The sequence below is a fragment of the Rhodopseudomonas pentothenatexigens genome (assembly GCF_900218015.1).
GTDB classification, from domain to species: domain Bacteria; phylum Pseudomonadota; class Alphaproteobacteria; order Rhizobiales; family Xanthobacteraceae; genus Rhodopseudomonas; species Rhodopseudomonas pentothenatexigens.
The window spans coordinates 16,787-132,129 of the sequence record NZ_UFQQ01000002.1 but is presented as its reverse complement, the minus strand read 5'-3'; the positions used below and the strand labels follow the sequence as shown (position 1 = coordinate 132,129).

Annotated in this window: 71 protein-coding genes and 2 tRNA genes (1 of these 73 cut by a window edge); 54 read left to right on the top strand and 19 right to left on the bottom strand. The window is 65.6% G+C overall.

Translation table 11 applies throughout. The features are described 5' to 3' along the window. Both DWA33_RS25050 and DWA33_RS02080 read left to right on the top strand, forming a co-directional pair. Positions 1-7,899, top strand: partial view of a VCBS domain-containing protein gene (locus DWA33_RS25050; RefSeq protein ID WP_208639110.1) — the 3' portion only. The gene continues 6,240 nt to the left of window position 1, outside the view; 7,899 of the gene's 14,139 nt are visible here — the last part of the coding sequence; the start codon falls outside the window, past its left edge; the stop codon is at positions 7,897-7,899. Positions 7,900-8,532: 633 nt separating this feature from the next. Next, positions 8,533-28,764 (top strand): T1SS-143 repeat domain-containing protein, encoded by a 20,232-nt coding sequence (locus DWA33_RS02080; RefSeq protein WP_114356446.1) that lies wholly within the window; start codon positions 8,533-8,535, stop codon positions 28,762-28,764. Positions 28,765-28,847: 83 nt separating this feature from the next. Here the strand turns inward: DWA33_RS02080 and DWA33_RS02075 are convergent, their stop codons facing one another. Then, on the bottom strand, positions 28,848-29,339 hold the full coding sequence (locus tag DWA33_RS02075; protein ID WP_430707855.1) for a hypothetical protein: 492 nt from the start codon (positions 29,337-29,339) through the stop codon (positions 28,848-28,850). 568 nt (positions 29,340-29,907) lie between these two features. On the opposite strand from DWA33_RS02075, the gene DWA33_RS02065 reads away from it, so the two are divergent. Continuing rightward, a complete protein-coding gene (locus DWA33_RS02065; protein ID WP_244601175.1) occupies positions 29,908-31,779 on the top strand; it encodes a chloride channel protein in 1,872 nt (623 codons plus the stop codon). 67 nt (positions 31,780-31,846) lie between these two features. Here the strand turns inward: DWA33_RS02065 and DWA33_RS02060 are convergent, their stop codons facing one another. Next, positions 31,847-32,521, bottom strand: coding sequence for a site-2 protease family protein (locus tag DWA33_RS02060; protein WP_114356584.1), 675 nt, complete (start codon positions 32,519-32,521; stop codon positions 31,847-31,849). A 346-nt stretch (positions 32,522-32,867) separates the two neighbouring features. On the opposite strand from DWA33_RS02060, the gene DWA33_RS02055 reads away from it, so the two are divergent. The 3 genes from DWA33_RS02055 to DWA33_RS02045 all read left to right on the top strand — a co-directional run bounded on the left by DWA33_RS02055 (position 32,868) and on the right by DWA33_RS02045 (position 36,586). Beyond that, on the top strand, positions 32,868-34,058 hold the full coding sequence (locus DWA33_RS02055) for a S1C family serine protease (RefSeq protein ID WP_114356444.1): 1,191 nt from the start codon (positions 32,868-32,870) through the stop codon (positions 34,056-34,058). A 178-nt stretch (positions 34,059-34,236) separates the two neighbouring features. Then, positions 34,237-36,264: a methyl-accepting chemotaxis protein gene (locus tag DWA33_RS02050; RefSeq protein WP_114356443.1), complete on the top strand. Its 2,028-nt coding sequence runs from the start codon at positions 34,237-34,239 to the stop codon at positions 36,262-36,264. A gap of 109 nt (positions 36,265-36,373) precedes the next feature. Further along, positions 36,374-36,586, top strand: a complete 213-nt coding sequence (locus tag DWA33_RS02045; protein WP_114356583.1) for a hypothetical protein — start codon at positions 36,374-36,376, stop codon at positions 36,584-36,586. A 411-nt stretch (positions 36,587-36,997) separates the two neighbouring features. Here the strand turns inward: DWA33_RS02045 and DWA33_RS02035 are convergent, their stop codons facing one another. The 4 genes from DWA33_RS02035 to DWA33_RS02020 form a co-directional block, all read right to left on the bottom strand. Next, entirely contained in the window at positions 36,998-37,843 is an 846-nt protein-coding gene (locus DWA33_RS02035) for a transglutaminase-like domain-containing protein (RefSeq protein WP_114356442.1), read from the bottom strand. Between the two features lie 155 nt (positions 37,844-37,998). After that, entirely contained in the window at positions 37,999-40,200 is a 2,202-nt protein-coding gene (gene glgX / locus DWA33_RS02030; RefSeq protein ID WP_114356441.1) for a glycogen debranching protein GlgX, read from the bottom strand. 293 nt (positions 40,201-40,493) lie between these two features. Beyond that, positions 40,494-41,060, bottom strand: a complete 567-nt coding sequence (locus tag DWA33_RS02025) for a DUF4142 domain-containing protein (RefSeq protein ID WP_114356440.1) — start codon at positions 41,058-41,060, stop codon at positions 40,494-40,496. A 14-nt stretch (positions 41,061-41,074) separates the two neighbouring features. Next, positions 41,075-41,584 (bottom strand): YciE/YciF ferroxidase family protein, encoded by a 510-nt coding sequence (locus DWA33_RS02020; protein ID WP_114356439.1) that lies wholly within the window; start codon positions 41,582-41,584, stop codon positions 41,075-41,077. Positions 41,585-41,800: 216 nt separating this feature from the next. Between DWA33_RS02020 and DWA33_RS02015 the strand changes: the two genes are divergently transcribed. After that, a tRNA-Gly gene (locus tag DWA33_RS02015) sits at positions 41,801-41,874 on the top strand. A 156-nt stretch (positions 41,875-42,030) separates the two neighbouring features. Here DWA33_RS02015 and DWA33_RS02010 read toward each other — a convergent pair. Next, entirely contained in the window at positions 42,031-43,017 is a 987-nt protein-coding gene (locus tag DWA33_RS02010; protein ID WP_114356438.1) for an NADPH:quinone oxidoreductase family protein, read from the bottom strand. 141 nt (positions 43,018-43,158) lie between these two features. On the opposite strand from DWA33_RS02010, the gene DWA33_RS02005 reads away from it, so the two are divergent. From DWA33_RS02005 to DWA33_RS01995, 3 genes are all read left to right on the top strand, one after another. Then, positions 43,159-44,226, top strand: coding sequence for an AraC family transcriptional regulator (locus tag DWA33_RS02005; protein WP_167443102.1), 1,068 nt, complete (start codon positions 43,159-43,161; stop codon positions 44,224-44,226). A 100-nt stretch (positions 44,227-44,326) separates the two neighbouring features. Then, positions 44,327-45,853, top strand: a complete 1,527-nt coding sequence (locus DWA33_RS02000) for an acyl-CoA synthetase (protein ID WP_114356436.1) — start codon at positions 44,327-44,329, stop codon at positions 45,851-45,853. A gap of 35 nt (positions 45,854-45,888) precedes the next feature. Then, a complete protein-coding gene (locus tag DWA33_RS01995; protein ID WP_114356435.1) occupies positions 45,889-47,100 on the top strand; it encodes an ABC transporter substrate-binding protein in 1,212 nt (403 codons plus the stop codon). 77 nt (positions 47,101-47,177) lie between these two features. Here the strand turns inward: DWA33_RS01995 and DWA33_RS01990 are convergent, their stop codons facing one another. The 6 genes from DWA33_RS01990 to DWA33_RS01965 all read right to left on the bottom strand — a co-directional run bounded on the left by DWA33_RS01990 (position 47,178) and on the right by DWA33_RS01965 (position 52,316). Further along, on the bottom strand, positions 47,178-48,365 hold the full coding sequence (locus DWA33_RS01990) for an acyl-CoA dehydrogenase family protein (protein ID WP_114356434.1): 1,188 nt from the start codon (positions 48,363-48,365) through the stop codon (positions 47,178-47,180). A gap of 154 nt (positions 48,366-48,519) precedes the next feature. After that, positions 48,520-49,296, bottom strand: a complete 777-nt coding sequence (locus DWA33_RS01985; protein ID WP_114356433.1) for an enoyl-CoA hydratase-related protein — start codon at positions 49,294-49,296, stop codon at positions 48,520-48,522. A 14-nt stretch (positions 49,297-49,310) separates the two neighbouring features. Then, a complete protein-coding gene (locus DWA33_RS01980) occupies positions 49,311-50,138 on the bottom strand; it encodes an SDR family NAD(P)-dependent oxidoreductase (RefSeq protein WP_114356432.1) in 828 nt (275 codons plus the stop codon). Positions 50,139-50,255: 117 nt separating this feature from the next. Beyond that, entirely contained in the window at positions 50,256-50,678 is a 423-nt protein-coding gene (locus DWA33_RS01975; RefSeq protein ID WP_181902381.1) for a MaoC family dehydratase, read from the bottom strand. Beyond that, positions 50,675-51,121: a MaoC family dehydratase N-terminal domain-containing protein gene (locus tag DWA33_RS01970; RefSeq protein ID WP_114356431.1), complete on the bottom strand. Its 447-nt coding sequence runs from the start codon at positions 51,119-51,121 to the stop codon at positions 50,675-50,677. Before DWA33_RS01970 ends, DWA33_RS01975 begins: the two co-directional genes overlap by 4 nt. 10 nt (positions 51,122-51,131) lie before the next feature. Next, entirely contained in the window at positions 51,132-52,316 is a 1,185-nt protein-coding gene (locus DWA33_RS01965) for a lipid-transfer protein (RefSeq protein WP_114356430.1), read from the bottom strand. Positions 52,317-52,446: 130 nt separating this feature from the next. Here DWA33_RS01965 and DWA33_RS01960 point away from each other — a divergent pair, with 130 nt between their 5' ends. From DWA33_RS01960 to DWA33_RS01930, 7 genes are all read left to right on the top strand, one after another. Continuing rightward, positions 52,447-53,229 (top strand): TetR/AcrR family transcriptional regulator, encoded by a 783-nt coding sequence (locus DWA33_RS01960; protein WP_114356581.1) that lies wholly within the window; start codon positions 52,447-52,449, stop codon positions 53,227-53,229. Further along, the gene (locus DWA33_RS01955; RefSeq protein WP_114356429.1) at positions 53,147-54,703 is read left to right on the top strand and encodes an acyl-CoA synthetase; all 1,557 of its coding nucleotides are present in this window, start codon (positions 53,147-53,149) and stop codon (positions 54,701-54,703) included. Before DWA33_RS01960 ends, DWA33_RS01955 begins: the two co-directional genes overlap by 83 nt. A 546-nt stretch (positions 54,704-55,249) precedes the next feature. Continuing rightward, positions 55,250-56,602: a substrate-binding protein gene (locus DWA33_RS01950; protein ID WP_114356428.1), complete on the top strand. Its 1,353-nt coding sequence runs from the start codon at positions 55,250-55,252 to the stop codon at positions 56,600-56,602. A 244-nt stretch (positions 56,603-56,846) separates the two neighbouring features. Next, a complete protein-coding gene (locus tag DWA33_RS01945; RefSeq protein ID WP_114356427.1) occupies positions 56,847-57,854 on the top strand; it encodes a branched-chain amino acid ABC transporter permease in 1,008 nt (335 codons plus the stop codon). A 4-nt stretch (positions 57,855-57,858) separates the two neighbouring features. Beyond that, positions 57,859-59,082, top strand: a complete 1,224-nt coding sequence (locus tag DWA33_RS01940; RefSeq protein WP_114356426.1) for a branched-chain amino acid ABC transporter permease — start codon at positions 57,859-57,861, stop codon at positions 59,080-59,082. Further along, on the top strand, positions 59,079-59,849 hold the full coding sequence (locus tag DWA33_RS01935) for an ABC transporter ATP-binding protein (RefSeq protein WP_110785913.1): 771 nt from the start codon (positions 59,079-59,081) through the stop codon (positions 59,847-59,849). Before DWA33_RS01940 ends, DWA33_RS01935 begins: the two co-directional genes overlap by 4 nt. Next, a complete protein-coding gene (locus tag DWA33_RS01930; protein WP_114356425.1) occupies positions 59,846-60,598 on the top strand; it encodes an ABC transporter ATP-binding protein in 753 nt (250 codons plus the stop codon). Before DWA33_RS01935 ends, DWA33_RS01930 begins: the two co-directional genes overlap by 4 nt. Before the next feature lie 148 nt (positions 60,599-60,746). Here DWA33_RS01930 and DWA33_RS01925 read toward each other — a convergent pair whose 3' ends face one another. Next, positions 60,747-61,418, bottom strand: coding sequence for a TetR/AcrR family transcriptional regulator (locus DWA33_RS01925; protein ID WP_114356424.1), 672 nt, complete (start codon positions 61,416-61,418; stop codon positions 60,747-60,749). Between the two features lie 242 nt (positions 61,419-61,660). Here DWA33_RS01925 and DWA33_RS01920 point away from each other — a divergent pair, with 242 nt between their 5' ends. Together DWA33_RS01920 and DWA33_RS01915 are read left to right on the top strand one after the other, a co-directional pair. Beyond that, positions 61,661-62,893, top strand: a complete 1,233-nt coding sequence (locus DWA33_RS01920; protein ID WP_114356423.1) for an acyl-CoA dehydrogenase family protein — start codon at positions 61,661-61,663, stop codon at positions 62,891-62,893. A gap of 163 nt (positions 62,894-63,056) precedes the next feature. Continuing rightward, the gene (locus DWA33_RS01915) at positions 63,057-64,106 is read left to right on the top strand and encodes a phosphotransferase family protein (protein WP_114356422.1); all 1,050 of its coding nucleotides are present in this window, start codon (positions 63,057-63,059) and stop codon (positions 64,104-64,106) included. Between the two features lie 349 nt (positions 64,107-64,455). On the opposite strand, the gene DWA33_RS01910 is transcribed toward DWA33_RS01915, so the two are convergent. Next, positions 64,456-65,241 (bottom strand): SDR family NAD(P)-dependent oxidoreductase, encoded by a 786-nt coding sequence (locus tag DWA33_RS01910; RefSeq protein ID WP_114356421.1) that lies wholly within the window; start codon positions 65,239-65,241, stop codon positions 64,456-64,458. A gap of 155 nt (positions 65,242-65,396) precedes the next feature. Here DWA33_RS01910 and DWA33_RS01905 point away from each other — a divergent pair, with 155 nt between their 5' ends. Together DWA33_RS01905 and DWA33_RS01900 are read left to right on the top strand one after the other, a co-directional pair. Then, positions 65,397-66,152: a histidine phosphatase family protein gene (locus DWA33_RS01905; RefSeq protein WP_114356420.1), complete on the top strand. Its 756-nt coding sequence runs from the start codon at positions 65,397-65,399 to the stop codon at positions 66,150-66,152. Between the two features lie 153 nt (positions 66,153-66,305). Then, positions 66,306-67,073 carry an SDR family NAD(P)-dependent oxidoreductase gene (locus DWA33_RS01900; RefSeq protein WP_114356419.1) on the top strand — a complete coding sequence of 256 codons (768 nt, stop codon included), beginning with the start codon at positions 66,306-66,308 and terminating at the stop codon, positions 67,071-67,073. A gap of 133 nt (positions 67,074-67,206) precedes the next feature. Here the strand turns inward: DWA33_RS01900 and DWA33_RS01895 are convergent, their stop codons facing one another. Further along, entirely contained in the window at positions 67,207-68,430 is a 1,224-nt protein-coding gene (locus tag DWA33_RS01895; RefSeq protein ID WP_114356418.1) for a serine hydrolase domain-containing protein, read from the bottom strand. Between the two features lie 186 nt (positions 68,431-68,616). On the opposite strand from DWA33_RS01895, the gene tuf (DWA33_RS01890) reads away from it, so the two are divergent. From tuf (DWA33_RS01890) to DWA33_RS01765, 25 genes are all read left to right on the top strand, one after another. Next, positions 68,617-69,807: an elongation factor Tu gene (gene tuf / locus DWA33_RS01890; RefSeq protein ID WP_114356417.1), complete on the top strand. Its 1,191-nt coding sequence runs from the start codon at positions 68,617-68,619 to the stop codon at positions 69,805-69,807. A gap of 524 nt (positions 69,808-70,331) precedes the next feature. Then, positions 70,332-70,407, top strand: a tRNA-Trp gene (locus DWA33_RS01880). 344 nt (positions 70,408-70,751) lie between these two features. Next, positions 70,752-71,285 carry an RNA polymerase sigma factor gene (locus DWA33_RS01875; RefSeq protein WP_114356415.1) on the top strand — a complete coding sequence of 178 codons (534 nt, stop codon included), beginning with the start codon at positions 70,752-70,754 and terminating at the stop codon, positions 71,283-71,285. A 141-nt stretch (positions 71,286-71,426) separates the two neighbouring features. After that, positions 71,427-72,392, top strand: a complete 966-nt coding sequence (locus DWA33_RS01870; RefSeq protein ID WP_114356414.1) for a FecR family protein — start codon at positions 71,427-71,429, stop codon at positions 72,390-72,392. 129 nt (positions 72,393-72,521) lie between these two features. Beyond that, the gene (locus tag DWA33_RS01865; RefSeq protein WP_244601174.1) at positions 72,522-76,034 is read left to right on the top strand and encodes a TonB-dependent receptor domain-containing protein; all 3,513 of its coding nucleotides are present in this window, start codon (positions 72,522-72,524) and stop codon (positions 76,032-76,034) included. A 173-nt stretch (positions 76,035-76,207) separates the two neighbouring features. After that, positions 76,208-76,861, top strand: coding sequence for a biliverdin-producing heme oxygenase (locus DWA33_RS01860; protein WP_114356412.1), 654 nt, complete (start codon positions 76,208-76,210; stop codon positions 76,859-76,861). A gap of 95 nt (positions 76,862-76,956) precedes the next feature. After that, a complete protein-coding gene (gene exbB, locus DWA33_RS01855) occupies positions 76,957-77,916 on the top strand; it encodes a tonB-system energizer ExbB (protein ID WP_114356411.1) in 960 nt (319 codons plus the stop codon). A 13-nt stretch (positions 77,917-77,929) separates the two neighbouring features. Next, entirely contained in the window at positions 77,930-78,379 is a 450-nt protein-coding gene (locus DWA33_RS01850) for a biopolymer transporter ExbD (protein ID WP_114356410.1), read from the top strand. Beyond that, the gene (locus DWA33_RS01845) at positions 78,376-79,221 is read left to right on the top strand and encodes an energy transducer TonB family protein (RefSeq protein WP_114356409.1); all 846 of its coding nucleotides are present in this window, start codon (positions 78,376-78,378) and stop codon (positions 79,219-79,221) included. The genes DWA33_RS01850 and DWA33_RS01845 overlap by 4 nt, the downstream gene beginning before the upstream one ends. Before the next feature lie 337 nt (positions 79,222-79,558). After that, positions 79,559-79,747 carry a preprotein translocase subunit SecE gene (gene secE / locus DWA33_RS01840; RefSeq protein WP_114356408.1) on the top strand — a complete coding sequence of 63 codons (189 nt, stop codon included), beginning with the start codon at positions 79,559-79,561 and terminating at the stop codon, positions 79,745-79,747. Between the two features lie 16 nt (positions 79,748-79,763). Continuing rightward, positions 79,764-80,294 (top strand): transcription termination/antitermination protein NusG, encoded by a 531-nt coding sequence (gene nusG / locus DWA33_RS01835; protein ID WP_114356407.1) that lies wholly within the window; start codon positions 79,764-79,766, stop codon positions 80,292-80,294. 253 nt (positions 80,295-80,547) lie between these two features. After that, positions 80,548-80,976, top strand: a complete 429-nt coding sequence (gene rplK / locus DWA33_RS01830) for a 50S ribosomal protein L11 (protein WP_114356406.1) — start codon at positions 80,548-80,550, stop codon at positions 80,974-80,976. Positions 80,977-80,982: 6 nt separating this feature from the next. Continuing rightward, positions 80,983-81,672, top strand: a complete 690-nt coding sequence (rplA, locus tag DWA33_RS01825) for a 50S ribosomal protein L1 (protein WP_110785902.1) — start codon at positions 80,983-80,985, stop codon at positions 81,670-81,672. A 101-nt stretch (positions 81,673-81,773) separates the two neighbouring features. After that, on the top strand, positions 81,774-82,724 hold the full coding sequence (locus DWA33_RS01820) for an NAD(P)-dependent oxidoreductase (RefSeq protein ID WP_114356405.1): 951 nt from the start codon (positions 81,774-81,776) through the stop codon (positions 82,722-82,724). Positions 82,725-82,868: 144 nt separating this feature from the next. Further along, entirely contained in the window at positions 82,869-83,333 is a 465-nt protein-coding gene (locus DWA33_RS01815; protein ID WP_114356404.1) for a (2Fe-2S)-binding protein, read from the top strand. Between the two features lie 2 nt (positions 83,334-83,335). After that, on the top strand, positions 83,336-85,501 hold the full coding sequence (locus tag DWA33_RS01810) for a xanthine dehydrogenase family protein molybdopterin-binding subunit (protein ID WP_114356403.1): 2,166 nt from the start codon (positions 83,336-83,338) through the stop codon (positions 85,499-85,501). Next, positions 85,498-86,148 (top strand): Isoquinoline 1-oxidoreductase subunit, encoded by a 651-nt coding sequence (locus tag DWA33_RS01805; RefSeq protein ID WP_114356402.1) that lies wholly within the window; start codon positions 85,498-85,500, stop codon positions 86,146-86,148. Before DWA33_RS01810 ends, DWA33_RS01805 begins: the two co-directional genes overlap by 4 nt. A gap of 676 nt (positions 86,149-86,824) precedes the next feature. Then, entirely contained in the window at positions 86,825-87,343 is a 519-nt protein-coding gene (gene rplJ / locus DWA33_RS01800; protein WP_114356401.1) for a 50S ribosomal protein L10, read from the top strand. Positions 87,344-87,398: 55 nt separating this feature from the next. After that, positions 87,399-87,776, top strand: a complete 378-nt coding sequence (rplL, locus tag DWA33_RS01795; RefSeq protein ID WP_114356400.1) for a 50S ribosomal protein L7/L12 — start codon at positions 87,399-87,401, stop codon at positions 87,774-87,776. Positions 87,777-88,311: 535 nt separating this feature from the next. Then, complete coding sequence (gene rpoB / locus DWA33_RS01790) at positions 88,312-92,436, top strand: DNA-directed RNA polymerase subunit beta (protein ID WP_114356399.1); 4,125 nt, start codon at positions 88,312-88,314, stop codon at positions 92,434-92,436. A gap of 142 nt (positions 92,437-92,578) precedes the next feature. Beyond that, positions 92,579-96,781, top strand: a complete 4,203-nt coding sequence (rpoC, locus tag DWA33_RS01785) for a DNA-directed RNA polymerase subunit beta' (RefSeq protein WP_114356580.1) — start codon at positions 92,579-92,581, stop codon at positions 96,779-96,781. 227 nt (positions 96,782-97,008) lie between these two features. Beyond that, positions 97,009-98,106, top strand: coding sequence for a helix-turn-helix transcriptional regulator (locus DWA33_RS01780; RefSeq protein ID WP_114356398.1), 1,098 nt, complete (start codon positions 97,009-97,011; stop codon positions 98,104-98,106). A 98-nt stretch (positions 98,107-98,204) separates the two neighbouring features. Then, positions 98,205-98,837, top strand: coding sequence for a hypothetical protein (locus tag DWA33_RS01775; RefSeq protein WP_147305248.1), 633 nt, complete (start codon positions 98,205-98,207; stop codon positions 98,835-98,837). Between the two features lie 366 nt (positions 98,838-99,203). After that, positions 99,204-101,270, top strand: a complete 2,067-nt coding sequence (locus DWA33_RS01770; RefSeq protein WP_114356396.1) for an FAD-dependent oxidoreductase — start codon at positions 99,204-99,206, stop codon at positions 101,268-101,270. A 116-nt stretch (positions 101,271-101,386) separates the two neighbouring features. After that, the gene (locus DWA33_RS01765; protein ID WP_114356395.1) at positions 101,387-103,519 is read left to right on the top strand and encodes an ABC transporter ATP-binding protein; all 2,133 of its coding nucleotides are present in this window, start codon (positions 101,387-101,389) and stop codon (positions 103,517-103,519) included. Positions 103,520-103,530: 11 nt separating this feature from the next. Here DWA33_RS01765 and DWA33_RS01760 read toward each other — a convergent pair whose 3' ends face one another. Beyond that, positions 103,531-103,983 carry a MarR family winged helix-turn-helix transcriptional regulator gene (locus DWA33_RS01760; protein ID WP_114356394.1) on the bottom strand — a complete coding sequence of 151 codons (453 nt, stop codon included), beginning with the start codon at positions 103,981-103,983 and terminating at the stop codon, positions 103,531-103,533. Positions 103,984-104,098: 115 nt separating this feature from the next. Between DWA33_RS01760 and DWA33_RS01755 the strand changes: the two genes are divergently transcribed. The 3 genes from DWA33_RS01755 (at position 104,099) to DWA33_RS01745 (ending at position 106,925) form a co-directional block, all read left to right on the top strand. Continuing rightward, complete coding sequence (locus DWA33_RS01755; protein WP_114356393.1) at positions 104,099-104,527, top strand: VOC family protein; 429 nt, start codon at positions 104,099-104,101, stop codon at positions 104,525-104,527. Between the two features lie 255 nt (positions 104,528-104,782). Next, entirely contained in the window at positions 104,783-105,991 is a 1,209-nt protein-coding gene (locus DWA33_RS01750; RefSeq protein WP_114356392.1) for an MFS transporter, read from the top strand. Positions 105,992-106,124: 133 nt separating this feature from the next. Next, positions 106,125-106,925, top strand: coding sequence for a hypothetical protein (locus DWA33_RS01745; protein WP_116080181.1), 801 nt, complete (start codon positions 106,125-106,127; stop codon positions 106,923-106,925). A gap of 57 nt (positions 106,926-106,982) precedes the next feature. Here the strand turns inward: DWA33_RS01745 and DWA33_RS01740 are convergent, their stop codons facing one another. Continuing rightward, entirely contained in the window at positions 106,983-108,209 is a 1,227-nt protein-coding gene (locus tag DWA33_RS01740) for a YbfB/YjiJ family MFS transporter (RefSeq protein ID WP_114356579.1), read from the bottom strand. A gap of 95 nt (positions 108,210-108,304) precedes the next feature. Between DWA33_RS01740 and DWA33_RS01735 the strand changes: the two genes are divergently transcribed. Beyond that, a complete protein-coding gene (locus DWA33_RS01735) occupies positions 108,305-109,183 on the top strand; it encodes a LysR family transcriptional regulator (protein ID WP_181902380.1) in 879 nt (292 codons plus the stop codon). Between the two features lie 174 nt (positions 109,184-109,357). Here the strand turns inward: DWA33_RS01735 and DWA33_RS01730 are convergent, their stop codons facing one another. Further along, positions 109,358-110,227, bottom strand: coding sequence for a hypothetical protein (locus DWA33_RS01730; RefSeq protein WP_167443101.1), 870 nt, complete (start codon positions 110,225-110,227; stop codon positions 109,358-109,360). Positions 110,228-111,186: 959 nt separating this feature from the next. On the opposite strand from DWA33_RS01730, the gene rpsL reads away from it, so the two are divergent. The 4 genes from rpsL to tuf (DWA33_RS01710) all read left to right on the top strand — a co-directional run. Beyond that, entirely contained in the window at positions 111,187-111,558 is a 372-nt protein-coding gene (gene rpsL, locus DWA33_RS01725; protein WP_008969396.1) for a 30S ribosomal protein S12, read from the top strand. Between the two features lie 15 nt (positions 111,559-111,573). Next, positions 111,574-112,044 carry a 30S ribosomal protein S7 gene (gene rpsG / locus DWA33_RS01720; protein WP_107345081.1) on the top strand — a complete coding sequence of 157 codons (471 nt, stop codon included), beginning with the start codon at positions 111,574-111,576 and terminating at the stop codon, positions 112,042-112,044. A 30-nt stretch (positions 112,045-112,074) separates the two neighbouring features. Continuing rightward, positions 112,075-114,147 carry an elongation factor G gene (fusA, locus tag DWA33_RS01715; protein ID WP_114356388.1) on the top strand — a complete coding sequence of 691 codons (2,073 nt, stop codon included), beginning with the start codon at positions 112,075-112,077 and terminating at the stop codon, positions 114,145-114,147. A gap of 38 nt (positions 114,148-114,185) precedes the next feature. Continuing rightward, a partial coding sequence (gene tuf / locus DWA33_RS01710; protein WP_114356387.1) for an elongation factor Tu occupies positions 114,186-115,343 on the top strand: 1,158 nt, incomplete at its 3' end.

Below are 115,343 nucleotides of genomic sequence, written 5' to 3'. Positions count from 1 at the left end.
TCGGGCGACAGCGCCAGCGCCGATCTGACCGAAACCAACGCCGGCCTGACCGCGAGCGGCACGCTGACGGTGAGCGACGTCGACGTCACCGATGTGGTCACCGGCTCGGTGCACTCCGTCACCGCCAGCGGCCCGACCGGCGGGCTGAGCAACGCCGATCTGCTCGGCTACCTGCAGCTGCCCGGTCAGCCGGTGCTCGACGGCACCGAGACCAGCGACAAGCTGAGCTGGACCTTCAACTCCGGTAGCCAGGCGTTCAACTTCCTGGCGGCGGACGAGACCGTGACGCTGACCTACACGGTGCGCGCCACCGACGACTCCAGCTCGGCGGCGTTCGACGACCAGACCGTCACCATCACCATCACCGGCACCAACGACGCCCCGACCATCACCGGCACGACCGCGGCCGTCTACGTCGAGCCCGACGGCGACAATGGCAACCAGGCGGCGGCGTATCTCGGCCTCAACCTGACGGTGACCGACGTCGATAACGGCGCCGATTTGTTCAACAAGGTGGTGGTCGCGATCACCAATCCAGTGGCCGGCGACGCCATCCACATCTACAGCAATGCCGACCGGCAACTCGCCACCGGCACGGTGGTCAAGCTCGTCAATCAGGCCAACCAGATTGATCACGCCGGCACGACGCTGACCATCACCAATGCGGCCGGCGGCACGCTGACCGCCGCGGAGGTCGAGGAGGCGCTGTCGCTGATCCGGTTCTGGACCAGCGACGCGCTGCCGAACAACGCGCCGGACCGCACCATCTCGGTCACCGTGTACGACGCGCTGAACCAGGCCAGCACGCCGCATTTGGTGACGGTCGACGTCACCGGCACCAACGACACCCCGGCGTGGAAGGACGGGTCGGCGCATCTGGCCGTCACCATCAACGAGGACACCTCGTTCGACCTGCAGGACTTCTTCACCGACACCCAACTGACGCCGAACGACCGCGACAGCCAGGGGCCGGCCCGTCTGACCCTGCACGCCGATCACGGCACGCTGACGATCGACCAGGCGATGGCGACCGCGCTCGGCATCACCATCGTCAGCGGCAACGGCAGCGGCACGGTGGTGCTGGAAGGCCCGCTCGATCCGGGGCTCGACGACCTGCTGGTGTCGGGCTACAGCACCCAGAGCGGCGTCACCTACACGCCGAATGCGAACTACACCGGCACCGACCACATCACCCTGACGGTCAACGATCAGGGCGACTACGGCATCGGGCCGGCCAAGGAAGCCGTCAAGGTCATCGACGTCACCATCATCCCGGTGAACGACGCCCCGACGATCAGCGCTGCCGCCGCGGCGACCGCGATCGACGAGGATCCGTCGAGCAACCCGGGCACGCTGGTCAGCGCGCTGCTCGGCGACGCCGCCGACATCGAGGGCACCGTCAGCGGCATCGCCGTGGTCGGTCAGTCGTCCACCGGCGGGCATTGGCAGTACAGCAGCGACGGCGGCGCCCACTGGGCCACGCTGTCGACCGATCCGCAGCACGCGCTGGTGCTCGGCCTGTCGTCGCTGGTCCGGTTCGTTCCGGAGCTCAACGTCCAGACCACCGCCTCGACCTCGCCGCAGACCCAGATTGCGCAGCCGTCGCTGACGTTCCACGCCTGGGACGGCACCAGCGGCCACACCGGCGACATCGTCGACCTGACCGCGCCCGGCGCCACCGGCGGCAGCACGGCCTTCAGCTCCGGCACCGGCACGTCCGTGCTGACGATCAACAGCGTGGTCGATCAGGTCTTCACCGACGACGACGATTCGGTCGACCTGGGAAGCTTGTCCAACGACCCGACCACCCAGGCCAACTGGTTCGAAGACGGCAACTATCTTGATGCCAAGGACGGCGACGATACCGTCGTGCTGCCCGACACCGCCGATGCGCTGTACGGCCACTACGCCGGCCAGACCTTCAACGCCGGGGCCGGCGACGACCACGTCACCGGTGGCGACACCGGCGAGCACATCGTTGGCGGTGTCGGTGATGATACACTCGAAGGCATGGCCGGCGACGACCTGCTCGAGGGCGGGGCCGATGACGATCAACTGATCGGCGGCAGCGGCACCGACACTGCGACCTACGCCACGAATCTGTCAGCCGGCGACATCAGCTACGATCCGTCCCTGTCCGTGTTCCGGGTCGACGCCATCGGGGGCGGCGAGGGCTCCGACGATCTGCAGGGCATGGAGATCGTCACCGATGGCGGCGGCCATCGTTTCCTGCTGGTCGGCGCGGGCGGATACGCCACCATCCAGGCCGCGGTCGCCGCCGCGCAGGACGGCGACACCATCCTGATCGCCAGCGGCCACTACGCCGAGCAGGTCGTGGTCGACGGCATCGACAATCTGACGATCCGCGCCGCGACCGGCGCCACCGTCACGGTCGATGCACCGGCCAGCCTCGTCGCCACCGGCGTTTCGCCGACCAATGGCAGCAGCATCGCGGGCGTGATCACGGTGAAGAACGCCGTGGGCGTCGAGGTTGCGGGCCTCACGGTCGACGGCCATCACCAGGGCGACAGCGCGCATCTGACCGCCGCCGGTGCCGGCACCATGATCGGCATTGCCTATCTCAACGCTTCGGGCACCATCGACGGCGTCACCGTGACCGGCATCCGTGAGGACGACGCCGGCATCGGCAACCAGCGCAACGTCGGCATCTACGTCTCCAACACCGATCCGGACGGCGGCGTCGCGACGCCGACCGCCGCGACGGTGCTGAATCCGATCGTGATCTCGAACTCGAAAGTTGCCGACTTCCAGAAGACCGGCATCGTCGTCGCCAACGCCGCGGTCGACATCCACGACAACACCGTGACCGGCATCGGCGCGACGCCGAACCAGGCGCAGAACGGCATCCAGGTGTCGGGGTCGACGGGTCAGATCCACGACAACACCGTGTTGGCGATCGGCTACGCCGGCAGCAGCTGGGCAGCCAGCGGCATCCTGACGTTCCACAACCTCAACCTCGTGATCGACCACAACACGGTCGACGGCGCGGGCATCGCCACCTCGACCCTCGGCATCGCCGCCGAGGATTCCACCGGCGTGGTCGTAACCAACAACGCGATCTCCAACGTCGCCTGGGCGATCGACGTCGAAGACTATCCGACCGCGTCCGGCTGGCCGGAATCGCTGCTGCCGGGTGCCAGCACGGTGTTCACCGGCAACACCTTCACGTCGATCGGCTTCGAGTACCTGTATTTCGACCCGAATCCGGCGACCACGGCGGCCTTCACCGTCGGCGGCACCACCGGTGACGACGTCATCTACGGCGCTGCCGGCGCCGACAATCTGAGCGGCAATGGCGGCGACGACGTTCTCGAAGGACGTACCGGCAACGACACGCTGAACGGCGGCGCCGGCAACGACACCCTGATCGTCGATGCCGACATCGCCGATGCAGGCTCGTACGGATCGCGCAACTTCACGCTCGGCGACGGCGCCACGCGTTCGATCTCGCTGACAGGCCTGTCCGGCGAGGGCGATGCGCTGATCGGCGGCACCGGCAGCGACACCGTCCAACTGGTCGCGGCGGCAGGGGCCTCCGGCTTCGTGTTCGACCGCGCCAGCTATCCCGGCACGTTGTCGGGGATCGAGCATTTCGTCGGCACCGACGGCAACGACCTGATCATGCTGCCGGCGGGCTACACCGCCGACGGCGGCGCCGTGACCATCGACGGCGGCAAGGGCAACGACTCGCTGCAGGGCAGCAACGTGGGTGGCGACACGATCCTCGGCGGCGAGGGGGCCGACCTGCTGTCCGGCCTCGGCGGCGCCGACACGCTGGACGGCGGCGCCGGCAACGACGAGATCTGGGGCGGCCGGGGCGATGACACGCTGGTCGGCGGCCACGCCGGCGACAGCGTCGCCGACCGCCTGATCGGCGGCAGCGGCAACGACACGCTGTACGGCAACGCCACCGACCTGACCGAGGCGGCGAACAAGTTCGCGCAGGCCAGCGAGGACGACCGCGCGATCTATGCCGGCTCGGCGTCCGACTATGTCGTCAGTTACAACAGCGGGCTCGGCGCCTGGCAGGTCACCGCCAAGGCGACCGCGCCGGACTACGACGGCGGCGGCAGCAACACCGACACGCTGTACGGCGTCGAAGGCATCGACTTCGGCAACGACGGTGTGGTCGACGTCAATCTGACGATGCCGGTGGCGCTGTTCAACAGCAGCAACGTGCTGATCGGGCAGTTCACGACGATCCAGGCGGCGATCAACGCCGCCGGCGATGGCGCCGGCCAATACATCGTCGCCGCGCCGGGCACCTACGCGGAAAATCTGGTCGTCAACCGCGGCGTCGAGATTCGCGGCGCCAACTACGGCGTCGACGGCGACCGCAGCCGCGGCGCCGAGACCGTGATCCAGGGGACGATCACCGTCACCGAAGCGACCAACGACGTGGTGATCGACGGCCTCGAGCTGCTCAACACCAGCGGCAACACCACCGCCTTCAACGGCCTCAGCGTGACCGCCGGTGCCGACGTCACGATCGCTCACAACCGCTTCGTCTCGTCGGGCCAGAACGGCGTTGGCGACCGCGCCGTGATGCTGACGACCCAGGCGACCGGCGACATCATCATCGACGGCAACGCGTTCGGCGGCGCCGCGACCGGCAAGTACAGCGACGCGAACTGGAGCTCCGGGATCTGGTCCGACGGCTCGTCGGCCCACCTGACGGTGACCGACAACGACTTCACCAACGTCCGCACCGCGATGAACCTCGACGGCTACGACGACGCCACGAGCTCGATCGCCGGCAACACCATCACTGCGGCCGGCACCGGCATCAGCATCGGAATCGGCAGCGACTCGGTCATCACCAACATCGACGGCAACACCTTCGCCAACGTCGATACCGACCTCAACCTGCGCAACCTGACCACTGGCATCCAGTTTGACGTCGGCGGTAACGGCAACGCCGCGCCGGACGGCATGACCATCCTGGCCGGCGCCGGCAGCGACGACGTCACCGGCACCAGCGGCGCCGACTTCTTCGACGGCAACAATCTCGGCAACCCGTCGGGCGCCGACACGTTCCGTGGCGGCGGCGGCAACGACATGATGTTCGGCCGCGACGGCGCCGACACCGCGAAGTTCGACACCGTCCTGACGGCGGCGAATTTCGCGGCCGTGACCGGCGTCGTCGTGCCGGGCTACGGCATCTCCACCGGCTGGACGGTCAACGCCGGCCCGGTGGAAGGCACCGACACGCTGATCCAGACCGAGATCGTCCAGGGTGGCGATCCGGACGGTGCCGGCGCCTCGTCGGGCCGGTTCCTGCTGGTCGGCAACGGCGGCTTCGCCAGCATCCAGGCGGCGGTCAATGCCGCGCAGAGCGGCGACACCATCTTGATCGCGCCGGGCACCTACAACGAGAATGTCACGATCGCGACCAGCAACGTGACGCTGATCGGCATGGGCGATGGCGACGACGTCGTCATCCACGGCACCTTCAAGGCCGACAACAGCCTCGCCGAGTCGGCATCGGTGGCCGACTTCCTAACCAACGCGCCGAGCTACAGCACCGGCAGCGGCTACGGCGTCACGGTCAACGCCGACGGCGTGACCCTGTCGAACTTCAAGGTCACCGGCTTCAACCACGGCCTCGAGATCGGCAACGGCACCGACCACACCACCGTCACCGGCGTCACCCTCGACGGCAACGTCATGGGTCTTTACAAGGACGGTGCCGGCGCTATCTCCGACCTGAAGCTGCTCGGCGGCGCCATCACCGACAGCTATATCGGCGTGTATCTGATGAAGGTCGCGGGCGGCGGCGACGCCACCGGCGTCACCATCGACGGCACACACTTCGTGCACCTGACTCAGAAGGGCATCTACGCCGAGACGCTGCAAGGCACCACGCTGTTCGACAATATCGTGATGACGGACGTCGGCCAGTACGGCGGTGGCCAGGCGTTCGGCGCCAAGGGCCTCAACGGCGCCGGGATCGACGTCAATCTGAAATACGGCACCTACACCGGACCGCTGACGATCGAGGACTTCACCTTCACCAATGTCGGCCGGTCCAACGGCCTCGGCAGCTCCCACTTCAACGCCGCCGCGATCGCCATCAAGGCGCGCGACGACGCGCCGAGCTACAGCGCGGTGCCGGCGAACTTCACCGGCGACGTCGTGATCCAGAACGGCACGATCAATGGAACGTCGACGGGCGTGCGGCTCGGCGAGCCGAACAAGCCGACCACCGGCATCGACATCGATCTCACCAATGTGAGCATCACCAACGCGCTGTATGATGCCGACAACACCACGACCAACGTGTTGACGGTGACCATGCCGGCCGGGCTCGACGACGTGTTCCTGGTCAATCCGGCGACCACCATCGGCGCGGTGATCGTCCACGGCAACGACTCGGACAACACGATCGTCACCGGCCAGGGCGCCGACACCGTGTACGGCGGCTTCGGCAACGACACCATCACCGGCGGGCAGGGCGCCGACATCCTGCACGGCGGCGACGGCGACGACACGTTCTATGTCACGAGCGGCGACAGCATCGTCGAGGGCAGCGGGGTCGGCTCGGGTACCGACGCGGTGTTTACGGCCGAGAGCTTCAACCTCTCGACCCACGGCGCCAACGTCGAAAACCTGACGCTGCTCGACGGCGCCAGCCACACCGACACCTTTGCGAACTTCGACATCGGGCCGATCACCAATGGTGAGAACGGTTGGAAGGTGGTCGCCGGCGTCCGCGACCAGGGCGTGGTCGACCTCGGCGGCAACCACGTGTTCAAGATGTCGAGCGATCCGAGCATCCCGGACTTCGCCGGGCCGTATTCGATCGCGCTGCCGGTAGCGGCGGGCGAAGCCTCCACGACCGCCGGCTACACGGCGCAGTCGATCTCGTTCCGCTTCAAGGCGGTCGATCCGACCGGCGACGATTCCCGGCTGGAGGTCGATTTCGGCAACGCCGCCGGAACCGACCGCAACAACTTCATGGTGATCGAGTCGACCGCCACGGGCATCCGGATCGCGGTCAACGAGCCGAAACTCGACGGCAGCTGGACCACTAACGACTTCAATGCCTTCACCGGCAATGTCACGCTGGCGAGCGGCGCCAGCCTGACCGAATGGCACCAGCTCGAGATGCGGCTGGTGTACGGCGACGGCTCCAACGACGACGTCATCGAGGTCTATCTCGACGGCGCGTCCATCGGTCAGACCACGACGTTCGAGAACTATCGGGAAGCGCTGCATGGGGCCGGCGCGCACGACGCGGATGCGGAGGCCAATCAAACGAGCCGTGTGTTCTTCCGGCCGACCGCGGGCGGCGCGGCGACGGACGGCCCCGGCGGCGTCAACGAAGGCTTCTACTTCGACGATGTGACCACGGCCGTCTATAACAATGCGAACGCCACCGGCAACGAACTCGCCAACGTCATCACCGGCAATTCCGGCGACAACGTCATCGCCGGCCTCGGCGGCGACGACCTCCTGCGCGGCGGCGCCGGCAACGATACGCTGCTCGGGGGCGACGGAAGCGACGTGCTCGGCGGCGGTCTCGGATCCGACAAGCTCACCGGCGATACCGGTGCCGACACCTTCGTCTGGCAGGCCGGCGATCTCGACGGCAATGCCGTCGACAGCATCCTCGACTACAACTTCGGCCAGGGCGACAAGATCGACCTGAGCGGGCTGCTCGACACGCTGTATGGCGGCACCCAGACCGACGCCGACGTCCAGCTGGTCGCCAACGGCGGCAACGTCGCGATCCAGATCGACAGCGATCCATCCTCGGGTACGACCCAGTGGCAGAGCGTTGCCACGATGGTCGCGTTCGACAGCGGCGGGCCCGATCAGGTCAACATCGTGCTCAGCAGGCTCACGACCGAGCAGAGTCACACCTACACGGTCTGATCGCGCGATCGCGATACACGCAGGGGAGGCCGCCTTCGGGCGGCCTTTTTCCGTTGGGCGACCCGCGGAGCGTGCGGGCGTTTCGTAAATCTGGCGCCGAACGTCGTCAGCGCAGGCCCGGTCGGCCGCACCACCATCGGTTGATTGCCGCGATGCGAGTCGCGCGGCGGGGGACATAAAAGGGCAGGTTCGCCGCTGCGGGCAGCCATGGGCGCTGATGCGCCGCAATCACCCCGGTTCCAGTTCGGAAAGTTACCGCCGGCCTGTTCAAAATAATACCCATTGGCTTGGTTCGTATTCCACACAATGTGAAGTGGAATTGCGTGTGAATCGCATGGTCCGGCGGGGTACCGAACATGTATTCGTGGTTCCGAAATCTGGAATTCTAGAACATAAGGGCTGCACGAATGTTCAATACTGCAAGTAAAAACTTCAATATTGTCTAGATTATCTTCCGGTGGTCTTCAGAACTACGAAATATAGAGATTTGACTGTACGTCTCACATTTAACCAATACAATTCAAACATACTGAAAATAAGCGAGATTTATTGACGAAAATCCATTGGTAAGAATATTTTAACCTTCGTCGAAGGGCCGCCACGTATGTGGCCCTGATGTGGAGGTTGTGACCAATGAATGCTCCGATCGTGCTGGCTCAGCTGTCTGGTTCGTCGCCGCAATCATCGGCCGCCCCCAAGCCGCTGAAGGTCGCTAAGCCGCAGAGTGGCCAGGCCGTGACCGTCCATCTCGACGGTGCAACCAGGATCGATTTCAGCGACATCTCGAGCGAGAAGTTGACCTTCGTTCGCATCGGCGATCGACTGATCATCCTGTTCGACAACCAGTCGACGATTTCGATCGATCCGGTGTTCAACAACACAGGTTCGCCGTTGCCGGACGTGTCGTTCGAAGTGGCGGCGGACCGGATTCTCGACGGCAATCAGTTCGCGGAACTTTTCCCGATCACGACCGATCAGTCGGTGTTGCCGGCGGCAGGCACGCCGGGTGCCCCGGGCGTGCCGTCCGGCGCGAATTTTGGCTCGTTTACGGTCGATGCGCTCGCCGGCGGCACGCCGCTGGCGCTGTTGGCAGGCGAAGCGGGGGCCGGAGGATTCAATGTCTCCGCGCTCAACTCCACGTCGACGCCGATCCCCGGCACGCCCCAGAGCATCATCCTCAACGAGGACGGTCTGCTGGAAGGCAATCCCGGCGGCCTCGGGGATAGCGGCGGTCTCGTCACCAGCTTCACCGGTTCGCTCAACATCGATTTCGGGAGCGATTTCGATGGCCGCACCTTTGCGTTCGCGGCCGCCCAGCCGGGACTTGCCGGCTTGACCTCTGGCGGGCAGGCGGTCAGCCTCGCGATCACGACGATCGGCGGCCAGCCGGCCCTGATCGGCTACATCGGCAGCGATCCGTCGATCGCCGCCAATCAAGTGTTCGTCGTCACCCTCGATGCCGCCACGACGATCGCGGGCTCCTACACCGTGACGTTGCTGCGTCCGCTCGATCATCCGATCGGCGGCACCGAAGACACGCTGAATCTCACCTTCGACATCATCGCGACCGACGGCAGCGGCGACACCGCACCGGTGTCGGTGGTGATCGGCGTCAACGACGATTCGCCGGTGGCCGGCAGCGTGGCGCCGACTGGCCTGAACGAGCAGACCGGCGAGGGCAACGCGTTCGTTTCCAGCGCCGTGACCGCGTCGCTCGGCATCGCTTGGGGCGCCGATAGCGGCAACAGCAGCGTCGACGGCGGGTCCACCGGTGCGCTGGTCGTCGGTGACCGCTCGCTGGTGTTCGCCGGCTCGGCTCTCGCCACGCTTGCCGCTTTGGGCCTGACCTCGAACGGCGAAACCGTCAGCTACGCGCTGTCGGCCGACGGCACCTCGATCGTCGCCACCGCGGGCGACCGCACCGTGTTCACGGTGTCGCTGTCCGACGTCGGCGCCGGCAGCTACACTTTCACGCTGCTCGACAACCTCGATCATGTCGGCCCCAACGGTGCGACCCAGCCGCTGACCTTCGCGATCGTGGCGACCGACGCCGACGGCGACCCGGTGGCGTCGAGCTTCACCGTCGACGTCGCCGACGACGTCCCGGTCGCCAATCCGGGAAATCTCGCGACCGTCGAGGACGAGGCGCTGCCCGGCGGCAACAACGAAGAGGGCTTCCTGTCCGCTTCGGTGAGCGGCGTTTCGCTCAACATCGACTGGAATTCCGACGACGCCAACACCGGCACCGGAGGAGCCGGCGATCGTTCGGTCGCCTTCACCAATGCCGAAGTCGCCGTCACCGGCGCCTATGGCGAGACGCTGACCTCGCTCGGACAGCAGGTGCGCTTCACCATCCTGGCGACCGGCGAACTGGTCGGCTACACCGGCGAGTCGGTGCCGACCTCGACCGGCGCGGCCAATGTGGTGCTGTTCGCGTCGCTCTCGGACGCCGGCAACGGCAGCTACAATCTGACCCTTGTGAAGCCGCTCGACCACGCGGCGGGCGGCGAACAGAACACGCTGTCGCTGACCTTCAACTACACCGCGACCGACGGCGACGGTGACCCGTCGTCCAGCACCTTCACCGTCAATGTCGTCGATGACGTGCCGATCGCCGACAGCGGCGACACCTCGATGGTCGAGGACGAGGGGCTTCCCGGCGGCAACGACGAGGAGGACGGCGTCGGCGGCGCCGCGGTGAGCGGCGTCTCGCTGAACATCGCCTGGGGGGCCGACAACGGCAACGACGGCAACGGCCAGCCGGGCGACCGCTCTGTTGCCTTCACCAACGCCGACGTCACGGTGGTCGGCGCCTATGGCGAAACGCTGACCTCGCTCGGGCAGCAGGTGCGCTTCGCCATTCTGGCGACCGGCGAACTGGTCGGCTACACCGGCGAGACCGCTCCGACCGCGATCTCGGGGCCGAACGTGGTGTTCTACGCATCGCTGTCCGACGCCAACAACGGCGAATACAGCTTCACCCTGGTGAAACCGCTCGATCACGCTGCGGGCGGCAGCGAAAACACGCTGGCACTGAACTTCAACTACACCGCGACCGATTCCGACGGTGATACGTCCTCGAGCGTGTTTCAGGTTCAGATCGTCGACGATACACCGATTGCGAATACCGGCACCAAGGCGACGGTCGAGGATGAGTCGCTCGCGGGCGGCAACAACGAATCCGCCGACGGTTACGCTGCCTCGGTTTCCAATATTTCGCTCAACATCGCCTGGGGCTCGGACAACGGCAACGACAACAACGGCCAGCCGGGCGACCGCTCGGTCGCCTTCACCAGCGCCAACGTCACGGTGTCGGGCGCTTATGGGGAGGTGCTGACGTCGCGCGGGCAGACGGTGCAGTTCGCGCTGCTGCCGGACGGCACGCTGGTCGGCTACACCGGCGAGGCGGTGCCGACGTCGACCAGCGCATCCAACGTGGTGTTGTTCGCCACGCTGTCGGACGCCAATAACGGCGAGTACAACTTCACGCTGGTCAAGACGCTCGACCACTTCGGTGGCAACGGCGAGAACACGCTGTCGCTGACCTTCGGCTACACCGCCACCGATTCCGACGGCGACACGTCGTCCAGCAGCTTCACCGTCGACATCGTCGACGACGTTCCGGTGGTCGGCACGCCCTATCAGGACGGCGTGGTCGAGGAAGAGCAGCCGATCGTCGTCGGCGCCGGCAACGAAGATTTCGGCGGCAGCGGCGATGCCGACACCGGCATCACGGTGGTCGGCGTGCCGGTCGTGCTCAATGACCGCACCACGCAGACGGCCAACGGCACGCTGGCGATCGCCTGGGGCGCCGACAACGCCAACGACGGCAACGGCCAGCCCGGCGACCGCGCGGTCGCCTTCACCGCCGCCGGCGTCGCCGCGCTCGAGGCGCAGCAGCTCACCTCGCGCGGCGCAGAGATCCACTACAAGGTCTTCACCATCAATGGCGGCCAGGTGCTGGTCGCCTACACCGGCAGCGTCGAGCCGGCGTCGGTCCCGGCCAACACCAATGCGGCGATTGCGGCGCATGTGGTGTTCACCGTCAGCCTGTCGGATTCCGGCGCGGGGTCCTACAAGTTCACGCTGATCGACACCGTCGATCACAAGGGCGAAGTGCAGGGCGAGGATTCGCTGGCGCTGCAGTTCCAGTTCACCGCCACAGACAGCGACGGCGACACCACCGAGCCGGCGTCGTTCAGCGTCAAGGTGATCGACGACGCCCCCGTGGCGGTCGGAACGATCCTGACCCGCACCGTCGAGGAAGAGCAACTCGGCGGCAACGAGGACACCCGCGGCGTCGGCGACGGCGACTTCACGCTGGGCGGCCTGGTCGACCTCACCACCGCGACGGCCGGCGGCCCGCTCAACATCTTCTGGGGCGGCGACGATTCCAACGTCGGCGGCAGCGTCGGCTACGCCGGCACGCAGGCAGCGGGTGACCGCTCGGTCGTGTTCGGCGGGACCAGCGGGGCCTACATCGCGGACGGCGTGATCAGCGCTGCGGTCGCCGCGCAGTTCGTCGCCGTCACCGGCGGAAACGGGGCAATCAGCCTCGCCGATCTCACCTCGGGCGGCGAGAGCCTGATCTACACGCTCTCTGCCAACGGCACGGTGCTGACGGCGACGACGGCGGGTAGCAACCAGACCGTGTTCACGGTGACGCTGTCGGATCAGGGCTCCGGCGCCTATGTCTTCAATCTGAGCGGTGTGCTCGATCATCCGGTCAGCGGCAGCAGCGCGTCGCAGGAAGACTCGCTGTCGTTCCGCTTCACCTTCACGGCGCGCGACGGCGATGGCGACGTCGCGCGCGATACGTTCACCGTCAACGTCGTCGACGACAGCCCGATCGCAAATGTCGGCAACTCGTCGACGGTCGAGGACGAGTCGCTTGCCGGGGGCAACAACGAGGCCGACGGTTTCACCGCATCGGTCAGCAACATTTCGCTGAACATCGCCTGGGGTGCAGACGACGCCAATGACGGCACCGGCCAGCCCGGCGACCGCTCCGTGGCGTTCAGCGGCGCGTCCGTCGCGGTGTCTGGTGCCTATGGCGAGGCTCTCACCTCGCGCGGACAGACCGTACAGTTCACGCTGCTGCCTGACGGCACCCTGGTCGGCTACACCGGACCAATCGCGCCGGCCTCGACGGCGGCGGGCAACGTGGTGTTGTTCGCCACGCTGTCGGACGCGGGTAACGGCGAGTACAGCTTCACCCTGAAGCAGCCGCTCGATCATGCGGCCGGCAGCGGCGAGAACACGCTGTCGCTGACGTTCGGCTACACCGCGACCGATTCCGACGGCGATACCTCGTCGAGCACTTTCACCGTTTCGATCGTTGACGACGTTCCGGTGGTCGGTACGCCCTACCAGGACGGCGTGGTCGAGGAAGAGCAGTGGATTGTGGTCGGTCCCGGCAACGAGGACACGTCGGGGACGGGCGATGGTGATGGCTGGGGCAGCTTCCTCGGCTTCCCGTATTTCGTCGACAACACCACCGAGACCGCCGGCGGTACGCTGGCGATCGCGTGGGGCGCGGACAGCGCCAACGACGGCAACGGCCAGCCAGGTGATCGCAGCGTGTACTTCACCGCTGCCGGCATCGCGGCGCTGGAAGCGCAGCAGCTGACCTCGCGCGGCGCGGAAATCCACTACAAGGTCTTCACCCTCAACGGCGCCGAGGTGCTGGTCGCCTACACCGGCGACACTGCGCCGTCGGCGGTGCCGACGACCTCGGGCGCGGCGATTGCAGCCAATGTGGTGTTCGTCGTCGGGCTGTCGGATTCCGGCAACGGATCCTACGCGTTCACGCTGGTCGACACCATCGACCATCCCGGCGCGGTGCAGGGCGAAGACGCGCTGCCGCTCAGCTTCGGTTTCGCCGCGACGGATTCCGACGGCGACACCGTCACCGGCAGCTTCACCGTCAAGATCATCGACGACGCGCCGGTGATCGGCAATCCCGACGACGAGGTTGTCCGTGAAACGGATCTGCCGACGACGAACTACGATGCCAACCATCCCGACTATCCGAATTCGACGGTGCAGACCGGTGATCTGGAAATTTCCTGGGGCGCGGACGACAACAATTCGGGCGCCATCAGCAACCGCTCGGTGGTGTTCACAACCAGCCAGGGTGCAACCGGGCTGACCTCGGACGGCTCGCCGATCAGCTACTCGATCTCGCCGGACGGCACGCTGCTGACCGCGACCACCGCGGACAACCGCGTCGTTTTCACCGTTCAGCTCTCCGACAGCGGCGATGGCAGCTACACCTTTACGCTGTTCGACAACCTCGATCACGCGTCGTCCGGTCCGAACGACGGCAGCCTTGCGCTGAGTTTCGGCTTCAAGGCGACCGACGGAGACGGCGACACCGCGACCAGCAGCTTCAAGGTCACGGTGCTCGACACCACGCCCGTGGCCTATGGCGGCGACGCCCGCACGGTCGACGAGGACGACCTCCCGAGCGGCACCGACAGCGCCAAGGAGCCGCGTATCGTCAGCGGCGACCTCAACGTGTCCTGGGGCTCGGACGACGCCAACCCGACGTCGGGCGGCGGCCTCGGCGACCGCTCGGTCGGATTCAGCTATGCGACCGCGAGCGCCAATGTCGATGCGGAGAACGCCTACGGCCAGAACCTGACGCTGAAGTCGGATGGCCAGACGGTCAAGTACGCCTTCGAGAACGGCGTGCTGGTCGGCTACACCGGCACCGACCTCGCCAACGGCACCCGCGTGTTCGAAGTGTCGCTGAGCGACCAGGACGACGGCTCCTACACCTTCACGTTGCTCGACAATCTCGACCATCCGGCCGGCGCCGGCGAGAACGTCATCAGGCTGGAATTCAGCTACACCGCGACCGACGGCGATGGCGACACGTCGAGCGACAGCTTCACCGTCACCATCAAGGACGACGTCCCGGTGATCGGAAACACCGTCGACGCAACGCTGACCGAAAACACCACAGGCCTGGCAGGCACGGAAGCGTTCCAGACCCAGACCGCGTCGAACGTCTCGCTCGCCATCAACTGGGGCGCCGACGACAACAATTCCGGTGCGGCCAATCGCTCGGTCGCGTTCAGCTCGTCGATCGACAGCGGCGACGTCGTCCGCACCACCGCCTGGGGCAGCCCGGCGCTGACCTCGAACGGCGTCACGGTGCAGTTCATCCGGGTTTCGGACACCGAGATCTGGGGCGTCGCCAACGACAATGGCGGCTCGCTTTCGCTGAACGACCGCAAGGTGTTCCACATCACCCTGTCGGACGACGGTTCGGGCAGCTACACGTTCGAACTGCTCGACAACGTCGATCATCGCGGCACCGGGCAGGGCAACGCGCTGTCGCTCGACATCGGCTTCACCGCGACCGATGCCGATGACGACACCGTCGGCAGCAGCTTCACCGTCACCATCAACGACGACAACGGCCGTCCGTCGATCGGTACCACGGAGACCAAGACTGTCGATGAGGATGGCCTCAGCGGTGGCAACACCGCGCCGGCGACCGGCGACGTCGCGGGCGCCAACGTCGCGGCGACCGGCTCGCTCGCGATCTCCTGGGGCGCGGACGACAACAATTCCGGCACGGCGAACCGCTCGGTGGCCTTCTCGGGCATCACCAACGGCCAGAATGCGACGTCTGACGCAGGCCTGCTGACGGCCGACGGCGTGCAGGTGAAGCTTTGGGTGGTCGGCAACACGCTCTACGGCTACACGGGCGCCAATCCGTCCGGCGGCAATCCGCCGTCGAGCGGCAGCCGGGTGTTCACGGTCACGCTCGATGACAGCGGCGCCGGCAGCTATAGCTTCACGCTGCTGAAGAACGTCGATCATCCGGCCGGCGGCGACGAGAACGACGTCAACCTGACGTTCGGCTTCACCGCCACGGATTCGGACAACGACCAGGTCACCGGCAATTTCACGGTGACGATCGACGACGACAGCGCGACGATCGGGACCATCGCCAATCAGTCGGTCACGGAACTGACCGCTTCGGGCTTCTCCAACTCGTTCCAAGCCCAGAGTCTGTCCAACGTTTCGCTGAACATCTCCTGGGGCGCGGACGACGCCAACCCGACGGCGGGCGCAGGCGTGCACGACCGCTCGGTCGCCTTCGCCGCGTCGCTGGCGGATGCGGTGCCTGCCGGCATCACGTCCAACGGATACGATCTGGTCTACCGGCTGTCGGCCGACGGCCAGACCCTGACCGCGTATCGCTACGAGAACGGCCACTATCTGGCCGGCAATGGCGGCGACCTCGGCACCTCGCCGTCGAATGCGGCGCGGGTGTTCTCGGTGTCGCTGTCGGACGCCGGCAACGGCTCGTACAATTTCACGCTGTACGACAATCTCGACCATCCGACCGGCGCCGACGCCAACACGCTGCCGCTGAACTTCGGCTTCACCGCGACCGACAGCGACGGCGACGTCACGTCCGGATCGTTCACCGTGGACGTGATCGACGACGTGCCGGTCGCGACCGGCTCGCCCGATGTCGGCGCGGTGACCGAAGTCGCCCTGACCGGCGGCTTGTCGGTCACCACCGGTGCGCTGAAGATCGACTGGAACGCGGACGACTACGGCGGTCGCCACCTCGAGTTTGTGACGTCGGGCGGCAACCCGGTGATCACGGCCGGTCTGACCTCGGACGGAGTGCCGCTGGTGTATCTGGTGCGCACCGCCAGCAACGGCGTCGATCAGGAATTGGTCGCCTTCAAGACCGGGGACGCGCAGATCGACGGTAACGCCGTTTTCATCATCGCGCTGAATTCGCCGTCGAATCCGACCTATGTGTTCACGCTGTTCGAGAATCTCGATCATTCCGGCGTCAACGGAACGACGCTGCCGGTGACGTTCCAGGTGCGCGGCGTGGATGGCGACGGCGACACGGTCGACCAGACCGTCACGGTCAACGTCGCCGACGACACCCCGACGCTGACCCAGACCTATCGCTACAACGACGTCTACGAGCCGCAGCTCTCCGGCGGCCGCGATGTCGACGGCCACAACTTCGCCGTTCAGTTCGGTGCCGACGGCTATGGCGCGACCGAGTTCACTGGCGCCATCAAGCTCGACATCGGCCCGGGTCTGCCCGGCAATATCAGCTTCGACGTCTCGGCGGGCGCGCATCGCGAGCCGCTGCTGACGTCCGACGGGCGGGCGATCACTTTCGTCAAAGTCGACGCCAACACCATCCGCGGCTACGTCGCCTCGGCGGACAATGGCGGCAACGGCGACGTCACGATCCTCGAGATCAAGCTGACTGACACCGATACCAGCGCCACCACGACCCTGTACGGGCCGATCGACCACATCGCCGTGGCCGATGGGTCTCAGATCGCCAGCATCCGGGTCGACGCCACGGTGGCCTTCAGCGACGGCGACGGCGACGTCGTCACCGGCATCATTCGGACAACGATCCACGACGACGCGCCGACCTCGACCGGCGCGGTCACGGCCGACACGGTGCTGGACGACGATGCCTTTGGCGGCAACGCAAACGGCACCGGCGACGTGGCCGACGCGACGACGGTGAGCGGCTCCGCAGGCGCGCTGTTTGCCATCGGGGCGGACGGCTTCAAGAGCGTGGTGCTGGGTGCCACCACGTCGTTCAGCGCGATCTACACCGACGCGAACGGCGTCGCGCAGACGGAATCCGTCACCTGGGGCAGTCCGACCGTTGTAGGCGGCGCGACCACCTGGATCGCGTCCGGCGCTCACGGCGATGCGGCCAGACTGACGATCAATGCCGACGGATCCTACACCTTCACGGCGCTCAAGCCGCTGGTGCATCCGACCCCGGGGGCGACCGAAGAAACCTTGTCGCTGACCTTCAACTACACGGTCACCGACCGCGACAACGACACCGCCTCCGGGTCGCTGACCGTGAAGGTCAACGACGACACCCCGACTCTGACGCAGACCTATCGCTACAACGACGTCTACGAGGCGCAGCTCAGCGGCGGTCCCGATGCCGACGGTCACAGCTTCGCGGTGCAGTTCGGCGCCGACGGCTACGGCGCGACGGCGTTCACCGGCGCGATCAAGCTCGATATCGGCGCGGGGCTCGCCGGCAATGTCAGCTTCGACGTCTCGGCGGGCGCGCATCGCGAGCCGCTGCTGACGTCCGAGGGGCGGGCGATCACCTTCGTCAAGGTCGATGCGAATACCATTAGGGGCTACGTCGCCTCGGCCGACAATGGCGGCAATGGCGACGTCACGATCCTCGAGATCAAGCTCACCGACACCGACGCCAGCGCCACCACGACCCTGTACGGGCCGATCGACCACAAAGCCGCGCAGGACGGAGCGCCGATCGCCGACCTTTGTGTCGACGCCACCGTGGCCTTCAGCGACGGCGACGGCGACGTCGTCACCGGCATCATCCGGACAACGATCCATGACGGCGCACCGACGATCACGGCGATCGACAGCCAGTCGGTCACGGAACTGACCGCTTCGGGCTTCTCCAACGCGTTCCAGGCCCAAAGTCTGTCCAACGTTTCGCTGAACATCTCCTGGGGCGCGGACGACGCCAACCCGACGGCGGGCGCAGGCGTGCACGACCGCTCGGTGGCGTTCGCCGCGTCGCTGGCGGATGCGGTGCCTGCCGGCATCACGTCCAACGGATACGATCTGGTCTACCGGCTGTCGGCCGATGGTCAGACCCTGACCGCGTATCGCTACGAGAACGGCCACTATCTGGCCGGCAATGGCGGCGACCTCGGCACGTCGCCGTCGAATGCGGCGCGGGTGTTCTCGGTGTCGCTGTCGGACGCCGGCAACGGCTCGTACAATTTCACGCTGTACGACAATCTCGACCACCCGACTGGCGATGGCGCCAACACGCTGCCGCTGAACTTCGGCTTCACCGCGACCGACAGCGACGGCGACGTCACGCCGGGTTCGTTCACCGTGGACGTGATCGACGACGTGCCGCAGGTCACCGCCGGTGCCGAGGTCGGCTCGGTAGAAGAGCGCTATCTCGACGGTCCGCATCCGACCACGTTCGGCAACCTCGAGATCGACTGGAATTCAGACGATCGCAACGTCCATCTGACCTTCACCAGCACGACGATCACCGACGATTTCGGCAACGTGCTGGCGCTGACCTCCGGCGGCGTCGCGCTGAAATACGCGATCGTACCCGCCGACGGCAGCAGCAATCCGCTGGATCAGAAACTGATCGCTTACAAGGACGGCGACACGCCCGACAACCCGGTGTTCACCGTCAATCTGATCGCCGCCGGCAATCCATCCTATCAGTTTGTGCTGTACCAGGCGCTCGATCATTTCGGCACCTATGACGACACGCTGCCGCTCACCTTCGGCGTCACCGGTCACGACGGGGACGGCGACACCGTGACGCAGACCTTCACGGTCACGCTCGAGGACTGGTCGCCGCAGTCCAACGACATCGATCCGGTGACGATCGAGGAGGCGGCCGGTAGCGTCTCGACCGGCGATGTCGATCTCGAGATCGATTTCGGTGCCGACGGCGACAGCGCCGGCGCCTCGGTCACGTTCGTGCAGGCGTCGCCGACGTCCGTCCTCACCCAGGACGGCGCCGCGGTGACGCTGACCTCGCTCGGCGTCGGGCTGATCTACGTGCTGTCGCCCGACGGAACCACGCTGAGCGCCTACCGCTTCAACGGCACCAGCTTCGTCGGCCAGAACGGCGCTCTGCTCGGCAGCAATATTGCCGCAGCGGCGGACGCCCAGGTGTTCACGGTGACCCTGTCCGATGCCGGCACCGGCTCGTACAATTTCACCCTGCTGCAGCCGCTCGATCACCCTGGCGCGACCGGTACGACGCAACAGCTCACGCTGGCATTCGGCTTCCGCATCATCGACGCTGACGGCGATGACGACTTCACCAACGGCTTCAGCGTCGTCGTCGATGCGGCCGGCTCGGTCTCGACCGCCTACACGGCTCCCGACTCGGCCGTGTTCGTCAACCTCAGCGACACAGCACAGACGGTCAATGGTCAGACCGTGTTGGCCCACAGCGTCACCGACCGCGCCACGGTTGCCGACAAGGTGGTCGGACTGGATCGGCTCGGGGCGATCACGATGGCCAATGGCGGCAACGCCGGCGACATCCTGATCGGCGGAGTGGGCAACAACAAGCTGTTCGGCAACGGTGGCGCCGACATCCTGATCGGCGGTGGCGGTCTGAACACCCTGCAGGGCGGGGCCGGGGACGACACCACTATCTACGATGTCGGCATCGGCGGCCGAGACACGGTGGACGGCGGCGCCGACACCGATACGCAGATCATCAACGGTACGTCTGCCGACGAGACCTTCAACATCAACGCCATCAATCTCGGCGGCATCAGCCATCTGGCGGCCAACATCGACACGACGTCGACGGCGGCGGACGGCTCGAACTACGAGGTCGCGACCGCCGCGGTCGAGGAATGGGTCGTCGAGGGCGGCGCCGGCAGCGACACGTTCAACATCACCGGTCCGCTGCTCGGTACCGGGATCGCCACATCGACCCTGACCATCGACGGCGACGGCGGCGCCGACACGCTCGACCTGACCAACTACGCCCACGACATCCGGATCGTGTCGGACGGCGGCTCCGACAGCGACACCGTCAAGTTCGGATTCAACAAGGCCGACGCGACCTACGCCAAGGTGTTTGCGCCGGACGGCGTGACCCTGACCGGCGTCCAGGTGACCTATAACGGCGTCACTCACCTCCTGACCAACTACGAGACCTTCAGGTTCGCCGACGGCGACTGGACGCTGCCCGATCTCGTCAACACGCCGCCGGAATTCACCTCGGTTTCGTCCGGCCAGGTGACTGAAGATTTCACCTACACCATCCCGCTGAGCCAGCGGGTGACCAACGGCAGCTTCGAGGGGCCGACGTCAGCCGCGCGGCTGAGCGGCTGGACGACCAGCAATATCGATCTGATCAGCGAACCGCACAGCGGCAGCTCGTCGGTCGGCGTCTACCAAACGACCGGAACGCTCACCCAGACGATCCAGACGGTGGCCGGCGTCACCTACACCATCTCGTTCTACGCCTCGAATCCGTTCGACTCGTTGGGCGAAGTCGAGAGTCTGAAGGTCCTTTGGGACGGGCAGACGGCGTTCTCGCAGGGCAACATCCCTGCGTCCGGCTCCTACACCGCCTTCACGCTGTACAGCATCACCGTCGTCGCGACCGGGCCGAGCACGACGCTGACGATCGAGATGCAGGACAGCAGGGGCTGGTGGGTGCTCGACGACGTGTCGGTCACAGCCGTGGTCCAGACCGGGATCGAGACCGCCAGCGGCACGCTGTCCTTCAGCGACGTCGACATCGGCGACGTCCATCAGGTCAGCTACACGCCGGCGGCGGGCGGCTATTACGGCACCTTCACGCCGGTCATCACCGACAGCGCCACCGCCGACAGGCAGGGAACGATCACCTGGACCTACACGGTGAACGATTCCGAGATTCAGCATCTGGCCGCGGGACAGACCGTGACCCAGACCTATACCGTCAGCATCGACGACGGCCACGGCGGGGTCACGACCCGGAACGTCGACATTCAGCTTCACGGCACCAACGACGCGCCGGTCGCCACCGGCGACACTGTGAGCATGACATACATCGGCGTCCCGCCCGGCGCGGCGTCGTCGACCCCGGTGCTCGACGAGGCCGAAAACAACAACAGCCGGCCCAACGCCAACGTCATCGACAGGTCGCTGCTGAAGGTCGCTGCGAACGCCAATCTGACCGAGGCGACCGATCCGTCGATCACCGTCAAGGGATCGATCACGGATGGTAGTTCGGACTATTTCGCCATCACGCTGAAGGCGGGCGAGAAGTTGGTCCTCGACGTCGACAACACGTCGGGCAACCTCGATACGATCCTTCGTGTGCGGGCCGCCAACGGCGACGTGCTGGCATACAACGACGATTCGTCGAAGTCGCTGGGCGGGGGCGGTTCCAACGACAGCAACGGCGGACGCGATTCGTACCTGACCTACACGGCGACGGCGGACGGCACCTACTATATCGAAATCGCGCGTTACAGCGGAGGCACGACGGGGAACTACGAGCTGCAGGTCTCCATCGACAACATGAAGTGGTACACCGCGTCGCCGCTGACGGTGTCCGCGGCCACGCTGCTGGCCAACGACTACGACGTCGACAACGGCGATACGTTCACCATCGTGTCGGTCGGTGGCCAGGGCGTGACGCTGGTCGGCGGTGATGTCGTGGTGCAGCCCGGCGTCACTTCGTTCACCTACACGGTTCGTGACAGCCACGGCGCCGAAAGCACCGCGACTGTGCAGGTCGATCAGATCATCGTCGATCCGAACGATGCGCCGGTGCTGACCGGGCCGGGCGTCGCGCTCGGCGCGCAGGTCGAAGACGCCGGTGCGCCGGTGGGAGCGGTCGGCACCAAGGTGTCCGATCTGGTCGATCTGCCCGGCAATGGCGGCCACAACAACGTCGCCGATCCCGACGCCGGCGCGGTGACCGGCATCGCGCTGACCGGGGCCAACGCGGCGAACGGCACCTGGTGGTACTCGCTCGACAACGGCGCGACCTGGTCCAATGTCGGCAATGTGTCCGGAACTCAGGCGCTGCTGCTCGGCGAAAACGCGCGGTTGTACTTCCAGCCCAACGCCGACTGGAACGGCTCGGTCGCCAACGCCATCACCTATCGAGCCTGGGACCAGACCAGCGGGGCCGAAGGCAGCAAGGCCGACACCTCGGTCAATGGCGGCACCTCGGCGTTTTCGACGGCGGAAGTCAGCTCGAGCCTCGGCGTCGATGCGGTCAACGACGCGCCGCAGATCCACGCGCCGGCCGGCATCACGGTCGACGAGGACGGCTCGTTCACCTTTGCCGGGTCGAACGCCATCACGTTCTCTGACGTCGATGGCGACGTGGCGCTCACCGGCAGCATTTCGATTACGAACGGGACGCTGACGTTCCCCAGCGGCGGCACGGCGAACTCGATCACATTCGGTGTTACGACGATCTCGCAGCTCAATTCTGCATTGGCCAACCTCGTGTTTAAGCCGATCCCGAACAGCGAGGCGCCGGCGCAGATCCATATCTCGATCACCGACAACGGCAATACCGGCAGCGGCGGCAGTCTGATCGCGACGAAGACCATCACGATCGACGTCAACCCGATCGCGGATGCGCCGATCGCGGTCGACGATTCCGTCTCGGCGACCGAGGATATGCCTCTCGTGGTGTCGGATCCGGCCCAAGGCGTGCTCGCCAACGACAGCGATCCGGATACGGGCGATACGATCAGCGTGGTGGCCGGGGACTATGCCACGTCGGGCGGTGGCATCATCCACTTCAACGCCGACGGAACCTACAGCTACACACCGAAGGCGGACTTCAACGGCATCGACACCGTCGAATACACTGTCACGGACGCGTCGGGAGCGACCGACACCGCGACGCTCACGATCGAGGTAGCAGCGGTCAACGACGCGCCGCAGATCCACGCCCCGGCCGACATCACCGTCGACGAGGACGGCTCGTTCACCTTCGGCGGGTCCGACGCCATCACGTTCTCCGACGTTGACGGCAACGTGGCGCTCACCGGCAGCATCTCGATTACGAACGGGACGCTGACGTTTCCCAGCGGCGGCACTGCGAACTCGATCGTATTCGGTGTTACGACGATCTCGCAGCTCAATGCGGCACTGGCCAACCTCGTGTTCAAGCCGACGCCGAACAGCGAGGCGCCGGCGCAGATCCATATCTCGATCACCGACAACGGCAACACCGGCAGCGGCGGCAGTCTGATCGCGACCAAGACCATCACGATCGACGTGAACCCGATCGACGACGCGCCGGTGACGACGCCGGTGGCGCTTGCGGCGATTGCCGAAGACAGCGGCGCGCACCTGATCACCCAGGCGCAACTCCTCGCCAACGCCAGCGACATCGATAGCTCGACGCTGACGGCGACCAATCTGCAGATCGCGACCGGCGGCGGCACGCTGGTGAACAACAACGACGGCACCTGGACCTACACGCCGTCCGCCAACGACGACACCGCGGTGTCGTTCAGCTACACCGTCAGCGACGGCACGACGTCCGTCCCCGGCTCGGCCACGATGGACATCACCCCGGTCAACGACCTGCCGCAGGCGGTCGCCGACAACGGCGCGACGGATCCGGCGTTCCGGATGACGGAGGACGCCGGATCGGCGATCTTCGACGTGCTGGCCAACGACACCCGCGATGTCGATGACGGCGCGCCGAACACCGTGACGATCTCCGGCATTCAGGTGCCCAACAACACCTACGGCATCGACGCCAGCGATCTTCAGGTCACCGTCACGAGTGACAACAAGATCCAGGTGACGCTGCTGGGGACCGACTGGAACAAGCTCTCGGGCGGCTCTTTCTTGACGATCCCGATCGGCTACACGCTGCATGGCGATGGTGCCGACGCGTCGTCGGCGTTCCTCACGCTGCGCGTCACCGGCGTCAACGACGCCCCGGTACTCGATGCGACCAAGACCCCGACGATCACCCTGGTCGAGGACGCCGGTCCCGCGAGCTTCGCCGGCAAGGTCCAGGTCTCGTCGCTGGCCAGTGCCTCCGGCATCGGCAACGTCAACGATGTCGACGGCACGGTCGCGGGCATCGCCATCACCGGCGCCAGCACAGCGCACGGCACCTGGTCGTGGTCGATGGACGGTAACACTTGGTTTGCGCTCAATCCGGCCGGCCTGTCGGACAGCCACGCGCTGCTGCTGTACGGCAACTGGTACGTCTACTTCCAGCCGGCGGCCGGCTACGACGGCACCGTCAGCGACGGCCTGACGATCCGCGCCTGGGATCAGACCGCGGGAACGCCCGGAAGCTATGCCGACGTCAGTGTCAATGGCGGCTCCACGGCGTTCTCGAGCGTGGCCGACACCGTTAGCCTCACGGTGTATCCGGGCAATGACGCGCCGGTGATCACCGGGATCGGCACGCTGGCCTATGAGGAGAACATGGGCCCCACGGTCATCGCCCCGTCGGTGACGGTGGTCGATAGCGACTCGGCGAACTTCGCCGGGGGCTCGCTCACCGTTGCACTGACGGCCAACGGTGCAAGCTATGACTCGTTGATGCTCAAGGAGCAGGGCACCGGCGACGGCATGATCCACATCAACGGATCGACCGTCAGCTACAATCCGATCGGTGCTGAGACGCTCGTCGTTGTCGGCACGGTGTCCGGCGGCGACAATGGCGCGCCGCTGGTCGTTACGTTCCTGTCCACTGCAACGCCCGAGGCCATCGCGGCATTGATCGAAAGCGTCGCCTTCGTCAGCGCCTCCGAGGATCCGAGTACGTTGACTCGGGCGGTGACCTACACGATGACGGACGGAGACGGCGGCACCACCTCGGTGATAGGGACGATCACGGTGGCGGCTGTCAACGACAAGCCGGTGTTCGACCTCGATACCGACAACAGCGCCGGCATGACGGGGGCCAATTATCAGACGAGCTATGTCGGCGGCGCCGCCGCGAAGTCTATCGCCGATACCGACTCGCACCTGACCGACGTCGACAACACCAGCATGGCGTCGGCAACCATCACGCTGACGAACGCCCAGACCGGAGATGCCCTCAATCTCGATACGTCGCTGCTCGACAGCCTCGGCATCACCACCCACGTCATCGACACCTCGGTGCCCGGAAAGGTCTCCGTCACGCTCGGCGGATCGGCGTCGCTCGCCGCCTATGAGAGCGCAATCGAGTCGGTGACGTTCTCCAGCACCGGGCAGAGCAGCGTCGACCGCACCGTCACCGTCACCGTGAGCGACGGCACCGCATCGTCCGACGTCGCCACCACCACGATCCACGTGACGCCTGCTCCCGCATCGACGGCCGCGGTCGCGCAGGGCGACATCATTTCCCTGGTGCCGACAGGCTGGACCTGGCTGTCGGATAACGGCCACATCTACAAATTCGTCGGCACCTCGACGTCGTGGGATGCGGCGGTTTCGTCCGCTGCTTCGATGATCGCGGGGCAGTCTTATCTCGCGACCGTCACCAGCGCGGGCGAGGACGGCCTGATCGACTCCCTGGTCGGTTCCGGCAACCGCAGCTATCTCGGCGCGTCCGATGCGGCCACGGACGGCACCTGGGTCTGGGCGACCGGTCCGGAAGCTGGGCAGGTGCTGTACGCTGGCGGGCTTGCCGTCAACGGCGCCTATACGGACTGGAGCGGCACCGGGCCGAGCGGGACTTCGCCGGGCGGGTTTGAAGAGGACTACCTAGCGACTGATCTCAATCACTTCTGGAACGACGTCTCGTTGAGCGGCAGTTCCAATACGATCGGCTATACCGCGGAAGCGGGCGGCGGAGGCACCACCTACGCCGCGATTACCGAGGACGCGCCGTTCTCGTTCTCGCAGAGCTGGCTGCTGAGCAACGACAGCAACGCACCGTCGGCGATCATGTCGGTGTCATCCACCAGCGCCAAGGGCGCAGTGGTCAGCTATGACGCGCAGACAGGGCTCATCACCTACAATGCGTCCGGTTCGGCGACGTTGCAGCATCTCGCTGCGGGCGAAACCACGACCGATACTTTCACCTATACCATCGACGACGGCAACGGCGGCACCTCGACCGCAACCGTCACGGTGAACGTTCAGGGTGTCAACGACGTGCCGACCGGCACCAGCGCCGCCCTGACGGTGATGGAGGACGTCACCCGCGTGCTCACGCTGGCCGACTTCGGCTACAGCGACGACGACGGCGACGCGATGAGCGGCGTGACGATCACGTCACTGTCGGCCAACGCCGGGCTCGGCCAGTTGCTGTACGGCAATGCCGCGGTTACGGTCGGCCAATTCGTCTCGTCGGCCGACATCGCCGCCGGCATGCTGAACTTCGCGCCGAAGGACAACGTCTTCACCAATGTCGGAAACGTCAGCTTCGGCTTCAAGGTGATGGACAGCAACGGCGCCAGCGACGCCTCGGCGGACACGATTACGATCCAGTTCGACAACTCCAATAAGCCGGACTCCACTTCCGACAATTACGATTCGACGGCCAATGCCTCCGAGAACATCGGGCTATCCGCCTCGTACAAAGACTCCGGCGGCACCGACAATCTCCGGATCGCCAACGCGTCCTTCGCCACACTGACGTCGCTCACCTTCCTGCGCAGCGACAACAATCTGGAGATCGGTTGGGCAAGCAGCACCAGCAACGGCTATGCCACCGTTCTCGACCAATATGTCGGCGGCAATGCTTTCGAGAATGTCCTGTTCCAGGCGAATGCAAGCTATGGTGGGTACGTGATCGCCGGGCCATACACGCTTGCGCAAGGCCTGAACAACTCGGCGACGTCGTCGTACAACATCATTGCCGGCACCGAGGCCAGCGACACCATGTCGGGTGGCAGCAGCCGGGACGTGATGTTCGGCAATGGCGGTCATGACACGCTTTACGGCAACGCCGGCAGTGACCTGCTGGTCGGCGGGCTCGGCGATGACCGGCTCGAAGGCGGCTCGAGCGACGACACCTATCTGTTCGGTCTGGCCGACGGAAACGACACCGTCTACGACGAGGGCGGAGCCGGCGACAGGATTGTCATCAAGACCAACGGTGCCGACTTGACGGGGCTGCACGCTCACGACACCAATTCTGCGGCAGGTTCCGGCAATCTGATGATCCAGTTCAACGGCCAGTCGATTGTCGTCGAAGCCCAGTACGACGGCACCGGCCATGCCGCGAACACCATCAACTTCGATAACGGCACCGTTTACGGCTATACGCTCGGCGCAGGGGACTACACCTTCGACGGTTCGGATCCGGTTGCTGATGCCAACGGCTTCCGCACCGTCAGCGTGTCGAGCGGAAGTAACTTCATCGCTGGCGAAATCGAAGCGGCCAATAAGATTGCCGGCGGCTCCGGTGCGGACCTGATCTTCGGCGGCGATCTGGCCGATACGCTCAACGGCGGCGGAGGCAACAACCTGATCGTCGGCGGTAAGGGCAATGACACGCTCAGTGCCGGTATCGGCAACGACGTCTACGCCTTCGGCCTGCAGGATGGGATCGACACGATCACCGATAGCAGCGGCATTGCCGACGCGATCTTCATCGACACCGACGGTGCGGCCTTGTCCGGCCTCTCGGCTTACGACAACAACAACGGGACGTCGTCGGGCAGTCTGGTGATCCAGTACAACGGCCAGCAGGTCACCGTGGTGGATCACTTCGGGGGCAAGGCGATCGAACGGATCTCGTTCGATGGCGGCTCGGTGGACGGCTATGACCTAGGTACAACGATCTATACCGTGCGGACCAACGATCCGAATTCGAGCGGCGGTGCTCGCACCGTCGATCTGTCGTTCACCTCATCGGACAATTTCATCGCGGGCGAGGAGGGCAGCGCCAACGCCATCACCGGCGGCAGCGCCAGGGACCTCATCTTCGGGGGTGGGCATGACGATGTCCTGTCCGGCGGCGAAGGCAACGACTACATCGTCGGCGGCGGCGGCAACGACAGCCTGATCAGCGGCGCCGGCAACGACACCCTGCGTGGTGGCAGCGGCGCCGACGTGTTCAAGTTCGCCGAAACCGGCAGCAGCAACATCGACACCATCCTGGACTACAACAGCGCCGAGGACGACTCGCTCGACCTGTCGGCTCTGCTCGATGCCGCCTACGGTCCTGGTAACAACGTCGATGCGAACTTCGTCCGGCTGGTGAATTCGGGCGCCGACGTGAAGGTGCAGGTCGATGTCGACGGCGCGACGGGCGGCCAGAACTGGGCCGACGTCGCGGTGCTGCAGGGCTATCACTCTGCGGGCAACACCGTTCTCGCGCAGTTCGAGAACACGACACACACGCTGACCGTGTCGGCCTGAGCCCGGCGCGACGCGCAAGACCCGCCGGTTATCGCCGGCGGGTCTTGTCGTCAGGGGCGTTGCGAGCGTGGCTCTCGGGCGGCTCAGATCTTCTGTCCGCCCGGGCCGATGCCGACGTTGACGGTGATGCGCTGCACTTCGCTGCGGCCCTGCGGGTACTTCACTTCGAGGGTCAGAACGTCGACGCCGCTGAAATCCGGCTTCGACCGGTAGAAAGCCACGAAGCCCGGCACTTCCAGCGCCAGGCATTGTTTGTAGTTGGTGGCGCTGATCTTGCCGCGCTTGATCTCCACCTTGCCATTCGCCGGTGGGGTGATCAGCCGGATCGAGGGCAGCGGGCCCGAGCTGCAATCCGGCTGGACATTGAGGTACACGCCGACCCGCACCGGCTTGCCGGCGGCGGCCCGGGCGTTGCGCTCGACCGGGGTCACGGGAGCGCCGGGGGAGGGAGCTCCGGCTGACGGAGCGGTCGCGGAAGGCGGTGCGGTCGCCGAGGGGGGCGATTGCGCCTGGGCGGCCGCGGTGCCGATCAGGGCGGCGACGGCGCAAGCGGCCGTCCGGTGGATCCAACGCATGTGCGCGTCGCGCTCGGGGCGCATCAGGCGGCCCGAACGCCGTGTCGGCAGGATGGAATGCATCGTCAGTGCGCCCCCGCAGGATGCCCGCCAACTGTGTCGCAGCCAACGGCCATCGACAACGGCAGCGAGCCGATGATGATCGCGCTCGGCAGGTCGCCGGTTGTCAGCCGGACCGACTACCGGCGCGGTCGTTCGGTCCGCACGGTACACGATCGCCGCTGCGGCGTCAGGGACTCAGTTCGGCATGCGCCGGCCGCTGCGTCATATCCCGGTCATCACGGCATCGCGATTTGATGTTCTCGCGCCCCGCTCGCAGATTGCCTCGCGAGGCTGCAATGGATCGGTTGCGGCTCCGCGGTCCGTTCGGACGTCTCGCTGCAATTTCCCAAGATGTTGCGGAGTAGAAGGATCGCGGAGGTCGCCGCCTGCGGCCGCACGCGAGCCGCCCGCTTTGCCGGCGCTCATTCGACACCACCATACAGCGCCCGCCGCGAAGCCGCGGTCAGCGGGCCGGAAGGGCGACGATGAACCAGGCGATGGCGTTCAGGCGCAGGTTTGATCGGTCATGACCGCGGACGAAGCAGGAGCCGGCGCAGCGCCGGCGAACGGTCGGCTGGACCCGCCGCACGCGCGGCCGTCGCGCCGTCCCTGGAGCCGGCGGCGGTTCGCGGCCGTGATGTGGCCGCGCCGGATCGGGTTGTTTCGACTCTGCCTGCTCGCAGTCGTGGTGGGCGTCATCACCGGCTTTGGCGCGATCGCGTTTCGGGCCTTGATTGCGCTGATCCACAACGCGGCGTTTCTCGGCGCTTTTTCGACCTATTACGACGCCAACGAATTCACCCCGGCTTCGCCTTGGGGGGCGTTGATCATCCTGGTGCCGGTGATCGGCGGTCTGGTGGTGGTCTGGCTGGTCAACAACTTCGCGCCCGAAGCGCGTGGCCACGGCGTGCCGGAGGTGATGGACGCGATCTTCTATCGCGAGGGCAAGATCCGGCCGCAGGTCGCCGCGGTGAAATCGCTGGCCTCGGCGATTTCGATCGGCACCGGCGCGGCGGTCGGCCGCGAGGGGCCGATCATCCAGATCGGCGCGTCGCTCGGCTCCTCGCTCGGCCAGCTCATCGCCCTGGCGCCATGGCAGCGGATCACGCTGGTCGCGGCCGGCGCCGGAGCCGGCATCGCCGCGACCTTCAACACCCCGATCGGCGGGGTGATGTTCGCGATCGAGCTGATGCTGCCTGAAATCAGCGCGCGCACCTTCCTGCCCGTCGCGCTGGCGACCGGTACGGCGACCTTCATCGGCCGGCTGTTCCTCGGCCTGGCGCCTGCCTTCGCGCTGCCGCAGGATCTGCTGCTGGCGGACCAGCCGACGCCGCTGACGTCGCTGCTGTGGTTCGCGCTGCTCGGCGCCCTGATGGGGCTGGCGGCGACCGCCTTCATCCGCGGCCTGTCGGCGGCCGAAACGCTGTTCGAGAAAATCAGGAACACCTACCTGCGAAACATCGTCGGCATGCTGATGGTCGGCGTCCTGCTCTACGTGCTGATGCGCAATTTCGGCCAATACTACGTCGACGGCGTCGGCTATGCGACGATCCAGGCGATCATGACCGGCGGGTTGATGCTGCCCGGGCTGCTGGCGCTGTTGTTCATCTGCAAGCTCGCCGCCACCTCGGTCAGCCTCGGCGCCGGTGCCTCGGGCGGCATCTTCTCGCCGTCGCTGTTCATGGGCGCGACGCTCGGCGGCGCGTTCGGCGCGGCGGTGGCGCTGGTCGATCCCGCGCCGGGCCTGACGGTCGCGACCGCTGGGATCGTCGGCATGGCGGCGATGGTCGGCGGCGCCACTGGCGCGGCGATGACCGCGGTGACGATGATCTTCGAGATGACCCGCGACTACGATCTGGTGATGCCGGTGATCGTCGCGGTGGCGTTGGCGATCGGCGTGCGCCGCCTGCTCAGCCGCGAGAACATCTACACCATCAAGCTGGTCGGCCGCGGCCATGCGATCCCGAAGGCGCACCACGCCAATATGTTCCTGGTCCGCCACGCGCACGAGGTGATGGATCGCAATCCGATCGTGGTCGCAGCCACGACGCCGCTCGACGACTTCCTGCGGCGCGACGATCTTCCGCAGGGGCTGGCCCATGTCGTGGTGACGCGCAGCGATCTGATCGTGGGGGCGGCCCGGATCAACACCGGATTCCGCCGCAGCAGCGCGCCGGCGTATTCAGGTGTCACGCTCGGCGATCTGGCGCAGAAGTTCACGATCGCGCGCCGCGGCGACGTAGTGTTCGACATCGTCGCCCGCATGACCCGCCGGCAAGCGTCGATGGCGATCGTCGTCGACAGCGACGGCCGTCCGCGTGCGTCGCAGGTGGTCGGCGTGATCACCAAGGAGCACGTCGCCGACTCGGTCGCCGAGAGCGTGCGGCCCTACGGCTGAGCCGGGTACCATTTGTCCGGCACCAGACTTTTCCAGCGGGGCGCCGCGGACCGCGCGAGCGGCGGGGTCAGGCGTTGCCAGTGAGGTGCAGGATCGCCTGGACCACGAACCGGCTCGATTGCGCGATGAACTGCGTCGCGACGCCGATGCCGGCCAGCGGCAGGATGAAGATCAGCCCGAGCAGGATCACCATGCCGTATGGCTCCAGCCGGTCGAGCGGGCGCGCCAGCACGCGCGGCAGGATACCGACGGCGATGCGGCCGCCGTCGAGCGGCGGGATCGGCAGCAGATTGAAGATCGCCAGCAGCACATTGATCAGCAGCGCGTTGACCAGGTTCTGCGCCAGCCATTGGCCGGCCTCGCCGGGCACATAGCCGACGACGTGGAACGCCAGGCCGGCGAGCGCCGCCAGCACCAGATTGATCCCCGGGCCGGCGGCCGCGACCAGCACCATATCCCGGCGTGGATTGCGCAGATTGCGGAAATTCACCGGCACTGGCTTGGCATAGCCGAACAGGAACGGCGACTGGACCAGCAGCAGCAACAGCGGCAGCAGCACCGTGCCGAACGGATCGATATGCTTGATCGGATTGAAACTGACCCGGCCGAGCATCCAGGCGGTGCTGTCGCCGCAGAGCTCCGCAACATAAGCGTGCGCGGCCTCGTGGAAGGTGATCGCGATCAGGAGCGGCAGCGCCCAGACCGAAACCACCAGCATCATGTTGGACAACGAACCTGTCATGTCGATCGACTCGCGCTGGGATCGATCGGTCGGCCGAGGATCCGGGAGGGGAACAGCCGAGATATAGAAGCCGGTCCGGCGCGGCGCCAGCGGCGAGGCGGCGGCTTCGGCCATCATGGACGAGATGTCATGCAGTGGCGTCTGTGGCGGGCGCTGGGCTAACCAAACGTTAACGGCGGGCGCCGGCCGCCGCCCGTGCCGGATCTGGCGCGGCGCCTGGCGGATGCCTACTTGCCGCCGATGGAACCGGTGGGAACGTCGTGCATTAGCGGTTGGCGGAGCCGATGGAACCCGAGACCGCTGCTGCTGGTTCGAGGTCGGTTTTGCGCAGAGGATTATGCCCGCCATGACGTCGCTCCCACCCCGTTCGTCGGTCCCTCCCGGTCCGGATCCCGATCCCCGGCTTCGGCAGGCGCAGCTGCAGCGGGCTCGGGGTACGGACCGGCTGCTGCGGATCGCGATCATTTGGCTGTTGCTGCTGGCGACCTTCTGGGTGGCACAGCCTTATCTCAGCGCGCTGTGGTTTTCCGCCACCGGTCCGCGGACCGTCACCGCGCGTGGTGACCTGGCGCCGGCGGAGAAAGCCACCGTCGAGCTGTTCAAGCAGGTGTCGCCCTCGGTGGTGCACGTGTTCGCGCAGGCCGCGCAGCGGGTATCGCCTTTCTTCGCGCAGCAGGAGGCGCCGGTGCAGTCCGGCTCGGGCGTGATCTGGGACGCCGCCGGCCACGTCGTCACCAACAACCATGTGGTTCAGAACGCCAGCCAGCTCGGTGTTCGAATGGCCTCGGGTGAGTTCGTCACCGCGCGCGTGGTCGGCCAGGCACCGAATTACGACCTCGCGGTGTTGCAGCTCGAACGGCCGCAGACGGCGCTGCGCCCGATCGCGATCGGCAGCTCGGAGGACCTCCAGGTCGGCCAGGCGGCTTTCGCGATCGGCAACCCCTATGGGCTCGAACAGACGCTCACCACCGGGATCGTCAGCGCGCTGCGGCGCCGGCTGCCGACGGCGGCGGCACACGAGGTCCGCGGCGTGATCCAGACTGATGCCGCGATCAATCCCGGCAATTCCGGCGGTCCGCTGCTCGACAGCGCAGGCCGGCTGATCGGGATCAACACCGCGATCATCTCCGGCTCCGGCGCGTCGGCCGGGATCGGCTTTGCGATTCCGGTCGATGCGGTCAATCGCGTCGTGACCGCCCTGATCACCAGCGGCACGGTGCCGGTGCCCGGCATCGGCATCATTGCGGCGCGCGAGAACGAGACCGCACAGCTCGGCATCGACGGCGTGGTGATCCTGCGGACCCTGCCGGATTCGCCGGCGGCCCGCGCCGGCCTCGAAGGCGCGACCAATGACGGCTACGTCCGCGACGTCATCACGGCAGCGGACGGCAAGCCGGTCCACGGCATGTCGGATCTCGCCGCGGCGCTGGAAGACGCCGGCATCGGCCGCGACGTCAAGCTGACGATCGAGCGTGACGGCCGAAGTCGCACGGTGACGGTCAAGGTCACCGACATTTCGCAACAGCGGCGCACGTAGTTCTTTAGGAGGACGAGCCGAATCTATCCGATCGGACCCCCAGCCAAGGCAACGGGTCCGATCTGTCCGGTGTCATCACTTCCACGGGGGCTAGACGAACCTCGTAGTCGTACCGGTTCCATTGTTAACCTACTCAACAATCCCCGGTGATACCCCTTTCGACGCTAAGGGGGATCCCATGAATAAATTCAACCGAATTGGCAACAAGCTCGCAGTCGCCGGCCTCGTCGGCATTGTGCTGGCGGTTGCGATGGCGGTGAACCAGCGGCTCACGGCCTCGGCGATCCAGGCGTCCAGCCAGCGCGCCGACGTTCAGGCCCAGATTTCCGAGCACGCGCTGATCGCGGAATCCGAGATGCGCAACATGCAGCTCGCGGTGCGCGGCGTCCGGCTGGCGCGCTCGACCAAGGAATTCGACACCCGGCGCAAGGAGTTCGATGCGGCCAAGACGGCGCAGGCGAAACTGATCGATGCGGTGCTGGCGCTCGCCACCGAACCGAAGGATAAAGAGCTGTTCGGCCAGATCAAGCAGATGACCGCCGACTATGCGGTCGGCGCAGACGAACAGGCCGAGCAGCAGAAGCGTGTCCTCGAGGCCAATGCCAAGCGCGTCGCGCTATCGGCCGAATGGGATGCCAAGCTCGCAGCCGCGAGCGCCTTGGTACCCGCCGACGGTCTGCCTGACAGCGTCGCCCTCGAAGCGAGCCTCCGGGAAGCTGACGGCGCGTTCGACGGCATTCAAGCGGTGGGATGGCAGTTCTTCGTCGTCGACGACAAGGACTACAAGAGCAAGCTCGACAACAACACTGCGGCGACCATCAAGGCGTTGAAGAACGCCGCCGCCGTTGCCGACTCCAAGATCAAGCCGGGGCTCGCCGAACTCGAACAGATGGTGAAGCGCTATCTCGTGCTCACCGACGAGGCGATCGCTGCCGACAAGCTCAAGAACAGCATCAGCCGCGATCGCACCGTGCCGATCGCTAACAAGGCGGCGAAACTGCTGCGGGACTCGGTGGAACAGAGCGAGCGGGCCGTTGCGGAAGCGAAGGCCAAGGCCGCCGCCGAGATCGCTTCGTCGAACACGCTGAACCTGATGTTCGGCTCGGCCATCATCCTGGTGCTGATCGGTTCGGCGGTGTTCTCGTTCCTCGGTGTGGCGCGTCCGCTGACCCGGTTGAACGACGCGCTCGGGCGGATCGCATCCGGCAAACTCGACGTCACCATCGCCGGCGCCGAGCGCGGCGACGAGATCGGCGACATCGGCAAAACCGTCCGCGTGATCCAGGCCAACGCCGAACGCAAGGCTCGCGACGAAGCCGAGGCGCGGATCGCCCAGGACGAGGCAATCGCGCGGCAGCGCAAGCAGGACATGATCAAACTCGCCGACGAGTTCGAAAGCGCGATCGGCGAGATCGTCGAGACGGTGTCGACCGCGTCGACGGAGCTGGAGAGTTCGGCCACCTCGCTGACCGGCACCGCCGAGCGTTCGGAGGAACTGGCGACCATGGTCGCCTCGGCCTCGGAGGAGGCCTCCACCAACGTCCAGTCGGTCGCCTCGGCGACCGAGGAGATGACCTCGTCGGTCAACGAAATCAGCCGGCAGGTCCAGGAATCGGCGCGGATGGCGCACGATGCCGTGGAGCAGGCGCAGCAAACCAACGACCGGGTCGAGGATCTGGCCAAGGCGGCGGCGCGGATCGGAGACGTTGTCGAGTTGATCAACAGCGTTGCGGGCCAGACCAATCTGCTTGCGCTCAACGCCACGATCGAGGCTGCGCGCGCCGGCGAGGCCGGGCGCGGCTTTGCGGTGGTGGCGGCGGAAGTGAAGGCGCTGGCCGACCAGACCGCCAAGGCCACCGACGAGATTACCCAGCAGATCGACGCAATTCAGGCGGCGACCGGACAGTCGGTGTCGGCGATCAGGGCAATCGGCGAGACGATCGGCCGGATGTCCGAGATCGCGTCGACCATTGCGGCGGCGGTGGAGGAGCAGGGCGCGGCGACGCAGGAGATATCCCGCAACGTGCAGCAGGCCGCACAAGGCACCCAGCAGGTCTCGGTCAATATCGCCGACGTTCAGCGTGGCGCCACCGAGACCGGCTCGGCGTCGTCGGAGGTGCTGTCAGCCGCCCGCTCGCTGTCGGAAGACAGCAACCGGTTGAAGGTCGAGGTCGCACGCTTTCTCAACAGCGTCCGCGCCGCCTGATTGCCCGCCACGGAGCGGCCGACGACGTGGCGGCGGAGCTGCTTCCGCCGCGCGTCGTCAAGGAACCATCGCCAGCCGCCGCCATTATCGCAAGGAAATGGAGGTGTGCATGGGTAAGGCCTACTACGACATCATCGGCAGCGATGACCGGTGGGGGATCCGTCACGACGACGATCCGACCGGCGAATATGCCAGCAAGGAAGCGGCGTTCGAAGCGGCCTGCGCCGCGGCTTCCAACGCCATCAAGTTCGGCCACGAGGTCCGGATTACCGTGCCGGGCAATGAGGGCTCGGAGACCAATCTCGGCGTCATCACCAACTGAACGTTTCCGTCTCGGTCGCGAGCGGTCGGGTGCCAGCCCGGCCGCTTTTTCGTTAGAGAAGTTCTTCTTTTCATCGAATCAGAGCTGATCCGCACCGCCTGCCACACGCACAACCTCATGGTGAGGAGGCGCGTAGCGCCGTCTCGAACCATGTGACGCAGGGAATGCGTTGCCTCATCCTTCGAGACGCCCGGCTTCGCCGCGCTCCTCAGGATGAGGACACAGTGCCTTCGGAAAGGTCGGATGGTTTCATCAAACGATGAACCGCTCTCGGAGAATTGCCGCTGTCGAGGGGATGGCGAGCCCCGCGCCATTGCCGGGAGCGAAGCGACGAAGCAATCCAGATGTTCGTGCCGGGGGCTGGATTGCTTCGCTCCGCTCGCAATGACGATTGACTTATCCGTAACGGTCTTACGCCACCTTCGACAGCGGTGTCGCAGCAGCGGTCTGGTCGGTCACCTCGTGAGTGATCACTTCGAAGTTCAGCAGGTTGGTGACGCCGAACGAGGTGGAGATCGCCACATCGGCGGCGTCGCGGCCGCGGGCGATGACGATGCGGCCGATCCGCGGCGTGTTGTGGCGCGCGTCGAAGGTATACCAGCGGCCGTCGAGATAGACTTCGAACCACGCGGAGAAATCCATCGGCGCCGGGTCTACCGGCACGCCGATATCGCCGAGATAACCGGTGCAGTACCGCGCCGGAATGTTCATGCAGCGGCACAGCGCGACCGCAAGATGCGCGAAATCGCGACAAACGCCGATCTGCTCGGCGTGACCTTCCGAGGCGGTGCGATCGTTGCGGGCGAACTGATAGCCGAAGGTGATGCGATCGTGGACGTAGTCGACGATCGCCTGCACCCGTTCCCAGCCGGAACTGATGCCGCCGAACAGCGACCAGGCGAGGTTCGACAGCTTGTCGGTGTCGCAATAGCGGCTGCCGAGCAGATACACCATCACCTCGTCCGGCAGCTCGGCCACCGGGATCTGGCGGGCGCCGGGGGCGACCTCGTCGGGCAGGCCGGAATCCTCGATCAGGAAGTCGTTGCTGATATCGATCCGGCCGGGCGGCGCGACGATCCGGGTGCAGACATTGCCGAACATGTCGGTGAAGTCGCGCGCGGGCAACTCCGGTGCAAACTTGATGACGTGCTCGCCGATCACATGCCGGGCCCGCGACGGATGCACGCTGAGCAGCAGATTGATCGGCGTTTCCTGGAAGCAGTGGAAAGCGATGTTGTACCCCGCGCGAATGATCACCTGAAAAGCTCCGTTGCTGATCGAGAAAGGGCCGATCGCAAGCGGCCCTGCTGGGTTCTCAATCGCGGAACGAAGCTGGTGTTCCCGGTAAGTTGCGGAAACGGTTGCGCAAATTAGTGGCAGCACGCCGTCAGATAGGGACGGCGTGCCACGGTCTAGTCGCTGAGCCCGAACAGCAGCATGGATCGCGCGGTCACCTGGTACACCTCCCCGCAGGCGAACTGTTCCCCCGGAGCGCCGTCGGACAGATTGGTATCGATCAGCAGCGACCATTGCGAACCGTGCGGAACCTCCGGCAGGGTGAACTCGACCACACCATCGAAGCTGTTGAGCACCAGCAGCACGGTGGCGTCCTCGCCGTGCCGGCGGATGCCGGTGGTCTGGGCGCGGCCGTCGAGCAGCATGCCGAAGCATTTGACATTGGAGTCGTCCCAATGCTCCTGCTGCATCTCGCCGCCATTGGCGTTGATCCAGGTGACGTCGCGAACGTCGAGGGCCTCGTCGTATTGCCCGGTGAGGAACCGGCTGCGTCGCAGCGTCGGAGTGGTCCGGCGCAGTTCGATCAGCCGCTGTGTGAAGGCGCGCAGTTGCTGCGCGGCTTCATCGTGATCCCAATGCACCCAGGAGATTTCATTGTCTTGGCAGTAGGCGTTGTTGTTGCCGTTCTGGGTCCGGCCGAACTCGTCGCCCGCGAGCAGCATCGGCGTGCCTTGGGCGAGCAGCAGCGTCGCCAGCATGTTGCGCTTCTGGCGTTCGCGCAAGTCGAGGATCGTTTCGTCGTCGGTGGGACCTTCCGCGCCGCAGTTCCAGGAACGGTTGTCGGAATGGCCGTCGCGATTGTCTTCGCCGTTGGCCTCGTTGTGCTTGTCGTTGTAGCTCGCCCAGTCGTTCAGCGTGAAGCCGTCGTGCGCGGTGATGAAGTTCACGCTCGCCCAGGCACGGCGGCCCTGGCGGTTGAACACATCGCCGGAGGCCGACAGCCGCGGTGCCAGCGCGGCAGCCGACGCTTCGCCGCGCCAATAGTCGCGCACGGTGTCCCGGAATTTGTCGTTCCACTCCGCCCAGCCGGGCGGGAAGCCGCCGACCTGATAGCCGCCCGGGCCGCAGTCCCAAGGTTCGGCGATCAGCTTGACCGAGCTCAGCAGCGGATCCTGCATCACCGATTTCAGGAACCCGCTCTGCTCGTCGAAGCCGTAATGCTCGCGCGCCAGGATGGTGCCGAGATCGAAACGGAAGCCGTCGATGTGCATCTCGCCGGCCCAGTAGCGCAGGCTGTCGGTGACCATCTGGATCACACGCGGATGCGACAGGTTGACGGTGTTGCCGGTGCCGGTGTCGTTGATGTAGTAGCGCTTCTGCTCCGGCAGCAGCCGATAGTAGCTGGCGTTGTCGATACCCTTGAACGACAGCGTCGGCCCGAGCTCGTTGCCTTCGGCGGTGTGGTTGTAGACCACGTCCAGAATCACGGCGAGCCCGGCGTCGTGCAGCCGCGCCACCATCTCCTTGAACTCGCGCAGGCTGTTGGGCACGTCGGCGGCGTAGCGGGGATCGGGGGCGAAGAACCCGATGGTGTTGTAGCCCCAATAATTCACCAGGTTCTTGTCGAGCAGATAGCTGTCGTTGACGAAGGTGTGGATCGGAAGCAGTTCGACGGCGGTGATGCCGAGCGAGGAAATGTAGTCGACCACGGGCTTGGTGCCGAAGCCCGCATAGGTGCCGCGCAGATCCTCGGGCACCTCCGGATGCAGCTTCGTGAAGCCCTTGACGTGGGTCTCGTAGACGATGGTCTGGTCCCACGGCACGAATTTGCGGCCCGGCTCGCCCCTCCAGTCGAAGTCCGGATCGACCACCACGCATTTCGGAACGAACCGGGCGCTGTCGCGCTCGTCGAAGGTGGTGTCGTCACCGCTCTCCATCACGTAGCCGAACACGGCCGGATCCCAGGTCAGCGAGCCGGCATGGGCTCGCGCGTAGGGATCGAGCAGCAGCTTGTTCGGATTGAAGCGGTGTCCGTTCTCCGGCTCGTACGGGCCGTAGACGCGATAGCCATAGAAAGTGCCGGGACCGACGTCCGGGATGTAACCGTGAAACACCTCGTCGGTGTATTCGGGGAGCTCGATGCGGCGCTCGGTGTCGCCGTCGAACAGGCAGACCTCGACCTTGGTGGCGTTCGCCGAGAACAACGCGAAGTTGGTGCCATTGCGGTCCCAGCAGGCACCGAGCGGAAACGGCAGGCCTTCGCGCACGGTCGAGGAGTCGTTCACGACCTGATAGGGTGCCGGCTGCGGCTTGGCCGGGGCCTTGGGCTCGGCGGTGGTCTCCGCCGGCGGCGCGAGGGTTTCGGTGACGTCGGTCATCGACCGCCCTCCGCCGCGAGAGGGGCGGGGCGAGCGCGGCGGGCGCGCCCGAACAGGAAACACGCCGATCTAGTCGTCATTGATTTAAGTCCCCCATACGGTCTTTACCGACAATGCGGGAAGCCGGAATCCGGTTCCCATCGGTCCGGAGGTCGGTGCCCGTCCATCTTGATCAGGTCGGGCCCCGCGGGGGCCGGTCAATCGTGCCGCCGTTCTACACCGAGGTGAAAGACACGGCGGTGACGGCCCGGCACGATGATCCGGCCGGGCCGCAGAACGTCGCTTCGCGTCCGTTACTTGGCCGACTTGGACTGCGAGGTGGTGTTGGTGCGATCACGCTCCAGCTGCTTGGCCATCTGCAGATGGTGTTGCAGCTTCGGCAGCGTGGTGCCGGCCCAGTTTTTCAGCGCGTCGTTGTCGCCGCCCTTGGCGTAGCGTTCGAACAGCGACACCGCGTTTTCGTGGGCCTCGACCTGCTGCTCGTCGAAGGTCTCGCTGAACTCGGCGCCGTTGGCGTTCTTCAGCTTGTCGAGCTTGTCCTGGTGGGCCGAATCCAGCGCGGTCGGAAGCTCGGCCTTGACCTTGCCGTCCGAGACCAGCGACTTCAGCTCGCTCGAAGTCTTGGTGTGGTCCGTGATCATCTGCTTGGCGAACGCCTGCTCGGCGGCGTTGCCCTTACGTTCGGCGAGCTGGTTCGACTGGATCTCGAACATGTCGCTGATCGCAACCTGCTTGACGAAATCCGCGGTGGACGGCGAGACTCCGAGCACCGAGTTGATACCGGTTTTCTCGGTGACCGATTGCGCCAGCGCCGGGCTTGCGATCAGCAGGCAGCCGAGAACGAGTGCGGTACGGTTCATGATGTGGTTTCCTTTCAGCTTGCGGCTTTGCGGTTGACGCCCTTGCGGAGCGCCACGGTGTTGAGCTTGGTGTTGGCCGCCTTTTCCTCGTTGAGATTGGTGGTCAGGAAGCGCACGATGTCGTCGTGACCGAGCTCCTCGGCCCAGGCGATCAGCGTGCCGTAGCGGGCGATCTCGTAGTGCTCGACCGCCTGCGCGTTCGCCACGATGGCGGCGTCGAGCACGGTCTTGTCGGCGATCTCGCCGGCAGTTTCGTCGGCTTCCTTGATCAGGCCGTCGATCGCCGGGCAGTTGATCCCCGACGGCTTCTCGCCGAGCTTCTTGAACACCTGATCGAGCCGCTCGATCTGCTTCTGCGTCTCTTCCAGATGCGCCTTCAGGCCCTGCGACAGGTCGCGATTGGTGGCCTGCTCGATCATCTTCGGCAGCGCCTTGGTGATCTGCTGCTCGGCGTAATAGATGTCGCGGAGGCCGTGCAGCAGCAGGTCCTCCATCGTCTGAATGTCCTTGCTGAAGAATCCCATCGTCGCCTCCGCTCCAATCATCCGCCTCCTGCGGCTGGACCGGAAAACCAGGGACAACCGATTCTGTTCCGCCGGCGCTGAAGCGCGCGTGGAGGTGGCGGCTGAAAGGGCGGGCGCCGAGCAGCCGGCGGAGGGCGGGCGGTGGGGCCACGAAGTTGCGGTGCGCCAGCGAGAGGAGTTGAGAGGCCGCGCCTAACGTGTTACGGGGGCTGCATTGCGGGTGTAGCTCAATGGTAGAGCAGCAGCCTTCCAAGCTGAATACGAGGGTTCGATTCCCTTCACCCGCTCCAGCGATTTCAATGGGTTAGGGTCCGTAGCCGGGTGGCGATGAGTGGCCCTCGGATCGTGAGCCGATCGCCATCAGGCAAGCCGCGCGGGCCTCAGCCTGCCGAATCTCTCGCGGCATCTGGATGGATGCTCGGGTCAGCTCACGCTGCCGGGCTTCGTCACATCACCACCACCACTTTGCCGACGGCGCTGCGCTCGGCGAGGCGCTGGATCGCACGACCGCCGTCGGCAAGCGCGAATTCTGCGGTGATGCCGGACGACAGCAGGCCTTCGGCGTACCAACGCTCGAGCTGGCTCTTGTTGTCGCGGAGCGCCTCCGGCTGGGTCAGCGTGAAGGTCCGCCAATTGACGCCGAGCACGTCGCAGTTCTTCAGCAGCGGGAGATTGAGCGGCAGCGACGGAATGCCGGCAGTGAAGCCGAGCACGACGTAGCGGCCGCCATCGGCGATGCAGCGAATCGCCGGGTCCGTCAGCCAGCCGCCCACCGGATCGATCACCACGTCGGCTCCGCCGCCGACCGCCTCCTTGAAGCGCTGTCCGACCGCCTTGCGGTCCTGCGGGGTGTCGGTCGGATACAGCACACCACCGGTGGCGCCGTGGGAGCGGGCGAAGGCCAGCTTCTCCTCGGAGGAGGCCGCCGCGATCACCGTTGCGCCGAGATTGCGCGCGACCTGCACCGCGGCGATGCCGACGCCGCCACCGCCGCCGAGGATCAGCGCGGTTTCACCCGGCTGCAACCCTGCGCGGTTGCGCAGCGCGTACAGCGCGGTTTCGAAGGTGAACTGCATCACCGCGGCGTCGACGAACGACATCCCGTCCGCAATCGGAGCACAGCGCCCGACGTCGACGGCGACGGCTTCGGCCATGCCGCCGGTGCCGATCCGCGCCGCGACGCGGTCGCCGACCGCGAATTCGTCAACTTCAGCTCCGAGCGAGGTCACCACGCCGGCGATCTCCGCGCCCGGCGCGAACGGCCGTGCAGTCTTGACCTGATACAGGTCCTGGATGGTCAAAAGATCCGGATAGTTGACGCCACACGCCTTCACCGCGATCACCACTTGGCGGGGGCCCGCGACCGGCTCGGCGACGTCAAGCAGTTTCAGGCTGTCCGGGCCTCCCGGCTCGCAACTCAGCAACGCGCGCATGGCTCCGCCTCCTTGATGGCTCACCACCCCGGCATCTATCTCCGCCACCGGTGATGCAATGACCGGATCGCCCGTTTGCGTTGGCCGTCGGCTCCAGTTCGGCGCTGGCGGCCGTGCGGGCGGGTCGCTAACATGCCGGCCATGCCGCACATTGCCAAACGCCCGCGCCGAACCCTTCGTGGCGCCACATCCCGCTCTGCGATCGATACCGGCTATGTCGGGCTGATCCTCAGCGGGGTGCGCGAGGCGGGATACGATATCGACAAATTGCTGGCGCGCGCCGGGATCGCCGCTGACCAGCTCGACGAGCCGGGCGCGCGGCTGCCGCAGGAGCAATTCGCGCGGATGATCGCCACCCTGACACGGGTAACGCGCGACGAGATGTGGCTGCTCGGCAGCCGACCGATCAAGCCCGGCACCTTCCGGATGATGTGCCGGCTGCTGATCCACTGCGCCAATCTGCGCGAAGCGATCCGGATCGGCTGCCAGTTCTATCATCTGGCGGTCGACGATTTCGTCGTGCGGCTCGCCGAAGGCGAGCACGATGCCTCGGTCTACGTTACTGACACGATCGGGCAGCCGAAGCGCCGCCGCATGGTGAACGGTGCGATCCTGATGTTCACCTACGGTTTGATGTGCTGGCTGGTCGGCCGCCGGCTGCCGCTGATCACGGTGCACTACGTGTTCCCGGAGGAGGCGTTCAGCTCCGAACTCGAGCCGGTGTACCAGGTGCCGATGCTGTTCGATCAGCCGCGCACCGAGATCAGGTTCGACGCCGAACTGCTCGATCTGCCGATCATGCCCGATGAACAGCGGTTGCGGCGGTTCCTCGCCTCGATGCCGAGCGCGCTGCTGGTGCGCTATCGCGACGACGCCAGCGTCGCCGAACGCGTCCGCGGTCTCCTGCGCCGCAATCTGAAGCGACCGCTGTCGCTGGAAGACGTCGCCGCCATGCTGGCAATGTCGCCGCAGACGCTGCGGCGTCGCCTGCTCGACGAACAGCAGGTCGGGTTTCAGGAGATCAAGGATCAGGTGCGGCGCGATGTGGCCACCCACATGCTGAAGAAATCGCGGCTGTCGCTGGAGGAGATCGCGCTGTCGCTCGGCTTTTCCGAACTCAGCACCTTCCACCGCGCGTTCCGGCGTTGGACCGGGCTGGCACCCGGCGAATTTCGCGACCGCTCCGCACAGGCCTCCGGGACGGCGTAGGATTCCGCCAACCGAAATGGCGCGCACGGTCATTCAGCCGAGCCGCGTTTGACCGGATACTCCCCGCAACTGGCCCATCAGAGCCGCCAACGGGGAAGAGATGCCGATTCTAAGACAATGGGCCGAGCGCCATCCCGACAAGATTGCCACCCGGATCGCATTCGGTGACGACACCATCAACTATCGGGAGCTCGATCGCCGCGCCAACGCAGTCACGCAGCTGCTGATGTGGATGGGCCTGTCGGCCGGCGACGGCATCGCCGTGCTGCTCGACAACGATCTGCGCTATTTCGAGCTGCTGTGGGGCGCGCGGCGCCATGGCGTGTACTACACCCCGGTCTCGACGCATCTGAAGCCGGAGGAGGCCGCCTATATCGTCCGTGACAGCGGCGCCAAGCTGCTGTTCGTCGGGGCGCGCTTCGGCGAGGTGATGCGCGCGCTCGCCGCCGACAATCCGCACGGCTGCACCATCATCGTGATCGGCGACGAGGTCGTCGGCGGGCTGGACTACGCCCGCGAGTTGACGCGATTCGACCGCATGATCGAGATCCCGGACGGGCCGGTCGGCAAGGACTTCTTCTATTCGTCCGGCACCACCGGCAAGCCGAAGGGCATCAAGCAGCCGCTGTTCGCCAATCTGCGTCAGGCGCAGGCCTCCGGCGATTGGGTGCGGGAGAATTTCGGCTTCGACGACGACACCGTGTATCTGTCGCCGGCGCCGCTGTATCACGGCGCACCGCTGCGCTTCACCATGCGGACGCTGGAGAGCGGCGGCACCGCGGTGGTGATGACGAAGTTCGCCGCCGAGCAGGCGCTGGCGGCGATCGAACGCTATCGCATCACCCACAGCCAGTGGGTCCCGACCATGCTGTTCCGGTTGCTGGCGCTGCCGGACGACGTCCGCGCCAGCTACGACCTGTCGTCGCACGCCTGCGCCATCCACGCCGCCGCGCCGTGCCCGCCGGAACTGAAGGAGCGGATGATCGCCTGGTGGGGACCGATCGTGTGGGAATACTACGCCGGCTCGGAGCGCAACGGCGCCACCTGTATCTCCAGCGCCGACTGGCTCAGCCATCGCGGCTCGGTCGGGCGGGCCTGCGTCGGCACCATCCACATTCTCGACGAGGATCACAACGAACTTGGACCCGGCGAGATCGGCGACGTGTATTTCGACGGGCCGAGCTTCGTCTATCACAACGATCCGGACAAGACCGCGCGGTCGCGCAACGCGCTCGGCTGGTCGACGATCGGCGACGTCGGCTATCTCGACCAGGACGGCTTCCTGTATCTCACCGACCGCCGCTCGCACATGATCATCTCGGGCGGCGTCAACATCTATCCGGCCGAGATCGAGAACTGCCTGGCACTGCATCCGCTGGTCGCCGACGTCGCGGTGTTCGGCGTCCCGAACGTCGAGTACGGCGAAGAGGTCAAGGCGGTGGTCCAGCTCAAGGATCCGTCGCTGGCGACGCCAAGGCTGGCGCAGGACCTGATGGCGTTCTGCCGCGAACAGCTCTCTCACGTGAAGTGCCCGCGATCGATCGACTTCGAAACCGAACTGCCTCGCCAGGAGAACGGCAAGCTGTTCAAGCACGTGCTGAAGCGGCGCTATCTGCAGCCCGCCTGAATCAATCCTTCCTCCACCAGCGACAGGACAACACCATGAACAAGCTGATTGCAGCGGCATGCGCCGCGGCATGCGTCGCCGTGTCCGCGGCTGCGCATGCCGACGCCAAGAACTACGGGCCCGGCGTCACCGACACCGAGGTGAAGATCGGCCAGACCATGCCGTACAGCGGTCCGGCGTCGAGCTTCGCGGCGATCGGCCGGGCGATGACGGCATATTTCGAGAAGCTCAACGCAGAAGGCGGCGTCAACGGCCGCAAGATCAACCTGATCTCGCTCGACGACGGCTACAGCCCGTCCAAGGCGGTCGAGCAGACCCGCCGGCTGGTCGAGAGCGACGAGGTGCTGGCGATCGTCGGCACTTTCGGATCGCCGACCAATTTCGCGATCCAGAAGTATCTCAACGTCAAGAAGGTGCCGGGCCTGTTCCTCGGCACCGGCGCCAACCGGGTGTCGGAGCCGAAGACCTATCCGTGGTCGATGGGCTGGCAGCCGAACAACCACGCCAAGGGCGTGATCTACGCCAAATATCTGCTCAAGGAGCGGCCGAACGCCAAGGTCGCCGTGCTGTATCAGAACGACGATTTCGGCCGCGACTATGCCAAGGGTTTCCGCGACGGTCTCGGCGACAAGGCCGACTCCATGATCCTCAAGGAGCTCAGCTACGAGGTCACCGAGCCGACGGTGGATTCGCAGATCTTGCTGCTGAAGTCGACCGGCGCCGACGTGTTCCTGAACATCTCGACGCCGAAGTTCTCGGCGCAGGCGATCAAGAAGATGACCGAGACGAAATGGGAGGCGCTGCATCTGCTGAGCGACGCCGCCGGCTCGATCTCCAGCACGCTGGTGCCGGCTGGGCTGGAGAACTCCAAGGGCGTCATCACGGTCGCGTTCCGCAAGGACCCGAACGACCCGGTCTGGGCCAACGATCCCGGCATGAAGCAGTACCTTGACTTCATGAAGCAATACATGCCGAACGCCGATCCTTCGGAGACCTATTATGTGTTCGGCTATGCCACGGCTCAGACCTTTGAGCATGTCTTGAGGGCGTGCGGCGACAATCTGACCCGTGAGAATCTGATGAAGCAGGCCGCCAGCATCAAGGATCTGGAACTGCCGATCCTGCTCCCCGGCATCAAGCTCAACACCAGCGCCACCCATTACACCCCGATGAGCCAGGAGCAGTTGATGCAGTTCGACGGGACGAGGTGGAAGCCGATCGGAACCGTGATCGACGCCGAGAAGTAGGCCGACGAGAGATCCGCAAACAACAACGCCCGGCGCGAGCCGGGCGTTTCTGCGTTTTATGGGAGCGACGGTCGTGATCAGCCGGCCATGCTGGCGCGCAGCACCTCGCGGGCGATCGTCATCTTCATCACCTCGGTGGTGCCTTCGGCGACCTGGGCGATCCGGCTCTGGAAATAGAGCTGGCCGAACCGGCTTTCCTGCAGCACGCCTAGTCCGCCGTGGATCTGGATGGCGCGGTCGATCACGCGGCAGGCGGCGAGCGGGGCGAAGCACTTCACCATCGCGGCTTCCTTGCGGGCGTCGAGGCCCTGATCGAGCATCCAGGCGGTCTTGTAGACCATCAGCCGCGACTGCTCGAGGTCCATCTCCGACTCGGCAAGCATCCATTGGATCGCCTGGCGTTCCGACAGCGGCTTGCCGAAGGTTTCGCGCTGGCGCGCGCGCTTGGCGGCCTGATCCTGCGCCCAGCGCGCGGTGCCGGTGAGCCGGGCACCGATCACGGTGCGGTTGCGGTTGAGTTGGTCCATCATGTAGCGGAAGCCCATGCCTTCGGCGCCGAGCATGTTCTTGGCCGGGACGACGCAGTCCTTGTACTGATAGTCGCAGCTGCGGCCGAGATAAGTTCCCGGAGCCATCGTGGTGTATTCCTTCAGCACCGAGACGCCGGGATTGGGATAGTCCACCAGGAACAGGCTGATGCCTTCGTAGCCGCGGCCGGGATCGGTGACGGCGTAGCACAGCAGATATTTCGGCGTGATCCCGGGGTGGTTCGGCGGCGGCGCCCAGCGTTTGATGCCGTTGATGACGTAGTTGTCACCGTCGCGCACCGCGGTGGTCTCGATCCCTGCGGCGTCCGAGCCGGCGCCCGGTTCCGAAATGTTGATGTGATAGAACTTGTCCTCTTTCAGGATCGGGTAGAGATAGGCCTCCTTCTGCCATTCCGGCGCGACGTACAGCGCCGGATGCGGATCGAGGAATCCCGACCACGTCGTCAGCAGGCCGTGCATCACCGGAGATTTGACGATCTCTTCGTACACCAGGCATTTCGCCATGGTGCCGAGCCCCTGGCCGCCGGCGTCCTTCGGCACGGCGAGGCCGCGGAAGCCGTACTCGCGAAACTTGCGGACCACGTCCATGAAGACGTCGTGCGGCACCGCGTAGTCGTCGATGCCCCAGGTGTCTTCCAGCGGCTTGCAGACCTCCTCGACGAAGGCGGCTGCGCGCCCCTTGATCTCGCGTTGCTCCTTGGAAAGTTCAAAATCCACGTGTGATCTCCAGCCGGTTCAAAACGGCCGACGGTAGATCGCGCGCAGGGCCGGCGACATGGCGCCGGCCGTCAATCTGGTTGGCCGATTGATCCAGAAGATCGCAGCGGATGCCGGCCGGTCCGCTCCGGCGGCGCATCCGGCTGCTGAGCGGCTAGCGCCCGGTGAACCGGGCCGGGCGCTTCTCGACGAAGGCGGCGGCGCCTTCGCGCAGGTCCGCGGTGACGAAGGCGCGGCCCTGCTGTTCGGCTTCGTCGTCCAGCACCGCGGCGAGCGGGGCTGCCCAGGCGGTTTCGATCTGGCGCTTGATCAGGCCGATGCCGATCGGTGGGCCGGCAGCGAGCTGCTCGGCGATCGCCATCGCTTCGTCCATCAGGTGGTCGTCGTCGACGGCCTGGAAGATCAGTCCGGATTGTTCGGCCTGTTCGGCGGACAGCGGCCGGCCGAGCAGCGCCAGCGCGCGGGCGCGGACCACGCCGATCGCGCGCTGCACGAACAACGAGGTGCCGGCATCGAGCGCGGCGCCGAGCTTGACGAAGCTCAGCACGAACTTCGCCGACCGCGCCGCCAGCACGATGTCGCCGGCGAGCGCCAGCCCGACGCCGGCGCCGGCCGCGGGGCCGTTGACGGCAACCACGATCGGCTTGGCGGCGCCGCGCATCGCTTCCAGCACCGGGCTGAGCTCGGCGCGCATCCACGGCGCCACCTCGGCACCGGCTTCGAAGGTCTCGCTGCCGAGCGCAGCGCCGGCGCAGAAGCCTTTGCCGGCACCGGTCAGCAGGATGGCGCGCACCGCGTCGTCGGCGAGCGCCGCGTTCAATGCGGCGCCGAGCTCGCCGAGCAGGCCGCGGCGCATCGCGTTGTATTGCGCCGGGTTGTTCAGCGTCAGCACCGCGACGGCGCCGCGCCGCTCCGACAGAACCAGGGTCATCGCCGTATGTCCGCTTACAGGATCAAGCCGCCGCCGCAGACCAGCACCTGGCCGCTGACGTAGTTGGATTCCGGGCTGCAGAACAGATACACCGCGTCAGCCGCTTCCTCCGGCGTGCCGCCGCGCCCGAGCGGGATCATCCGCGCCATCGCATCCAGCATCTGCGGCTGCACGCCGACCTTGATGTCGCGGCCGGCGACGTCGATGGTCTTCTGCTGCGCCTCGATCGGCTGGGTGAGGCGGGTGTTGATCAGGCCGAACGCAACGCAATTGACGTTGACCTTGTAGCGTCCCCATTCCTTGCACAGCGTCCGCGTCAGCCCGACCAGCGAGGCTTTGGCCGACGAGTAGCTGGCCTGGCCGGCATTGCCGTAGAGCCCGGCGATCGACGAGATGTTGACCACTTTCCGGAACACCTCCTGGCCGGCCTCGGCTTCCTTCTTGGCGAAGATCCGGATCGGCTCGGCGGCGGCGCGCAGGATGCGGAACGGCGCCACCAGATGCACGTCGAGCATCGCCTGGAATTGCTCGTCGGTCATCTTCTGGATCGTCGAGTCCCAAGTGTAGCCGGCGTTGTTGACGATGATGTCGAGGCCGCCGAACTTCTCCACCGCGGCGCCGACGAAACGGTCGGCGAAGCCGGCTTCCGACACGCTGCCGTTGATGGCGATTGCGTCGCTGCCCATCGCCTGGATCTCGGCGGCCACGGCGTCACCCGGTTCGGCGTCGAGGTCGTTGACGACGACGCGCGCGCCTTCGGATGCGAGCTTCAGTGCGATGGCGCGGCCGATGCCGCGGCCCGATCCAGTGACCAGCGCCACCTTGCCTTGCAGTTTGCCCATGAGATTTCCTCGGGTTCTTATAGTAGTGGATCGTCATGCCCGGGCTTGTCCCGGGCATCCACGCCTTCTGAGTCGCTCAAGACGTGGATGGCCGGGACAAGCCCGGCCATGACGGCGTTACAAAGCCACGACGGCCTCGCCGGCGAGCTTGGTTTCGCCGTGCTGGTCCTTGGTGGTGAGTGCGATCCGGGCTCGGCGTTCGCCGCCTTCTTCGAACAGCTCGGCGACGGTGCCCTCGCAGGTGATCTCGGCGCCGAGCTGGGTGATCGCGGCGAACCGCGTCGAGAAGCTGCGGATCCGGCCCGGCGGCACCGCGTCGCTGAGTGCCTGGCCGAGATAGCCCATCACCAGCATGCCGTGGGTGAACACGTCTGGAAAACCCGACGCCTTGGCGAAGTCGATATCGACATGGATCGGATTGTGGTCGCCGGAGGCGCCACAATACAGCGCCAGCCGGTGGCGGCTGATCGCGGGAAAGCGCTTGTGGACGATGCGGTCGCCGACCGCAGGGGAGGTGGCCATGTCCATGGTGTCGGTCATCCGTTGCGCACCACGATGGTCCGCGTCGTGTCGGCGACGTGGACGCCGTGCTGATTGGTGACGGCGGTTGCGACGCCGATCAGCGTCATCGCGCCGCCCTTCTTGTCGGTGACGCTGGTCACCTGCGGGCTGAAGGTGAGGGTGTCGCCGACCGTCACCGGGGCGTGGTAGGTAAAGCTCTGCTCGCCATGCAGCACCCGCCCGAGATCGATCTCGAGCGCCTCGAGGAACTCGAAGGGCTTCTCGTTGTCGAGCATCTCCAGGCAAAACAGATAGGTCGGTGGGATCGGCGGTGCCGCAAAACCTGCGGCCTTGGCCGCGTCGGCGTCGCGATACACCGGGTTGGTCTCGCCGAGCGTATCGAGGAAGTAGCGCAGCCGGCCGGCTTCGACATGGGCAGTCACCGGTGTGAACCGGCGACCGACAGCGGATTGATCGACCATTGCGTCCGCCTCACGCGCGCTCGTACAGCGTCACCACGCAGGCGCCGCCGAGACCGAGATTGTGCTGCAACGCGCGCTTGGCGCCGTCGACCTGGGTTGCCTCGGCGGTGCCGCGGAGCTGCCGGGTCAGCTCGTAGCACTGGGCGAGGCCGGTGGCGCCGAGCGGATGGCCCTTCGACAGCAGACCGCCCGACGGGTTGGTGACGAACTTGCCGCCATAGGTGTTGTCGCCGTCGGCGATGAACTTCTCGGCGCCGCCCTCCGGGCACAGGCCGAGCGCCTCGTAGGTGATCAGCTCGTTGTGGGCGAAGCAGTCGTGCAGTTCGACGACGTCGATGTCGTCCGGCCCGACGCCGGCGTCCTCGTACACCTTGGTGGCCGCGGCGCGCGCCATGTCGTAGCCGACCACCCGCATCATGTCGTGCGCTTCGAAGGTCGACGCCGTATCGGTCGTCATCGCCTGCGCGGCGATACGGACGCGGGTGTCAAGGCCGTGCTTCTTGGCGAAGGCTTCCGACACCAGCACCGCGGCGGCGCCACCGCAGGTGGGGGGACAGGCCATCAGCCGCGTCATCACGCCCGGCCAGATCACCTGATCATTGAGCACATCGTCGGCCGAGACTTCCTTGCGGAACAGCGCCAGCGGGTTCTTCGCCGCATGGCGGCTGGCCTTGGCGCGGACCTTGGCGAAGGACGACAGCGGCGTGCCGTATTTCTGCATGTGGCTGAGGCCGGCGCCGCCGAAATAGCGCAGCGCCAGCGGAATGCCGGGCGCGTCGATCAGTTGGTCGGCGGCGGCGTCGAAATCCTCGAACGCGCTGGGGCGATCGACGAACACCGAGCCGAGCGCGCCGGGCTTCATCTGCTCGAAGCCGAGCGCCAGTACGCAGTCGGCGGCGCCGGAGGCGATCGCCTGCCGCGCCAGATACAGCGCGGTCGAGCCGGTCGAGCAGTTGTTGTTGACGTTGACGATCGGGATGCCGGTCATGCCGACCTGGTACAGCGCGCGTTGGCCGCAGGTGGAGTCGCCGTAGACGTAACCGACGAAGGCTTGCTGGATCGCGTCGTAACCGACGCCTGCATCGCGCAGCGCCAGCCGCGCCGCCTCGGCGCCCATCAGGTGATACGGCTCGTTCGCGCCCGGCTTGACGAACGGGATCATGCCGACGCCGGCGACGTGGACGGGTGACGCCATCGTTTCCTCCCTAAACTTACCCATTGGACTTTTTATTACCCGTGAGTAATATAAGCGCGTCACTTCCCGAGTCAATCGATCCGATACGGACGATCGGCTCGCTGCCGAATTGCTGCCTGCGGAATTTGCGATGAACGGACCCGCCGCCGACGATCACTCGCCCTGGATGCCGTTCGAGAGCCGCCGCCGCGCCCGCGACGAAAAGCGCGAGGCGGTGCTGCGGACGGCGGTGCATCTGTTTCTGGAGCAGGGCTATCATCGCGCCACGCTGAACGACGTTGCAGAGCGGCTGAACATCACCAAGCCGGCGCTGTATAATTATTTCCGCAGCAAGGAGGAGATCCTGTTCGAGTGCTGGGCGCTCGGCCAGGAACAGGTCGACGACATCATTGCGGGCATCAACGTTTCCGGCGAGAACGGGCTCGGCAAGCTGCGCGCACTGGTGCGCGCCTATGCCGCGACGATGGCGACGGAGTTTGGTGCCAGCATGGTGCGGTTCAATCCGCGCGACCTGTCGCCCGAGAACGAGAAGACGGTACGCGCCGCCAAGCGCGGCATCGACCAGACGTTCCGGCGCTATATTGCGGACGGCGTCGCCGACGGGTCGATCAAGCCGTGCGATCCGAAGCTGACCGCGTTTGCGATCGCCGGGTCGCTGAACTGGATCGGCCACTGGTACCAGCGCGACGGCGCCCTGTCGCCGGGGGCGATCGCCGACGAATTCGCGATGCGCCTGACCGAAGGCCTCGCCACCCGATCAATCAAGAAGAAGAGCGCCCTCGAGGCGCCGGACGGCAACAACAGCAGGAAACGACCCAAGGGAGGACACCATGAACATCACCCACGGCCTGCGGCGCGCGCTGCAGATCAACCCGGAAGGGCTGGCCACCGTCTGCGCCGGCCGCCGACGTAACTGGCGCGAGGTCGGCGACCGCGTCGCGCGGCTCGCTGCCGGGCTGCGTGCCGGCGGCGTCGGTGAGGGCGAGCGCGTTGCTATCCTGTCGCTGAATTCGGACCGCTATCTCGAAATGTATCTCGCCGCCGGCTGGTGCGGCGGCGTGATCGTGCCGCTCAACATCCGCTGGAGCGCGCTGGAGAACGAGGATGCGCTCAAGGACTGCCGCGCGGTGGCGCTGGTGGTCGACAAGGCGTTCGCCGCGACCGGTGCTGTGCTGGCGCAGGCGATCCCGTCGCTGACGCTGATCTATGCCGACGACGGCGAGGTGCCGGCCGGGATGCAGGGCTACGAGGATCTGATCGCCGCCCACGCGCCGATTCCGGATGCGATGCGCAAGGCCGAGGATCTCGCCGGCATCTTCTACACCGGCGGCACCACCGGCCGCTCCAAGGGCGTGATGCTGAGCCACGGCAATCTGATGGCGAACGCGCTGAATGCGCTGGGCGAGGGCCTGTTCCCGGGCACTTCGGTGTATCTGCACGCCGCGCCGATGTTCCACCTCGCCAACGGCGCGGCGATGTACTCGCTGCTGCTGTCGGGCGGCTCCAACGTGATGATCCCGTCGTTCACGCCGGAAGGGGTGATGCAGGCGATGCAGAACGATAGGGTCACCGACGTGCTGCTGGTGCCGACCATGATCCAGATGTTCGTCGACCACCCGGCGCTGAAGAATTACGATCTGTCGTCGCTGAAGAACATCGTCTACGGTGCGTCGCCGATCAGCGAGGCGGTGCTGGCGCGGGCGAGCGCGGCGCTGCCCAATGTGCAGTTCACCCAGGCCTACGGCATGACCGAGCTGTCGCCGATCGCCACGCTGCTGCATTGGAAGGAGCACATCGGCGAGGGCAAGGCCAAGGGCCGCCAGCGCGCCGCCGGCCGCGCCACGCTCGGCTGCGAGGTAAGAATCGTCGACGCCGAGGATCGCACCGTTCCTTACGGGACGGTCGGCGAGATCTGCGTTCGCGGCGACAATGTGATGATGGGCTATTGGGAGCGGCCGGAGGAGACCGCGCGGGCGCTCGCCGGCGGCTGGATGCACACCGGCGACGGCGGCTACATGGACGAGCACGGCTTCGTCTACGTCGTCGACCGGGTCAAGGACATGATCATCTCCGGCGGCGAGAACGTGTACTCGGTCGAGGTCGAGAACGCGGTGGCGCAGCATCCGGCGGTGGCGCAATGCGCGGTGATCGGAATCCCGCACGAGGCCTGGGGCGAGCAGGTTCACGCCGTCGTCGTCACCAAGGCCGGCGCCACCGTCACGGCGGACGAACTGATCGCGCACTGCAAGGCGCTGATCGCCGGCTACAAGTGCCCGCGCAGCGTCGAGATCACCGAGACGCCGCTGCCGCTGTCCGGCGCCGGCAAGATCCTCAAGCGCGAGCTGCGCCAGCCGTATTGGGAAAACCGCGAGCGCCGGGTGAGCTGACCGCGCAGCCAGCCGGGCGGGACGGCCGATATGGTCCCGCGCGGCTGGCACAATCGGCGTTGCCCTTGGAGGGAAGCCGGCCTCAGTCGAATAGCAGCTTTCGATCGGCTCAATTTCGGAATCGTGTTGTTGCGTCGCACTGTGGTGCCGCGTCTTCGCGACCAAACGTCACACAGACCAAGCGCATCGGAGCGATCGTTTCCGCACGAAGCTGTGGAATGTTTGTGCGGCGCAATATGTGACGGCCGGACTACGTCGCGCGCCGCGTTGTGCGGTGATTTTCTCAGAATCGCTTGTCGCGCCGCATCATGATCTGTCACGGCGGCGTGACGATTAGTTATGTCAACTGAAATAGCAATTACCTGCGCAACTCCCGCGTGGAGTCCTCCTTAGACAAAAGGAGCGGTTGACCCTCATCCACCCTCTCTCCAAGACTTCGGCTTCGTTGCCGGAAGAGCAGCCTGGGCACGATAGCGCGCGATCGCTCGCATCGTATTCGGAACAATAACAACGTGATTGACCGAGGAACCTGAGGAGAGAAGCCCCATGGCCGACACCAAATTCATTATCGACCGCAGAACTGCGCTCAAGACCGGCCTGGCCGGTGCTGCCGCCCTCGCGACGCCGACATTCTTCATCCGCGACGCCTGGGCCGACGATTTCTGCAACATGCCCAAAGGCAAGGAAGTCGTGTTCGGCTTCAACGTTCCGCAGTCCGGCGCCTATGCCGATGAGGGCATGGACGAGCTCAAGGCCTATCAGCTCGCCGTCAAGCACCTCAACGGCGAGGGCGACGGCGGCATGCTGAAGACCATGAAACCGCTGGCGCTCAAGGGCAACGGCGTGCTCGGCAAGAAGGTCACCTTCGTCTCCGGTGATACACAGACCAAGGCCGATCAGGCGCGTGCCACCGCCAAGCGCATGATCGAGAAGGACGGCGCGATCATGATCACCGGCGGCTCGTCGTCGGCCGAAGCGGTCGCGGTGCAGTCGCTGTGCCAGGACGTCGGCGTGATCTTCATGGCCGGCTTGACCCACTCCAACGACACCACCGGCAAGGACAAGCGCGCCTACGGCTTCCGCCACTTCTTCAACGCCTACATGTCCGGCGTGGCACTCGGCCCGGTGCTCGCCGAAGCCTACGGCAAGGATCGCGCGGCGTACCACCTGACCGCCGACTACACCTGGGGCTGGACCCAGGAAGAGTCGATGAAGGACGCCACCGAGAAACAGGGCTGGAAGACCGTCAAGGCGGTCCGCACTCCGCTCGGCGCCGCAGACTTCTCGCAGTACATCACCCCGGTGCTGAACTCCGGCGCCGACGTGCTGATCCTGAACCACTACGGCAAGGACATGATCAACTCCTTGACCCAGGCGGTGCAGTTCGGCCTGCGCGACAAGATGGCGAACGGCAAGAAGTTCGAGATCGTGGTGCCGCTGTTCTCCGAACTGATGGCGCAGGGCGCCGGCGACGCGATCAAGGGCATCTACGGCACCGCCAACTGGGACTGGAAGCTCGAAGACGCCGCCACCAGCGCCTTCACCAAATCGTTCGGCGCCGTCTACGGCACCCCGCCGTCGCAGGCCGCGCAGACCTGCTACGTGCAGGCGATCCTGTATGCCGACGCGGTCGAGCGCGCCGGCACCTTCAATCCGTCCAAGGTGATCGCTGCGCTCGAAGGCTTCGAGTTCGACGGCCTCGGCAACGGTAAGACGCTGTACCGCGCCGCCGACCATCAGTGCTTCAAGGACGTGCTGGTGGTGCAGGGCAAGGACAAGCCGAAGGACAAGTTCGATCTGCTTGAAGTTCGGAAGATCGTGCCTGCGTCGCAGGTCACCTACGATCCGAGCATCTTCGGCGGCGAACTCGGCTCCAAGGACGCCAAGAAGTGCGGCTGATCTGATCGAGCCTGGCTGCGCACCCGCGGCCCGGCGAGCAGAAGCGTGACCGGTCGGCTGAGCCTCGGGCGCGGCCGACCGCCACGTGTCTCGTAAGCAATGCCTTTTACGCGCGCCCGGTGCGATCGTTCGAGCTGCGCGCGACTGCCGAGTTTGTATTGGCCTGGCGGCCGGGGTCGGTCGTCGGGGGATTTCGATGGACGCGCGCCGATGGCGCCGCGGACACAGGGGAGATTGACCACGCATGGACGCGATCGTTCTGCAGATCCTGAACGGCCTCGACAAAGGAGGGGCCTATGCGCTGATCGCGCTCGGGCTGACCTTGGCCTTCGGCACGCTCGGCGTGGTGAACTTCGCCCACGGCGCGCTGTTCATGCTCGGCGCGTTCTGCGCCGTGGTGTTCAACAAGCTGCTGACCCTGGAGATCGTCAAGGTCGACCCGACGCGGACGACTCCGTGGGGCTCGCCGCTGGAGGTCAAGACTCCCTACGTCCAGGCGATGCTCGGCGATTGGGGCAAGGTGCTGATCGACTATTCGGTTCCGGTGTCGATCTTGTTGGCGATCCCGGTGATGCTGCTGATCGGCATCCTGATCGAGCGCGGCCTGATCCGGTTCTTCTACAAGCGGCCGCACGCCGACCAGATCCTGGTCACGTTCGGCCTCGCTATCGTGCTGCAGGAAATCGTCAAGCACTTCTTCGGCGCCAACCCGATCGCGCAATCGGCACCGGCGCTGTTCTCCGGCTCGTTCCAGATCACCGAGGCGATCGTTTATCCGTACTGGCGGATCGTCTATCTGTGCTTCTCGCTGGTGGTCATCGGTGGAGTGTTCGCATTTTTGCAGCTCACCACCTTCGGCATGGTGGTGCGCGCCGGCATGCAGGACCGCGAGACCGTCGGCCTGCTCGGCATCAATATCGAGCGGCGCTTCACCATCGTGTTCGGGCTCGCCGCGGTCGTCGCCGGTCTCGCCGGCGTGATGTACACGCCGATCGTGCCGCCCGACTATCACATGGGCATGGATTTCCTGGTGCTGTCGTTCGTGGTCGTGGTGGTCGGCGGCATGGGATCGCTGCCGGGGGCGGTGCTGGCCGGCTTCCTGCTCGGCATCCTGCAGTCGTTCGCCTCCATGAATGAGATCAAGGCGCTGCTGCCGGGCATCGACCAGATCATCATCTATCTGGTCGCCGTGGTGGTGTTGTTGGTGCGTCCGCGCGGATTGCTGGGACGCAAGGGCGTAATGGAGAGCTGATCCGATGAAGCACACCTCCAAACTCGCCGACATCGCGCTGCTGATCGGCTTCGCCATCATGGTGGCGCTGGGGCCGGTCATCTTCACCCCGATCGGCGCCGGCTATCCGGATCTGCTGCAGAAGTTCGCGATCTACGGCATCTTCGCGATCGGCTTCAACATCCTGTTTGGCCTCACCGGCTATCTGTCGTTCGGCCACGCCGCGTTCCTCGGCGTCGGCTCCTACGCCGCGGTGTGGTCGTTCAAGCTGGTGTCGATGGACCTGCTGCCGGCGGTGGCGCTGTCGGTGGTGCTGGCCGGGCTGCTGGCGCTGGCGATCGGCTTCGTCAGCCTACGCCGCTCCGGCATCTACTTCTCGATCCTGACGCTGGCGTTCGCCCAGATGTGCTACAATATGGCCTATTCGGTGCTGACGCCGATCACCAACGGCGAGACCGGCCTGCGCGTGCTCCGCAACGATCCGCGGGTGCTCGACGCCGCGATCGGCTACGTCTCACCGATGCCGTCGCTGTTCGGAATGCAGATCACCGGCTGGACCGGGTTCTACATCTGCGGTGCGGTGCTGGTGGCGGCGTTCGGTCTGTCGATTGCGATCTTTCGCTCGCCGTTCGGCATGACGCTGCGCGCCATCAAGTCCAACCAGAACCGGATGGGCTACACCGGCTACTCGACCCGGCCGTATCTTTTGTCCGCGTTCGTGATCTCCGGCATGTTCGCCGGTCTCGCCGGGGCTCTGCTGGCGGCGACCGATCCGCTGGCCGGCGCCGAGCGGATGCAGTGGACCGCCTCCGGCGAGGTGGTGCTGATGACCATCCTCGGCGGCGCCGGCACGCTGCTCGGCCCGGTGCTCGGCACCGGCATCATCAAATATTTCGAGAACATCTTCTCGGCCTACAACGAGCACCAACTGATGTCGGTGTTCGCGTTCCTGCCCGATGCGGTGCGCGAGGGGGTGGTGAAGACGCTGAGCCTTTTCGTCGGCGAAGGTTGGCAGCTCACCCTCGGGCTGCTGTTCATGGCGGTGGTGATCTTCCTGCCGGGTGGCATCATGGAAGGCATCAACCGGCTGATCGGCCTGAAGCACACTCCGAAGGTCAAGTCGCTGGGCGACTCGCCGCAGCGTGACGGTCTCGGCGAAATGGTGATCGAGGAGATGCCGGCGCACGACCGCACCTCCGAGATCGAGAAGAAAGCCGCCGAGAAGAAAGCGAGAGCCACCGCGCCATGAACGTGAACAGCGACATCGTTCTGCACATCGATCACGTCCACAAGACGTTCGCGGGCCTGCATGCTCTGGCCGACGTGCATCTCGACATCCGCGAGGGCGAGACCCACGCCATCATCGGTCCCAACGGTGCGGGCAAATCGACGCTGCTCAACGTCTGCGTCGGCGTGCTGCCGCCGACGCAAGGCAAGGTGATGTTCCACGGCACCGAGCTCACCGGGCTGAAGCCCTACGAGATCAACCAGCTCGGGGTAGCCCGGGTGTTCCAGACGCCGGAGATCTTCGGCGATCTGACCGTGCTGGAAAACGTCATGATGGCGATGCTGTCGCACCAGGACGGCGCGTTCCGGCTCAAGTTGGTGTCGCGGTTCGACGAGCAGGGCGAGATCGGCCAGCGCGCCGTCCAGGCGCTGCGCGAGCGCGGCCTCGGCGAGCATCTGTATCATCTGGCCGGCGCGCTCTCCCGTGGCGACAAGCGCCGGCTCGAACTGGTGATGGGCCTGGTGCAGAAGCCGAAACTGCTGCTGCTCGACGAGCCGACCGCCGGCATGGCGCGGGCCGACACGAACGTCACCATCGACATCCTGCGGCAGATCAAGCAGTCGGGCATGACGATCGTGATCATCGAGCACGACATGCACGTGGTGTTCTCGCTGGCCGACCGCATCACCGTGCTGGCCGGCGGCCGCGTCATCGCGCAGGGCGTGCCCGACGAGATCAAGGGCAATCCGAAAGTGATCGAAGCCTATCTCGGCGAGGAGCAAGTATGACGACGATGACCGCCGAACGGCCCGACGCCACGCAGCCGGCCGCGATGCCGTTCTTTCGCTGCCGCAATCTCAATTCCTATTACGGCGACAGTTATATCGTACAGAACGTCTCGTTCGACCTGAACAAGGGCGAGATCCTGGCGCTGCTCGGCCGCAACGGCGCCGGCAAGACCTCGACGCTGCGCTCGATCGCCCGCGCCTCGACCCCGGAGCTGGTTTCCGGCGAGGTGATCCTCGACGGCGTCAAGCTGCACGGCAGGCCGAACTACGTCGCCGCCCAAGCCGGTATTCAGCTGGTGCAGGAAGATCGCCGCATCATTCCCGGAATGACGGTGGAGCAGAACCTGCAGCTCGCAACCATCTCCGGCAGCGTCGGCTGGCCGTTCGAGCGGATCTACGAACTGTTCCCGCGGCTCGCCGAGCGCCGCAAGCAGGAAGGCGTGACGATGTCCGGCGGCGAGCAGCAGATGCTGGCGATCGCCCGCGCGCTCGCCCGCGATCTCAAGCTGCTGCTGCTCGACGAGCCCTACGAAGGCCTGGCGCCTGTGGTCCGCCACGACATCGCCAAGGCGCTCCGCGAGGTCCGCGCCGCCGGCATCACCACGATCATCGTCGAGCAGAACGCGGTGGCGGCGCTGGAATTGTCTGACCGCGCCGTGATCCTCGACACCGGCGAGGTCGTGTACGACGGCACCGCCAAGCACGTCCTCGACAGCGAAGACCTGCGGCATCGTTATCTGGCGATCTGAGACGCGCACTTTCCGTTAGCCGCGTCCGTTCGCTGTCATTGCGAGGAGCGAAGCGACGAAGCAATCCAGGGTCACGCGCGTGGCTCTGGATTGCTTCGCTTCGCTCGCAATGACGAATCGTGCGCCGCATCGCCTCGAGTGAGCGGGATTACCGCTTCCGCGCCTCGGCTCTTTCGGCAGCCTCGGCCTCGCCGGTCATGTTCGTCTTCAGCGCCAGCGACGCAACCGCGACGACGCGGTCGATCACGCCGTCGACGTCGTCGAGATCGCAGGCGCCTTCCGACAGCCGCAGCAGGCGCTCGCTGTCGCGCACCGTCTGCTGCGCCATTGCGAGCGCGAAGTGCAGCCCCCAATAGATCTCCGCGTCGGGCTTGCCGGGAAGCGAGCGCCGCATCGCGGCGGCGAATTTGCGCAAATGATCGATCTCGCGGTTCTTGATCTTGCGGATCGGCGGGATGGTTTCGATCGCGGCGCGGATCATGAAGCGCGCGGCATCCGAGCGCTGGCTGTCCGGACCGAGGCACCCGCGCAAGGTCGGACCGACCAGGGCCCGCAGCACCGCTTCGATCGGCGCGCGGCCGCCGCCGGCGGATTCCGCGGCCTTCAATTCGTTGAGGCGCTGGCGATTGGTGACGATCGAGCGAGTCACGAACAGCTCGGCGATCAGTTCGTCCTTGGAGCCGAAGTGATAGTTCACCGCGGCGAGGTTGACTCCGGCGGTGGCGACGATGTCGCGCAACGTGACGTCGCCGAAGCCGCGCTCGGCGTACAGCCGTTCGGCGGCGGTCAGGATCGCACTGCGTGTAGTGTCGGTGGACATGCCGCTCCGCGGGAAATCATCGTTCTTGCAATTCAAACAGCTGTATGAAACTATCGTTTCACAGCCGGAAGTCAATGCGCCGTCGGCGCTGAGGCGCCGGCAGCTTCGTTTTCGCGGTTCGTGGCCGCCCGGCTGTCGGGCGGTGCGGGGCGGAAATCCGACTTGCGGGCGCGATGCGGCAGGACGACAGTGCCGCCACCCCGTCGGTCACAACAGTCTGGGAAAACAGTGAGGATCGCCTGATGGATTTCACGATGTCCGATCGCCAGCGCGAGTGGCTGGACCGCGTCACCAAGTTCATGAACGACCAAGTGCGCCCCGCGGTGCCGATCTACAAGCAGCAGGACGCCGAGGGCGAACGCTGGAAGGTGATCCCGGTGCTGGAGGAACTGAAGGCCAAGGCCAAGGCCGAGGGGCTGTGGAACCTGTTCCTGCCGCCGTCTTCGCATGACGACGACGAATTCCACGGCGCGGGGCTGACCAACCTCGAATACGCGCTGCTGTCCGAGCAGATGGGCCACATTTCCTGGGCCTCGGAAGTGTTCAATTGCTCGGCGCCGGACACCGGCAACATGGAAGTGCTGTTCCGCTACGGCACCAAGGAGCAGAAGCAGAAGTGGCTGCGGCCGCTGATGGCCGGCGAGATCCGCTCGGCGTTCCTGATGACCGAGCCGGCGGTGGCCTCGTCGGACGCCACCAACATCGAGACCCGGATCGAGAAGGATGGCGATCACTACGTCATCAACGGCCGCAAATGGTGGTCGTCGGGCGTCGGCGATCCGCGCTGCAAGATCGCGATCGTGATGGGCAAGACCGATCCGAACGCCGCGCGTCATCAGCAGCAGTCGCAGATCCTGGTGCCGCTCGACACCCCCGGCATCACCATCGAAAAGATGCTGCCGGTGTTCGGCTTCGACGACGCGCCGCACGGCCACGGCATGGTCAAGCTGGAGAACGTCCGCGTGCCGGCGTCGAACCTCTTGCTCGGCGAGGGCCGCGGCTTCGAAATCGCACAGGGCCGGCTCGGCCCGGGTCGCATCCATCACTGCATGCGCACCATCGGCAAGGCCGAAGAGGCGCTGGAGAAGATGGTCAAGCGGCTGCAGTCGCGTGTCGCGTTCGGCAAGCGGATCATCGAGTTCTCGGTGTGGGAGCAGCGGATCGCCGAAGCCCGCATCGACATCGAGATGAATCGCCTCTTGTGCCTCAAGGCCGCCGACATGATGGACAAGGTCGGCAACAAGACCGCGCAGCTCGAGATCGCGATGATCAAGGTGGCGGCGCCGCGGATGGCGCAGCGCATCATCGACGAAGCGATCCAGGCGTTCGGCGGCGCCGGCGTGTCCGACGACGCGGGTCTCGCCAAGGATTACGCCAACATCCGCACGCTGCGGCTCGCCGACGGTCCGGACGAGGTGCACAACCGCGCCATCGCCCGGCTGGAGATGAAGAAATACGCCAACGCGGCGCACTGACCGCGCGCAAGGCGGACAAAAACGTCATCGCCGGACTTGATCCGGCGATGCATCTCTTGAAAAGATGGATACCCGGGTCAGGCCCGGGTATGACTGTTTTGGGATTGTCGAAACGCGCGGCGCGTAACGCGCGAACAAGAACAAGGAGCGTCACTTGGTCGGGATGCGAAACGACGACGATTACACCGGCACCAAGCCGGTCGAGGAGCGGCATCGTGTCGACGAGGCCCGCCTCGCCGAATGGATGCAGTCGAATGTCGAGGGCTATCAGGGCCCGCTCGAGGTTCAGCAGTTCAGGGGTGGGCAGTCCAACCCGACCTACAAGCTCGTCACCCCGAACCGTTCCTACGTGATGCGGCGCAAGCCGTTCGGCAAGCTGCTGCCGTCGGCGCACGCGGTCGATCGCGAATTCCGCGTCATCGCCGCGCTCGGCAAACAGGGGTTTCCGGTCGCCAAGGCCTATGCGCTGTGCACCGACGACTCGGTGATCGGCGTGTCGTTCTACATCATGTCGATGGAAGAGGGCCGGGTGTTCTGGGATCCGACCCTGCCGACCCAGACGCCGGAGTCGCGCTGGGCGATCTTCAAGGCCAAGATCGAGACCCTGGCGCAGCTCCACAGCTACGATCCGGAGAAGATCGGTCTCGGCGACTTCGGCAAGCCGGGCAATTACTTCGCTCGTCAAGTCGACCGCTGGAGCAAGCAGTACAAGGCGTCGGTGGCCGAGCCCATACCGGAGATGGAGCGGCTGATGGAATGGCTGCCGAGCACGCTGCCGGTGCAGGAGCGGGTGTCGGTGGTGCACGGCGATTACCGGCTCGACAACATGATTTTCCATGCCACCGAGCCGCGTGTGCTGGCGGTGCTGGATTGGGAGCTGTCGACGCTCGGCGATCCGATGGCCGACTTCACCTATCTGTTGATGCAGTGGGCGATGCCGGGCCTCGCCGAGGCCGATCTGAAGGCGCTGAATCTGCCGACGCTGGAGCAGGCCGCCGAGATCTATTGCAAGGCCGCGGGCATCGCCGGTGTGCCGGACCTGAACTGGTATCTGGCCTATAACACCTTCCGCCTCGCCGGCATTCTGGCGGGCATCGCCGGCCGCGTCCGCGACGGCACTGCCGCCTCCGACAAGGCCAAGGAATCCGCCGCCCGCACCGTGCCGATGGCGCAATTGTCGTGGGAGTTCGCGCAGAAGGCGGGCGCGAAATAAGCGAATTTCGAGAATGAAAAAGGCGCGGTCCGCGAGGATCGCGCCTTTCTTATTGCTTTCGCCAACGTCATCCCGGGATGCACGCCGAAGGTGTGCAGACCTGGAATCCCGTGTTGATAAGAAACGAGTGCCAGTCACAAAGAGATTTCGGGTTCGCTCTTTTCACGCGGCGCCCGGAATGGCGAAATCGCGATATTGATCTCAAGAAAAGGTCGTCATCGCCCGGCTTGTCCGGGCGACCCAGTATCCCAGTGCGTCTTTGTCATTAAGAGCTCCCGGAATACTGGATCCCCGCATACGCGGGGATGACGGTTGTGTCTGGAGCGGCGGCTTCGCTAACTACCCCGTCTCAGATCGGCTTGCCCGCATACGGCATCGACGCGGTCAGGCCGCCGTCGACCGGGAAGGCCTGGCCGTTGACGTAAGATGCTTCGTCGCTGAGCAGGAACAGGCCCATGGTGGCGAGTTCGTGCGGCTGGCCGGCGCGCTTCAGCGGGTTGAGCTGACCGATCTTGTGATCGGTGCCGCGGGCGCGGGCGCCGTCGAACACCGGCTTGGTCATGCCGGTTTCGATCAGGCCCGGGCACACCGCGTTGATGCGCACGCCGGTGCCGGACAGCGAGTAGGCGGTGGTCTGCACCAGGCTGATCACGCCGGCCTTCGACGCGGCGTAAGGATGACCCGACGCGCCGCTTTTCAATCCAGCGACGGAGGCAGTGCACAGGATCGCGCCATGGCCCTGTTTGATCAGATGCGGCATGGTGTGCTTGATCGCCAGGAACGGACCGATCAGGTTGACGCGCAGGATCTCCTGCCAATGCTCCGGCGTCTGTTCGGGCAGAGGCACCAGGCCGCCGCTGATGCCGGCGTTGGCCCAGATGCCGTCGAGCTTGCCATAGGCCGAGAGCGCCTTGGCGACGAAGCCCTTCACGTCGTCCTCGGAGCCGGCGTCAGCCATCACCGCCTCGGCAGTGCCGCCGGCCTTGCGCACCTGCTCGACCGTCTCCTGCACGCCTTCGGTGCGATCGACCGCGATCAGTTGTGCGCCTTCCTTGGTGAACAGCAATGATGCGGCGCGGCCGATGCCGCTGCCGGCACCGGTGATGATGATGGATTTGCCTTCGAGGCGGCCCATGCGTTGCTCCCTGCTGATCGTTTCGGCGTTTGCCGCTTGACGGAATTGGAACGACGATCGTTCGATCGGCACCGCGCGTCCGACACACAAGTGACTTGAGGCGATGCGAGGTCTGACGTACAGCGACTTATCGCCGGATTGAAGGATTTTCTCGCATGACGAACGTGCCGCCGTCTTCCAACGACAAACCGTTCGTCGCCCAGCATTCGGTGCCCGCCGGCGTGACCGCGACCCGGTGGTGGTGGGTGCGGCATGCGCCGGTGCGCAGCGACGGCGGCAACATCTACGGCCAGATCGACATCGATTGCGACTGCAGCGACAAGGTGGTGTTCGATGCGGTCAGCCGGGTGCTGCCGCAGAACGCGGTGTGGTACGCGAGCAAGCTGAAGCGTACCCACATGACCGCCGAGGCGATCTTCGCCACCGGCTTCCCGCGACCGGACACCGTCACCCACGACGCCGATCTCAACGAGCAGCATCTCGGCGACTGGCAGGGCACCAACCGCGCCGCGTTCTTCGCCAAGCTGCCGCCCAATCTGTCCACGTTCTGGTTCGCGCCGATCGACGAGCCGGCGCCGAACGGCGAGAGCTTCATGGATCTGTACCGGCGCACCAAGCGGGCGATCGCGCGGATTTCGGCCGCGCATCCCGGCGGCGACATCGTCGCGGTCGCGCACGGCGGCACCATCAAGGCGGCGATCGGCCTGGCGCTGCGCGATCAGCCGGAGCGGGGGCTGGCCTTCACCATCGACAATTGCTCGATCACCCGGCTCGACCACATGGCCTCCAACGGTCACGAGGGCTGGCGGATTCCGATGGTCAACCAGCAGCCCTGGATCGCCGATCCGTCGCACGCCGCGATGCATCAGCCGGCGGGCCCTGAATTGGCGACGCCGAGTAAGCTGGCCTAAGCGCTTTATTCGTGCGCCTGACAAGTCTCACCGTCATTGCGAGCGAAGCGAAGCAATCCAGGGCCGAATGCACTGAGCTTGGATTGCTTCGTCACTTCGCTCCTCGCAATGACGAACTGCAATAATCAACAGCACTCACAACGGGAGAGAAACATGAACTTGTTCGACCTCAGCGGCAAAGTCGCCGTCATCACCGGATCGTCGCGCGGCATCGGCAAGGCGATCGCCGAGCGGATGGCCGAGCACGGCGCCAAGGTGGTGATCTCGTCGCGCAAGCAGGACGCCTGCGATGTGGTGGCGAAGACCATCAACGACAAGCACGGCGCAGGCACCGCGCTGGCGCTGGCCGCCAACATTTCCAGCAAGGACGATCTCAAGCGTCTGGCGCAGGAAGCGACGCAAGCCTTCGGCAAGATCGACGCGCTGGTCTGCAACGCCGCGTCGAACCCGTATTACGGCCCGCAGGCCGGCATCAACGACGATCAGTTCCGCAAGATCCTCGACAACAACATCGTCGCCAACCACTGGCTGATCAGCGAAGTGGTGCCGCAGATGATCGAGCGCAAGGATGGTTCGATCACCATCGTGTCGTCGATCGGCGGCCTTAAGGGCTCGACCGTGATCGGCGCCTATTGCATCTCCAAGGCCGCCGACATGCAGCTCGCGCGCAATTTGGCTTGCGAGTACGGCGAGCACAACATCCGCGTCAATTGCATCGCGCCCGGCCTGATCAAGACCGACTTCGCCCGTGCGCTGTGGGAGAACCCGGAGACGCTGAAAGCCTCGACCGCGCGCTCGCCGTTGCAGCGGATCGGCGAGCCCGACGAAATCGCCGGCGCCGCGATCTTCCTCGCCTCCAAGGCCGGCACCTTCACCACCGGCCAGACCATCGTGATCGACGGCGGCGCGACGATCAGTTGACGCGGTCGGCTACGCCGATCGCGTCATTCCGGGGCGCGCGAAGCGCGAACCCGGAATCCCGAGGTTATAGTAACGAGAGAGATTCCGGGTTCGCGAGCTGTCGCTCGTGCCCCGGAATGACTCGGGGAGGCGGTTACTCCACCGCCGCGTACACCAGATCCCGCACCAAGGTCCGGAAGTATTCACGCTGGCCGGGGCCCTGCGACATGAACACCGCGAACATCTCCTCGGCCGGGTCGATCCAGAAGAACGTGCCGGCGATGCCGCTCCAGTAGAACTGGCCGACCGAGCCGGGGAAGGCGGAAATGCCCGGCTGGGTGCGGACCGCGAAGCCGAGGCCGAAGCCGTGGCCGGGCGGCAGGATGTAGTTGTCCGGCGGGATGTGCGGCTCGAGGTGGTTCGACGCCATCAGCTCCAGCGTCTTGCGGCCGATGATGCGGGTGCCGTCGAGCGTGCCGCCCGACAGCAGCATCTGGCAGAACCGCGCGTAGTCCATCGTGGTCGACACCAGGCCGCCGCCGCCGGATTCCATCGCCGGCTTTTCCAGCATGTTGAACAGCGCCACCGGATCGCCGGTCCACGGATCGGTCGGGAATGCCTCGGCGAGCCGGCCCTTGTTCGCGGCCGCGGTGTGGAAACCGGTCTCGCTCATCTGCAGCGGCGTCAGGATGCGCTCGGTGAGGAACGCGCCGAGCGTCTGATCGGCGACGACTTCGATCACCCGGCCAAGGATGTCGGTCGAGCGGCTGTAGTTCCACGCTGCGCCGGGCTGGCACACCAGCGGCATCGATGCGATCAGGCTGGCGTGTTCTTCATTGGTGATCTTGCGGCTGCGAATCCGCGAGGCGCGGTACATCTTGTGGATCGGACCGTCGCCGGTGTGGTCGTAGGTGATGCCGGAAGTGTGTCGCAGCAGGTCCTGGATGGTGATCGGGCGCTGCAGCGGCACCAGTTCGAGCTCGCCGCCGCGCACGATCCCGACGTTGGTGTTTTCGAATTCGGGAATGAACTTCGAGAGCGGATCGTCGAGCAGCATCTGGCCGTCCTCGACCAGTTGCATGATGCCGACCGAGACGATCGGCTTGGTCATCGAGAAGATCCGGAAAATGCTGTCGCGGCGCATCGGCACGTCGGAACCGGGCGCCTGTCGGCCCAGCGCCTCGAACCAGCCGATCCGGCCCTTGCGCGACACCAGCACGGTGACGCCGGGGATCGTGCCCTTGTCGATCTCGCGCTTGAAGGCGTCCGACATCACCTGCAGCCGTCGCGGCGACAGCCCCAGAGTTTCGGGCTTGGCCTCCGGCAAAGGCGGGGTCTGCGGGGGGAGGGCGGAGGTTGCGGCGGCGGTCGCGGTCATGGCGTTTCCCGGTGCTGTTTTTTGTTGTGGTCCGGCGCCGGTGTTCACACGCATGTCATCCGGGGCCTGCGGGGGCGTTCCGCGCCAGATTGACCCATAAAATCCGGCTTGAACAGGGTGCTTTTCCGCAGTAACCAGCCGCGGTTTCGCCGCCTTCCGGGCTGGCGCCGACAAGGATGGAGAACGATGGCCAAAGCAAAGTTTGAACGTACGAAGCCGCATTGCAACATCGGGACGATCGGTCACGTCGACCATGGCAAGACGTCGCTGACGGCGGCGATCACCAAGGTTCTGGCGGAGACGGGCGGTGCGACGTTCACGGCCTACGACCAGATCGACAAGGCGCCGGAAGAGAAGGCGCGCGGCATCACGATTTCGACCGCGCACGTCGAGTACGAGACGCAGAACCGTCACTACGCGCACGTCGACTGCCCGGGCCACGCCGACTACGTCAAGAACATGATCACCGGCGCGGCGCAGATGGACGGCGCGATCCTGGTGGTGTCGGCGGCCGACGGCCCGATGCCGCAGACCCGCGAGCACATCCTGCTGGCCCGTCAGGTCGGCGTGCCGGCGCTGGTGGTGTTCCTGAACAAGTGCGACATGGTCGACGATCCGGAACTGCTCGAGCTGGTCGAGATGGAAGTGCGCGAGCTTTTGTCGAAGTACGACTTCCCGGGCGACGACATTCCGATCGTCAAGGGCTCGGCGCTGGCGGCGCTGGAGAACTCCGATCCGAAGCTCGGCCATGACGCGATCCTGGAACTGATGAAGCAGGTCGACGCCTACATCCCGCAGCCGGAGCGTCCGATCGACCAGCCGTTCCTGATGCCGGTGGAAGACGTGTTCTCGATCTCGGGCCGCGGCACCGTGGTGACCGGCCGTGTCGAACGCGGCGTGATCAAGGTCGGTGAGGAAATCGAGATCGTCGGCATCCGCCCGACGCAGAAGACCACCTGCACCGGCGTCGAAATGTTCCGCAAGCTGCTCGATCAGGGCCAGGCCGGCGACAACATCGGCGCGCTGCTGCGTGGCACCAAGCGTGAGGAAGTCGAGCGCGGCCAGGTGCTGTGCAAGCCGGGTTCGGTGAAGCCGCACACCAAGTTCAAGGCCGAGGCCTACATCCTGACCAAGGAAGAGGGCGGCCGCCACACCCCGTTCTTCACCAACTACCGTCCGCAGTTCTACTTCCGCACCACCGACGTGACCGGTGTGGTGCACCTGCCGGAAGGCACCGAGATGGTGATGCCGGGCGACAACATCGCGATGGAAGTGCACCTGATCGTGCCGATCGCGATGGAAGAAAAGCTGCGCTTCGCCATCCGCGAAGGCGGCCGCACGGTTGGAGCAGGAGTGGTTGCTGCGATCATTGAATGATCGCAGCAACCACTCCGTCCGCTCCAACCGCATCTATAATGCGCAAGTGCGATAAATCGCACTTGCGTGGGCGCCGGCGTCGTCGCCGCGATCATCGAGTAACGAGCGATCGCTCTCACAGGACCAAGGCCGCGAGCGCGTTTCATCGTGCTCGCGGCCTTTCTTTTTGCAGCGGTCGCGCCGGCGGCAGGCGAGGCGGCCTGTCCCGACCGGCCGCCGTGCAAAGGCTGCGGCTGCAAGGGCGGCACCGGCTATCGGGCGCCGGACGGGCATTGCGTCGGCTTCCGCGAGCTCGACCGGGTGTGTGGGGTGCCGCCGAGCCGCTGCGTGTTCGAGAATGCGCCGGGCACCGGTGCCAATCGGGAATGCGCGCTGGCGCCCCGATCACGTCGCAAGTCCGGAACCGGTCCGGACGCCGTGCCTGTGGAACCTGTCGAATAGGACCAAAGCCTAACCGCGTATCCCACTTGCCAGCAGGGCACCGCCTGTGCTTCAAACGGCCCGTTCGGCGGCGACGCCGACGTAGGAGTGTAGCTCAATTGGTAGAGCACCGGTCTCCAAAACCGGGGGTCGCAGGTTCGAGCCCTGCCACTCCTGCCAGCTAAACTCTTGAAGCTGCATCCAATAATTGTCATTTGGCAAACTTGAAGGCAGTTCGCGGGTCTGCCGCCGAGCAGGATTTGCACCTGAATCGGGACCAGCCGTTCCGTTGCCTGAGTCGCGGTCGGGACGATCACCCACATCGGCGTCGGTCGACCGGCGAAGCCTTTGGTCGGCGTGATCGGGTCGCCGTGGCAGAGTTGCCCAAAGGCCATGCCGTGGAATTTCCGCGCGCTCGGCTAGAGCCAATCTAATTCACTGGGTTTGCGACGAAATCGGCCGGCTGCTAACCGGATTGTCGCGGCTGGCGTTGTGGGGGCGAAAGGTTGGGTGGCGTTGGTTCGATGACGGATTTGACCGAGAGTCTGGCGCACCTCTATGCCGACGAGCACAGGCGGCTGCAGCGGTTTCTGATCGCTCGCGGACTGTCCGCGAGCGCCGCGGCCGACATCGTGCAGGAGGCATTCCTGCGGCTGTTGCGCGCACCGCGCGAGGAGGTGCGCGACCTCCGCAGCTACTTGTTTCGCACCACCGACAATCTGGCGATCGACGATGCCCGCCGGCGCCGCCGCAATATCCTGGCGACCGCGGTCGAACTCGACGAGGCGATCGCCGACCCGGCGCCGCTGCCCGATGCGGTGCTGATCTCCCACCAGGAATTCCAGGCGCTGCACGCGGCGCTCGCCGCGTTGCCGCCGCGGCCCCGCGAAGTCCTCATTCTCCACAAGTTCGAAGACTTGAGCTATGCCGACATCGCCGCCCGACTGGGGATCTCCAAGAATACCGTGATGGCGCACATGCTCAGGGCGATGCTTTGCCTCAAGGCCAGCTTCTCGGCAGGGGATGGCGGCGGTGCGAACGGCTCGTCGAGCCGGTGATGCTGTCCCCCTGATGGACCGATTTCGCTGTTTTTCCTTCACCTGAACGTTTTCCGTGCATAGCTACGCCCTGCATCGGCGACGTCTCCCACCGCCTGCCGGTGCAATTGCGCAATGCACGACCGTGTCACCCGAGGCCGTATGGACAGATTGGACGGACCATCGTCCATAGACGAGCAGGCGGTTCAATGGTTCGTCATCCTTCGCGACGACGAGGCCACCGAGGCGGACCGCGCCGCCTTTGCAACGTGGCTGGCGGCTGATCCGGCCCACGAGGCTGCCTGGCGCTCGGTCGAGCAGATGTGGAGCGGTCTCGATGCCGTCGGACGGCGTCCGGCGCCGCGCAGCCCGCGGCTGCAGCGATCGAACCTGCCGAAGCGCATCGCGGCGACTGCCGTGCTGCTGCTGGTGATGGCCGGCTTCGGCTGGCAGTTGCTGCCGGTCGGCCTGTTCGCGGACCATCGAACCGGCGTGGGCGAGCGCAAGACGGTGACGCTGCAGGACGGTTCGCAGATCGAGCTTTCGACATCGACGGCGATCGATGTGTCGTTCGGCGACACCGAGCGGCGCATCAAGCTGCTGACCGGGGAGGCGTTCTTCACGGTGGCGAAAGACCGCGAACGGCCGTTCATCGTCGCGGCCGGCGGCGGCGAGGTGAAGGTGTTGGGAACCGCGTTCGACGTCAAGATCGCGCACGACGTCATGGTCGCTGTGGCCGAGAGCACGGTTCAGGTCGGCGCACCGGCTGCGGCGTCGGTGAAAGTCGTGGCAGGGCAGGAGGTGCGGTACGGGGCCGGCGGCATATCCGCCGTCACTGCGGCCGATCTCGACGCCGTGCAGGCATGGCGGCGCAACCAACTGATCTTCCGCGACGTGCCCTTGGATGATGTGGTTGCCGAACTCGGCCGCTATCGGCGCGGGCCGATCATGCTGTTCGGCGGTGAGCTCGGCAAGCGGCACGTCACGGCGGTGTTCGACACCGACGACGTGGACGCGGCGCTCGACACCATCGCTCAGTCGCTTTCGCTGCGGATCTATCGTGCGGTCGGCCTTCTGACTGTAATGATTCCAGACAACGAGTCGCAAAAAGAGCCGGTACGCGAATAACTACTTTGTCCAACTCCGCCGTCTTCATCGCAGCAGGCCGCTACATGCGGCCGCTCGACGATGGGGGCCTTCGGGATGAGTTTGGATACAAAGTGCGTATGCTCTAACGGGCGACTGGCTGTTCTGTTGATGGCGGCGACGTTTCTGTCGACGGCCGCGACGGTCGAACAATCCTACGCACAGGCTCCGCAACCCTCACGCGCCGGCGCCGGCGCCGGCTCGCACGAGCTCGACATCCAGGCTCAGCCGCTCGGGAGCGCGTTGATCGCGTTCTCCCGTCAGTCGCGGCTGCAGATCTTCGTCGATCAAGCGCTGGTGGCGGGAAAGTCCGCACCGGCGGTCCGCGGCGCGCTGACGCCCTCGGCCGCGCTCGACCGGCTTCTGGCGGGGTCTGGACTGTCCTATCGGTTCAAGCACGGCGGCACCGTCACGATCGTCGGTCCGGTCAGTGCCAGTATGAACCAGATGCCGGCGTCCGATGGATCGCTGATGCTTGATACGATCGACATCTCGGGTGGTCGCGGCAGTCCGGCCGAGGTGCCGTATCGCACGCCCGCGCCCGTGACCCAGATCTCGCAGGAGAGCATCGAGCGTTTCCGTGGCAGCAGCCCGGCCGACATCTTCCGCAGCACGCCGGGGGTGATGTCAGGCGAGGCCCGGAACGGCGGCGGCTCGATCGACGTCAATATCCGAGGCATGCAGGGCATGGGCCGGGTCGCCGTGACGGTGGACGGCGCTGAGAACGGGCTCACGGTTTATCAGGGCTATCAGGGTATCTCCAACCGGACCTACGTCGATCCGGACCTTCTGGCCGGCGTCGACATCACCAAGGGTGCGGACGTCTCGTCCCGCGGCATCGCCGGCACGGTGGCGATGCGCACGCTCGGCGCCGACGATGTCGTGAAGGCCGGCGAAAAATGGGGCGTGTTGGTCAGGAGCAGCTTCGGTACCAACACCGCCAGCCCGCGGCCGGGCGACCTCGGCGGTTACACCTGGCCGCGGCCCTATGTCAGCGATCCGCAGCCCTATCCGGTGCCGACGGCGCAGGCGTCCGGCCTCGACCGGCCCGGACTGCTCGATCCGACCAGTGGTTCGTTCAGCACCGTCGCAGCGATCAAGGAGGCGAACTACGATCTGCTGTGGGGCTATGCGTACCGGAAGCAGGGCAACTACTTCGCCGGCAAGAGCGGGCCGGGCGCGGGTGTGCTGGACACCGGGCCGCAGCCGCTCTGCTATTCGAGTGGCTTCTGTTATTATCCACCGAGCCCGATCTCTTATGCGCATGTCTACCAGAACACCGGTCTGACCAGCTATCGCGCCGGCGAGCAGGTTCTGAACACGCAGCTCGAGACCGAATCCTATCTCGTCAAGGGCACCGTGCGATCCGACGACGGCCAGAGTCTGCAGGTCGGCTACAACGGCTATCGCAGCAAGGCCGGTGACGTCATCGCGTCATTGTTCTCCAGCGCGCAAAATCAAGCGGTGCAGCAGGCCCAGGAGGACGTGACCAAGGTCGATACCGGCACCGTCCGCTATCGCTGGAAACCCGAGGACAACGGTCTCGTCGACTTCAAAGCCAATATGTGGATGACCAGCCTGACGTTGTTGACGCCGCCTCGGACGAGCATTGCGACCAATGTCAAGCCGGAAGATTTCGGCCTTGCCTACGGTTATCTTCCGGGCAACCAAAGTACGATGGGGGGAGGCGATGTCGGCAACAAATCCCACATCGGGTTGGATCGGTTCGGTTCGCTGGATCTGGAGTATGGTGCATCCTATCTCCAGGAGGCGACCAGGCCGACGCCGTTCACGAACCAGCTCAATGCCGGCATCCCGTCCCGTGACGGCGCCAGGCAGGAGGTCGCCGGTTTCGGCAAAGTCGCTTACAAGCCGGTCGAATGGCTCACGCTGAACGGCGGTCTCCGATATTCGCACTATTGGTCTCAGGATCGGAGCGCGATCACCAACGCAACGCAGGTGAATCCGGCGCCGTCGCGGGACAGCGGCGGATACAGCCCATCCGCCGGCATCGTGGTTGAGCCGATCAAGGACGTGCAATTCTACACCAATTACTCCAGCGCGTTGCGTATGCCGACGCTGTTCGAATCGGTCGCCGGTTACAGTCTGGTTCCGAATGCTGGTCTGCTTCCCGAGCGCTCCAACAATTGGGAGGCCGGCGTGAACCTGTTCCGAGAGGGGGTGTTCGGTGCTGCCGACAAGGCGATGATGAAGTTCGGCTATTTCAATTGGAACGTGTCGAACTACGTCGCCCGGATGAGCAAGTCGTTCGTGGATCCGACCTATGGTTACACCTATTCCGCCCTTCAGGTGGTCAATATCGATCGCGCGCGCTTCGAAGGACTCGAATGGTCGGGCCGCTATCAGAACGGCGGCTTTACCGTTGAGGTGGCTGCAAATTACTATCTCAACGTCGAATATTGCCCGACCTCGACCACTTGCGCCAACTCGACGCTGTCCGGCGACTATTCGGCCAACCAGGTGCCGCCGAAATATTCGGCGAACATCACGCTGTCGCAGAAGCTGCTCGATGACGACCTGACGGTCGGCGGTCGTGCGAGCTATATCGGGCCGCGCTCGATCGGATACGGCACGGTGCAGTATGGTGCGTCCGCCATCATCGCGCCGATCATCTGGCAGCCGTATTGGCTGGTCGATGTGTTCGCCGAATACAAGCTCACCGAGGACATCAGCCTGCGGGCGACCGTCGAGAACCTGACGGATCAGTATTACGTCGATCCGCTCAGTCTGGTTCAGCAGCCGGGTCCCGGACGCACGATCCGTCTCGGGATGACCGGAAAGTTCGGAGGAAACGAAACGGTGTCGCCAGGGTCGCTGACGCGCCTGTTCGCGCCGAGCGCGACGGTTGCGAACTGGAGCGGATTCCATGCCGGCGTCAATACGGCCTACAATTCCGCGAAGTTCGGCGGGACCATGACCGCGTTGAACGGATCGGCCGACAGTCACGCGGCGAACGAATCGCCGAATCAGCAGGTCGGCGCGCTCTCCTTCGGCTTGCATGCCGGTTACGACTATCAGTTTGCGAGCCGCATCGTCGCCGGCATCGAGGCCGACATCGCCAAGACCGAGATCGGCGCGTCCCAGGTGACCTTCGCCAGCGAAGGCGTCGCCTGCAACTGCGCGAACAACCTGGCCAGGATGCGGCAGTTCGAAGCCGTGCAGCAGAGCGAGATCAAATGGCTCTCCACCGTGCGCGGACGGCTCGGTTACGCGGTCAACGACAGGCTGATGCTGTATGCCAGCGGAGGCGTCGCCCTCATGCAGCAGGACGAATCCCGGACACAGTACCGTGCCGTCAATTCCGGAAACTTCTCGTGGCCGACGACGACCGTGGCGGCGTTCACCGAAGACAGTTCGCGTACCCGAGTGGGATATGTGGTCGGCGGCGGCGGCGAATTCGCTGTGGGCGGTGCCTGGTCGATCAAGGCGGAGTATCTGCTCGCCCGTTTTTCCGGTGAGGATTTCACCTTCGCCGACGCAAGGGCCGGGGTGCTGCCGGGCAATTTCGTGACGCCGGCGACCTACGCGACGAGTAACGGCCGCAAGCTCAGCAGCAACGTCGACATTCCGATGGTCCGGGTCGGGGTCAACTACAGGTTCTGACGTCGGACAGAAGCGATGCGCGTAAAGGACGACGCGGCCGCGCTGAGGCGCGCGGCTGGTGGTCGGAGGTAGCGTACAGCGCCGCTGGTCTCAGCGAGATGGCCTGCCGGCGAAGGCGGCAGCAAACGAGGACGAGTCGGGATGACCGCATTCTGCAGGTTGGAGAATTCTGAATGACGGCAATCGAGAGCGAAGCGGAGCCGGCACTCAGTCGGTCGAAACGGCTGAAGTCCGCGACGCAGGCGACGCACGAACGGCTCGACACCGGGATCATGGCGCGGAAGCCGTTCGCGGACCGCGAGCGATACGCGCTGTTTCTCCGCGTCCAGCATCGCTTTCACCAGGACGTCGATGCGTTCTATCGCAGCGCGGCGCTGAGCGCATTGCTGCCGGCTCTGGCGGAGCGGCGGCGGCTCGAACTCATCGAGCAGGACCTTCGTGATCTCGGCGTCGCGCCCGACTGTTCGCATGCGACACCTGTTTCGATCGGCGAGCGGATAGACATCCCGACGGCGCTGGGTTGGCTCTATGTCGCCGAAGGCTCGAACCTCGGCGCTGCGTTCCTGCTCAAGCAGGCGGCTAATCTCGCTCTGTCGGAGACTTTCGGTGCCAGGCATCTCGCCGCCGCTCCGGAGGGACGCGGCCTCCATTGGAAGACCTTCACCGCCGCGCTCGACGCAGCGCCGTTGTCGGCGGCGGAGGAGGACCGCGCGATCGCCGGCGCGCGTGCCGCGTATCTGCGCGTGCAGGAGCTGGTGAGCGAGTTGCTGGTAACCGCTGCCGAAGCTCCGGGAGAGGTCCCAGCCGTGGTCGATGCCGACCGGTAACGAGCCGCTGCTGCACTCCGACCGGCGTCCCGCGTGAAGCTGGCACCGCGGCGGGACGGGGTGCCGTCTCGTTCTGAATGGAAGGAAGGTGAGGGATGAAGACGGTCCACCGGATATCGAGATGGGCGTCGCTGGCGCTGATCGGTGCACTGCTCGCCTTTGCGCCGGAAGCTGCGGCACAGCAGCCCGGATCGGCGCCTGCATCGCCGGCGCCGACGACTCAGACTTCCCCGGATGCGCCCGCCGCACCGGACGCGCCGCTCGCTGCAGGTCCGGCCGGCGAGGGCGGCGGACTGGCCGCACAGGCCCCGCCGAAACCGGATCGCCACTCCGATCTGCCGCACGATCTGTCGCCGGTCGGCATGTTCATGGCGGCGGACTGGGTGGTGAAGGCCGTGATGATCGCGCTGCTGCTCGCTTCGTTTCTGAGCTGGACGGTGTGCGTGGCGAAAGCCGTCGAGGTCGCCTGCGCCCGCGCCAGAGCGAAGCGCGCGTTCAAGGTGGTGGATCAGTCGCGAAGCCTCGACGAAGCCGTCCAACGTCTCAGCAAGCGGGGCGGCCCCGCCGTGTTCATGGTGCGGTCGGCGAACGACGAATTGCACCGTTCGTTGCCGGCGATGGCCTATGCCGGCGAAGCTGGTCTGAAGGAGCGCGTGGTGTCTCGCCTGGCTCGCATCGAGGCGCAGGCCGGCCGCAGGCTGATGCGCGGCACCGGATTGCTCGCCACCGTCGGCGCGGTGTCGCCGTTCGTGGGCCTGTTCGGCACGGTGTGGGGCATCATGAACGCTTTCATCGGAATCTCGCAAAGTCACACCACCAACCTCGCGGTGGTGGCTCCGGGCATCGCCGAAGCTTTGCTGGCAACGGCGTTCGGCCTGGTCGCCGCGATTCCGGCGGTCGTCATCTACAACATCTTCGCGCGTGCCATTAGCGGTTATCGCCAGGTCATGGCGGATGCTGCGGCCGGGGTCGAGCGCTTGGTCAGCCTCGATCTGGATTTCCGCAAAGTCCCGGACGAGCGCCGGAGGTCGACCTCGATTTTGGCTGCAGAGTAGGAGTAGAGAAGCAATGGCAGGCGACATTTGCGCGAGTCGCGGCGATCGGATCGACGACAAGCACAGACTCAACGTCCCCCGGTTGATCGACGTGATGCTGGTGCTGCTCCTCATCGTCATGGTCGCAGCGCCGATCGCGGCGGCCGATATCGACGTCGACGTGCCGGCATTGACGGCGAAATCGACGGCGCGAGCCGGCAAGCCGCTCTATCTCACTCTGAACAGCGACCACACGCTGCGCATCGGCGGCAGTCCGGTCGTTCGGGACGACCTGCGGACGGTCATCGATCGCTCGGTCGGCGGCGACAAGCAGACCCGCATTCTCGTTCGCGCCGACAGGAACGTCGACTACGGAAGTCTGATGGAGGTGATGGATCTGTTGCGCGACGCCGGTTATTCCCGCGTCGCGCTGGTCGGTCTCGAGATGGTGACGGTTCTGCCTCCGTCCGCAGCGTTGCCGTGACCGATTTCGACAGCTCGATCGGCGGCCGGACCAAAGCTCTGGAAATCCTGGGCTGGTCGGTCGCTGCCCTGCTGATGATGGGGGCCCATGCCGGCGCCGTGGTGTGGATGTTGCAAACCGATCCGGTGGTTCCCGCGGACGATTCTGCGCCGGCCGCCATCATGCTGGACATGGCGGCGGTACCCGAAGCGACGGCCACGGCGAAGACCGAGATCTCGCCGGACCGTAAATCGGCCGATGCCAGCCGGCCGCAGGCGGAGCAGCAGCACGAGCCTCGGCCGCAACTCGCCGAGCCGGTCGAGCCGGACCAGCCCGAGCCGCTCGAACAGGCCAAGACCGAGGACGACACGCCGCTGGTCGAGACCGCGGAGGTGCCGCTTTCCCGTCCCGAGCCACCGCGGACGGTCGCGCCGCCGCAGCACAAGCCGACGCCCAAGAAGAAGCAGCGTCCGCGCCCGCAGCGTGCGGCCGCCAATTCCCAGGCGATGCGTCAGGCGCAGTTCGAAGCGAGGCAGTCGGAGCGGCTGGCGGCCGCACAGACGGCGTTCGGTGGGATGTCGCAGTCGCCTGCCGAATGGCGGTCGCGGCTGATGGCTCACTTGCAGCGCAACAAACGGTCAGTATCGGCCACGATGGACCAGCGGGCGCGCCGGATCGCCTATGTACGGTTTGCGATCGATCAAGCTGGCAATGTCGGATCGGTCAGTCTGATGCGTTCGTCGGGGCTCGCCGAGATCGACCGCGAGGCGGTGGCGCTGGTGCGCCGTGCCTCTCCGGTCCCGCCGCCGCCGGCCGGCGTGAGCCGCAGCCTGACGGTGCCGGTGGGGTTTGCCTCCGACTAGGCTCTCCCAGGCACGCTGCGCGCAGCCCAAACGGAGTCCGTCCGGCCGGTGTAGGCGATTGGAATATTGCAGCTTTTGGGATACCTGAAAGGGACGAGGGGCCGGTTGGCGCGGGCTGCGACAGCCGTCCGCAGCTTGACGTTTCGGCGATCTAGCCTTACAAGGCCCCACTCGCTGCCGGCCCGCTTTGACGGATTTCCGGCGCGGCTTGATTTCCCGAAAACAGGGCCCGGTTGGCGGCTCATCCTGAAGCTGAGGGGTTCCTTGGCGAAGGTTGGGCGCAACAGGGCTGTCTGGCTTTCACCAACCCGATATCGAGACTGATCCGGATCACGCCATGGCCTTCAGCCCGTTCAAATTCCTGCAGGAAGTGCGGAGCGAGACCGCCAAGGTGACCTGGCCGACCCGCCGCGAAACCTCGATCACCACGATCATGGTGTTCGTGATGGTGGCGCTGGCTTCGATTTTCTTTTTTGCCGCCGACCAGCTGATCAGTGTCCTGATCCGCCTGGTGCTCGGCGTCTAACGGCAGGCCCCGCCCTATGAGCATGCGCTGGTACATCGTCCACGCCTATTCGAACTTCGAAAAGAAGGTCGCGGAATCGATTCGCGAGCAGGCCAAGCAGCGTGGCCTGGAGGATCTGTTCGAACAGGTGCTGGTGCCGACCGAGAAGGTCACCGAGGTGCGCCGCGGCCGCAAGGTCGACGCCGAGCGCAAGTTCTTCCCCGGCTACGTGCTGGTGAAGATGAACCTCACCGACGAAGCCTTCCACCTGATCAAGAACACCCCGAAGGTCACCGGCTTCCTCGGCGCCGAGAACAAGCCGATGCCGATCTCGGAAGCCGAGGCGATGCGCATTCTGCACCAGGTGCAGGAAGGCGTGGAGCGCCCGAAGGCGTCGGTGTCGTTCGAGATCGGCGAGAACGTCCGCGTCGCCGACGGCCCGTTCGCGTCGTTCTCCGGCGTGGTCGAGGAAATCGACGAGGCGCGCTCGCGCGTGAAGGTCGCGGTGTCGATCTTCGGCCGCGCCACGCCGGTCGAACTGGAATTCGGTCAGGTCGAGAAGGTCTGATCGTTCGAGGTCGTGGCAGGGCCTTGGCTCTCGCCATGACGTCATTGCCGGGCTTGACCCGGCAATCCATCTCCTTCGCGAGAGTTTTGCGAAGAGGATGGATGCCCGGATCCAGTCCGGGCATGACGGGAGAGGGCGGGGCGATGGCCTTGCTTAGCACTGACGTGGGAGGCGTGCCGGTGATCGCCAGTCATCGGATGGCGCCCCACCACGAAACCTGAAACCGCCGGCTCGCCGGCAACAGGAGAGTTCAATGGCAAAGAAAGTGACCGGATACCTGAAGTTGCAGGTGCCGGCCGGAGCGGCCAACCCGTCGCCTCCGATCGGTCCCGCGCTTGGTCAGCGCGGCCTCAACATCATGGAGTTCTGCAAGGCGTTCAACGCGCAGACCCAGAAGGAAGAGAAGAACACGCCGATTCCGGTGGTGATCACGATCTACGCCGATCGGTCGTTCACCTTCGAGATGAAGACTCCGCCGATGTCCTACTTCCTCAAGCAGGCGGCCAAGATCCAGTCCGGCTCCAAGCTGCCGGGCCGCGACGTCGCCGGCAAGGTGACCTCCGCCCAGGTGCGCGAGATCGCCGAGAAGAAGATGAAGGATCTCAATTGCGACACCGTCGAGTCGGCCATGCGCATGGTCGAGGGTTCTGCCCGCTCGATGGGCCTGCAGGTCGAGGGGTAACGGATCATGGCAATCGGTAAGCGTCTGAAGAAGATCCGCGAAGGCATCGACCGCACCAAGCTGTATCCGCTCGACGAGGCGGTGAAGCTGATCAAGGAGCGCGCGATCTCGAAGTTCGACGAGACCATCGAGGTCGCGATCAACCTCGGCGTCGATCCCCGCCACGCCGACCAGATGGTCCGCGGCGTGGTCATGCTGCCGAACGGCACCGGCCGCACCGTGCGCGTCGGCGTGTTCGCGCGCGGCGCCAAGGCGGACGAAGCCAAGGCCGCGGGCGCCGACGTGGTCGGCGCGGAGGATCTGGTGGAGCAGGTGCAGGCCGGCAACATCAACTTCGATCGCTGCATCGCCACCCCGGACATGATGCCCCTGGTCGGCCGCCTCGGTAAGGTGCTCGGCCCGCGCGGTATGATGCCGAACCCGAAGATCGGCACGGTGACCATGGACGTCGCCGGCGCGGTCAAGGGCGCCAAGGGCGGTTCGGTCGAGTTCCGCGTCGAGAAGGCCGGTATCATCCAGGCCGGCGTCGGCAAGGCCTCGTTCGAAGCCGACAAGCTGGTGGAGAACATCAAGGCGCTCGCGGACGCGGTCAACAAGGCCAAGCCGAGCGGCGCCAAGGGCACCTACATTCAGCGCGTCGCGGTGTCCTCGACGATGGGCCCTGGCGTGAAGGTCGAGCCGGGCACCGTCCACTAAGTCCGTGCCTGGACGATCGACGATTTGAAAGAGGGCGGACGGGGCAACCCGTTCGCCCTTTTTGTTTGCTCGCAAGAACAACAACAAACATGAGGGCAGGAATGGCTGACAAGGTTCTGGTGACGTCGCGGTTCGGCAGGTCGATGCTGGGACGGTTCGCCGAACGGTTCGCGCTGCTGGAGACCGCAGGGAAGCCGGCCGATCAGGTGTTCGGCGCCGCTGAGCTCGCGGATGTTCGCGCGCTGCTGACGATGGGCGGCCAGCCGCTCGGCCGTGAAACCTTCGAGATGCTGCCGGCGCTCGGTGCGGTGATCTGCTACGGCACCGGCTATGACGGCGTGGATCTGAAAGCCGCCGCCGAGCGCGGCATCGTCGTCGGCAACAGCCCGGGTGCCAATGCGTCTGCGGTCGCCGATCTGGCGCTCGCGCTGTTGCTCGCGTTGATGCGCCGGGTGCTGCCGGCGGACGCCTACGTGCGGGCCGGCGGCTGGTCCGGCGCCAAGCCGTCGCCAATGCTGAAGCCGCCGCGTGGACTCACCGGTGCCAAGGTCGGCGTCTACGGCATCGGCGAGATCGGCCGCAAAATCGCGACGCGCGTCGCGGGCTTCGAGACCGAGGTCGCTTATCACAGCCGCAGCCGTCACGACGTGCCGTATCGCTACATCGGCGACCTCGGTGAGCTGGTCGACTGGTGCGACGTGCTGCTGGTCGCGGTCCGCGCCGGCCCGGACACCGAGAACATCATCGATGCGGAGATGCTGAAGCGGCTCGGGCCAAACGGCGTGCTGGTCAACATCTCGCGCGGCTCGGTGATCGATCAGCCGGCGCTGATCGCCGCGCTTCGTGACGGCACAATCGCCGGCGCCGGCCTCGACGTCTACGCGCAGGAGCCTTACGCGCCGGATGCGCTGGCGGAGTTTCCGAACGTGGTGCTGACGCCGCATATCGGCGGGCATACCCTGGAAGCGCACGTCGCCATGCAGGATTGCGTGATCGCCAATCTGGCAGCTTATTTCGAGGGACGGCCGCTGCCGTATCCGGTCGAGGCATAGTGCGTGCCGCGACAGGCCGGGGAACGCGGCAAGCTCGGTTTTGTTCCGCAGCCCGGCTGGTATTTCGCTGCAACTTGATGTGAGTTGTAGTTGCCAATTCGTCGCAGCTAAGTTCCCTCCGTGATTGTCAGGGAGGGCGCGCCGATGGCGGCGTTTACACTTTCCATCAACGGGCAGGCGCATGCGGTCGACGTCGATCCTGATACGCCGTTGCTGTGGGCGATCCGCGACGGCGCCGGACTGACGGGCACCAAATACGGCTGTGGCGTCGCGCAATGCGGTGCCTGCACGGTGCATATCGATGGCCAGAGCATGCGCTCGTGCTCGTTGCCGGTATCGGCGGTGGGAGATCGCAAGATCACCACCGTCGAGGGGCTCACCAGCAAGGAGGGCCGCGCGGTGCAGGCCGCCTGGGCGGCGATCGACGTACCGCAGTGCGGCTACTGCCAGTCCGGCCAGGTGATGAGCGCAACTGCGCTGCTGGCGCAGAACAAGGCCCCCACCGACCGGGACATCGATCTGGCGATGAACGGCAACATCTGCCGCTGCGCGACCTATGTCCGTATCCGCGCCGCGATCCATCAAGCCGCGAAGTCGCTGGAGGGCTGAGCATGACCATGCACGATCGCAGCCTTTCCCGTCGCAGCGTTCTCAAAGCCGGCGCGGGCCTCGTCATCGGCGCCTACGTCGCCGCGCGCACGCCGGCCTTCGCCCAGAACCAACCGGCGCCGCAGCAGGTCAACATCGCGCCCAACACCTTCCTGATCATCAAGCCGGACTCCACCGTGACCGTGCTGTGCAAGCACATCGAGATGGGGCAGGGTCCGCTCACCGGGATGGCGACGCTGGTCGCCGAAGAGCTCGACGCCGATTGGACGCAGATGCGCGCCGACCATGCGCCGTCGAATCCGGCGCTGTACAAGAACCTGTTGTTCGGCCTGCAGGGCACCGGCGGCTCCAGCGCGATCGCCAATTCCTTCGATCAGATGCGGAAAGTCGGCGCCGCCGCGCGGCAGATGCTGGTCGCCGCCGCCGCCGAAGGCTGGGACGTGCCGGCCGGCGAGATCACGGTCGAGAACGGGATTATGCGCCATCGCTCCGGCAAGGAGGGGCAGTTCGGCGAGTTTGCCGACAAGGCGATGCAGATGCCGGTGCCGGCAGATCCGAAGCTGAAGGATCCGTCCGAGTTCAAGCTGATCGGCAAGGACGGGGCGGTCAAGCGTCTCGACAGCGTCGAGAAGTCCAACGGCTCGGCGGTGTTCACGCTCGATATCCACGAGCCGGAGATGCTGACGGTGCTGGTTGCGCGGTCGCCGCGGTTCGGCGGCAAGGTCGCGTCGTTCGACGCGGCCGAAGCCAGGAAGGTGCCGGGCGTCGTCGACGTCAAGCAGGTGCCGACCGGCGTTGCGGTGTATGCCATCGGCTTCTGGCCGGCCAAGCAGGGCCGCGACAAGCTGAAGATCAGCTGGGACGACTCCGCCGCGGAGACGCGCAGCACCGCCGACATCCTCGGCGAGTTCCGCGAGCTGTCGACCAAGCCCGGCCGTGTCGTCAAGGCGAAGGGCGATTTCGACGCCGTGGTCGCTGGTGGCGGCCAACTCGTCGAGGCCGAATTCGTGTTTCCCTATTTGGCGCATGCAGCGATGGAGCCGCTCAACGGCTTCATTCACTGGCAGGGCGAGACCGCTTCGGCGCGCTACGGCTGCCAGTTTCCAACCCCCGATCACGGCGTGATCGCCGAGGTGCTGGGCATCGGCGTCGACAAGATCAAGCTGCAGACCATTCTGGCCGGCGGCAGCTTCGGCCGCCGAGCCCAGCAATCGGCGCAGGTCGCTCGCGAGCTCGCCGAGGTCGCCAAGGCGTTCGGGCCGGGCCGGCCGATCAAGCTGGTGTGGACCCGCGAGGACGACATGCGCGGCGGGTTCTATCGGCCGTTCGGCCTGCACCGGATGCGGGGCGTGGTGAAGGACGGCAAGATCGCCGCCTGGAGCGACACCATCGTCGGCCAGTCGATCATGAAGGGATCGGCGTTCGAGGCGATGATGAAAGACGGTCTCGACCCCACTCTGGTCGAGGGCTCGAACGAGTTGCCCTACGACATCGCCAATTTCAAATGCGAAGCGCATCAGGTCGAGATCGGCATTCCGGTGCTGTGGTGGCGCTCGGTCGGCCACACCCACACCGGCTACGCGGTCGAGGCGTTCGTCGATCAGTTGCTCGAAGCTGCCGGCCAGGACCCGGTCGAGGGCCGGCTGGCGATGATGAAGGACAAGCCGCGCCACGCCGGCGTGCTGCGCGCGGTGGCGGAGAAGGCCGACTGGAAGGGTGCCAAGCTGGAGACCGGCCGCGCCCGTGGCGTTGCGGTGGTCGAGAGCTTCAACACTTTCGTGGCGCAGATCGTCGAGATGTCGGTCGGCGACAGCGGTCCCAAAGTGCACAAGGTGTGGGTCGCGGTGGACTGTGGGGTGGCGGTCAATCCGGACATCATCCGCGCCCAGATGGAGGGCGGTGTCGGCTTCGCGCTTGGCCATATCCTCTATGCCGAGCAGCCGATCGACGCCGGTCGCCCGGTCGCCGGCAATTTCGACACCTACCGGTCGCTGCGGATCGACGAAATGCCGGAAATCGAAGTCACCATCGTTCAGTCCGCCGAGAAGCCGACCGGAGTCGGCGAGCCCGGCGTGCCGCCGCTCGGGCCGGCGGTGGCCAACGCGATGGCCCGGCTCGGCCTCGGCCGACCGCGGCAATTGCCGATCGTGCCGGGAGCCGCCGCATGAGCCGGGTTCGTCAGGCGGTCCTGGCTGGTTTTGCTGGGGTGGCTGTCGCGAGTCTGGTCGCGGTCGCCGGATCGCTGCTGCCAGGCGAAGCCGATGCCGCCAGCCGCGCAGCCGCTTCCACTCAGCTCCGGCCTGTCTCCGACTTTGCCAAGATCCGCGACAAGCAGAAGCGGGCGATCGCGCTGTTCGAGGAGGCCGGCAAAGTCATCACCTCGCCGCGCTGCATGAACTGCCATCCGGCCGGCGACCGGCCGACCCAGACCGACGCGATGCGGCCGCATCAGCCGCTGGTGGTACGTGGCGACCATGGCCTCGGCCCGCCCGGCGGATTGGCGTGCACCACCTGCCACCACCAGGCGAACTTCGATCCGGCCGGCGTGCCCGGCAATCCGAAATGGGCGTTGGCGCCGCTTGAGATGGCGTGGCAGGGCAAGACGCTGGGCCAGATCTGCCTCCAGATCAAAGACCGAACCCGCAATGGCGACAAGGACATGGCCGCACTGGTGCATCATATGGCTGAGGATGAGCTGGTCGGCTGGGGCTGGCATCCGGGCGAGGGGCGCACTCCTGCCCCGGGAACTCAAAAGCAGTTCGGTGCGCTGATCAAGGCGTGGGCGGAAGCCGGCGCTGCCTGCCCGAAAGGGTGACCGAGACGCGCGGGCTTTTGACCCGAAGGCTTGCGCACGCCGAGCCGATCCGGCAGGATTCCAGAAGTCGCTGTCGCTGAGCGCGCCCTGGTGCTGGGCGTGCTATGCCAAAATCGTGCCGATTGGCCAAGTTTGCTCTTGGCAAGCGCATTAAGACTCGCTAAACACCCCGCTCCGGACGTGCCGGCTGTGGCTGGCGCGCTCGTGCGCGCATTCCAATGACCTGATCGATAGGAGACTGTTCCTTCAACTCATCCATCCGGATCGCTGAAGGACGCAGCAGACTGTCGATCGATTGGGAATGCGGGCAGGGATCGGAAAGGTCGATAGCCCGTCTCGCCGGACTGTTTGCCAGAACGATCCCGTCCTGTCCGAGACTGCAGGCGCCAACGTCGAAACGTCACGTTTCTTCAGCGGCTTAATCGCATGGCCTGCATAGACGGGTGAAGACCGGATTTTGCGTTTCGTCTCACGCGGGCGGGATGCGGAGAAAGGTTCGAACCTCGACACCCCGAGCGGGCCAAGGCGGCAAGCCTCAGCGCGCGCGGGAGGGCAGGCTTTAGTATCGTTTTGCCCTCGGGTCCGAAGACCGTGTGTCGAAGGTGGTGAGGGCAGGGCGAAGGGTGCAACCCGACGGCTCCTGCTTGCAGAGGCCGTCAACCGGAAAGAGCTTGCTGTGGATAGAGCGGCAAAAAAGGCAGCGGTCGAGGAGCTGAATGGTCTGTTCGGGACCACCAGCGTCGCCGTCGTTGCTCATTATTCCGGCCTCACCGTGGCCCAGATGCAGAAGCTGCGTCAGCAGATGAAGCAGGCGGGTGCGTCGGTGAAGGTCTCGAAGAACCGTCTCGCCAAAATTGCTCTTGAAGGCACCGACGTCGTTGCCATCGGCTCCCTGCTGAAGGGGCCGACCGTGATCGCGACTTCCAGCGATCCGGTGGCGGCGCCGAAGATTGCCGTCGAATTCGCCAAGGCGAACGAGAAGTTCGTCATTCTCGGCGGTTCGATGGGCAAGACTGTCCTGAACGTCGACGGTGTGAAGGCTCTGGCCTCGCTGCCGTCGCTCGACGAACTGCGTGGCAAGCTGGTCGGCCTTCTGGTCGCGCCGGCCACCAAGATCGCGCAGCTTTCGACTGCTCCTGCGGCCAAGGTCGCGCGGGTGGTTCAGGCCTATGCCTCCAAAAGCGAAGCGGCCTGACGCTTCACTCCCAATCAACCCAGGTTCGAACTGATACCCGTAAGGAACTGATTCAATGGCTGATCTGCAGAAGATTGTTGACGACCTGTCGAGCCTCACCGTGCTCGAAGCCGCCGAACTCGCCAAGATGCTCGAAGAGAAGTGGGGCGTCTCGGCCGCTGCGGCCGTCGCGGTCGCCGCTGCTCCGGGCGCCGGTAGCGCCGCCGCTCCGGCGGAAGAGAAGACCGACTTCACCGTTGTGCTGGCCGCGGCCGGCGACAAGAAGATCGAGGTGATCAAGGAAGTCCGCGCCATCACCGGCCTGGGCCTCAAGGAAGCCAAGGATCTGGTCGAAGGCGCTCCGAAGCCGCTCAAGGAAGGCGTCAACAAGGAAGAAGCCGACAAGATCAAGGCCCAGCTCGAGAAGGCTGGCGCCAAGGTCGAGCTCAAGTAACCGCAGGTTACGTGAGTTCGATCCCGGGCGCGCGCAGCGAGGTCCGGGATCTTGCCCAGGGATGGATGGCCGGGTCGAGCCCGGCCATGACCCCCGGGCGAAAGTGCTCAGCGGTTGGGGCCGGTTCGCCGGCCCCGGTCGCGGCGGCGGGGGGCGGAAGATCTGATGCTCCCGGGCGCCGTCACAGGAATGTGTGGAAAGGCGTGGGGATAACCCCTCGAATCTCCGCATTGCCGTCCCATATTGGTCCGGCAGCACGAAAGCGCAGGCGCGATGGGCGTGATAGGGTGTCCGCGCAGCCTCTGGGAGAATCGGCAATTTCGGGCTTTTTCGGTCTATAACCACGAGATTTCGACGGGCGGGTGCGGCAGCGCCCCGCGCGTTATTTTGCGTTCGGAATTAGTGCTGAGCCGATTTAGGATTTAGTTCCTGAGGTCTGGCTCCTAAATTTCGGATGTTCGGTATTCAACCCGGGGGCGAGGCGGCTCGCGCTCCGGAAGGTTCGCCCCACCGGGCGACGAAACGAGAGGCCACGATGGCGCAGCAGACGTTCACCGGTCGCAAACGCGTTCGCAAGTTCTTCGGTCACATCCGGGAAGTCGCGGAGATGCCGAACCTCATCGAGGTTCAGAAGGCGTCCTACGACCAGTTCCTGATGGTTGCCGAGCCGCCCGGAGGACGGCCTGACGAGGGCTTGCAGGCGGTGTTCCGGTCGGTCTTCCCGATCTCGGACTTCTCCAACGCCTCGATGCTCGAATTCGTTCGCTACGAATTCGAGCCGCCGAAGTACGACGTCGACGAGTGCCGTCAGCGCGGCATGACCTATGCCGCGCCGCTGAAGGTGACGCTGCGCCTCATCGTGTTCGATATCGACGAGGAGACCGGCGCCCGCTCCGTGAAGGACATCAAGGAGCAGGATGTCTACATGGGCGACATCCCGCTGATGACGATGAACGGTACCTTCATCGTCAACGGCACCGAGCGCGTCATCGTCTCGCAGATGCATCGGTCGCCGGGCGTGTTCTTCGACCACGACAAGGGCAAGACCCATTCGTCGGGCAAGCTGCTGTTCGCCGCCCGCATCATCCCGTATCGCGGTTCCTGGCTCGACATCGAGTTCGACGCCAAGGACATCGTCTATGCGCGTATCGACCGTCGCCGCAAGCTGCCGGTGACGTCGCTGATGTTCGCCCTCGGCCTCGACGGCGAAGAGATCCTGTCGACCTTCTACAACAAGATCCTCTACAAGCGGACCAAGGACGGCTGGCGCGTTCCGTTCGACGTCAACCGCTTCCGCGGCTACTCGACCGTCAACGACCTGATCGACGCCGACACCGGCAAGGTCGTGCTCGAGGCCGGCAAGAAGCTGACCGTGCGCGCCGCCCGCCAGCTTCAGGAAAAGGGCCTCAAGGCGCTGCGGATGTCCGACGAAGAGCTCGTCGGCAACTATCTGGCCGAGGATCTGGTCAACCCGAAGACGGGTGAAATCTACGCGGAAGCCGGTGAGGAAATCACCGACAAGACGCTGAAGATGCTGAACGAGCAGGGCTACAAGGAACTGCCGCTGCTCGACATCGACCATGTCAACGTCGGCCCGTACATCCGCAACACGCTGAACGCCGACAAGAACATGACGCGCGAGGACGCGCTGTTCGACATCTACCGGGTGATGCGTCCGGGCGAGCCGCCGACGCTCGACTCCGCGCAGAACATGTTCCAGTCGCTGTTCTTCGATGCCGAGCGCTACGACCTGTCGGCCGTCGGCCGCGTCAAGATGAACATGCGCCTCGACCTCGATGCGCCCGACACCCATCGTACGCTGCGCAAGGAAGACATCCTCGCGGTGATCAAGACCCTGGTCGGCTTGCGCGACGGCAAGGGCGAGATCGACGACATCGACCATCTCGGCAACCGCCGTGTGCGCTCGGTCGGCGAGCTGATGGAGAACCAGTACCGCATCGGCCTGCTCCGCATGGAGCGCGCCATCAAGGAGCGGATGAGCTCGGTCGACATCGACACCGTGATGCCGCAGGACCTGATCAACGCCAAGCCGGCGGCGGCGGCGGTGCGCGAGTTCTTCGGCTCGTCGCAGCTCTCGCAGTTCATGGACCAGACCAACCCGCTGTCGGAGATCACCCACAAGCGGCGCCTGTCGGCGCTCGGCCCGGGCGGTCTGACGCGCGAGCGCGCCGGCTTCGAAGTCCGCGACGTGCATCCGACCCATTACGGCCGGATCTGCCCGATCGAGACGCCGGAAGGTCCGAACATCGGTCTGATCAACTCGCTGGCGACCTTCGCCCGCGTCAACAAATACGGCTTCGTCGAGACGCCGTACCGCAAGGTCAAGGAAGGCCGCGTCACCGACGAGGTGGTGTATCTGTCGGCGATGGAAGAGGGCCGCTACGCGGTGGCGCAGGCCAACGTGGCGCTCGACGCCAAGGGCAAGTTCACCGACGATCTGGTGGTCTGCCGCGCCGGCGGCACCCGCGACGTCGTGCCGATGCCGGCCGACCAGGTCGACTACATGGACGTGTCGCCGAAGCAGCTGGTTTCGGTCGCCGCGGCGCTGATCCCGTTCCTCGAGAACGACGACGCCAACCGCGCGCTGATGGGCTCGAACATGCAGCGCCAGGCGGTGCCGCTGGTTCGCGCCGAGGCGCCGTTCGTCGGCACCGGCATGGAAGGGGTCGTCGCCCGTGACTCGGGCGCGGCGATCGCCGCGCGCCGCACCGGCATCATCGACCAGATCGACGCGACGCGTATCGTCATTCGCGCCACCGAGGATCTCGATCCGACCAAGTCGGGCGTCGATATCTACCGGCTGATGAAGTACCAGCGCTCGAACCAGTCGACCTGCATCAACCAGCGTCCGCTGGTGAAGGTCGGCGATCACGTCAAGAAGGGCGACATCATCGCCGACGGTCCGTCGACCGATCTCGGCGAGCTCGCGCTCGGCCGCAACGTGCTGGTCGCGTTCATGCCGTGGAACGGCTACAACTTCGAAGACTCGATCCTGCTCTCCGAGCGGATCGTGAAGGAAGACGTCTTCACCTCGATCCACATCGAGGAATTCGAGGTGATGGCGCGCGACACCAAGCTCGGCCCCGAGGAAATCACCCGCGACATTCCGAACGTCTCGGAAGAAGCGCTGAAGAACCTCGACGAAGCCGGCATCGTCTACATCGGCGCCGAAGTCCGCGCCGGCGACATCCTGGTCGGCAAGATCACGCCGAAGGGCGAAAGCCCGATGACGCCGGAAGAAAAGCTGCTGCGCGCCATCTTCGGCGAAAAGGCCTCGGACGTGCGCGACACCAGCTTGCGGGTGCCGCCGGGCGTGCAGGGCACGATCGTCGAAGTCCGCGTGTTCAACCGCCACGGCGTCGACAAGGACGAGCGTGCGCTGGCGATCGAGCGGGAAGAGATCGAGCGCCTCGCCAAGGACCGCGACGACGAGCAGGCGATTCTCGACCGTAACGTCTACGGCCGTCTCGCCGACCTGCTCGACGGCCGGCAGGGCATCGCCGGTCCGAAGGGCTTCAAGAAGGACACCAAGATCACCCGCGCGGTGCTCGAGGAGTATCCGAAGTCGCAGTGGTGGCTGTTCGCGGCGCCGAACGACAAGCTGATGGCCGAAATCGAGGCCATGCGGAAGCAGTACGACGAGTCGAAGAAGGGCCTCGAACAGCGCTTCCTCGACAAGGTCGAGAAGCTGCAGCGCGGCGACGAACTGCCGCCCGGCGTGATGAAGATGGTCAAGGTCTTCGTCGCGGTGAAGCGCAAGATCCAGCCGGGCGACAAGATGGCCGGCCGCCACGGCAACAAGGGCGTGGTGTCGAAGATCGTGCCGATCGAGGACATGCCGTTCCTGGAGGACGGCACTCACGCCGACATCGTGCTGAATCCGCTCGGCGTGCCGAGCCGCATGAACGTCGGTCAGATCCTCGAGACGCATCTCGGCTGGGCGTGCGCGGGCCTCGGCAAGCGCATCGGTCAGACCATCGACACCTACTACCAGAGCCAGGATCTCAAGCCGCTGCGCGAGACCCTGCGCAAGATCTACGGCGAGGACGAGACCATCAAGTCGCTCGACGACGGCGAACTGCTCGAGCTCGGCCGCAATCTCAGCCACGGCGTGCCGATCGCGACCCCGGTGTTCGACGGCGCCAAGGAGGCCGACATCGAGGAGATGCTGAAGCTCGCGGGCTTCGACGCCTCGGGTCAGTCGACCGTGTACGACGGCCGCACCGGCGATCAGTTCGATCGTCGCGTGACCGTCGGCTACATCTACATGCTGAAGCTGCATCACCTCGTGGACGACAAGATCCACGCCCGGTCGATCGGTCCGTACTCGCTCGTCACCCAGCAGCCGCTGGGCGGTAAGGCGCAGTTCGGCGGCCAGCGCTTCGGCGAAATGGAGGTGTGGGCGCTCGAAGCCTACGGCGCGGCTTATACGCTGCAGGAAATGCTGACTGTGAAGTCGGACGACGTCGCGGGCCGCACCAAGGTGTACGAGGCGATCGTGCGCGGCGACGACACGTTCGAGGCCGGCATTCCGGAATCGTTCAACGTGCTCGTCAAGGAAATGCGCTCGCTCGGCCTCAACGTCGACCTGCACAACTCCAAGCTGGCGGCGACGCCGCCGGCCGAGGCTGCCGAGTAACTCAATGCGTCGAGCCCGGCGGCGTGCGCTTCGCGCCGGCCGCCGGGTGTCTCCGCCGCGCCAGCGTCACGCGCGCGACGGGGGGAGGCCTCTGGAATTCCGATTTTGCGGCCGGTGACGACCGGCACGCGAGGAGATGGCGATGAACCAGGAAATTATGAATCTGTTCAATCCGACGACGCCGGCTCAGGTCTTCGACCAGATCCGGATCTCGATCGCGTCGCCGGAGAAGATTCTGTCGTGGTCGTACGGCGAGATCAAGAAGCCGGAAACGATCAACTACCGTACCTTCAAGCCCGAGCGCGACGGCCTGTTCTGCGCCCGCATCTTCGGGCCGATCAAGGACTACGAGTGCTTGTGCGGCAAGTACAAGCGGATGAAGTACAAGGGCATCATCTGCGAGAAGTGCTCGGTCGAAGTCACGCTCAGCCGCGTCCGTCGCGAGCGCATGGGCCACATCGAGCTGGCCGCGCCGGTCGCCCACATCTGGTTCCTGAAGTCCTTGCCGTCGCGCATCGGGCAGCTGCTCGACATGACGCTGAAGGACCTCGAGCGCATCCTGTACTTCGAATACTACGTGGTTCTGGAGCCGGGCCTCACCGACCTCAAGGAGCGTCAGCTCCTGTCGGAGGAGGAGTATCTGCGCGCCCAGGATCAGTACGGCCAGGACTCGTTCACCGCCATGATCGGCGCGGAGGCGATCCGCGAGCTGCTCAAGGGTCTGGACCTCGACAAGATCGACGCGCAGCTGCGCGCCGAGATGGCCGAGACCGACAGCGACATCAAGCACAAGAAGCTCGCCAAGCGGCTGAAGATCGTCGAGGCGTTCCGCTTCTCCGGCAACAAGCCGGAGTGGATGATCCTCACCGTGGTGCCGGTGATTCCGCCGGACCTGCGGCCGCTGGTGCCGCTCGACGGCGGCCGGTTCGCGACCTCGGACCTCAACGACCTGTACCGCCGCGTCATCAACCGTAACAACCGCTTGAAGCGGCTGATGGAGCTGCGTGCGCCGGACATCATCATCCGCAACGAAAAGCGCATGCTGCAGGAAGCCGTGGACGCGCTGTTCGACAACGGCCGCCGCGGCCGCGTCATCACCGGCGCCAACAAGAGGCCTTTGAAGTCGCTCGCCGACATGTTGAAGGGCAAGCAGGGCCGGTTCCGTCAGAACCTGCTCGGCAAGCGCGTCGACTATTCGGGCCGGTCGGTGATCGTGGTCGGTCCCGAGCTCAAGCTGCATCAGTGCGGCCTGCCGAAGAAGATGGCGCTCGAACTGTTCAAGCCGTTCATCTACTCGAGGCTCGACGCCAAGGGGCTGTCGACCACCGTCAAGCAGGCCAAGAAGCTGGTCGAGAAGGAGCGGCCGGAGGTTTGGGACATCCTCGACGAGGTGATCCGCGAACATCCGGTGCTGCTGAACCGCGCCCCGACGCTGCATCGTCTCGGCATTCAGGCTTTCGAGCCGGTGCTGATCGAAGGCAAGGCGATCCAGCTGCATCCGCTGGTGTGCTCGGCGTTCAACGCCGACTTCGACGGCGACCAGATGGCCGTGCACGTTCCGCTGTCGCTCGAAGCGCAGCTTGAAGCGCGCGTCCTGATGATGTCGACCAACAACATCCTGCACCCGGCGAACGGCCAGCCGATCATCGTGCCGTCGCAGGACATCGTGCTCGGCCTGTACTATCTGTCGATCATGCGGGAAGGCCTCCCGGGCGAGGGCAAGGTGTTCGGCGATCTCGCCGAGCTCGAGCACGCGCTGTACTCCAAGGTCATCCACCTCCACACCAAGATCAAGTATCGCTGGCACTGGGTGGGTGAGGACGGCAACGAGACCGTTCGCCTGATCGAGACCACGCCGGGCCGCATCCTGCTCGGCCAGGTGCTGCCGAAGTCGCCGAAGCTGCCGTTCGACGTCATCAACAAGCTGATGACCAAGCGCGAGATCTCCGGCGTCATCGACCAAGTCTATCGCCACTGCGGTCAGAAGGAGACGGTGATCTTCTGCGACCGGATCATGGCGCTCGGCTTCTTCAACGCGTTCAAGGCCGGCATCTCGTTCGGCAAGGACGACATGGTCGTGCCGGGTTCGAAGTGGAAGATCGTCGACTCGACCCGTACGCTGGCGAAGGACTTCGAGCAGCAGTACAACGACGGTCTGATCACCCACGGTGAGAAGTACAACAAGGTGGTCGACGCCTGGTCGAAGGCCACCGAGGAAATCGCCAAGGAGATGATGAAGGAGATCTCCGCGATTCGGAAAGCGCCGGACGGCTCCGAACAGCAGGTCAACTCGATCTACATGATGGCCCATTCCGGTGCGCGTGGTTCGCCCGCGCAGATGCGTCAGCTCGCCGGTATGCGCGGCCTGATGGCGAAGCCGTCGGGTGAGATCATCGAGACGCCGATCATTTCCAACTTCAAGGAAGGTCTGTCGGTTCTCGAGTACTTCAACTCGACCCACGGCGCCCGTAAGGGTCTGGCCGACACCGCGCTGAAGACCGCGAACTCCGGTTACCTGACCCGCCGTCTGGTGGACGTGGCGCAGGACTGCATCATCACGCAGGCCGACTGCGGCACCTCGCTCGGCATCAAGATGCGGGCGATCGTCGACGCCGGCACCGTGGTGGCTTCGCTGGGCAGCCGTATCCTCGGCCGCACCGCGGGCGAGGACGTGCGCGACCCGGCTACCAACGAGATCATCGTCAAGCGCGGCGATCTGATGGAGGAGCGGGACGTCGAGGCGATCCATCAGGCCGGCGTGCAGGAAGTGAAGATCCGCTCGGCGCTGACCTGCGAGCTGGTCAACGGCATCTGCGGCAAGTGCTACGGACGCGATCTCGCCCGCGGCACCCCGGTCAACCACGGCGAAGCGGTCGGCGTGATCGCGGCGCAGTCGATCGGCGAGCCGGGCACCCAGCTGACGATGCGTACCTTCCACATCGGCGGCGCGGCGCAGATCAACGAGCAGTCGGTGATCGAGTCGAACTTCGACGGCAAGATCGTGATCAAGAACCGTGGCATCGCCCGCAACGGCGAAGGCCACAACGTCGCCATGGTCCGCAACATGGTGATCGCGATCGTCGATCCGGACGGTTCCGAGCGTGCGACCCATCGCATCCAGTACGGCGCGCGCGTGCACGTCGACGAGGGCGACATGGTCAAGCGCGGCCAGCGCATCGCCGAGTGGGATCCGTACACCCGGCCGATCCTGACCGAGGTCGAGGGCACCATCGACTTCGAGGATCTGATCGAGGATCAGTCGATCTCCGAAACGCTCGACGAGTCGACCGGTATCGCCAAGCGTATCGTCATCGACTGGCGCTCGAGCCGCGGCGGCGCCGACCTGCGTCCGGCGATCGTGATCAAGGGCAAGGACGGCAAGGTGCTGAAGCTGGCGCGCGGCGGTGACGCCCGCTACATGCTGTCGGTCGACGCCATCCTGTCGGTCGACGTCGGCGCCCAGGTCAAGCCCGGCGACATCCTCGCGCGTATCTCGACCGAGAGCGCCAAGACCCGCGACATCACCGGCGGTCTGCCGCGGGTGGCGGAGCTGTTCGAGGCACGGCGGCCGAAGGACGCGGCGATCATCGCCGAGATCGCGGGCACCATCCGGTTCGGCCGCGACTACAAGAACAAGCGCCGGCTCTCGATCGAGCCGCTCGACAAGAACGAGGAGCCGCGCGAGTACCTGATCCCGAAGGGCAAGCACATCCACTTGCAGGACGGCGACGTCGTCGAAAAGGGCGACTTCATCGTCGAGGGCAATCCGGCGCCGCACGACATCCTGGCGATCAAGGGCATCGAAGAACTCGCGGCCTATCTCGTCAACGAAATCCAGGAGGTCTATCGACTCCAGGGCGTGTTGATCAACGACAAGCACATCGAGGTGATCGTTCGCCAGATGCTGCAGAAGATCGAGATCACCGACCAGGGCGATACCGACATGATTTCGGGCGAACAGGTCGACAAGATCGAGTTCAACGCGATCAACGCCAAGGCGGTCGAGGAGGGCAAGAAGCCCGCCACCGGCAACCCGGTGCTGCTCGGCATCACCAAGGCGTCGCTGCAGACCCGCTCGTTCTTCTCGGCGGCGTCGTTCCAGGAGACCACGCGGGTGCTCACCGAAGCCGCGGTCAACGGCAAGGTCGACCCGCTGGAAGGCCTCAAGGAGAACGTCATCGTCGGCCGGCTGATCCCGGCGGGCACCGGCGCCTCGATGGCCAAGATCCGCGAAGTGGCGGTGAAGCGCGATCGCCTGATCCTCGACGAGCGCGAGAAGCAGGCGACGATCGTTCCGGCCGCCGCGCCGGAAGCCGAACCGCTGTCGCTGCCGCCGGCCGAGTAAGCCGGTTGCTGCTGATACGAGTTGTGAAAGGCCGGCGCGAGCCGGCCTTTTGCGTGAGGGGAACCCGAACGGCTTGTGTTCGCCGCGTATTTGGATGAGCTTGTCGGTTGTGGGGCGCAGGGGGCGGATACCGGTTAGTTCGGCAGGCCGGTTGCCGGCCCGGATAGCCTGATTGTTTCTGCGGCCGTCGCCCGCGCGGCGGTGCTGCTTGATCGGTGTAGCGAACGATGACCTTGCCAGCGGATCATGCCGGTCTCGTCGATCGCATCTACGAGGCGGCGCTGGTGCCGCAGCTTTGGCCGGAGCTGCTCGGCGCGCTGAGTGCGGTGTCCGGCGGCGAGCGCGGCGTGCTGTTCGCGGTGCGCGACGGCTACGCCAGCGGGATCGTGTCGCCGGGCTGGGAAGAGCTGCTGCAAGTGTTCATGCGGGACTGGGCGCACCGCGACCCGCTGCTGGCCAGCGCCCACAAGAAGAACCATGCGGGTTTCCTGACCGATCGTGATCTGGTCGGCGCCGACGTCATCGCCACGCATCCGATCTATCGGGAGTTCTACCGGCCGAGTGGCATGGGCTTCCGCGCCGGGACCCTGATCCCGATCCCGAGCGGCGACATGATTTCGATCCTGCTGCCGCGCCATCACGATCTCGGCCCGATTCCGCCCGAGGTGGTGGAAGCGCTGGATGGCTTGCGGCCGCACATGGCGCGCGCCGCGATGACGGCCAATCGCATCGGCTTCGAGCGGGCGAAGGCGCAGACCGATACGTTGCAGGCGCTGGGGCTGCCGGGCGCGGTGCTGCGCGGCGCCGGGCGGGTGTTCGCAGCCAACGCGCTGTTCGATGCACTTGTGCCCGCGGTATTTCAGGACCGCGCACAGCGGCTGACGATCGCCGACCGGGCGGCGGACGTGATGTTCGCCGACGCGGTCGCGTCGCTGCCGGCCGCACCCGCTGTCAGGTCGATCCCGGTAGCGGGGACCGAAGGTGTTTTGCCGATGGTGCTGCACCTGATCCCGGTCCGCGGCTCGGCCCAGGACATCTTCACGCAGGCGATCGCGATCCTGGTCGCCACCCCAGTGGATCGCGCCAGGGTGCCGACCGCGGAGGTGCTGCAGGGGCTGTTCGACCTGACGCCGGCGGAAGCGCGGGTCGCGCGCGGCATCGGCGAGGCGCAGTCGGTCGACAGCATCGCGTCGGCGCTCGGTGTCTCCCGCGAGACGGTGCGCAGCCAGCTCAAGGAGGTGCTGTCGAAAACCGGACTGTCGCGTCAGCAGGAGCTGATCTCGCTGCTGGCCGGTAAGGCGATCCCGGCTGGGCGGGAGTTCTGAAGGTCCGGAACATTTCAGCACCGTCACCCGATCGGGTGATGCGAGTACCCGGCTACACCCGCAAGTTGAAGTCGCGCACGACAACAGCGGGCATTTCGATGCAAACGTTGGATCTGATCGACTATTTCCGGCTCGATTTCGACGTCCCCGATCCCCGTCCAGCCCAGGCACCGTGGCCGCGGGTCGCGCGGATCGCCACCGAACCCGGCATCGCCATCGCGCGGACGGAGGCCGATCGGCACGCAGCCCGCACCGCGCCGGACGATCACAGCGGTCCGGTGCTGGTCGCGACGCGGCAGCGCCGCACGCTCGCCTCCTTGCGGCTGGTGCACGCCGCCGATGCGACCGGCGAGGCCGGCCTCGCGGCGCTGCGCGACACCGTCGCTCCGCACCACCTCGCCGGCACGGTCCTGCATCAGGTCGCGATGGCGCCGGGCCGGCCGGGGCGGGCGCTCGTCGAGCGTCTGTTCCGGCAGGCGTATCGCACCGCCATCCTTGCCGGCGGCCGGACTGGCCTGATCGCTGCAGTCCCGGTCTTGCGCGATCTGCTCGTCCCGCTCGGCTGGCGCGCAACCGGGGCGGGCTATCGCGACGCGGTCGCCGGGGACGTCGTGATCCTCCGGCTCGATCTGTTCGACCTGGACCGGCTGCGGGCGGCCGGATCGCCGTTGCTGCAGGTCGCCGAAGATCTGCTGCGCAGCGCCGAGCGGTTGCTGTACGACGGGCGGTGAGCCGGGCGGCGCGAACGCCGGCGTGTCGCCGGCGGGTTCGCCGATCAACCCGCCTTGAAGACCTAGCTACATCCGGCAAATGCCCGGAAAACCACTGCATTCTCCGGGCAATCTCAGCCGCAAAGGGCTGACCTGCGGCGTTTTGTGCTGTACCTTACGCTTTGTTCATCTTCCCTTCAGGTGAAAAGCGCCTTGCTGTGGTCCGAACGACGCGATCCCGGCACCGGGGCGCCGGTTCGACGTCAAAATCAGCCCCAAGCCATTGAAGCCGCGCTGGTTTTCTCAGAGAATCACGGCCTGGACAGGAGCCGCGGAACGAACCGGCACGTGCGGCGGGCGCCGCGACGATGCGTTTGAAAGAGCACGATGTTTGACCTTGCAATCGTAGGTGGCGGCCCGGGCGGTCTGATGAGCGCCTGGTATCTCAAACGCAAGCTCGGGGGCCTGTGCAAGGTCACCATCTTCGAAGCCTCCGACCGGCTCGGCGGCAAGATCGTCACCCAGAAATTCGAGACCGCGCCGGCGATGTATGAGGCCGGCGTCGCCGAGCTGTACGACTACTCGATGACGGGGCCGGACCCGCTGCGGGAACTGGTGCAGCATTTCGGCCTGCAGACCATTCCGATGGACGCCGAACAGGTGCAGCTCGACGGCGAGTTGCTCGCCGACGTTCCCGGTATGCGCAAGAAGTACGGCGACAAGACCGCCGAGGCGATCCTGGCGTTCCGCAAGAAGTGCACCGAGCAGATCACGCCGACCGAGTACTACGAGGGCGTCGGCGCGCACGACAACGAGCACCCCTGGGCCTGGACCAATTGCGAGCAGCTGCTCGACAAGGAGATCGAGGACCCGACCGCCAAGCGCTTTTTCAAGGTGATGGCGCGGTCCGATATCGCCACCGAGAGCCACAACACCAACGGCCTCAACGCGCTCAAGAACTTCGTGATGGATATCGACGGCTATATCGGCCTTTATTCGATCCAGAACGGCAACGAGCAGCTGATCGAGTGCCTGCGCTCCGAGATCGACGCCGACATCCAGTTCAATCATCGCGTCCTCAAGGTCGGCAAGACCGAGAGCGGCCGCTACGAGCTGAACATGATGAACGGCAAGGGGCCGGAGACCCGCGACTTCGACCTGGTGCTGATGTGCCTGCCGCACAACTGGCTCGCCACGCTGAGCTGGGGCAACGAGCAGTTGCGCAAGGCGATGGTCAAGCACATCGCTTATTTCGACCGCCCGGCACACTATTTGCGGATCTCGCTGCTGTTCGATTCGCCGTTCTGGGGCGAGAAGATCCCCGGGTCATGGTTCATGTCGGAAGCCTTCGGCGGCTGCTGCGTCTACAACGAGGGCTCGCGCCACGATGTCGGCAAATACGGCGTGCTCAACTTCCTGATCGCAGGATCGGACGCGCTGGCGTTCTCCAACCTGACCGACAAGGAGCTGATCGAGCTGGCGCTGAAATCGCTGCCGGCCGCGCTCGGCGACGTCCGTGGTCACTTCCTCGAAGGCAAAACCCATCGCTGGCTGTCGTCAGTGAACTGCATCCCCGGCGGCCTGCCGGTGCGCGACGTGATGACCAACCACCGCCCGGAACCGAAGAGCCATCCGGGCTTCGTCATCGTCGGCGACTACCTGTTCGACTCTACTCTGAACGGCCTGCTCGATTCCTCCGACGCTGCAACCGACATCATCGTCACCGAGACCATGAAGCTGCGCCGCGCCCGCAGCAACGGCGGCAAGCCCGTGACCGACAAGATCGATCGCGACTATTTCGAGAACTACCGCAATCAGGGCCCGTATCGCGACGTCTGGAACCGCTTCACCGATCCGGATTACCTGATGCAGACGATCAACACGGCTTGGGGCGAGCCGCATGGCTACAAGCTGCTGGTCGCCGGTTCGGCGAGCGGCGAACTGGTCGGCGCGCTGCGTCAGCGCGGCGTCGAGGCGTTCGGCGTCGAGAACAACCGCTACATCCATGCGAAGACGCCGGAGGCGCTGAAGCCGTTCAACAAGCTCGGATCGATCGTCGATCTGCCGTTCGACGACGAGGAATTCGACTTCGTGTTCGAGACCAGCCTGTGCCACGTCGCCGACAACCGCGTGGTCAAGGCGATCCGCGAGCTGAACCGGGTGACCCGCACCGGTTTGATTTTCGGCTCGGTGACCAGCGACATGGAACCGGAGCTGATCGACCGTTACGACCTGCTGCGCGGCGTGAAGAAGCTCGGCACCTGGTGGGAATGGTCGGAGCTGTTCTTCAACAACGGCTTCGATCTCGCGGTCCATCGCAACGATTGCGGCGACGCGCTGTGGGAGATCGCGGTCAAGGCCGGCAAGGGCCCGGGCCAGTGGTACGGCGACGCCGACAGCCTGCGCTATTCGTTCTTTGACAAGGTCGAGGACGACGAGGACGCCGACGATTGAGCGGGCTTTGCCGGACGGTGCCGTTCGCCTAAACAGATTCCGCGCGCCGTGGCTTGAACGAGTCACGGCGCAGCTCATTGTGATCGCGGGTCCGGTTCTCCCCAACGGTTCGAGTCATGGCGCGCAAGCGTAAGCCACCAGCCAATCCGGCCGCCAAGCCGACCGATACGTCGAACGACAAGCCGACCGGGCAGCCGCCCGCCGGCGACGGTGCGGCCGCCGAGCCGGCGACTCCGGCGTCGCCGCTCGACGAGAAGTTTGCGATTCCGGTGGGCACCGGCGCGCCGGTGGTGCCCAGCACCAAGCCGCAGGTCAAGCAACTGATCGCCGACAAGACTCCCGCCGCGCCCGGCGCCGCCAAGGCGGTCGCGGACGACGACGACGGCGATGAGGAGGACGACGACGAAGACGACCTCGACGACGACGACGAGGAGGACGAGGAACTCGTCGTGTTCACCGCACGCGAGGCCGCCGGCGCGTTCGCGACGATCGCCCGGTTCATCCGCCCGGTGGTGGTCAATTACAAGAAGATGCTGGCGTTCGTGGTGTTCGGCGTGGTCGTCGAGACGCTGTTCAACGTCATCATGCCGCTCAGCCTGAAGTTCCTGATCGACGATGCGCTCGGTGAGGAAGACTTCCACGAACTCTACAAGATCCTGTCGGTGCTGGCGGTCGCCGGGATCATCACCTCGATCGTCGCGGTGTGGTACGAGCGCTGGGACGCCCGGCTCGCCGCCGTGGTGGTCGCCGACGTCCGCACCCGACTGTTCGAGCACGTCCAGCGCCTGCCGGCCGGCTACTTCGCCCGCACCAAGCGCGGCGAGATCCTGTCGCGGTTCTCAATCGACATGGCGGCGTTCGAAAGCGTGGTCGAGATCCTCGCCAACACCGCGCTGCTGCCGTTCCTCGAACTGATCGCCGGCATCATCCTGATGCTGTTCCTGAACTGGCAGCTCGCGGTGGTGGCGCTGCTGATCTTCCCGATCACTTTGATCGGGCCGCGAATCCTGACGCCGAAAGCGGTGCAGGCGAACTACGAGCAGAAGGTGCAGGAGGCCGGGGTGCTCGGCCTGGTGCAGGAGAATGTCGGCGCCCAGGCGGTGGTCAAGGCGTTCAGCCTGCAGCGCAAGATGTTCGGCTTCTTCTCGCTGCGCAACCAGGCGACGCGGCAGAAGATGGCGCAGGCCACCTTTCTGACCTCGATGGTCGAGCGATCGGTGACGGTGTCGGTGCTGATGCTGCACCTGGTGGTGCTGGCGATCGGCGCCTATCTGGCGACCACCGGTCAGATCACCGTCGGCACCTTCGTCACCTTCGAGAGCGCGTTCTGGGAGGTGTCATACAACATCGCCCATCTGATGCAGTTCATCCCGGTGTCGATCCAGGCGGCGGCCGCGGTGCGCCACATGCAGGAGCTGCTCGACGAGAAGACGCCGATCGCCGACAAGCAGGGCGCAGCCGAGATGCCGCGCATCGTCGACAACATCGCGTTCGAGCGGGTGTCGTTCGCCTATGAGGGCGCCGAGCGGCCGGTGATCGACAATCTCAGCCTCAAGCTGAAGGCCGGCAAGACCATCGCCATCGTCGGCCCGAGCGGCTCGGGCAAGAGCACGCTGCTCAACATGGTGCTGCGGCTGTACGATCCGACCGAGGGCAGGGTCTCGGTCGACGGCGTCGACATCCGCAACGTCACGCTGGACTCGCTGCGCCACAGCATGGCGGTGGTGTTCCAGGAGAACATGCTGTTCAACATGTCGATCCGCGACAACATCCGGCTCGGCAAGGAAGGCGCCACCGACGCCGAGGTGGTGCAGGCGGCCAAGAAAGCGGAGATCCACCGCTTCATCATGAGCCTGCCGGAGAAATACGACACCGTGGTCGGCGAGCGCGGCGACACGCTGTCCGGCGGCCAGCGCCAGCGCATCGCGATCGCCCGCGCGATCGTGCGCGATCCGTCGGTGCTGCTGCTCGACGAGGCGACCTCGGCGCTCGACCAGACCACCGAGGCCGCGATCAACAAGACGCTGATGAAGCTCGCGCGCGGCCGCACCATGATCTTCTCGACCCACCGCCTGACCAGCGTGGTCGACATGGACGAAATCGTCGTCATCTCCGCCGGCCAGGCGATCGAGCGCGGCTCGCACCAGGAGCTGCTGGCCAAGAACGGGGTGTATCGCAAGCTGTGGGACGACCAGAAGCGCCACGGCGCCCGGGACGATGACGACGACGATGATGACGACGACGAGTAAATAGCCGGGCGTCAGTCGGCGAGGCGGCCGAGCCGGTTGAGTTCGGCCCTTACGCCATCGGCATCGGCGAGATCCGCTTCGATCTCCGCGTGGAGCTTGCGCCAGATCGGCACCGCTGCGGCCAGCGTCTTGCGCCCGCTAGGCGTCAGCCGTAGCAGCCTGGCACGCCGGTCGGCCGGATCGATCAGCACTTCGAGCAGGTTGCGCCGCTCCAGCGGCTTCAGGTTCGCCGTCAGCGTGGTCCGGTCCATGGCCAGCAGCGCGGCGACGCTGCCGAGCGGGGCGGGCTGCGGCCGATTCAGCGACATCAACAGCGAGAATTGACCGCTGGTGAGCCCGGCCGGCTTCAACGCGAGGTCGAACCGCCGCGCCAGCGCCCGCGCCGCGCGCTGGGCGTGCAGGCACAGGCAGCTGTCGCGCACCAGCAACGTGGTTTCGAAGCTCGGTTCGGCCGACGGACGCATTGAGAACGGCTCTTGACAAGCGATGGGCGATATACGTTGATATCAACCTAATGACTGGGGTTCAAGCGCGCTCGTGCGATCGCGCGTCGCCGGGCGGACAGGAGAGGAAAACTGCATGAAGATCGTGACCAGCCTGAGCTTCCAGGGACAGTGCCGCGAGGCGTTCGAGTTCTACGCAAAGGTGCTGGGCGGCAAGATCACCGCGGCATTCCCCTATGGCGACGCGCCGCCGGAGATGCCGGTCACCGATCCGAAGTACAAGACTTGGCTGATGCACTGCTGGCTCGAGGTCGGCGATCAGGCGCTGATGGGCGCCGACATGGACACCGGCTGGGCTCCGAACATCGACAAGCCGAAGAACGGGTTCGACGTCACCCTGCACACGGAGGACAAGGCCGAGGCGCAGCGCTGGTACGAGCAATTGTCCGAGGGCGGCAAGCCGATGATGCCGTTCGGCGAGACGTTCTGGTCGCCCGGCTTCGGCTCGCTGATCGACCGCTTCGGAATTCCCTGGATGATCAACACGCTGCCGGCGTCGGCCTGACGGCGGCGCGGGGCCGGCGAAAAAAAACGCCGGCCCAATGTCGGCCGCGGCGGGGTCGCTTCGTCCTCGGAGTATGGGAGACCCAGTCCTTTCGCGCGAGTCTTTCAACGTCATTGCGAGCGAAGCGAAGCAATCCAGCTGCGCGCACTGAGCTGGATTGCTTGGTCGCGGAGCCTGTGCCCGGACGGCGCATCGCGCCGATCCGGGTGCTCCTCGCAATGACGCGGCAAGCACTCGTGCAACACGGAAACGACCATGAACCAGTCCTATCGTTGGGTGATCGTTGCGGCCGGCGGCGTGCTCGGCTGCGTCGCGGCCGGTGCGATGTTCTCGTTGCCGGTGCTGATCAGGCCGATGTCGCAGGACACCGGCTGGTCGGTCACCGGCATCTCCACCGCGATGACGATCGGCTTCCTGGCGATGGCGGCCGCCAGCATGCTGTGGGGCAATCTGTCGGACAGGTACGGGCCGCGCCCCGTCGTGCTGGCAGGATCGGTGGTGCTGGCGGCCAGCCTCGCGCTCGCCAGCCGCGCCGGTTCGCTGATCGAATTCCAACTGCTGTTCGGCGTAATGGTCGGCGCCGCCACAGCCGCGGTGTTCGCGCCGATGATGGCCTGCGTCACCGGCTGGTTCGACACCGGGCGCGGCCTTGCGGTGTCGCTGGTGTCCGCCGGCATGGGCATGGCGCCGCTGACGATGGCGCCGCTGGCGGCGTGGCTGGTGACGATCCACGACTGGCGCGGCGCGATGCTGATCATGGCTGCAGTGGTCGCCGCGCTGATGATCCCGGCGGCGCTGCTGGTGCGGCGGCCGCCGGCGCTGGAAGCGGGCGGCGCCGAGGCGGCGGCGGTGGATGCTGCGGACGAGATGACGGTGGGGCAGGCGGTGCGCTCGCCGCAATTCGTCACGCTGATGCTGGCCAACTTCTTCTGCTGCGCGACCCATTCCGGTCCGATCTTCCACACCGTCAGCTACGCGGTGACCTGCGGCATCCCGATGATCGCGGCGACCACGATCTACAGCGTCGAGGGACTGGCCGGGATGTTCGGCCGGATCGGCTTCGGGCTGGCCGGCGACCGCTTCGGCGCGCAGCGTGTGCTGGTCATCGGTCTCTTGGCGCAGGCGTTCGGGGTGCTGGCCTATGCCTTCGTCGGCGGGCTCGGCGGTTTCTACGCCGTCGCGGTCGCGGTCGGCTTCATCTACGCCGGCACCATGCCTCTCTATGCGGTGATCATCCGCGAGAACTTCCCGCTGCGGATGATGGGCACGATCGTCGGCGGCACCGCGATGGCCGGCAGCCTCGGCATGTCGACCGGCCCGGTGCTCGGCGGGCTGATCTACGATGCCTACGGCAGCTATGCGCCGATGTACGTCGCCTCCTGCGCCATGGGCCTCGCCGCGATGCTGATCCTGGCGACGTTCCGGCCGTTCCCGCCGCGGCGGGTGGAACTGGCGGTGGCGTAGCTGGGGGCACAGTTCCGTACCCGGAAAGCGCTGCGCCTACGCCTGGAGCGAAGTTGCCGCGACATCCGGGCTGGACAGACCACGCCAGAGCAGATCAACTCGCGAGCGAGCTTCATGACGATGAGGTCGTGTGATGGGTTCCGAGCATTTGGAGCGGAGCTATCGGCAGGGCCGGCGTTGGTTCGGCGCAGCCGCGTTGATTGGCTGTGCTAGCGCGGTGGTGGGAAGTGCGCCCGAGGCGTTCGGCTTCGCGGCTCCGTTTCAGACGAGCTCGACCTTCAGCGTCGACCCCGGCCAGTTCGGCATCCGCGCGATCGCGACCTATCTGTGGCGCCGGGGAGCGGACGAGATTGCAATTCCGCGCACCGAGGCAATGTATCGGATCTCGAAGAATCTGGAGTTCGACTTCTCGCTTCCATTCGAAGCCCGAAGCGAAGCGGACACCTTCACCTACGGACCGGGATCGGCCGAGTTGGCTTTGGGCTACCGGGTTCTCGATGCACCTGACGGATCGTGGTTGCCGTCGATCGGCTTCGCGCCGCAGATCAGCCTGCCATCGGTGTCCTCACAATATGGGATCGGCTCATCGCACCTGCGTGGCTACTTCCCGGTGATCTTCGAGAAGAGCTTCGGCAAATGGTCGCTCATCGGCAATATCGCTTACGGACTGAATCCGGGGGCGGACAATCGGGACTATGTCTATGTTGGCCAAGCGATCTCGCGTGAAGTGACGGATCATCTCAGCCTCGGCCTCAACGCCTATTATCAGAGCGCGACCAGCCGAACGACGCCCGAGACGGCGGGGCTGGAATTCGGCGGAAAATACAAACTAGCCGACAAGCAGCATTTGTATTTCTCGGTCGGCCGGGCATTTCTCAATGCATCGCAGACCAATCAGTTCAGATCGTACCTCGGCTACCAGATCGTGTTTTGACGCTGGGACCTCACGATAGGCATGGCCGCCATCGCGGCGGCATCGCGGGGGGCTGGCCTATGCGCCCTGTGTTGGTTCGGAGCCGGCGAGCGGCTCGGCGTCGCGGCAGAGCCAGGCTGTGCTGATCGCCAGCAGCAGGGTGGAGGCGGCGCTGGCCCAGGCCATGCTGTCCCAGCCGGCCCAGGTGCCGGTGCCGAGCAGACGAATGACGACCGGCCCGATGATTTGTCCCACGGCGAACGCCACCGTCATCCGCGCCAGCAGCGGCGTCAGATTGGCGGGGCACAGCTCGCGGGCAAGCTGAAGTCCGGCCATCGTCGCGACCATGAAGGTGCCGCCGACCAGCACGGCGGAGGCGGCGAGGGACCACAGCGCGTGGCTGATCAGCGGCAGCGCCGTGCCGACCGCCATCGTCCCTTGCGCCAGCGCCCACACCCGCCGCCGCGGCCAGCCGTGGAGCCGATGAGCCGCCAGCGCCACCGAGATCGCGGCGGCCAGCCCGAACAGCGGCCAGGTGATGCCGAACACCAACGGGTCCGCGGTCAATTCCCGCGCCATCGCCGGCAGGAAGGTGGCCGGAATGATGTAGCCGAAGCCGAAGACACCGTAACACGCTACGATGTCCCACTGACGATCCGCACTCTTCGCCACGAGTTGCGCGTGCGCAGGCGTGACTGCCGGTGGCGGTGCGCTGGTCCGGCGTCCGAGGCCGGCGGCGACGATGATCGTTCCGGCGGCCGTGATCGTTCCGAGTTCGAGCCACAGCGCGGAAGCCGTCTGCTGCCCGCCGAGCCAGGCGATCGTTCCGGCCAGCGCGATGCCGAGACCGACGCCGCAATAGATCCAGGCGCCGAGCTGAGGCCTGTGGCGCCGCGCGAGTTCAGTGAGGCACCAACTGCTGGCGCACACCAGCGCCCATGCACTGCAGACCCCGGAGACGGCGCGGAGCACTGCGCCGACAAGCTCCATCGAGTCGCGATCGATCCACGCCGGTGCCATCGTCGACAGCGCGATGCCGACCAGCGACAGGCGCACGCCGAGCTGGGGATGGCCGGCAAAGATCGAGGCGGTCAGCGCGCCCGCCAGGTAGCCGGCGTAGTTCGCGGCCGCCCATTCGGCGCCGGCGGCGGCATTCAAGGTGCCGTCGCGCAGCATCAGCGGCAACAGCGGCGTGAACGCGAACCGGCCGATCCCCATCGCGGCGGCGAGCGCCACGATGCCGCTCACGACGATCAGCCAGGTCGGCGGATGAGGGGCAGCGGCTTCGGCGGAACTACGTTGCATCAGGTCGACCGATTCAATCATGGGCTCGACAACAGCAAATCGGGCCGATGTTGAAAAATGAATTATTTTGAAATATCGTTCTCGATATGAGAATAATGGACCTCGACGACCTCGAGATTTTCCGCGCCGTCGTCAGGGAGGGCGGAATCACCCGCGCGGCGGACCGGCTGCACCGGGTGCCGTCCAACGTCACCACCCGCATCAAGCAATTTGAGGAGCGGATCGGGCACAGCCTGTTTCGCCGTCAGGGGCGCGGTCTGGTCCTCACCGATCTCGGCCGCACCCTGCTGAGCCACGCCGAACGTCTGCTGCAGTTGGCCGACGCCGCCGAGCAGGAGTTGCGCAGCGGCAAGGCGAAAGGCGTGCTGCGGCTGGGGTCTCTGGAAAGCGCCGCCGGGGTGCGGCTGCCGCCGCTGCTGTCGCGCTTTCATGCGCGCTACCCCGACATCGCGATCCAGATGACGACCGACACCACCGGTGCGCTGCTTCGGCAGTTGGAGCGGTTCGAGATCGAGGCCGCCTTCGTCTCAGAGCCGTTCGAGCCGGGTAGCTTCGCCTCAGTCGCGGCGTTCGAAGAAGAGCTGGTGCTGATCACCGCCAAGGGCGACCGCCCGCTGCGCCGCTCCGCCGACCTCGGCGGCAAGACGGTGGTGGCGTTTCCGCACGGCTGCTCCTACCGCCGGCGCCTGATGGAATGGCTGGCGTCCGAAGGCGTATCGCCCGACCGAATTCTCGACCTCGGCTCCTATCACGCCATCGTCGCCTGCGTCGCTGCAGGCTCCGGCATCGCGATCGTGCCCGCAGGCGTGCTCGATCACGCCGCTTTGGGCACGGCGGTCGACCGCCATCCATTGCCGGCGAAGCTGCGCAAGAATCGGACGCATCTGGTGTGGTCCGGCGATCCGAGTTCGCTGCTGCAAGCCCTGATGGCGCTGATTTCGAATGCGGGTGCGAGGCGGCGGGGCGGTGGATAGCAGAAGGTCGTTTGACTGAGCATGATCTGCGTGACGCTCGTTCTTCGACCGCTTCGAGATTGAAGCAGGCGTGCAGCCTTGCTTGCATGAGGGTGGGAGGGCTGGTTGTGACCCGTTGCGGCATCTGCCGCGCCTCCGCCGCCGGGATCAGCCCGACCAGCCGCTCCGCCGGCCTCAGTTCTTCGTCAGATACAGCGGCGTCCGCACGGTGAGCTGATAGGCCGGCTTCGGCGTCCACGACACCTGCGCGGTGATGCCGAACAGCCGGTTGTCGTTGTCGTCCATCTTGTCGAGATCGATCCGCAGGATCGGCTGGGTGAAGGCATCGATCGGGGTGAAGCGCAGCAGCTCGGCGCCGCCGAACGATTGCAGGCCGGCGCGGCCGGTCAGCTTCCAATTGCTGTCCCACTGATAATAGCCGCCGAGCCAGCCGATGGTGTTCGGACGGATCGCTGCGCGGTCGGCGTCGATCGCGGTGGTGGTGAACTGAACGCCGGCAAGCACGCCGCGGGTCTCGTCGGCGTCGAACGCGTAGGACGCCTCCAGCACGGTGTTGACCGAGGTGGTGGCGAGCGGCCCGCTCGGCACCGAGCGGGTGAGGGTGGTCTGCAGCGTCAGCGTCGGCAGCGCGCCGCCGTCCTGGCGATAGATGTCGGCCTGGAAGCCGACGTTCCAGCTGGTGATGTCGACCGAGCTCCAGCCCGCACCGCTTTTGCTGGTGGTGGTGCTGAAGCCGCCGTACAGCGAGACGCGGTCGTTGACGTCGATGGTCAGCGGGACATCGAGTTCCACGCTCTGGCTCGCCGGCAGCGTCGGCGCCTGCAGCGGCGGCAGCGCCGCCAGTTCGCGCAGTCGGGACAGCACCGCGATGGTCGGGCTCGCAAAGCCGATCGACAACACCCCGGCCGGGGTGCGGCCGTAGCTGGTGCGGAGGTCGAGATAGATATTGGGGTAGGTCTGCGCCGGCGCGTCGTCGTCGTCAGCCGCCAGGGCAGGCGCGACGGCGAGCTGCAGCGACACGGCGGCCGCCGCGACCGCCGCCATGTGTCGCGGCACCACCCGATCTCGCCCCGAACCCGCCATCTCGTTCCAACCCATGCTGCGGCTGGCCGACCACGTCGCCCCGCCTGGCACTTAGCCACAGCGATTCCGCCGCCGGCAATCAGGATCGTCCGGCTTCTGTGGATCGCGCCGCCGCCGGCCGCGATCGTCCTTGAACGGGACGGCGGGTCTTGGTCGAATGGAAGGGGGATTGTTGGGGTATCAAATTACCGAATATCGCGGTGGCGTGTTGGCGGCGCCGCCCTGTGCCGAATCGAGACGGCAGGACGAAGCGAATCCCCCCGAGTCGGAGGCGGATTCGCCCGGGCAGTACCTGACGATTCTATGAATCCCGTCGTGAGGAGCGTCGGTCCGGCCCTTGCCAGCGGGCTCCGGAGTCCGAAATCGGACCTTCGCCGCGGCCGAAGCGGGACGCGACAACGCCCCATTCCATAGGCATTTCACGCCGGTCGGGCAGGGAGCCGAAAGTCGTCGCCGAACCGTCATCAAGCGGCGGTTTTGCCTTGACTTGGGGGTAGTCCGCCGATACAACCCGCCCACTTCAAGACAGGCGGTGAGCTTCGCCAACGTCGGAACGGAACACCCGGGCCGTCCTTTCAAGGACTTACGGGCACCACCCTCGACCCAAGTCGCTCAAACGCTGTCGACATAAGCCAGGCAATGCCAGGACATTGAGCGTTCTTTCGGGGCTCTTTCTCGTCAGGACGGTTTTGGAAGCATGACCTCGGTAGGAGTCGGTCAGCGGAAGCTGCCCGGTCTTTGCTGCGGTCCTCTGTTGCGTGGAAGCGCTTTCCGCTCAGCGATGAGTGGCTGGCGCGATTTCGCTTTGCGTGATCGAACTCGGGTTCGGTCGGGTAGGGCGGCCGCTGGGGCGGGTAGCCCCGAACGAATTTGCGAAACCGACAGACGGTTTCGCGCGAAGCTTGAGGGTGAAGGCGAAGATGCCGACGATCAACCAGCTGATCGCAAATCCGCGCGTGGTGCAGAAGTCGCGCAAGAAGGTTCCGGCGCTGCAGCAGTCGCCGCAGAAGCGCGGCGTGTGCACCCGCGTCTACACCACGACGCCGAAGAAGCCGAACTCGGCGCTGCGTAAGGTCGCCAAGGTGCGCCTGACCAACGGCTTCGAGGTCATCGGTTACATTCCGGGTGAGGGTCACAACCTGCAGGAGCACTCGGTGGTGATGATCCGCGGCGGCCGCGTCAAGGACTTGCCGGGCGTGCGCTACCACATCCTCCGCGGCGTCCTCGATACCCAGGGCGTCAAGAACCGTAAGCAGCGCCGTTCGAAGTACGGCGCGAAGCGTCCGAAGTAAGCGGGGAGAGCATCCATGTCCCGTCGTCACGCCGCCGAAAAGCGCGAAGTTCTGCCCGATCCGAAGTTCGGGAACATCATCGTCACCAAGTTCATGAATTCGGTGATGTACGCCGGCAAGAAGTCGGTCGCCGAAAGCATCGTCTACGGCGCCTTCGACCTGATCGAGGCCAAGACCAAGCAGCCGCCGCTCGGCGTGTTCGAGCAGGCGCTCGACAACGTGATGCCGACCATCGAGGTCCGCTCCCGCCGCGTCGGTGGTGCCACCTATCAGGTGCCGGTCGAAGTCCGTTCGACCCGTCGTCAGGCGCTGGGCATTCGCTGGCTGATCGCCGCGGCCCGCGGCCGCAACGAGAAGACCATGACCGAGCGGCTGTCCGCCGAACTGCTCGACGCCTCGAACAACCGCGGCAACGCGGTGAAGAAGCGTGAAGACGTGCACAAGATGGCGGAAGCCAACCGCGCGTTCTCGCACTATCGCTGGTAACGGCGAAGCAACGGAATCAAGGAAGACGCTATGCCCCGCGTTCACGCCATCGAGGACTACCGCAACTTCGGCATCATGGCCCACATTGATGCCGGCAAGACCACGACGACCGAGCGCATCCTGTTCTACACCGGCAAGAGCCACAAGATCGGCGAAGTGCACGAAGGTGCCGCGACGATGGACTGGATGACGCAGGAGCAGGAGCGGGGCATCACCATTACGTCGGCCGCCACGACCGCGTTCTGGAACGGTAAGCGCCTCAACATCATCGACACCCCCGGCCACGTCGACTTCACCATCGAAGTCGAGCGCAGCTTGCGCGTGCTCGACGGTGCCGTGTGCGTTCTCGACTCCAATCAGGGCGTCGAGCCGCAGACCGAGACGGTGTGGCGCCAGGGCGACAAGTACAAGGTTCCGCGCATCGTCTTCGCCAACAAGATGGACAAGACCGGCGCCGACTTCTTCAAGTGCCTGCAGGACATCGTCGATCGCCTCGGCGCCAAGCCGGTGGCGATCCAGCTGCCGATCGGCTCCGAGAACAACTTCAAGGGCGTGATCGATCTGGTCCGCATGAAGGCCGTGGTGTGGGACGACGAGTCGCTGGGCGCCAAGTTCCACGACGACGAGATCCCGGCCGATCTGCTCGATCAGGCGAAGGAATATCGCGAGAAGATGATCGAAGCCGCCGTCGAGCTCGACGACGACGCGATGGGCGCTTATCTCGAAGGGACCATGCCGGACGAGGCGACCCTGAAGCGTCTGATCCGCAAGGCGGTGCTGACCGGCGCGTTCTATCCGGTGCTGTGCGGCTCGGCGTTCAAGAACAAGGGCGTGCAGCCGCTGCTCGACGCCGTGGTCGACTACCTGCCGTCGCCGCTCGACGTGCCGGCGATCAAGGGCACCGACGACCAGGGCAACGAAGTCGTGCGCAGGGCGGACGACAAGGAGCCGCTGTCGCTGCTGGCGTTCAAGATCATGGACGATCCCTTCGTCGGCACCATCACGTTCTGCCGCATCTACTCGGGCGTTCTGCAGAGCGGCACCGGCGTGGTGAACTCGACCCGCGAGAAGAAGGAGCGCATCGGCCGCATGCTGCTGATGCACGCCAACAACCGCGAAGACATCAAGGAAGCCTATGCCGGCGACATCGTCGCGCTGGCCGGCCTGAAGGAAGCGCGCACCGGCGACACGCTGTGCGATCCCGCCAACCCGGTGATCCTCGAAAAGATGGAATTCCCGGAGCCGGTGATCGAAATCGCGATCGAGCCGAAGTCGAAGGCCGACCAGGAGAAGCTCGGCATCGCGCTGGCGAAGCTGGCGGCCGAAGATCCGTCGTTCCGGGTGTCGACCGACCTCGAGTCCGGTCAGACCATCCTGAAGGGCATGGGCGAACTTCACCTCGACATCAAGGTCGACATCCTGAAGCGCACCTACAAGGTCGATGCCAACATCGGTGCGCCGCAGGTGGCGTTCCGTGAGCGCATCACCAAGAAGGCCGAAGTCGACTACACCCACAAGAAGCAGACCGGTGGTACCGGTCAGTTCGCGGCGGTCAGCTTCGTCGTCGAGCCGAACGAGCCGGGCGGCGGCTACGTGTTCGAGTCGAAGATCGTCGGCGGTGCGGTGCCGAAGGAGTACATCCCGGGTGTCGAAAAGGGCATCGAGAGCGTGCTGTCTTCGGGCGTGGTCGCGGGCTTCCCGGTGGTCGACGTCAAGGTGACGCTGGTCGACGGTAAGTACCACGACGTCGACTCGTCGGCGCTGGCCTTCGAAATCGCCTCTCGTGCCGCGTTCCGCGAAGCGCTGCAGAAGGGCAAGTCGGTTCTCCTCGAGCCGATCATGAAGGTCGAAGTGGTGACCCCGGAAGACTACACCGGCTCGGTCATCGGCGACCTCAACTCGCGGCGTGGCCAGATCCAGGGTCAGGACATGCGCGGCAATGCCAACGTGATCAACGCGATGGTGCCGCTGATGAACATGTTCGGCTACGTCAACAACCTGCGCTCGATGAGCCAGGGCCGGGCGAACTTCACCATGCAGTTCGACCACTACGCGGAAGCGCCGGCCAACGTGTCGGCTGAAGTCCAGAAGAAGTTTGCCTGATTGTCGCAGGTGTGAGCCGCGACTGAACGGAGAGAGCAATGGCCAAAGCAAAGTTTGAACGTACGAAGCCGCATTGCAACATTGGGACGATCGGTCACGTCGACCACGGCAAGACGTCGCTGACGGCGGCGATCACCAAGGTTCTGGCGGAGACGGGCGGTGCGACGTTCACGGCTTACGACCAGATCGACAAGGCGCCGGAAGAGAAGGCGCGCGGCATCACGATTTCGACCGCGCACGTCGAATACGAGACGACGAACCGCCACTACGCGCACGTCGACTGCCCCGGCCACGCCGACTACGTCAAGAACATGATCACCGGCGCGGCGCAGATGGACGGCGCGATCCTGGTGGTGTCGGCGGCCGACGGCCCGATGCCGCAGACCCGCGAGCACATCCTGCTGGCCCGTCAGGTCGGCGTGCCGGCGCTGGTGGTGTTCCTGAACAAGTGCGACATGGTCGACGATCCGGAACTGCTCGAGCTGGTCGAGATGGAAGTGCGCGAGCTGCTGTCGAAGTACGACTTCCCGGGCGACGACATTCCGATCGTCAAGGGCTCGGCCCTTGCCGCGCTGGAGAACTCCGATCCGAAGCTCGGCCATGACGCGATCCTGGAACTGATGAAGCAGGTCGACGCCTACATCCCGCAGCCGGAGCGTCCGATCGACCAGCCGTTCCTGATGCCGGTGGAAGACGTGTTCTCGATCTCGGGCCGCGGCACCGTGGTGACCGGGCGTGTCGAGCGCGGCGTGATCAAGGTCGGCGAGGAAATCGAGATCGTCGGCATCCGTCCGACGCAGAAGACCACCTGCACCGGCGTCGAAATGTTCCGCAAGCTGCTCGATCAGGGCCAGGCGGGCGACAACATCGGCGCGCTGCTGCGCGGCACCAAGCGTGAGGAAGTCGAGCGTGGCCAGGTGCTGTGCAAGCCGGGTTCGGTGAAGCCGCACACCAAGTTCAAGGCCGAAGCCTACATCCTGACCAAGGAAGAGGGCGGCCGCCACACCCCGTTCTTCACCAACTACCGTCCGCAGTTCTACTTCCGCACCACCGACGTGACCGGTGTGGTGCACCTGCCGGAAGGCACCGAGATGGTGATGCCGGGCGACAACATCGCGATGGAAGTGCACCTGATCGTGCCGATCGCGATGGAAGAAAAGCTGCGCTTCGCCATCCGCGAAGGCGGCCGCACGGTG

What these genes read in the sequence shown, in the direction of transcription:
- DWA33_RS02080 (WP_114356446.1), top strand. Translation starts at nt 8,533, where the DNA reads ATGAATGCTCCGATCGTGCTGGCTCAGCTGTCTGGTTCGTCGCCGCAA.
- DWA33_RS02075 (WP_430707855.1), bottom strand. Translation starts at nt 29,339, where the DNA reads ATGCGTTGGATCCACCGGACGGCCGCTTGCGCCGTCGCCGCCCTGATC.
- DWA33_RS02065 (WP_244601175.1), top strand. Translation starts at nt 29,908, where the DNA reads ATGACCGCGGACGAAGCAGGAGCCGGCGCAGCGCCGGCGAACGGTCGG.
- DWA33_RS02060 (WP_114356584.1), bottom strand. Translation starts at nt 32,521, where the DNA reads ATGACAGGTTCGTTGTCCAACATGATGCTGGTGGTTTCGGTCTGGGCG.
- DWA33_RS02055 (WP_114356444.1), top strand. Translation starts at nt 32,868, where the DNA reads ATGACGTCGCTCCCACCCCGTTCGTCGGTCCCTCCCGGTCCGGATCCC.
- DWA33_RS02050 (WP_114356443.1), top strand. Translation starts at nt 34,237, where the DNA reads ATGAATAAATTCAACCGAATTGGCAACAAGCTCGCAGTCGCCGGCCTC.
- DWA33_RS02045 (WP_114356583.1), top strand. Translation starts at nt 36,374, where the DNA reads ATGGGTAAGGCCTACTACGACATCATCGGCAGCGATGACCGGTGGGGG.
- glgX (WP_114356441.1), bottom strand. Translation starts at nt 40,200, where the DNA reads ATGACCGACGTCACCGAAACCCTCGCGCCGCCGGCGGAGACCACCGCC.
- DWA33_RS02025 (WP_114356440.1), bottom strand. Translation starts at nt 41,060, where the DNA reads ATGAACCGTACCGCACTCGTTCTCGGCTGCCTGCTGATCGCAAGCCCG.
- DWA33_RS02020 (WP_114356439.1), bottom strand. Translation starts at nt 41,584, where the DNA reads ATGGGATTCTTCAGCAAGGACATTCAGACGATGGAGGACCTGCTGCTG.
- DWA33_RS02010 (WP_114356438.1), bottom strand. Translation starts at nt 43,017, where the DNA reads ATGCGCGCGTTGCTGAGTTGCGAGCCGGGAGGCCCGGACAGCCTGAAA.
- DWA33_RS02005 (WP_167443102.1), top strand. Translation starts at nt 43,159, where the DNA reads ATGCCGCACATTGCCAAACGCCCGCGCCGAACCCTTCGTGGCGCCACA.
- DWA33_RS02000 (WP_114356436.1), top strand. Translation starts at nt 44,327, where the DNA reads ATGCCGATTCTAAGACAATGGGCCGAGCGCCATCCCGACAAGATTGCC.
- DWA33_RS01995 (WP_114356435.1), top strand. Translation starts at nt 45,889, where the DNA reads ATGAACAAGCTGATTGCAGCGGCATGCGCCGCGGCATGCGTCGCCGTG.
- DWA33_RS01985 (WP_114356433.1), bottom strand. Translation starts at nt 49,296, where the DNA reads ATGACCCTGGTTCTGTCGGAGCGGCGCGGCGCCGTCGCGGTGCTGACG.
- DWA33_RS01980 (WP_114356432.1), bottom strand. Translation starts at nt 50,138, where the DNA reads ATGGGCAAACTGCAAGGCAAGGTGGCGCTGGTCACTGGATCGGGCCGC.
- DWA33_RS01975 (WP_181902381.1), bottom strand. Translation starts at nt 50,678, where the DNA reads ATGACCGACACCATGGACATGGCCACCTCCCCTGCGGTCGGCGACCGC.
- DWA33_RS01970 (WP_114356431.1), bottom strand. Translation starts at nt 51,121, where the DNA reads ATGGTCGATCAATCCGCTGTCGGTCGCCGGTTCACACCGGTGACTGCC.
- DWA33_RS01965 (WP_114356430.1), bottom strand. Translation starts at nt 52,316, where the DNA reads ATGGCGTCACCCGTCCACGTCGCCGGCGTCGGCATGATCCCGTTCGTC.
- DWA33_RS01960 (WP_114356581.1), top strand. Translation starts at nt 52,447, where the DNA reads ATGAACGGACCCGCCGCCGACGATCACTCGCCCTGGATGCCGTTCGAG.
- DWA33_RS01955 (WP_114356429.1), top strand. Translation starts at nt 53,147, where the DNA reads ATGAACATCACCCACGGCCTGCGGCGCGCGCTGCAGATCAACCCGGAA.
- DWA33_RS01950 (WP_114356428.1), top strand. Translation starts at nt 55,250, where the DNA reads ATGGCCGACACCAAATTCATTATCGACCGCAGAACTGCGCTCAAGACC.
- DWA33_RS01945 (WP_114356427.1), top strand. Translation starts at nt 56,847, where the DNA reads ATGGACGCGATCGTTCTGCAGATCCTGAACGGCCTCGACAAAGGAGGG.
- DWA33_RS01940 (WP_114356426.1), top strand. Translation starts at nt 57,859, where the DNA reads ATGAAGCACACCTCCAAACTCGCCGACATCGCGCTGCTGATCGGCTTC.
- DWA33_RS01935 (WP_110785913.1), top strand. Translation starts at nt 59,079, where the DNA reads ATGAACGTGAACAGCGACATCGTTCTGCACATCGATCACGTCCACAAG.
- DWA33_RS01930 (WP_114356425.1), top strand. Translation starts at nt 59,846, where the DNA reads ATGACGACGATGACCGCCGAACGGCCCGACGCCACGCAGCCGGCCGCG.
- DWA33_RS01925 (WP_114356424.1), bottom strand. Translation starts at nt 61,418, where the DNA reads ATGTCCACCGACACTACACGCAGTGCGATCCTGACCGCCGCCGAACGG.
- DWA33_RS01920 (WP_114356423.1), top strand. Translation starts at nt 61,661, where the DNA reads ATGGATTTCACGATGTCCGATCGCCAGCGCGAGTGGCTGGACCGCGTC.
- DWA33_RS01915 (WP_114356422.1), top strand. Translation starts at nt 63,057, where the DNA reads ATGCGAAACGACGACGATTACACCGGCACCAAGCCGGTCGAGGAGCGG.
- DWA33_RS01910 (WP_114356421.1), bottom strand. Translation starts at nt 65,241, where the DNA reads ATGGGCCGCCTCGAAGGCAAATCCATCATCATCACCGGTGCCGGCAGC.
- DWA33_RS01905 (WP_114356420.1), top strand. Translation starts at nt 65,397, where the DNA reads ATGACGAACGTGCCGCCGTCTTCCAACGACAAACCGTTCGTCGCCCAG.
- DWA33_RS01900 (WP_114356419.1), top strand. Translation starts at nt 66,306, where the DNA reads ATGAACTTGTTCGACCTCAGCGGCAAAGTCGCCGTCATCACCGGATCG.
- DWA33_RS01895 (WP_114356418.1), bottom strand. Translation starts at nt 68,430, where the DNA reads ATGACCGCGACCGCCGCCGCAACCTCCGCCCTCCCCCCGCAGACCCCG.
- tuf (WP_114356417.1), top strand. Translation starts at nt 68,617, where the DNA reads ATGGCCAAAGCAAAGTTTGAACGTACGAAGCCGCATTGCAACATCGGG.
- DWA33_RS01875 (WP_114356415.1), top strand. Translation starts at nt 70,752, where the DNA reads ATGACGGATTTGACCGAGAGTCTGGCGCACCTCTATGCCGACGAGCAC.
- DWA33_RS01870 (WP_114356414.1), top strand. Translation starts at nt 71,427, where the DNA reads ATGGACAGATTGGACGGACCATCGTCCATAGACGAGCAGGCGGTTCAA.
- DWA33_RS01865 (WP_244601174.1), top strand. Translation starts at nt 72,522, where the DNA reads ATGGCGGCGACGTTTCTGTCGACGGCCGCGACGGTCGAACAATCCTAC.
- DWA33_RS01860 (WP_114356412.1), top strand. Translation starts at nt 76,208, where the DNA reads ATGACGGCAATCGAGAGCGAAGCGGAGCCGGCACTCAGTCGGTCGAAA.
- exbB (WP_114356411.1), top strand. Translation starts at nt 76,957, where the DNA reads ATGAAGACGGTCCACCGGATATCGAGATGGGCGTCGCTGGCGCTGATC.
- DWA33_RS01850 (WP_114356410.1), top strand. Translation starts at nt 77,930, where the DNA reads ATGGCAGGCGACATTTGCGCGAGTCGCGGCGATCGGATCGACGACAAG.
- secE (WP_114356408.1), top strand. Translation starts at nt 79,559, where the DNA reads ATGGCCTTCAGCCCGTTCAAATTCCTGCAGGAAGTGCGGAGCGAGACC.
- nusG (WP_114356407.1), top strand. Translation starts at nt 79,764, where the DNA reads ATGAGCATGCGCTGGTACATCGTCCACGCCTATTCGAACTTCGAAAAG.
- rplK (WP_114356406.1), top strand. Translation starts at nt 80,548, where the DNA reads ATGGCAAAGAAAGTGACCGGATACCTGAAGTTGCAGGTGCCGGCCGGA.
- rplA (WP_110785902.1), top strand. Translation starts at nt 80,983, where the DNA reads ATGGCAATCGGTAAGCGTCTGAAGAAGATCCGCGAAGGCATCGACCGC.
- DWA33_RS01820 (WP_114356405.1), top strand. Translation starts at nt 81,774, where the DNA reads ATGGCTGACAAGGTTCTGGTGACGTCGCGGTTCGGCAGGTCGATGCTG.
- DWA33_RS01815 (WP_114356404.1), top strand. Translation starts at nt 82,869, where the DNA reads ATGGCGGCGTTTACACTTTCCATCAACGGGCAGGCGCATGCGGTCGAC.
- DWA33_RS01810 (WP_114356403.1), top strand. Translation starts at nt 83,336, where the DNA reads ATGACCATGCACGATCGCAGCCTTTCCCGTCGCAGCGTTCTCAAAGCC.
- DWA33_RS01805 (WP_114356402.1), top strand. Translation starts at nt 85,498, where the DNA reads ATGAGCCGGGTTCGTCAGGCGGTCCTGGCTGGTTTTGCTGGGGTGGCT.
- rplL (WP_114356400.1), top strand. Translation starts at nt 87,399, where the DNA reads ATGGCTGATCTGCAGAAGATTGTTGACGACCTGTCGAGCCTCACCGTG.
- rpoB (WP_114356399.1), top strand. Translation starts at nt 88,312, where the DNA reads ATGGCGCAGCAGACGTTCACCGGTCGCAAACGCGTTCGCAAGTTCTTC.
- rpoC (WP_114356580.1), top strand. Translation starts at nt 92,579, where the DNA reads ATGAACCAGGAAATTATGAATCTGTTCAATCCGACGACGCCGGCTCAG.
- DWA33_RS01780 (WP_114356398.1), top strand. Translation starts at nt 97,009, where the DNA reads ATGACCTTGCCAGCGGATCATGCCGGTCTCGTCGATCGCATCTACGAG.
- DWA33_RS01775 (WP_147305248.1), top strand. Translation starts at nt 98,205, where the DNA reads ATGCAAACGTTGGATCTGATCGACTATTTCCGGCTCGATTTCGACGTC.
- DWA33_RS01770 (WP_114356396.1), top strand. Translation starts at nt 99,204, where the DNA reads ATGTTTGACCTTGCAATCGTAGGTGGCGGCCCGGGCGGTCTGATGAGC.
- DWA33_RS01765 (WP_114356395.1), top strand. Translation starts at nt 101,387, where the DNA reads ATGGCGCGCAAGCGTAAGCCACCAGCCAATCCGGCCGCCAAGCCGACC.
- DWA33_RS01760 (WP_114356394.1), bottom strand. Translation starts at nt 103,983, where the DNA reads ATGCGTCCGTCGGCCGAACCGAGCTTCGAAACCACGTTGCTGGTGCGC.
- DWA33_RS01755 (WP_114356393.1), top strand. Translation starts at nt 104,099, where the DNA reads ATGAAGATCGTGACCAGCCTGAGCTTCCAGGGACAGTGCCGCGAGGCG.
- DWA33_RS01750 (WP_114356392.1), top strand. Translation starts at nt 104,783, where the DNA reads ATGAACCAGTCCTATCGTTGGGTGATCGTTGCGGCCGGCGGCGTGCTC.
- DWA33_RS01745 (WP_116080181.1), top strand. Translation starts at nt 106,125, where the DNA reads ATGGGTTCCGAGCATTTGGAGCGGAGCTATCGGCAGGGCCGGCGTTGG.
- DWA33_RS01740 (WP_114356579.1), bottom strand. Translation starts at nt 108,209, where the DNA reads ATGCAACGTAGTTCCGCCGAAGCCGCTGCCCCTCATCCGCCGACCTGG.
- DWA33_RS01735 (WP_181902380.1), top strand. Translation starts at nt 108,305, where the DNA reads ATGGACCTCGACGACCTCGAGATTTTCCGCGCCGTCGTCAGGGAGGGC.
- DWA33_RS01730 (WP_167443101.1), bottom strand. Translation starts at nt 110,227, where the DNA reads ATGGCGGCGGTCGCGGCGGCCGCCGTGTCGCTGCAGCTCGCCGTCGCG.
- rpsL (WP_008969396.1), top strand. Translation starts at nt 111,187, where the DNA reads ATGCCGACGATCAACCAGCTGATCGCAAATCCGCGCGTGGTGCAGAAG.
- rpsG (WP_107345081.1), top strand. Translation starts at nt 111,574, where the DNA reads ATGTCCCGTCGTCACGCCGCCGAAAAGCGCGAAGTTCTGCCCGATCCG.
- fusA (WP_114356388.1), top strand. Translation starts at nt 112,075, where the DNA reads ATGCCCCGCGTTCACGCCATCGAGGACTACCGCAACTTCGGCATCATG.